At 69.5% G+C, this 115,343-nt stretch carries 87 protein-coding genes and 14 pseudogenes (1 of these 101 cut by a window edge); 43 read left to right on the top strand and 58 right to left on the bottom strand.

Annotated features, from left to right (window positions below; translation table 11 throughout):
* A protein-coding gene (locus OH809_RS42330) for an NAD(P)/FAD-dependent oxidoreductase (protein WP_406415561.1) crosses the window boundary here: on the top strand, positions 1-972 show its 3' portion. Its footprint begins 309 nt before the window's first position; the window shows 972 of its 1,281 coding nt (coding positions 310-1,281); the start codon falls outside the window, past its left edge; its stop codon occupies positions 970-972.
* Between the two features lie 183 nt (positions 973-1,155).
* Here the strand turns inward: OH809_RS42330 and OH809_RS42325 are convergent.
* Positions 1,156-1,499, bottom strand: a pseudogene (locus OH809_RS42325) (RNA-guided endonuclease InsQ/TnpB family protein); the annotation flags it as partial.
* 166 nt (positions 1,500-1,665) lie between these two features.
* On the opposite strand from OH809_RS42325, the pseudogene OH809_RS42320 reads away from it, so the two are divergent.
* Positions 1,666-1,983: pseudogene (locus OH809_RS42320) on the top strand (RNA-guided endonuclease TnpB family protein); the annotation flags it as partial.
* Between the two features lie 286 nt (positions 1,984-2,269).
* Here the strand turns inward: OH809_RS42320 and OH809_RS42315 are convergent.
* Both OH809_RS42315 and OH809_RS42310 read right to left on the bottom strand, forming a co-directional pair.
* Entirely contained in the window at positions 2,270-2,773 is a 504-nt protein-coding gene (locus tag OH809_RS42315; protein WP_406415562.1) for a DoxX family membrane protein, read from the bottom strand.
* Between the two features lie 490 nt (positions 2,774-3,263).
* Positions 3,264-4,202 (bottom strand): aromatic prenyltransferase, encoded by a 939-nt coding sequence (locus OH809_RS42310; RefSeq protein ID WP_406514815.1) that lies wholly within the window; start codon positions 4,200-4,202, stop codon positions 3,264-3,266.
* 395 nt (positions 4,203-4,597) lie between these two features.
* Between OH809_RS42310 and OH809_RS42305 the strand changes: the two genes are divergently transcribed.
* From OH809_RS42305 to OH809_RS42295, 3 genes are all read left to right on the top strand, one after another.
* Positions 4,598-5,515 (top strand): aromatic prenyltransferase, encoded by a 918-nt coding sequence (locus tag OH809_RS42305; RefSeq protein WP_406415566.1) that lies wholly within the window; start codon positions 4,598-4,600, stop codon positions 5,513-5,515.
* 119 nt (positions 5,516-5,634) lie between these two features.
* Positions 5,635-5,763 carry a hypothetical protein gene (locus OH809_RS42300; protein WP_406415567.1) on the top strand — a complete coding sequence of 43 codons (129 nt, stop codon included), beginning with the start codon at positions 5,635-5,637 and terminating at the stop codon, positions 5,761-5,763.
* 124 nt (positions 5,764-5,887) lie between these two features.
* On the top strand, positions 5,888-7,471 hold the full coding sequence (locus tag OH809_RS42295; RefSeq protein WP_406415569.1) for a DUF6851 domain-containing protein: 1,584 nt from the start codon (positions 5,888-5,890) through the stop codon (positions 7,469-7,471).
* A 179-nt stretch (positions 7,472-7,650) separates the two neighbouring features.
* Here the strand turns inward: OH809_RS42295 and OH809_RS42290 are convergent, their stop codons facing one another.
* The 5 genes and pseudogenes from OH809_RS42290 to OH809_RS42270 form a co-directional block, all read right to left on the bottom strand.
* Complete coding sequence (locus OH809_RS42290) at positions 7,651-8,292, bottom strand: TetR/AcrR family transcriptional regulator (protein ID WP_406415570.1); 642 nt, start codon at positions 8,290-8,292, stop codon at positions 7,651-7,653.
* Positions 8,293-8,329: 37 nt separating this feature from the next.
* Positions 8,330-8,839, bottom strand: a complete 510-nt coding sequence (locus OH809_RS42285) for a sigma factor (protein WP_406514816.1) — start codon at positions 8,837-8,839, stop codon at positions 8,330-8,332.
* Positions 8,840-8,851: 12 nt separating this feature from the next.
* The gene (locus OH809_RS42280; protein ID WP_406415572.1) at positions 8,852-8,974 is read right to left on the bottom strand and encodes a hypothetical protein; all 123 of its coding nucleotides are present in this window, start codon (positions 8,972-8,974) and stop codon (positions 8,852-8,854) included.
* Positions 8,975-9,485: 511 nt separating this feature from the next.
* Positions 9,486-10,871 (bottom strand): MFS transporter, encoded by a 1,386-nt coding sequence (locus OH809_RS42275; protein WP_406514817.1) that lies wholly within the window; start codon positions 10,869-10,871, stop codon positions 9,486-9,488.
* A gap of 860 nt (positions 10,872-11,731) precedes the next feature.
* Positions 11,732-12,299, bottom strand: a pseudogene (locus tag OH809_RS42270) (2-oxoacid:acceptor oxidoreductase family protein); the annotation flags it as partial.
* Between the two features lie 586 nt (positions 12,300-12,885).
* Between OH809_RS42270 and OH809_RS42265 the strand changes: the two are divergent.
* Positions 12,886-13,134: pseudogene (locus OH809_RS42265) on the top strand (IS982 family transposase); the annotation flags it as partial.
* A gap of 377 nt (positions 13,135-13,511) precedes the next feature.
* Here the strand turns inward: OH809_RS42265 and OH809_RS42260 are convergent.
* The 14 genes and pseudogenes from OH809_RS42260 to OH809_RS42195 form a co-directional block, all read right to left on the bottom strand.
* A complete protein-coding gene (locus OH809_RS42260) occupies positions 13,512-14,780 on the bottom strand; it encodes a cation:proton antiporter (RefSeq protein ID WP_406514818.1) in 1,269 nt (422 codons plus the stop codon).
* 237 nt (positions 14,781-15,017) lie between these two features.
* Complete coding sequence (locus OH809_RS42255; protein ID WP_406514819.1) at positions 15,018-15,782, bottom strand: helix-turn-helix transcriptional regulator; 765 nt, start codon at positions 15,780-15,782, stop codon at positions 15,018-15,020.
* A gap of 240 nt (positions 15,783-16,022) precedes the next feature.
* Complete coding sequence (locus OH809_RS42250; protein ID WP_406415579.1) at positions 16,023-17,096, bottom strand: polyprenyl synthetase family protein; 1,074 nt, start codon at positions 17,094-17,096, stop codon at positions 16,023-16,025.
* Between the two features lie 145 nt (positions 17,097-17,241).
* A pseudogene (locus OH809_RS42245) lies at positions 17,242-17,447 on the bottom strand (adenosylhomocysteinase); the annotation flags it as partial.
* A 61-nt stretch (positions 17,448-17,508) separates the two neighbouring features.
* Positions 17,509-19,095, bottom strand: coding sequence for a class I adenylate-forming enzyme family protein (locus OH809_RS42240; RefSeq protein ID WP_406415580.1), 1,587 nt, complete (start codon positions 19,093-19,095; stop codon positions 17,509-17,511).
* A 182-nt stretch (positions 19,096-19,277) separates the two neighbouring features.
* Positions 19,278-20,426: a DegT/DnrJ/EryC1/StrS family aminotransferase gene (locus OH809_RS42235; RefSeq protein WP_406424654.1), complete on the bottom strand. Its 1,149-nt coding sequence runs from the start codon at positions 20,424-20,426 to the stop codon at positions 19,278-19,280.
* Positions 20,427-20,440: 14 nt separating this feature from the next.
* Complete coding sequence (locus tag OH809_RS42230) at positions 20,441-20,998, bottom strand: cupin domain-containing protein (RefSeq protein WP_406415582.1); 558 nt, start codon at positions 20,996-20,998, stop codon at positions 20,441-20,443.
* Positions 20,995-22,071, bottom strand: coding sequence for a type III polyketide synthase (locus tag OH809_RS42225; protein WP_406415584.1), 1,077 nt, complete (start codon positions 22,069-22,071; stop codon positions 20,995-20,997). The genes OH809_RS42230 and OH809_RS42225 overlap by 4 nt, the downstream gene beginning before the upstream one ends.
* 590 nt (positions 22,072-22,661) lie before the next feature.
* Complete coding sequence (locus tag OH809_RS42220) at positions 22,662-23,018, bottom strand: DUF3099 domain-containing protein (RefSeq protein WP_406514820.1); 357 nt, start codon at positions 23,016-23,018, stop codon at positions 22,662-22,664.
* A gap of 349 nt (positions 23,019-23,367) precedes the next feature.
* Complete coding sequence (locus OH809_RS42215; protein WP_406415588.1) at positions 23,368-25,086, bottom strand: cytochrome bc complex cytochrome b subunit; 1,719 nt, start codon at positions 25,084-25,086, stop codon at positions 23,368-23,370.
* A 409-nt stretch (positions 25,087-25,495) separates the two neighbouring features.
* Positions 25,496-27,046: an FAD-dependent oxidoreductase gene (locus OH809_RS42210; protein ID WP_406415590.1), complete on the bottom strand. Its 1,551-nt coding sequence runs from the start codon at positions 27,044-27,046 to the stop codon at positions 25,496-25,498.
* 572 nt (positions 27,047-27,618) lie between these two features.
* The gene (locus OH809_RS42205) at positions 27,619-27,918 is read right to left on the bottom strand and encodes a hypothetical protein (RefSeq protein ID WP_406425442.1); all 300 of its coding nucleotides are present in this window, start codon (positions 27,916-27,918) and stop codon (positions 27,619-27,621) included.
* A gap of 78 nt (positions 27,919-27,996) precedes the next feature.
* Positions 27,997-28,917, bottom strand: a pseudogene (locus OH809_RS42200) (lyase family protein); the annotation flags it as partial.
* A gap of 210 nt (positions 28,918-29,127) precedes the next feature.
* Positions 29,128-31,083: pseudogene (locus OH809_RS42195) on the bottom strand (FAD/NAD(P)-binding protein); the annotation flags it as partial.
* Between the two features lie 701 nt (positions 31,084-31,784).
* Here OH809_RS42195 and OH809_RS42190 point away from each other — a divergent pair.
* The 10 genes from OH809_RS42190 to OH809_RS42145 all read left to right on the top strand — a co-directional run bounded on the left by OH809_RS42190 (position 31,785) and on the right by OH809_RS42145 (position 42,485).
* Positions 31,785-32,198: a hypothetical protein gene (locus OH809_RS42190; RefSeq protein WP_406415591.1), complete on the top strand. Its 414-nt coding sequence runs from the start codon at positions 31,785-31,787 to the stop codon at positions 32,196-32,198.
* The gene (locus OH809_RS42185) at positions 32,195-32,380 is read left to right on the top strand and encodes a hypothetical protein (RefSeq protein ID WP_406415593.1); all 186 of its coding nucleotides are present in this window, start codon (positions 32,195-32,197) and stop codon (positions 32,378-32,380) included. The genes OH809_RS42190 and OH809_RS42185 overlap by 4 nt, the downstream gene beginning before the upstream one ends.
* A gap of 1,656 nt (positions 32,381-34,036) precedes the next feature.
* On the top strand, positions 34,037-35,044 hold the full coding sequence (gene mvk, locus OH809_RS42180) for a mevalonate kinase (RefSeq protein ID WP_406415595.1): 1,008 nt from the start codon (positions 34,037-34,039) through the stop codon (positions 35,042-35,044).
* A complete protein-coding gene (mvaD, locus tag OH809_RS42175) occupies positions 35,034-36,086 on the top strand; it encodes a diphosphomevalonate decarboxylase (protein WP_406415597.1) in 1,053 nt (350 codons plus the stop codon). The genes mvk and mvaD overlap by 11 nt, the downstream gene beginning before the upstream one ends.
* Positions 36,086-37,219, top strand: a complete 1,134-nt coding sequence (locus OH809_RS42170; protein ID WP_406415598.1) for a phosphomevalonate kinase — start codon at positions 36,086-36,088, stop codon at positions 37,217-37,219. Before mvaD ends, OH809_RS42170 begins: the two co-directional genes overlap by 1 nt.
* On the top strand, positions 37,216-38,307 hold the full coding sequence (gene fni / locus OH809_RS42165) for a type 2 isopentenyl-diphosphate Delta-isomerase (protein WP_406415600.1): 1,092 nt from the start codon (positions 37,216-37,218) through the stop codon (positions 38,305-38,307). Before OH809_RS42170 ends, fni begins: the two co-directional genes overlap by 4 nt.
* Complete coding sequence (locus OH809_RS42160; RefSeq protein ID WP_406415602.1) at positions 38,304-39,365, top strand: hydroxymethylglutaryl-CoA reductase; 1,062 nt, start codon at positions 38,304-38,306, stop codon at positions 39,363-39,365. The genes fni and OH809_RS42160 overlap by 4 nt, the downstream gene beginning before the upstream one ends.
* 4 nt (positions 39,366-39,369) lie before the next feature.
* On the top strand, positions 39,370-40,545 hold the full coding sequence (locus OH809_RS42155; protein ID WP_406415603.1) for a hydroxymethylglutaryl-CoA synthase: 1,176 nt from the start codon (positions 39,370-39,372) through the stop codon (positions 40,543-40,545).
* 188 nt (positions 40,546-40,733) lie between these two features.
* Positions 40,734-41,711 carry a 3-oxoacyl-ACP synthase III family protein gene (locus OH809_RS42150; RefSeq protein WP_406415605.1) on the top strand — a complete coding sequence of 326 codons (978 nt, stop codon included), beginning with the start codon at positions 40,734-40,736 and terminating at the stop codon, positions 41,709-41,711.
* Positions 41,712-41,894: 183 nt separating this feature from the next.
* Complete coding sequence (locus OH809_RS42145; RefSeq protein ID WP_406415607.1) at positions 41,895-42,485, top strand: malonic semialdehyde reductase; 591 nt, start codon at positions 41,895-41,897, stop codon at positions 42,483-42,485.
* Between the two features lie 52 nt (positions 42,486-42,537).
* Here the strand turns inward: OH809_RS42145 and OH809_RS42140 are convergent, their stop codons facing one another.
* From OH809_RS42140 to OH809_RS42105, 8 genes and pseudogenes are all read right to left on the bottom strand, one after another.
* Positions 42,538-42,813: a DUF6059 family protein gene (locus OH809_RS42140; RefSeq protein WP_406425440.1), complete on the bottom strand. Its 276-nt coding sequence runs from the start codon at positions 42,811-42,813 to the stop codon at positions 42,538-42,540.
* A gap of 149 nt (positions 42,814-42,962) precedes the next feature.
* Positions 42,963-43,103, bottom strand: a complete 141-nt coding sequence (locus tag OH809_RS42135; RefSeq protein ID WP_406415611.1) for a hypothetical protein — start codon at positions 43,101-43,103, stop codon at positions 42,963-42,965.
* 244 nt (positions 43,104-43,347) lie between these two features.
* Positions 43,348-46,305: a condensation domain-containing protein gene (locus tag OH809_RS42130; RefSeq protein WP_406415612.1), complete on the bottom strand. Its 2,958-nt coding sequence runs from the start codon at positions 46,303-46,305 to the stop codon at positions 43,348-43,350.
* 324 nt (positions 46,306-46,629) lie between these two features.
* Positions 46,630-47,842 (bottom strand): annotated as a pseudogene (locus tag OH809_RS42125) (RNA-guided endonuclease InsQ/TnpB family protein).
* Positions 47,843-48,019: 177 nt separating this feature from the next.
* Positions 48,020-48,973: an aromatase/cyclase gene (locus OH809_RS42120; protein ID WP_406415614.1), complete on the bottom strand. Its 954-nt coding sequence runs from the start codon at positions 48,971-48,973 to the stop codon at positions 48,020-48,022.
* Between the two features lie 95 nt (positions 48,974-49,068).
* Positions 49,069-49,821 carry a thioesterase II family protein gene (locus OH809_RS42115; protein WP_406415615.1) on the bottom strand — a complete coding sequence of 251 codons (753 nt, stop codon included), beginning with the start codon at positions 49,819-49,821 and terminating at the stop codon, positions 49,069-49,071.
* Positions 49,822-50,118: 297 nt separating this feature from the next.
* Positions 50,119-50,940 carry a BTAD domain-containing putative transcriptional regulator gene (locus OH809_RS42110; protein WP_406415617.1) on the bottom strand — a complete coding sequence of 274 codons (822 nt, stop codon included), beginning with the start codon at positions 50,938-50,940 and terminating at the stop codon, positions 50,119-50,121.
* Between the two features lie 609 nt (positions 50,941-51,549).
* Positions 51,550-52,218 carry a ScbR family autoregulator-binding transcription factor gene (locus OH809_RS42105; protein WP_406415619.1) on the bottom strand — a complete coding sequence of 223 codons (669 nt, stop codon included), beginning with the start codon at positions 52,216-52,218 and terminating at the stop codon, positions 51,550-51,552.
* A gap of 312 nt (positions 52,219-52,530) precedes the next feature.
* On the opposite strand from OH809_RS42105, the pseudogene OH809_RS42100 reads away from it, so the two are divergent.
* Positions 52,531-52,722: pseudogene (locus OH809_RS42100) on the top strand (IS982 family transposase); the annotation flags it as partial.
* 186 nt (positions 52,723-52,908) lie between these two features.
* Here the strand turns inward: OH809_RS42100 and OH809_RS42095 are convergent.
* The 6 genes and pseudogenes from OH809_RS42095 to OH809_RS42070 form a co-directional block, all read right to left on the bottom strand.
* A complete protein-coding gene (locus OH809_RS42095; RefSeq protein WP_406415621.1) occupies positions 52,909-55,200 on the bottom strand; it encodes a (Fe-S)-binding protein in 2,292 nt (763 codons plus the stop codon).
* Between the two features lie 141 nt (positions 55,201-55,341).
* Complete coding sequence (locus OH809_RS42090; protein ID WP_406424658.1) at positions 55,342-56,223, bottom strand: BTAD domain-containing putative transcriptional regulator; 882 nt, start codon at positions 56,221-56,223, stop codon at positions 55,342-55,344.
* A gap of 320 nt (positions 56,224-56,543) precedes the next feature.
* Positions 56,544-58,130, bottom strand: a complete 1,587-nt coding sequence (locus OH809_RS42085) for an acyl-CoA carboxylase subunit beta (RefSeq protein WP_406415622.1) — start codon at positions 58,128-58,130, stop codon at positions 56,544-56,546.
* A gap of 125 nt (positions 58,131-58,255) precedes the next feature.
* Complete coding sequence (locus OH809_RS42080; RefSeq protein ID WP_406415624.1) at positions 58,256-58,444, bottom strand: acyl-CoA carboxylase epsilon subunit; 189 nt, start codon at positions 58,442-58,444, stop codon at positions 58,256-58,258.
* Positions 58,445-58,697: 253 nt separating this feature from the next.
* Positions 58,698-58,910: pseudogene (locus tag OH809_RS42075) on the bottom strand (zinc ribbon domain-containing protein); the annotation flags it as partial.
* A 177-nt stretch (positions 58,911-59,087) separates the two neighbouring features.
* Complete coding sequence (locus OH809_RS42070; protein WP_406415626.1) at positions 59,088-60,020, bottom strand: NAD(P)H-binding protein; 933 nt, start codon at positions 60,018-60,020, stop codon at positions 59,088-59,090.
* A gap of 205 nt (positions 60,021-60,225) precedes the next feature.
* Here OH809_RS42070 and OH809_RS42065 point away from each other — a divergent pair, with 205 nt between their 5' ends.
* On the top strand, positions 60,226-60,894 hold the full coding sequence (locus OH809_RS42065; protein ID WP_406415628.1) for a ScbR family autoregulator-binding transcription factor: 669 nt from the start codon (positions 60,226-60,228) through the stop codon (positions 60,892-60,894).
* Here OH809_RS42065 and OH809_RS42060 read toward each other — a convergent pair.
* A complete protein-coding gene (locus OH809_RS42060) occupies positions 60,887-62,428 on the bottom strand; it encodes an FAD-dependent monooxygenase (protein ID WP_406415630.1) in 1,542 nt (513 codons plus the stop codon). The genes OH809_RS42065 and OH809_RS42060 overlap by 8 nt on opposite strands.
* A gap of 433 nt (positions 62,429-62,861) precedes the next feature.
* Between OH809_RS42060 and OH809_RS42055 the strand changes: the two genes are divergently transcribed.
* Entirely contained in the window at positions 62,862-63,983 is a 1,122-nt protein-coding gene (locus tag OH809_RS42055) for an IS630 family transposase (protein ID WP_331743599.1), read from the top strand.
* A 395-nt stretch (positions 63,984-64,378) separates the two neighbouring features.
* Positions 64,379-65,848, top strand: a complete 1,470-nt coding sequence (locus tag OH809_RS42050; protein WP_406415631.1) for an IS200/IS605 family accessory protein TnpB-related protein — start codon at positions 64,379-64,381, stop codon at positions 65,846-65,848.
* Between the two features lie 8 nt (positions 65,849-65,856).
* On the opposite strand, the gene OH809_RS42045 is transcribed toward OH809_RS42050, so the two are convergent.
* Entirely contained in the window at positions 65,857-67,350 is a 1,494-nt protein-coding gene (locus OH809_RS42045; protein ID WP_406415633.1) for an MFS transporter, read from the bottom strand.
* A 273-nt stretch (positions 67,351-67,623) separates the two neighbouring features.
* Here OH809_RS42045 and OH809_RS42040 point away from each other — a divergent pair, with 273 nt between their 5' ends.
* The 6 genes from OH809_RS42040 to OH809_RS42015 all read left to right on the top strand — a co-directional run bounded on the left by OH809_RS42040 (position 67,624) and on the right by OH809_RS42015 (position 72,814).
* Positions 67,624-67,995 (top strand): YciI family protein, encoded by a 372-nt coding sequence (locus OH809_RS42040; RefSeq protein WP_406415634.1) that lies wholly within the window; start codon positions 67,624-67,626, stop codon positions 67,993-67,995.
* On the top strand, positions 67,992-69,251 hold the full coding sequence (locus tag OH809_RS42035) for an RNA polymerase sigma factor (protein WP_406415636.1): 1,260 nt from the start codon (positions 67,992-67,994) through the stop codon (positions 69,249-69,251). The genes OH809_RS42040 and OH809_RS42035 overlap by 4 nt, the downstream gene beginning before the upstream one ends.
* A gap of 255 nt (positions 69,252-69,506) precedes the next feature.
* On the top strand, positions 69,507-70,025 hold the full coding sequence (locus OH809_RS42030; RefSeq protein WP_406415637.1) for a hypothetical protein: 519 nt from the start codon (positions 69,507-69,509) through the stop codon (positions 70,023-70,025).
* Between the two features lie 82 nt (positions 70,026-70,107).
* Positions 70,108-70,953 (top strand): DUF4097 family beta strand repeat-containing protein, encoded by an 846-nt coding sequence (locus tag OH809_RS42025; RefSeq protein ID WP_406415639.1) that lies wholly within the window; start codon positions 70,108-70,110, stop codon positions 70,951-70,953.
* Between the two features lie 77 nt (positions 70,954-71,030).
* Entirely contained in the window at positions 71,031-72,035 is a 1,005-nt protein-coding gene (locus tag OH809_RS42020; protein ID WP_406424660.1) for an ATP-binding cassette domain-containing protein, read from the top strand.
* Positions 72,032-72,814, top strand: coding sequence for an ABC transporter permease (locus OH809_RS42015; protein WP_406415641.1), 783 nt, complete (start codon positions 72,032-72,034; stop codon positions 72,812-72,814). Before OH809_RS42020 ends, OH809_RS42015 begins: the two co-directional genes overlap by 4 nt.
* A gap of 326 nt (positions 72,815-73,140) precedes the next feature.
* Here OH809_RS42015 and OH809_RS42010 read toward each other — a convergent pair whose 3' ends face one another.
* The gene (locus OH809_RS42010) at positions 73,141-74,055 is read right to left on the bottom strand and encodes a class II fructose-bisphosphate aldolase (RefSeq protein ID WP_406415642.1); all 915 of its coding nucleotides are present in this window, start codon (positions 74,053-74,055) and stop codon (positions 73,141-73,143) included.
* Between the two features lie 362 nt (positions 74,056-74,417).
* On the opposite strand from OH809_RS42010, the gene OH809_RS42005 reads away from it, so the two are divergent.
* The 4 genes and pseudogenes from OH809_RS42005 to OH809_RS41990 form a co-directional block, all read left to right on the top strand.
* The gene (locus tag OH809_RS42005) at positions 74,418-75,374 is read left to right on the top strand and encodes a GlxA family transcriptional regulator (protein WP_406415644.1); all 957 of its coding nucleotides are present in this window, start codon (positions 74,418-74,420) and stop codon (positions 75,372-75,374) included.
* Positions 75,375-75,477: 103 nt separating this feature from the next.
* Positions 75,478-76,476, top strand: a complete 999-nt coding sequence (gene gap / locus OH809_RS42000; protein WP_406415646.1) for a type I glyceraldehyde-3-phosphate dehydrogenase — start codon at positions 75,478-75,480, stop codon at positions 76,474-76,476.
* 185 nt (positions 76,477-76,661) lie between these two features.
* Positions 76,662-78,107, top strand: a complete 1,446-nt coding sequence (gene argG / locus OH809_RS41995) for an argininosuccinate synthase (RefSeq protein WP_406415648.1) — start codon at positions 76,662-76,664, stop codon at positions 78,105-78,107.
* Positions 78,108-78,192: 85 nt separating this feature from the next.
* Positions 78,193-78,441: pseudogene (locus tag OH809_RS41990) on the top strand (transposase); the annotation flags it as partial.
* Between the two features lie 117 nt (positions 78,442-78,558).
* Here the strand turns inward: OH809_RS41990 and OH809_RS41985 are convergent.
* From OH809_RS41985 to OH809_RS41970, 4 genes and pseudogenes are all read right to left on the bottom strand, one after another.
* Positions 78,559-79,077, bottom strand: a complete 519-nt coding sequence (locus OH809_RS41985; protein WP_406415649.1) for a hypothetical protein — start codon at positions 79,075-79,077, stop codon at positions 78,559-78,561.
* Between the two features lie 234 nt (positions 79,078-79,311).
* Positions 79,312-80,328 (bottom strand): annotated as a pseudogene (locus tag OH809_RS41980) (hypothetical protein); the annotation flags it as partial.
* A complete protein-coding gene (locus tag OH809_RS41975; RefSeq protein ID WP_406415650.1) occupies positions 80,282-80,605 on the bottom strand; it encodes a hypothetical protein in 324 nt (107 codons plus the stop codon). The pseudogene OH809_RS41980 and the gene OH809_RS41975, both read right to left, overlap by 47 nt.
* A 357-nt stretch (positions 80,606-80,962) precedes the next feature.
* The gene (locus OH809_RS41970; RefSeq protein WP_406415651.1) at positions 80,963-81,949 is read right to left on the bottom strand and encodes an ArsR/SmtB family transcription factor; all 987 of its coding nucleotides are present in this window, start codon (positions 81,947-81,949) and stop codon (positions 80,963-80,965) included.
* Positions 81,950-82,071: 122 nt separating this feature from the next.
* On the opposite strand from OH809_RS41970, the gene OH809_RS41965 reads away from it, so the two are divergent.
* Positions 82,072-83,028, top strand: coding sequence for an SMP-30/gluconolactonase/LRE family protein (locus OH809_RS41965; protein ID WP_406415653.1), 957 nt, complete (start codon positions 82,072-82,074; stop codon positions 83,026-83,028).
* Positions 83,029-83,353: 325 nt separating this feature from the next.
* Here OH809_RS41965 and OH809_RS41960 read toward each other — a convergent pair whose 3' ends face one another.
* The 4 genes from OH809_RS41960 to OH809_RS41945 are packed head-to-tail and all read right to left on the bottom strand — an operon-like array spanning position 83,354 to position 86,877.
* Positions 83,354-84,124 carry a type 1 glutamine amidotransferase gene (locus tag OH809_RS41960; RefSeq protein ID WP_406415655.1) on the bottom strand — a complete coding sequence of 257 codons (771 nt, stop codon included), beginning with the start codon at positions 84,122-84,124 and terminating at the stop codon, positions 83,354-83,356.
* Positions 84,121-84,864: an amino acid ABC transporter ATP-binding protein gene (locus OH809_RS41955; RefSeq protein WP_405691165.1), complete on the bottom strand. Its 744-nt coding sequence runs from the start codon at positions 84,862-84,864 to the stop codon at positions 84,121-84,123. The genes OH809_RS41960 and OH809_RS41955 overlap by 4 nt, the downstream gene beginning before the upstream one ends.
* Before the next feature lies 1 nt (position 84,865).
* Positions 84,866-85,978 (bottom strand): amino acid ABC transporter permease, encoded by a 1,113-nt coding sequence (locus tag OH809_RS41950; protein WP_406415656.1) that lies wholly within the window; start codon positions 85,976-85,978, stop codon positions 84,866-84,868.
* Entirely contained in the window at positions 85,975-86,877 is a 903-nt protein-coding gene (locus OH809_RS41945) for an ABC transporter substrate-binding protein (RefSeq protein WP_406415658.1), read from the bottom strand. The genes OH809_RS41950 and OH809_RS41945 overlap by 4 nt, the downstream gene beginning before the upstream one ends.
* A 191-nt stretch (positions 86,878-87,068) precedes the next feature.
* Here OH809_RS41945 and OH809_RS41940 point away from each other — a divergent pair, with 191 nt between their 5' ends.
* Together OH809_RS41940 and OH809_RS41935 are read left to right on the top strand one after the other, a co-directional pair.
* Positions 87,069-88,109, top strand: coding sequence for a LacI family DNA-binding transcriptional regulator (locus tag OH809_RS41940; protein WP_406415660.1), 1,041 nt, complete (start codon positions 87,069-87,071; stop codon positions 88,107-88,109).
* A 107-nt stretch (positions 88,110-88,216) separates the two neighbouring features.
* A pseudogene (locus OH809_RS41935) lies at positions 88,217-88,617 on the top strand (RNA-guided endonuclease InsQ/TnpB family protein); the annotation flags it as partial.
* An 87-nt stretch (positions 88,618-88,704) separates the two neighbouring features.
* Here the strand turns inward: OH809_RS41935 and OH809_RS41930 are convergent.
* The 3 genes from OH809_RS41930 to OH809_RS41920 form a co-directional block, all read right to left on the bottom strand.
* Entirely contained in the window at positions 88,705-90,735 is a 2,031-nt protein-coding gene (locus OH809_RS41930) for an IPT/TIG domain-containing protein (protein ID WP_406415662.1), read from the bottom strand.
* Positions 90,736-91,169: 434 nt separating this feature from the next.
* Positions 91,170-91,913: an IPT/TIG domain-containing protein gene (locus tag OH809_RS41925; protein WP_406415664.1), complete on the bottom strand. Its 744-nt coding sequence runs from the start codon at positions 91,911-91,913 to the stop codon at positions 91,170-91,172.
* Between the two features lie 816 nt (positions 91,914-92,729).
* The gene (locus OH809_RS41920) at positions 92,730-93,746 is read right to left on the bottom strand and encodes a serine hydrolase (RefSeq protein WP_406415665.1); all 1,017 of its coding nucleotides are present in this window, start codon (positions 93,744-93,746) and stop codon (positions 92,730-92,732) included.
* A gap of 245 nt (positions 93,747-93,991) precedes the next feature.
* Here OH809_RS41920 and OH809_RS41915 point away from each other — a divergent pair, with 245 nt between their 5' ends.
* Positions 93,992-94,489 (top strand): hypothetical protein, encoded by a 498-nt coding sequence (locus tag OH809_RS41915; protein ID WP_406425458.1) that lies wholly within the window; start codon positions 93,992-93,994, stop codon positions 94,487-94,489.
* A 15-nt stretch (positions 94,490-94,504) separates the two neighbouring features.
* Here OH809_RS41915 and OH809_RS41910 read toward each other — a convergent pair whose 3' ends face one another.
* Positions 94,505-94,990, bottom strand: a complete 486-nt coding sequence (locus tag OH809_RS41910; RefSeq protein ID WP_406415667.1) for a lamin tail domain-containing protein — start codon at positions 94,988-94,990, stop codon at positions 94,505-94,507.
* A 571-nt stretch (positions 94,991-95,561) separates the two neighbouring features.
* Between OH809_RS41910 and OH809_RS41905 the strand changes: the two genes are divergently transcribed.
* A complete protein-coding gene (locus OH809_RS41905; protein ID WP_406415669.1) occupies positions 95,562-95,756 on the top strand; it encodes a hypothetical protein in 195 nt (64 codons plus the stop codon).
* A 647-nt stretch (positions 95,757-96,403) separates the two neighbouring features.
* Positions 96,404-97,423 (top strand): alcohol dehydrogenase, encoded by a 1,020-nt coding sequence (locus tag OH809_RS41900; RefSeq protein WP_406415670.1) that lies wholly within the window; start codon positions 96,404-96,406, stop codon positions 97,421-97,423.
* A 129-nt stretch (positions 97,424-97,552) separates the two neighbouring features.
* Here OH809_RS41900 and OH809_RS41895 read toward each other — a convergent pair.
* From OH809_RS41895 to OH809_RS41880, 4 genes and pseudogenes are all read right to left on the bottom strand, one after another.
* Positions 97,553-97,946 (bottom strand): annotated as a pseudogene (locus OH809_RS41895) (AfsR/SARP family transcriptional regulator); the annotation flags it as partial.
* A gap of 141 nt (positions 97,947-98,087) precedes the next feature.
* Positions 98,088-98,849, bottom strand: coding sequence for a MerR family transcriptional regulator (locus tag OH809_RS41890; RefSeq protein WP_406415672.1), 762 nt, complete (start codon positions 98,847-98,849; stop codon positions 98,088-98,090).
* Between the two features lie 427 nt (positions 98,850-99,276).
* A complete protein-coding gene (locus OH809_RS41885; RefSeq protein ID WP_406415673.1) occupies positions 99,277-101,121 on the bottom strand; it encodes a glycoside hydrolase family 15 protein in 1,845 nt (614 codons plus the stop codon).
* Positions 101,122-101,306: 185 nt separating this feature from the next.
* A complete protein-coding gene (locus OH809_RS41880) occupies positions 101,307-102,365 on the bottom strand; it encodes an NAD(+)/NADH kinase (RefSeq protein WP_406415675.1) in 1,059 nt (352 codons plus the stop codon).
* A 349-nt stretch (positions 102,366-102,714) separates the two neighbouring features.
* On the opposite strand from OH809_RS41880, the gene OH809_RS41875 reads away from it, so the two are divergent.
* Entirely contained in the window at positions 102,715-102,870 is a 156-nt protein-coding gene (locus OH809_RS41875; protein WP_406415677.1) for a hypothetical protein, read from the top strand.
* Positions 102,871-103,384: 514 nt separating this feature from the next.
* Here OH809_RS41875 and OH809_RS41870 read toward each other — a convergent pair.
* Positions 103,385-103,996: a hypothetical protein gene (locus OH809_RS41870; RefSeq protein ID WP_406415678.1), complete on the bottom strand. Its 612-nt coding sequence runs from the start codon at positions 103,994-103,996 to the stop codon at positions 103,385-103,387.
* Positions 103,997-105,965: 1,969 nt separating this feature from the next.
* Here OH809_RS41870 and OH809_RS41865 point away from each other — a divergent pair.
* The 4 genes from OH809_RS41865 (at position 105,966) to OH809_RS41850 (ending at position 110,472) form a co-directional block, all read left to right on the top strand.
* The gene (locus OH809_RS41865; protein ID WP_406415680.1) at positions 105,966-106,436 is read left to right on the top strand and encodes a transglycosylase SLT domain-containing protein; all 471 of its coding nucleotides are present in this window, start codon (positions 105,966-105,968) and stop codon (positions 106,434-106,436) included.
* A 796-nt stretch (positions 106,437-107,232) separates the two neighbouring features.
* Positions 107,233-107,400, top strand: coding sequence for a hypothetical protein (locus OH809_RS41860; protein WP_406415682.1), 168 nt, complete (start codon positions 107,233-107,235; stop codon positions 107,398-107,400).
* Between the two features lie 209 nt (positions 107,401-107,609).
* Positions 107,610-108,557 carry a class A beta-lactamase gene (bla, locus tag OH809_RS41855; protein ID WP_406514821.1) on the top strand — a complete coding sequence of 316 codons (948 nt, stop codon included), beginning with the start codon at positions 107,610-107,612 and terminating at the stop codon, positions 108,555-108,557.
* 790 nt (positions 108,558-109,347) lie between these two features.
* Positions 109,348-110,472 (top strand): MFS transporter, encoded by a 1,125-nt coding sequence (locus OH809_RS41850; RefSeq protein WP_406424662.1) that lies wholly within the window; start codon positions 109,348-109,350, stop codon positions 110,470-110,472.
* 1,374 nt (positions 110,473-111,846) lie between these two features.
* Here OH809_RS41850 and OH809_RS41845 read toward each other — a convergent pair.
* Positions 111,847-112,404, bottom strand: coding sequence for a hypothetical protein (locus OH809_RS41845; protein ID WP_406415685.1), 558 nt, complete (start codon positions 112,402-112,404; stop codon positions 111,847-111,849).
* Positions 112,405-112,964: 560 nt separating this feature from the next.
* Between OH809_RS41845 and OH809_RS41840 the strand changes: the two genes are divergently transcribed.
* Entirely contained in the window at positions 112,965-113,282 is a 318-nt protein-coding gene (locus OH809_RS41840) for a transposase (protein WP_406415687.1), read from the top strand.
* Positions 113,279-113,947 (top strand): IS3 family transposase, encoded by a 669-nt coding sequence (locus OH809_RS41835; protein WP_406415688.1) that lies wholly within the window; start codon positions 113,279-113,281, stop codon positions 113,945-113,947. The genes OH809_RS41840 and OH809_RS41835 overlap by 4 nt, the downstream gene beginning before the upstream one ends.
* Here OH809_RS41835 and OH809_RS41830 read toward each other — a convergent pair.
* Positions 113,922-115,289, bottom strand: a complete 1,368-nt coding sequence (locus tag OH809_RS41830; protein ID WP_406416556.1) for an IS30 family transposase — start codon at positions 115,287-115,289, stop codon at positions 113,922-113,924. The two genes, OH809_RS41835 and OH809_RS41830, sit on opposite strands and share 26 nt — an antisense overlap.
* Between the last annotated feature and the right edge of the window lie 54 nt (positions 115,290-115,343).

Raw genomic sequence — 115,343 nt, 5'->3', positions numbered from 1 at the left:
CCCTACGCCTTTCACACGCGCCGTGCCGACCTGGACGCGCTGATTCTGGACCGGGCCCGCGAGCTGGGTGCCTTCGTCGTGGAGGACGCGACGGTGAAGGAGTCCATCGAGGAGGACGGCCGCGTCGTCGGCGTCCGCTACGCCCTGCGCGGCCTCAACGAAATCCACGAGGCCAGGGCCTCCCTGGTCGTCGACGCCTCCGGGCAGGCCCGCGTGCTCGGCCGGAAGTACTCCGAGGTCAACTGGAACGAGCAGCTGCGCAACGTCGCGGTGTGGACGTACTTCGACAACTGCCACCGCCTCCCGGGCGACGAGTGGAGCAACATCCTCATCGAGGGAACCCGGGACGGCTGGTTCTGGGGTATTCCGATCGACAAGGGCGTCTTCAGCGTCGGTTATGTGACGCGTTCGGAGCTCGCGAGCGCGTCCGACAAGTCCCTCGAGGCCCTCTTCGAGTCCGAGATCGCACACACCACCAAGCTCAAGGACCTTCTCAAGGACGCGACCCAGGCCGCGGGTTACCGCTCCGCGCGCGACTGGTCGTACACCAATGAGCGCTTCCACGGAAACGGCTGGGTTCTGGTCGGCGACGCCGCCGCCTTTGTGGACCCGCTGTTCTCGACCGGTGTCGCGCTCGCGACCCTGGCGGCCAGCACGCTGTCGAAGGTCGTCGACCAGATACTCCGGCACCCGGAAATCGAGGAGAAGGCGCTCGACCGGTACTCCACCGCGTACCAGGACTTCTTCCACGACATCCGCAGGTTCGTGGAGAGCTTCTACGACCGCTCGAAGACCAAGGGCTTCTATTTCAACATGGCCCAGGACATGATCGACCCCGACAAGAAGAACGACGCGGAGGTCGACTTCGTCAAGCTGATCTCCGGACTCAGCGGACGGCAGGGCGGATTGTTCGAGCTCAACCTTGACGACCTCATCGAGGACGCCACGGGTCCGTCCACCGCCGGGCACTGACGTCCAGGGTTCCGGAACGGACGGTCAGAACGGGACGAGGGTGCAGTCAGTCTCCGTGAACGGGGACTGACTGCGAGTTCCGTTTCCAGTCCCCGCCCGTCAAGTGAAGCAGGCCGCCGCGCTTGCGCATGGCCATCAAGCGTACCCGTGACTCCTCCCCCTCGTGAACGAGGGGGCTTCTCGTTACGCCGGGTTGGCGTTTCGATGGACCAGCCCGGCCCGTAGAACGTTCAGGGCGCCTACTGTGTCGGCGTACGCGGTGTGGCCGCATGCGACGCAGTGGAACTTCTCCTGTGTGGGCCGGTTCTCCTTGGCGGTGTGCCCGCATCCGGGGCATCGCCGCGAGGTGTTGCGGGGGTCCACAGCGATCACTTCCCGTCCGGCGCTTTCAGCCTTGGCGTTCAGGATCGTCAGGAACACCCCCATCCGGCATCAGCGATCGAGCGGTTCAGCCCGGCCTTGGACGCGGCCCCGTTCGGCAGGAAACCGCCCGGCCGGTCGGGGCCGGGCTTCGGCGCGGCGGCCTGCGGACCAGCTTCGTGACGGTCGACTTGTGCTTCGCGGCCAGGGGTCTTGAGCATCGACGTCTCCCTGCCCCGGCGCAGCACGCCCAGCCGTGTCACGGCCTGGGCGTAGGTGGCACTGGACGAACCCGCGATACTCCGAACCGTACTTCGCGACGGTGGTGAAGTCCTCCGGGCGTTCGACCCGGAGCGTCAGGGCCGCTGGTCGTTCTCCTCCCAGCAGGCGACGCTGCGGCGTTTGGACAAGGCGTTCGCCGCGTTCTTCCGCCGTGTCAACAATGCCGAGACGCCGGGGTACCCGCGCTTCAAAGGCGTCGGGCACTACGACACGGTCGTCTTCCCGAAGGACGGCGACGGCTGCCGCTGGGACTCCACCCCGCACGACCTTGTCACCCGCGTCCGCCTCCAAGGGGTCGGGCACGTCAAGGTACACCGGCACCGGCCGGTGGCCGGCAAGGTCAAGACCGTCAGCGTTCTACGGGCCGGGCTGGCCCGTCGCGAAGCCCAACCGGCATAGCGAGAAGCCACCCCCCTCAGGGGGTCGAGGAGTCACGAAGACGTTCCGGCACACCGTGCCGGCCGGCCTCGGACCCGGCGCGGTCACCGTCCACGACCGCTGCCAGGCCTACGTTGGCACGCGACTGGGCGAGCTGAAGCAAGCACCAGCTGTGCCTGGCCCACGTGCGACCTCACCGGCGCAGCCGAACTCTCACAGATCCGGCGCGCATCGCCCGCCTCGACGTACGACGGCACGACCGACTCGGCGGCACCCTTCACGAATGCCAGCCTGCCGTTTGACTTGCACGGATGGGGTTCTCGGCAGGCGCAGGCCGGTTCCGTGACTTCGATTGACCAATAATCACAAGAGCAGCCGCCACGATCACCAAGTTCTTGAGAATGTACTGCCCTTCAAGGGTTCCAATACAGAGAGACTCCCAGGTTTCTCTCGGGAAAACAAAGAGCGGAGTGAACGTTCCTGCCATATGCCCGAGGAGTATCATGATCGTCAGAGAAGGCGCTTTCCCGCTGATCAAGAGTACCCCGATCACGGCTTCCAGTGCTCCGGTCAGGACGGAAGCAACCGTTCCATGGATGATCCCGAACGTCAGTCTCTCCACAGTTTCCGCGACCAGTGGTTCCGCAGGACTAACCCCCGGGAAAAACTTGGGCACTCCGAACCACAGGTAGATGATTCCTATAGAGATCCGAAGTGCCGTGATCCCGAATGAGGCACCGAGTTTTTCGAGGAAGCGAGCAACCTGTCCAAAGGTGCGCATGGGCCTTGACCCCCCGCATGTATCTCACTATCCGGCTGATTTTCCTTGAAGATCTCATGTCCCGCTTAAGACTTGGTGGAGACACGGCAGGGCGGCACTGTCAGGTTGCCCGAGAAAGGCCTCGTGCGACGATCTTCGGGTTGATCGTCTGGGGAATGCCAAACGGCTGCGCCACCGACGGGACCGGGCTGAGCTCCTGGCGGGAGAGGACCAGCAGCACACCGGGCCCGTGGAACGCGGCGCACCCGCGGCGTCACGCGACGGCCGCCCTCGATCGGTCGACGACATTACGGGCGAACCTCCGAACCGATCAACGGCCGAAGCCCGCTGACGCATCGAGGTCAACCACACCTCACGAGACTCGGAATCGGCGAGGCGTGCGCCCTGTGATGGATTGAGGCAGGCAATCGACACCGGTACGCGAAACGCCTGGTGATCACGGTTCAACAACCGCCGATCCACCAGGCGTTCTCACGTTCCGGGCGAAACGCTACTGGCCGGCATCAGGGGACGACGACACGCCGGAGCCCGCGGGGCCGAGCAGCACCTTCGCCTCCAGGGAGCCCTCGCTCAACTGGTAGTACGTCTGGAGCTTGAAGTATTCCCCGCCGGCATACGATGCGACGTTGTAGAGGCCCTGACCGGGGGAACGGTACGTGTACGGAACGTTTTTCGCGAACTTCTCAATCTTCGGATCGACTTCAACGCGAGTGGGAAGTGCCCTCACATCCGGGACCATGGTGGCAAAGGTGATCCGCTCGATCTTCGGAGAATCCCAGCTCAGGGTGGTATAGATGCCGACCGCCTGCTGGGCGAGCTTGAGCATCTGCTCACTCGGATCCGGCAGCCCCAATTCGCGCAGCATCGACCGGACGGTCTCCGGTTCGCGGCACTCAGCGGGTGCCTGAAGGAAGTAGACATTCACCGTTCTGCTCGCGTAGTCGATCCCGATCATGCTGTTCTTGTCGTCCAGGCCGTAGCGGGCGTAAAACCCGAGGTTCTCGGCCAGACTGCGCGGCATGGACGGGATGTCGGCAAGCTTCGACAGCTTCTGCAGATCATCCACAGGGAGGAACGTCCAGGTCTTCTTGAAGCCGCCAACGACTCCGAAGTCAGTACCGTGGGCAGTAATAGGCAATCTTTCCTGGACGTCCGAGAGCAGAGTGCCGACCGGATGGTCCGTCTCCGGAGCGAGGCCGTTCGACACCGCGAAGGCATATGGATTGACGTCCGCGGGAAGCGCCGTGAAGCGGCAGTCCAGATCTCGCGTGGCGCGCGTCGTCACCCTGAAAGCGACAACGGTCTTCGGGAGGGCATCCTCGTACGCGGTCAGGATAGGCCAGACCTTGTCACGCGAGGGAGATATATCCAGCAGTCCAGCTGTTTCCTCGATAACAGAGTAAAGACCTTCCATATCTGTCCTGGTCATTCGTCCTCCAGTGTCGATCTGGGCATCTATGTGAATCAGGGCAGATGATTCGCAGTGGCCGGCTGGACATTTGGTTTGGTCTACTCGTTGACGATCTGACGAATGACCGATTGGCGACCGCATTGCCGAGGACCAGGACCGAAGCAGCCGCAGCGACCGAACGAATCGGCACCATCCCGCCCGGGCCATAAGAACATCGTCCGGGTGAGCCGTGCCAACACCAGGCATGGCGTGTCCCATTTTCACCGCTCCGTGAAGTGTCGACGCCGGGTACTGTGCGTGTCAAGGTGATCGCTAATCTTAGTTGATTTCGAGTGGCTCTCTAGCGACGGGCAGTAAGGTAGAGCAGGATTCCACGTGGAAACAATTGTCGACGTCGACTGCATGGAGTATTGATGTCCGGAGGCATTACGACGGAAGAGCTGTACTCGGCCATTGAGGAATCGGCTCGACTGGTGGATGCGCCCTTTTCACGCGACAAGGTCTGGCCGGTCCTGTCCGCATACCGGGACGGATTCGGGGCGGGCGGGGTTATTTTCAGCCTGCAGGCCGGTGAGCGCGTAGAGGAGCTTGAATACACCGTCCAGGTTTCTCCAGGGATCGATGATCCCTATGCCCATGCTCTGTCGAACGGCTTTGTTGCGGAGACGGACCATCCCGTCAGCGCCCTGCTCTCGGACATCCAGGCGCGAATCCCCGGCGGCGAATACTATATTGACTGCGGAGTCGTTGGCGGTTTCAAGAAGATCTACGCGAACTTCCCTCATGACGCGCAGAAGGTGTCAAAGCTTGCCGGCATCCCCTCCATGCCGCGCGCGGTGGACGAGAATTCCGATTTCTTCGCCCGCTACGGTCTGGAAGACGTGGTGCTGATCGGGGTCGACTACAAGCACAGAACAATGAATCTGTACTTCCAGCTCCCCGCTGCCACTGCAGGCAACCTCGAGCCGAAGACCGTCCTGTCCATGCTTCGCGAAACCGGGATGCACGAACCGGACGAGCAGATGCTGGCGTACGCAGCCAAATCGTACAGGATCTATACCACCCTCAGCTGGGATTCTTCGGAAATCCACCGGGTCTCCTTTGGCCCCAAGCCGCGTCGCGACATGGATCTGTCGGCACTTCCCGCCCGGCTGGAACCGAGGCTCGAGCAGTTCATGAGGACCACTCCGCACAAGTACGCCGGCGATCTCATCAATGCTTCGGCTGCCAAGTGGTCGCACGACAGGGAATTCCTTGATCTTGCAGCGTACTATCAGATTTCGCCTCTGCATTTGAAGGCATTGACGGCAGCCGGCGAAGAACAGGAATAACGGGCGCATCCGCTCTTATGGAAGCGCCGGAACAGTCGGTGCGTGCAATGGACCTGGGCCAACGCCACCGGACCTCGCCTTTGACTGCGGAGCCCTCTTCTGAAAAAAGGACACACCCCGTGACGACATCCGGTCGCGCCCAGCAGATCCCCTTCGACTTCGACAACGGCAACTTCATCCGGGACCTGGTCACCACCCACGGCGGCGGGGGCTTTCCTCCGGCGGACGCCATGGCCCCAGGGGACTGACCCTTCCCACCGCGGCGGCGGGCACCGCCCCCGCAGCCCGCCGCCCATTTCCCAAAAAGATCCGTCCCCAGAGACCTCACCTTCAGAAGCGGAACATTCTCTTCAAGGGATAAGGAACACAATCATGACGACGTCCGGACATTCTCCTGTCTCAGGCTTCTCACCGCGGCGCAGAACGCTGCTGTTCGGTGGGCTCGGCGGTGCCGCAACCGCGGCGCTGACCACGCTGGGTTACACCGGCACGGCCGCCGCGAGCCAGAGCGACAAGCCGCTCAAGGTCGATTTCGACTTCGACACCGGCAACTACCTCGAATGGGCGCAGCCCAGCGACGACATGGCCGGGATGTCGCCCAACGCAGATCTGTTCGGCCCCATGGACGTGACCGTATTCCTCTGGATCAACCGCTTGACGGCGCTCGCGGTGTTCGACGCGCTGGCGCCTTACCACGAGACCGCGGTCGGCGTGTACTCCCGGATCCGACGCCGCCCCTCCAGCGAGTCCGCCACCAACCGAAACATGAACACCGCCGCCATCCACGCCACGTACCGGGTGTGGAAAGAGGTGCTGCCGACGAAGATGGCGTCCGTGCGGGCAATGATGACCGCGCTCGGCTTGAACCCTGACGACGAGTCGGAGAATCCGACCACTCCGGTCGGCATCGCCAACATAGCCACCAAGGCCGTCTGGGAGGGTCTCAAGAACGACGGCATGAACTTCCTCGGCTACGAGGGCGGCCGCCGGTACAACCCCAGGCCCTGGTCGGATTACACCGGCTACGAGCCCGTGAACACTGCCTTCGAGCTGGTCAACCCCTCGCGCTGGCAGCCGCAGCTGGGTCCTCACAACGGCCGCCGCCTCGGCGGGGGCCACGGTGACATGGGCATCTTCGTCGTCCAGCACATGGTCACCCCGCACCTCGGGCAGGTCAAGGCCCACATCTTCAAGAACCCGCGCCAGTTCGACCTCGCTCCGCCCACGCACACCGACCACACCCGGCCCACGGATTACAAGCGCTCCGTGGACGAGATCCTGGAGGCGTCGGCCGCGCTCACCGACAAGCAGAAGATGCTCGCGGAGGTCATGGACAACAAGGTCTGGGGCATCGGCCACTCGGCGATCGTCATGGCTCGGAAGCACGACCGGAACGGCGAGTTGGGCATGCACGGGTGGATTCACTATCTCCTCGAGCACATCCTGGCGACGTTCGAACCGACGATCGTCGCCTGGCATCACAAGGTCAGGTACGACTCCGTGCGGCCGTTCAGCGCCATCCAGCACGTGTACGGCAGCCGAAAGGTGACCGCCTGGGGCGGACCCGGCAAGGGGACGGTCAACGACATGCCCGCCGACCAGTGGGCCGGCTACCTGAACGTGAGTGACCACTCGGAGTACCCGTCGGGCTCCACGACGCTCGCCGCCGCGTCGGCGCAGTCCGCACGGCGCTACTTCGGCACCGACGTCCTGGACTGGAGATTCACCATTTCTGCCGGCAAGTCGCTGGTGGAGCCGGGGGTCACCCCCGGAAAGGACCTCGAGCTGCACATTCCCACCTGGACCGAGTTCAGCAGGATCTGTGCCAACAGCCGGGTGTGGGGCGGGGTCCACTTCCAGAAGACCGTCGACAGGTCCCTGACGCTCGGCGCGCAATTCGGCGACCTGGCCCACGAGTTCGTGCAGCGGTACGTCAAGGGCGACGTCAAGAACTGACAGTCCGGCATTCGAACGCCTTCTGGGAACTACCGCTCCCTCGGAACGCCGTTGACAAGGGATCGGGGCCTCCCGGCACTCGGTTGGTTTCGCAGTCCACCGAGCTACCGAGAGGCCCTGCCTTCATGCTCTCACTGGGAGAAGGTCACCGAGGCTCAACCTGACGCCCGCCGGGCGCCCTACAGTGTCAGGCCGCGCTCCAGCACCGCCAGGGCCCGGTCGATCATCTCCAGCAGATCGTCTTCCTGAGTGTGGTCGCCCCACAGCACCTGGTGGAAACCGCCCGTCACGGCGCCCACCAGTACGCGGATTTCGAGGTCGTCCGCCGGCCGGCCGGCCCGTTCGGCGAGCACCGAGCTCGTGGCCTCGATCATCCTGTCCTGGGCCTCGCCCACCAGCGCCCGCACCGCGGGCACCTGGCGCACCAGCTCCCTCCGCCACCGGTACTCCGCGCTGAAATCGTCGGCGATCCTGCGCACCATCTCGGTCAGCGCCTCCCGCAGGGCGACCAGCGGCGGCTCGTCCGCCGGGCGGTCGCGGAGGAAGGCGATGCTGGACTTGGCGTAGTCGTCCGTCAGGACGATGTGTTCCTTGCTGGGGAAGTACCGGAAGACGGTGCTCGGCGAGACCTCGGCCGCCGCGGCGATCTGCTCGATGGTGGTGTTGTCGTACCCTCGCTCGTCGATCAGCCGACGGGCCGCCTCGCGGATCGCCTGGCGGGTGCGCAGCTTCTTGCGTTCGCGCAGGCCGAGGCCGGCTTCGGCGTCTGCGATCGCTGGTGACGTCGGTGTGCTGGACGTGGCAGAGGGCATACGGCTCATTATCGCGCACCATCGGCCGGGCCGGACAGCGCCTCGGTCAGGGCCTGATCTCCTGCCTCCTCACCCTTTGCCTTCCGGCTGTCCGGCAGCTTGAAGGCGGCGAGGACGGCCGCGGCGAGGCCGGCGATGACGGGCACGCTGAGGGGCAGACCCGCCAGCGCCAAAGATTTTTGGAAGTTGCAGTCAAATGATATTTCGTCGCATTTTCGGCTTCCTCGGCAGCCGGGACTTCATCGCCCTGCCGGGAGTCGGCCAACTCCGCCGACTGCTCCGGGTCCTGGTGAGGGCCGCCCAGCAGCGCCTCGGCAGGCCACGGCCCGACATGCGCCTGCCGCCGCAGGCGGGCCGACCGCAGGACATTGGTGGAGATCCGGGTGACCTCGGCCGCGAGATGGCCCTCGATCGACGCGGGCCGCGTCGGGGTGTCCGCCCAGCGCAGCCATGTCGCCTGGACCGCGTCCTCCGCCTCACTCGCACTGACCAATATCCGGTCGGCGATCGCGAACAGCAGCGGCCGCAGCTCCTCGAACTCCTCGGTCCTGGTCACCCCGGCTCCTCCTTAAAACCCGGGCTCCACAACGGGCAACGGCTTCCACGCGGGCTCCCGTTCGCTCTTGGCGGTGGTGATCTGGTGCACCATCAGGTCCGACTGTGCCTCGGCCACCGCCTGACCGAACGACACGGCACCAACCGTCGCCTGGTGCTCCCGGCCTCAGCCATCGCGCTCGCTCCCGAGACGAGACGGCCCGGACGGCTGTCACACAGAGAACGAAGAGAGTCGGGAACAGTTCGCGGGTGGCCGTCGCCCCATGTGCTCACAGGCAGGCGCGCCCGCCGTCGGGGGATGAAGACCGGCGGGCGCGCCCAGGGAGGGGGACTTGCGGGCTCGACCCTAGGAGCGGCAGATCAGAAAGTCTCGTACGTGCTGCGGAACTTCGAGCTCACTTGCAGCACGGCTCCAGGTCGAGCCGCCGCTGAGATCCTGCTGCTCCTGCTGTGCGGCGTACACCGCAGGGAAGGTCGCATGGCCCCGCACCCCGTCGCCAGCCGGCCCGAGCGCGATGAAACGAGCCGGAAAGCGACGAGACCGCCCTGCCCACCGGACTCACCGCATGACCTCGAAAGAGGTTCACCAAGCGGCCATCAGGTGCACTCCCACCCGCACGCCCATCATCGCGCCCTGATCAGCGCGATCACGACTGCTCGGAAACGAGGCCCGGAAGGGGCCGAGGCTCGGAATGCGGCTCAGCCCGCTGCCCTCGGCTCCGGGCGTGCAGCGTAAGCGTGGTCAGGAGGCCGACCCCGACCGGCACGGCGAGGACGAAAAGAACCGTGGCCAACGTCCAGCCCGCGTCGACCATCATGCCGCCGAGCAGACCACCGACCAACGGACCCAGCTTTCCCACGCTGTTCGCCCAGCTCACTCCGGTGGCGCGCGCGGACGACGGGTAGGCGACTGCGGCGATCGCCTGCAGCGCGGAGGTGACCGCCGGAAGGCAGAGCCCGAGGAGGAACGCCGTGGCGAGCAGCGGGGTGAATTGCGCAGCCCACAGGGCGGCCGCCCCGAGGCCGAGCGCGCTCATCACCCACAGGCCCGCCAGTACCCGGAACCGGTCGAATCGCTTGAGGACGAAGGACACCGAGAGCTGTCCCGTCAGGCCGCCCCACCCGAACACTGCGACGGACACTGCGGCCTGTGCAGCCGTCAGGCCCATGCGCTCGACCAGCAGGGGCAGGTAGCTGAGGATCACGAACACGACCCCCTGCGCCAGGAAGAAACACAGCCACAGCAAGAGAGTCGTGGGGGCGAAGCCCCGGGACAGAATGACCCGTGGCGCGGGCCGCGGGCGTCGCCGCACCGTGCTCTGGTCCCAGTCCACGCGGGACAGATCCTGGTCCGCAGCAACAGCGGCGAGGGCTCTTCGCAGCTCCGCCGGTGGCCGCCTGCGGGCGGCGAGCACGCTCACGGACTCCGGAATGAACAAGACGACCGCTGGGATCAGCAGCAGTGGAGCGATCCCGCACACACCCAGCAGCGTGGGCCAGCCGTATGCGGGAATGAGGGCCGAGGCGAGAATTCCGCCGACGGTGGTACCGGCCGTCACCCCGGCAAAGGCCAACGCGACCATCTGGACCCTGCGCTTGGCAGGCGTCCAGTCCGCGACAAGAGCCATCACGGTCGGCAGCACCGCGCCGAGCCCCAGGCAGGCCACGATCCGCAACCCGGCAAGGACGCCGATACCGTGCGCGAGCCCCATGCCGGCCGTGCCCAGGCCGAAGGCAGTGGTGCCTATGACGGTGACGCCTTTGCGTCCGTACCGGTCGGCGAGCGGACCGGCGGCCACACCACCGACGATCATCGCCGCGACCCCCAGCGTCACGGTGGCGGTCACGGTGTCGAGATCGGTTCCCCAGTCCTTCACGATCCTGGGATAGACGAAGGCGGCGATGGTGGTGTCCAGTCCTTCGGCCACCATCATGAGCAGGCACACCGCCACGATGAGCCGCTGCCGACGGCTCATCGGCTTCTGGTCGATGAACTCTTGCGGACCCCACTTTGCCGAGGCATCCGTGGTCATGGGCGGACCCTTTCGTCCGAAGGTACGTGGAACGTGCGCAGGCATGGATCGCGCGGCGAACGCGTACGGCTCGTGCGCAAAGACGCGGTTGGCGGGCGGGTCAGGCCGCAGATCCGAACGGGTATGACGGACCGCCCCGCCCGCTTCTTGCCGGGCGAGCGCGGCTGGTCGTCGACCAGCAGGACACGGATCATGCTGTTCGGTCCACGGGGAGTCCGGCCTGGCCGGTGCAGCCGCCCTCGCTGCGCGGCTCCGCCCGCAGCCGGCCGCCGAGCTCGGGTGACCCGTTCGAGCGCAGCACGCCTGTGGGGGCGACCCCCTAGCGCAGCCAGGCTCGTGCACCGCGTCCTCGACCTCGCTCACGCCGGCCTGGATCCGGTCAGTACGCGGCGGCCGCGGCTGCCACCGCAGCGGGAACACCCACGCGGACAGCGCGCATGCCCCGGCACGGACAGCGCGATGCCGTCGGCGTGGGGAGTAGTGCGCGACCGGGGGACGCAGTCTGCGGAATGCTCGCCGTCATCGGGGCCCAGGTCATACGACGGTCCAGGTGTCGCCGCCGGCGAGCAGCGTGGCGAGGTCGCCCTTGCCGTTCTGTTCGATGGCGGCGACGAGTTGGTCGGCCATCTGTGCGTCGTAGACGGGACGTTCGACGTCACGGAAGACGCCGATGGGGGTGTGGTGGAGGGTGTCGGGGTCGGCGAGGCGGGCGAGGGCGAATGCGGTGGTCGGGGACGTGGCGTGGGCGTCGTGGACCAGGATCTGGGACAGGTTGTCCTCGGTGACCGCGACGACCTTGAGGTCGCCGGTGGCCGGGTCGCGGACAACGCCCTTCGATCCGTCGGTGCCGAAGGTGATCGGCCACGACGGCAGGCCGAGCGCGAACATGTTCTTGCTCCGCTCGGCGTCCTTGCGCAAGAGGCCGAAGTCCTTCAGGGCCTCCCTGGTCAGCGTGGTCAGCGTGGTCAGCGGCACCGGGTGCACGCGATACCCGTCCAGCGAACCGTCCTCCAGCGGGTTGGCCGAGTAACCGACCCTCTGCATCGCCCGATTGGTGAACTCGTCGGTGTTGACGATGACTTCGGCGCCGCGCGGCAGGTCGGTGATGTTTGCCTTCAGGGCGGCCGGGTTCATCGCGACCAGCGCGTTCGGCGCGTCACCCGGGGTGAGGACGTCGTGGTCCGCGAAGTGCAGCTGGAAGCTCGAAACGCCCGGCAGCGTCCCGGCGGGCGCGCGGATCTCGGCCGGGAAGTTCGGCAGCGTCGAGAAGTCGTTGCCGTAGGAGGCCGTCTCCGAGGTGAAGCGGTCACCCGTGAGCTGCATGCCGTCACCGGAGTCACCCGCGAACCGGATGACCACCCGATCCAGACGCTGCACGGTCCTGCCGCCGGACCGAGACGGGTATCGGGTCACGCCGGCCACCCCCATGAGGTCCGGAATCCGGGACCGGAGCTGCGCCACGGGGCGGTTTGCACCTGGTGCGACGGTGTGGGCTCCGGGCGTCCTCCCCGCCGAGTCCGGCACAGGGACGCCGTACACACGCCCCGCTCATCGGTGGTGGTGCGCTCTCGGACGAAGGGGGCCAGGGACTGATCGTGACCCCTCGCAATCCGCGACGGATCGAGCATGAAAACTCCTCGGAAGAAAACTGTGAGCCCGGCAGGGGCTCGATGCGCTGGGTCGTGAGCCGGCGTCGGTGCCCGGCCCCGGGCGTCGCCGGGCGCCGGAGGCGCAGGTCTGGGGTGGACTCGCGCCAGGATCACGCTGCCTCGGCCTGCTCGGACGGCTTCCTGGCGGGGGTGCCTGGCGTGGGCAGTACGTTGGTCAGGTCGGCCGCAGCGCGAAGTCGTCCACCCCGACCGCCCTCGGCTCGGTCGCGGGCGGGTCGGGCAGGTCCATCGCCCGGCGCAGCAGCGTGCTGCAACTGGTCGTGATCCCCATCAGTTTCCCGCGAGCCGGGCTCCAGCCCGGCCGGCCGGCGTCGGCCCGATCGCACCCAGCACCGTACGCAGCTGTTCGGCCGACTCGCAAGGGCGAACGGCAGCGGCCCGGCGGATCCCTCTTCAAGCCGCTGCGGCAGGTCATCGAGTCGATCAACGAGTCATTCAAGAGACAGCTAGACCTCGAACGGCACCGAGGACGCACACCCGGCGGTGTCATCGCCCGTGTCATGCAGCGAATCCTCGCGCTGACGGCCGCGATCTGGCACAACGACGCCACCGGACAACACGTCCTCCGGTCGCTGACGGCCTACGATCACTGACCGTTCCTGGGCAGTGAGCAGGAGTGAGTCCTGGCTCACCGGTACGCCCCGAACGGTCTTGGGCGCACTGGTCCTCCGCTTTCGCGTCCCGGTCGGCGGCGCATATCCCGTATGCGCTCCGTCCCGGGCGGGCGGAATTCCTACGACCTGGCCATATGGGTGTGGCCAGAGGCGACGGGGAGGCCCCGAACCATCTCGCTGGTGACACGGGGGCCCCGACTGCTGACGCCACACCCGGCGTCCCAGATCGCACCGAATACGTTACGCACACCCCGCCGGGCATACCCGCAGCTCGTCGCGCCGTTCACCCAATCATGCCCATGTTCGCCAAAACGATGTGTCTGCCCAGCAGTTGTGAACCCCTTGGAATTGATCGTCTAGGCAGCCGTGCCTACTGTCCCTGGCTTGCGTTCGGATACGTCGGGTGCCTCGAGGTCGTTGCCCTTCGGCCGGCCGAGGATCCAGTTCAGCAGCGGACCTGTCATCGTGGTCGTGATCACGGCCATGACGACCATGAGCGAGTAGAGGCCCTGCCCGAGGAAGCCCAGTTGCAGGCCCACATTCAGGACGATGAGTTCGGTCAGGCCGCGGGTGTTCATCAGCGTGGCGAGCGCGGCGGACTGCCTCGCCGGCATCCCGTTCAGGCGGGCGGCGGCAAACGTCCCGGTGAACTTGCCGCCGACGGCCACGAGCAGGATCAACGCCAGGGCTCCCAGTCCGCCCATATCCAGCCCTGAGAGATCAACCTTGAGGCCGGCAACCAGGAAGAACACCGGCAGCAGCAGCGTGCCGGTCATCTGCCCCAGGCGGTCGTGCACTTCGGCGCGGAGCCGCTCGGTGCCGGTACGCGGGAGGATCACACCGAAGAGGAACGCGCCGAAGATGTAGTGCAACCCCATCCACTCGGTGGCGGCGGCCGACAGCAGCAGGCCCGCGAGGACGCAGGCGAACACGGTCGGGGTGAGCCGGAGTACGGGCCGGCGAGCTGCGAAGCGGTGCAGCAGGGGGCGCAGGACGAAGAGCATGCCCAGCAGGTACGGGATGGCGAGCAGGATGCGCCACTGGTCGGGGCCGGCCGAGCCGCTGATGGCGACCACGGCGGCGAGCAGAAACCACGCGAGGACGTCGTCGATGGAGGCGCAGGCCAGTGCCACCACGCCCAGCGGAGTGCGCATCATCTGCCGGTCGGTGAGGATGCGGGCCAGTACCGGGAACGCCGTGATCGACATGGCGATGCCCATGAAGAGCATGAACGCCGTCTTGTCGTCGGTGCCGTAGTCGTCCATCAGGTAGAGCGCCAGGAGCATGCCGAGGCTGAATGGCACCAGGATGGAGCTGAACGAGACGGTGGCGGCAAGGCTTCCATTGCCGCGGATCATTGTGGCGTCCCACTCCAGGCCGATGATGAACATGAAGATCGCGATGCCGATCGCGGCCAGGGCGCTGATCAGAGGCTGAACGGTGTCCGGGAAAAGGGCGTCGGAGATCGCCCCGTGGAACAGGGTCGGTCCCAGCGCGATACCGGCAAGGACTTCGCCTGTCACCGCCGGCTGGCCGAGCCGCCGGGCCAGCGCGCCGAGCAGGCGTGCCAGGAGCACGACGGCGGCGAGGCCGAGGAGAAGTGACGTGGTCTGATGTGTGTTCATCCGTTCTGTCTCCGTAAGCCGGGGTCCCTGCGCACCCGTGCGGGTAGCGCGGGCGAGCAGGCATGGCAGGCGGCGTGAGGTGGAGGCCGGCGCAGCAGAGCGCTGCTTGGTGTCCTGGCTCGCCGAGCGGCGCCGGTCACGGTTCGTTGCAGCTCGGCAAACGGGGACGTCAACCGGCAGAGGTTCGGCAGACGGGTGTGGCCGCCGGGGCGGAGGACGGGCCGGACTCGGCCGGGATCACGCCGCTGTCGGCTGCGGGTCGATGCCCATCAGGGCGGAGAGGATCGGCGGTCGGGTCCAGTCCATCGGGGACAAGGTGATGTTGAGGGGGCGCCCCGTATCGCCCTCCACCTGCACCGGGCCCACGGTGGCCATCAGCAGTGTGAGATCCAGATCGGTGGCGCTGTCGGGGTGCCTGCCCTGGGCTACCGCATGGATGTACCAAGTGCCCGTGGGGATCCGGGCCAGGGTGAAGTGTCCCGGCGCGGACGCGTTGCTCCAGGACGCGGGGATCCCCTGCAGTATGGCGCCGTCGAAGGCTCCGACATAGGCGTTCGAGAGTTCGGCCCCGGTGGTGCGCAGTACCCCCGTCACAGAGCCGGTGGACCGGGCCACCGGCACCGGCACGGACGCGGCTGACGCCGCTTCGGACAACGCGGGCTCCCGCGTTTCGCTGCAGGCTCCGAGCGACAACTTCCGGTACTGCGTGGGGGAGAGACCGACCGACTCGGTGAAACGGCGGGTGAAACTCCCCGTACTGCTGTATCCGACCCGCGCCGAGACGTCGGCGACATTGAGCGAGGTACTCAGTAGCAGACGCTTGGCCTCCTGGAGCCGCACAGCACTCAGGAACCGTCCTGGAGTGACACCGGTGACCCGGCTGAACACTCTCAGGAAGTGGTACTTGCTGACCATCACGCTCTGCGCAAGATCATCGAGGGTCAGCGGCTCCCAGAAGCGTTCGCGAATTGTGGTGACGGCATGCTGCATTAGGTGCTCCATGAAGGGCTCCTGGTCGCGATCATTTGGCCAGTACTGCCGCCAGAGATCTTGAAGGTGGTCAGCGATGCGACGGGGACCACTTGATCGGCGTGGAGCGCACGCAGGGCGGTCGTCACCCGGAAAGCGATCAGGGCCTGCGGGAGTGCGTCCTCGTACGCGGTCAGGATGGATCAGATCCAAGGCCGAGGCTGGCGAACTGGTACGGCGCGGACGGCAAGCGGGAAGGCCGCGGATGCGGGCTCAGTTGTTCCGGTAGGCGGCGCGCACGGCCATGTCCGCCAGTTCGTTCCGCCACACCGGGGATATGGGCGCGTCTGCGATGGCACCGCAGCCCCGCTCGACGAGGTCGGCGATGTGCCGTTCGACATCCTCGGGAACACCCGTGTCCTGGAGGCGGCGGTGCACCTCGTCAGGGGTGTGTCCCGGCTCCGTGATCAGACTGCGGATGCCCTCGTCCCGCTGCATCGCCCACCCCAGCAGCAGCGTCATCTTGTGCTGGCTGAAGTCGAGACCGGTGGGCTTGCCGGTCTCCGCGGAATCCCCGAACGCGTCCAGCAGGTCGTCACGGAGCTGGAATGCCTCGCCCACCGCCTCGCCGTACTCCACGAAGGCGGCGGCGAGGTCGGCCCGGCCCGCCCCGCTCGCCCCCATGACCAGCGGCCGGTGAATGGTGTAACGGCCGGACTTGATCAGGGCGATCAGGCGAGAGAGCCGGGGATCAACCGAGAACTCGGCAGCAGCGGCGATATCCAAGCACTGGCCGATGTGCAGTTCGGAGCGCAGTCTGTACCACTCCGCAAGCACCCCCGACGGCGCCTGGGACACAAGCTCCTCCGAGTAGACGAGCGCCAGGTCGCCGATGAGGATGGCCACACCCTCGCCGAACCGGCGTGACTCGCCCCGCCAGCCACGGGTTTCGTGCAGCTCGGAGAAGGCCGTGTGCACGGTCGGCTTTCCACGCCGCTGGGAGGAATTGTCCAGGATGTCGTCGTGGATGAGGGCGGAGACGTGCAGCATCTCCAGGCCTGCAGCCGCCGCCACGATCCCGGGGTCGTGTGGATCACCGCCGGCGGCAAGATAGCCTGTGATGCAGAAGGCGGGCCGGATCCGCTTGCCGCCCGACGCAACCAAATCGGACAGCGCGTCGACGGCGACGACCGCCCGTTCGTCCACCTCGGCATAGCGGGCGCGCTCGGCCGAGAGGAACGAGCGCAGCCTGTGCTCCACCCGCTGCAGCAGGTCATCAGTGATACGTCGCACGGAGGCGGTCGACTCCTGACCGGTGGCGGGCCAGGGGGTCACTTCGGTAGTCACTGCATATCTCCTTGGGCGGGACGTATGAGCACGTGAGGCGGGGCGTGGTGAACGGCACTGCTGAGCTTGGACTCGGGTGGTCGACGTGTCCGGTGGGAAGCCTGCCGACACCCAAGAGGCAACATGAGCGATGACCGGCCGGTCGGTAGCGGTAGTGGCCGGGCTTGTACGGGCCTTCGACCTTCACGCCGATGCGGTCGGCCTGCTCGGGGCGCAGCTCGGTGAGCTTCCCCCAAGGGCGTCCAGGTCCAGGCGCGCGGCCTTCTCGTCCAAGTGCTTGGGCAGCGCATAGACGTCGGCCGGATACGCCTCGGGCTTGCTGAACAGCTCGCTCTGGGCCGGCGCGGCGTCGTTGCGTCGGTCTGTTGCGAGCTACGTGTCTCAACCGCCGCGGCGGCCGGCCGATCGCCGGTCACGCCCGGTTCCGGTGCTCCTGGGTAAGCCGGTGGGACAGCGCGACCCGCTGCACCTTCAGCGTCGCGGTGCGCGGCAGCTCGGCCTGCGGGATCTGGATCGGGTCGGCCAGCTGGGGAAAGTCGGCGACGGCCGCGCGCCAGCGGTCCCGGTCCAGCGGCCTGTCGTCGTGGGTGCAGATGACCGGGACCGGCTGGGAGTCCGGGCCCTGCACGACGACGAGTTCACACAGCTCGTCCAGCTTGCCCAGCACCACGTCCTCGATCTCCAGGGAGCTGCGCACCCCGGAGATCATGTCGATCTCCCGGTCGAGCATGTGCAGACAGCCGAACCTGGTGCGGTAGCCGACGTCCCCGGTCCGCCACCAGTCGCCCTTGCGGTTGGCGTCGTACCGCTCCTGCTCGGCGAAATAGGTCTTCGCCAGGCCGTCCCAGGCGACCTCGATGTAGCCGGGGTTCGTCTCGGACGGCGGCTCGCCGTTCCGGCTCACCACGCGGACCTTGGCGGCGCCCTTGGGCATGGCCCAGCCGACGCAGCGCCCGTTCGCCTTGTGGGCGGAGTTGCGGAAGTAGGCGCGGCCGACGGCCGGACCGACCTCGCTCTGCCCGTAGATCTGGAAGAACAGGGCCCCGCGCCGGTGGGAGGCCTTGAGCAGCTGGCTCCTCGTCCTGGGGTGGATCGCGTCGAAGGTGCTGCTGAAGACCTTCACCGACCCGAACGGCATGCGCGGGTCCTCGGCCAGCTCCTCCCACTCCATCAGCGAGTTGGGCAGCGCCTCGACGAACACCGGCCGGTGCTCGATGAACTGCTCGGCGACGTCGGCGGGGTCCGACTCCCTCAGCAGCAGGACCGGGAACTCCTTCAGCAGCGCCAGGGACATTGCCGCGACCATCCGCGAGTGCACGAAGGGGATGTGGATCGCGACGGTCTCCTTCTTCCGCATCAGCGCCAGCAGCCGCCACTGCGGGACGAGGCGGATGCCCTGGGTGCGGGGCGTGTGCACCACGAGCTTGGGAATCCCGGTGGTGCCGGAGGTGTGGGTGATCACGGCGGCCTCGTCGATCGGCCGGACCACCGGCTTGACCCGCGGCGCACCGGCGAGTTCGGCGAGCGAGACCGCCCCCGGCCGTTCGCCGGCCACCGCGATCACCCGCTGGGTGAGGTCCGCGAGCGGGATCTCGGCCAGCTTGTCGAGCTTGTGCACGTCGGTGAGCAGGTTCGGCCGGTCCACCCGCTCGAGCAGGGCGCCGACGGTCACGGCATCCAGGGCGGGCGACAGCATCACCACGACCGCTCCGATGCGGGACGCCGCGGCGGCGAGTATCCAGATGTCGGCGTTGTGGGTCTTGTGGATCACGACGTGCTCGTCGGGACGGACACCGGCCGCCCACAGACGGCCCGCCAGGTCGTCCACGTGGTCAGCGTACTGGGCCACCGTCAGGCGCCGCCCAGCCTCGGGCAGGACGTCCAGATCGTGGTCCAGGATGATCGGCGTCGACCCGTTCACGGCCGCGGCCATCTCCGGCAGCAGGCCGATGTGAAGACCGCGCTTCTGTATCGATTTGTAGGCTATGGAGCCTTTCATGGGGACTGTCTCCTTCGAGGCACGCTGCGAGGTCAACGGCGCACTGTGCGGGATCCGTGGCCGAGCCGGCCGACGCCACCGGGTTCCGTGCGGGCTCCGGGGGCGTACGGACAACTCCTCAAGGACCGCTCGACTCCTGGCCGAGCCGGCGGTGACGAGGCCCGGGAGGGGCGCGGGTACTTCTATGCGGCCCGCCGGGTGGACGACGTGTGGGTCCGCAGCGCGGTCCGCAGGACCTGCGCGACCCGTTCGACCTGGCCCTGGCTCAGCTCGGCGTGCATGGGGATGGCGAGATTGCGGCGGAAGAGGTCCGCCGAGACCGGGCAGGTCTGCTTCGACTCGAACACCGGCTGGACGTGCGTCGCCCAGGTGCCGTGCCCGCAGCCGATGCCCTGGGCGCGCAGGTCCTTGGCCACCGCCGCCCGGTCCACGCTCTCACCCAGCGTCACCATGTAGGACTGCCAGGCGTGGGTGCGGTCCTCGGGCACCTGCGGCAGGGTGAGGAGTTCCTCGCCGGCGAGCAGGTCGGCGTAGCGGGCCGCGACGGCGCGGCGGCGCTCCAGCAGCTCGCCGATCCGGCCTATCTGCACCTGCAGGATCGCCGCGGCGATGTCGGACAGCTTGAAGTTGTACCCGATCTCGGTGAACTCCGGGATCGGCAGGCCGACGACCTGCGCCTGGTCGAAGATGCTGCCGATGCCGAAGGACGAGCGCAGCCTGGCGTCCGCCGCGACGGCCGGGTCGGCGGCGATCAGGGCCCCGCCCTCACCGCTGGTGGCACCCTTGCGTCCGTGGAAGGACAGACAGGCCACCTCGGCCAGAGCGCCCGCCTCGCGTCCCTGGTAGGTCGCGCCGACCGCGCAGGCGGCGTCCTCGACGACGAACAGCCCGTGGCAGTCGGCGAGCGTCTGCAGCTGCGCGTAGTCCGCGGGCATGCCGACCGTGTCGACGGCGATCACGCCCACGGTCCGCGGGCCGATCAGGTCCGCCACCGCCTGCGGGTCGATGGTGCCGGTGTCGGCGCGCACGTCGGCGAAGACCGGGACGGCGCCGACGTAGCGCACCGCATGGGCGGGGGCGGGGAAGGTGTAGTCGGCGACGATGACTTCGTCGCCCGGCTTGACGCCGAGCGCGAGCATGGCCAGGTGGAGCGCGGCGCCGCAGTTGCTCACCGCCACCACGTCACCGGCGCCGTAACGCTCCTTCAGCTGGGCTTCCAGCGCCTTGCCCTTCGGGCCCTGGCCGGCGGGCCAGCCCGAGGCGAACACCTCGGCGACAGCGGCCAGTTCCTGTTCGCCCAGGCTCGCTTGCACCAGGTCAATCGTGTCCATCGTGCTCATGTCGCTCACGCTCCGCGCTTCGTTGCCGACTGGGATGGAAGGAGAGCGGGGGGTTCGTAGCGCAGCGGTGTGAGCTGATGGACGTCATAACGCCGGCGCATCTGCTCCACGGCCTCGGCGTCCACCGGCCCGCCGGCCTGCCAGATTTCCGCGATCTCCTCGAAGTAGTACTCGTGATAGGGCGACGGATAGCACTGGAACAGCATGCGCGCCGGTTCGTTCGAGGCGTTCCTGAAGGCGTGCGGGGTCCCCGGGGGAACGAACATGCAGGCGCCCTCGGTCGCGCTGACGACCCGGTCTCCGTCGGTCGACTCCCAGTCGTGCCAGGAGTTCTCGGTGCGCTTGGCCGGCTCGAACGCCAGGAGCTGAAGCTCCCCTTCCAGGACGTAGAAAAATTCCTGGGAATCGTTGTGGACGTGCGCCCCGACGTCGAATCCGGGCGGCACGACCACCTCGAAGATCGACACGGAAGAGCCCTGCTCCTTGGTGGCCTTGAAGGTCACTTCCTGCGCCTTGGTGATCAGCTTCCGGCCCCCGGCGGGCGGGACGATGAGGCCGGTCATGCGGCGTTGCCCGGTTCGGCCGGAGCATCGACAGTCCACCGGCCCAGCGCCATTTCCGCGGTGATGCCGGGACCGAAGCCCGCGATCAGACCGGTGGCGTCGGTTGCCGGGGTGTCCTCCTCGAACAGGCGGCGCGCCGCGTCGAGTACGACGGCGCTGGCGATGTTCCCGTACTCGGTCAGGGTCGCCCAGCTGTGGCGGAACACCTTGCGGTCGACGTTGAGGAACTTCGCGAGGTCGTCCAGGATCCGGGGGCCGCCGGCGTGGACGATGTAGAAGTCGAGGTTGCCGGCATCCCAGCTGTGGTCCTTGGCGAACTCCCGCAGCACCGGGGCCAGCGGTTCCATCGTCCCGGGCACCCGGCGGTCCAGCTGGAAGTGGAAGCCGGTGTCCCGCACGGAGTAGGCGATCCACTCCTCGGTGTTCGGGATGAGGTAGGAGGCATTGCGCTCCAGCTCGATGCCGACGCCCCCGGTCCCCCGCACCACAGCGGCCGCGACCGCGTCACCGAACAGCCCGTCGGACAGCAGCGAACCGATGTCGTCCGCATCGGGCTGGTAGCACAGCGAGCACAGCTCGCACGCCACGATCAGAACGTTGCTGCCGGGGTGGGCCAGGCAGAAGTCGTGGGCCCGGTTGATCGCCGCGCCGCCCGCCGCGCATCCCAGCTGTGCGATGGGGATCTGGCGGGTGTCGGACCGGAATCCGAGCTTGTTGATCAGCCATGCCGTCAGCGACGGCATCAGAAACCCGGTGCACGATACATATATGATCGCGTCGATGTCCCGTTCCACCACGTCGGCGTTTTCCAGGGCTCGTTCGATGACCTCCGGGCACCGCTTCTTGGACTCGAGCTCATAGATGCGGTTGCGTTCCGTCAGGCCCGGGTGGGTGAGCGTCTTCTCGATGGGCTGCACAATATGCCGCTTCTGCACCCCCGTGTTCCGAATCAGTCGAAGCGCTAAAGGAAGCTGAGGCTTTCCACCGTGGACTCTCTCGGCGAATTCCAGAGTCTCTTCCATCGTGATGACATATTCCGGCGTGCTCACCGCGGGCTTGCATAGCCTCGGCATATCTGGAATCTTCTTTCTCTAGAGTCTGCCTTCGGTACGTGAAGATTCTTTTTGTGCACAGCGTCCGGAGCCTTTTACCGGCCGCTTTTGCCCAGCACACAGAACGGCCACCGCACAGGGGGCCGTGGTGGTGACGGGTGGACAGGGCACGGCGGGTCACGCCCGGTGGGACCGGAACCGGCTGCGCGGCAGGCCGGGATGCTCATCGGCCGGCGCCGGCGTGCGGGCCTGCCGTCTCCTGGCGCGCACGGGCAGGCGGTTCAACGCCGTCCGGGAACCTGCACGCAAAGCCCTGCAACAAGAAGGCCTGGATGAGGTGTTGGTGAAGTCCGCCGCTCGCCGCTCAACGTCCCACGAGCGTTCGGACGGTACCGCCCGGGTGCAGCGCCACACACCTGACACGGACTCGGTCTCGCCGGTACGGGCCGGTGGACGCGGCACTCAATCCACGGCCACACGGCGGGTTTCGGGCAGGGTAGGCGTGCTGAAATAGTGACACGGTTGGCATCTTCGCGCCAAGAGCACCTCAAAGTGACGTGAGTCACGTCAGCCGAGGTCGTGGGGTCGCCGGTGTGCAGTGAAGTGCCGGGTCAGTCCGCCGTGTTGTGTTCCGGCGGCAGGATCAGGGTGGGTTCGAGGACGACGCGGGCGGCGGGCTCTTCGTTCACCCGTGCCAGCGCAGGCCGCGCGCCCCGGTGCTGGCGCCACCCGGCCTGCGCCACCACCACGGCGACGTAGGGAATGCCACCCGCGCCGACCAGCGCGCAGACCGCGAGGGCGGGCCAGCGGTTCCAGGTGACGGCCATCACCACCACACAGGCGCTGCGCACCAGCATGGCTGCGAGGTAGCGGCGCTGACGGCCGCGCAGGTCCCGCGTCAGGCCGGTGCGCGCCCGGGTGATGGACTCGGCCCGGGCAGCATCCCGGCGCCATGGAGTGGTGTTCATCGGGCCTCCGTGGACACTCCGGCACGGCGCCGGAACCGGAAAAAAAGGGGGCTGGACCCTGCCGGTTGGACGAAGGATCCCGTGCGGTGCGGACGTTCACCTACTGGGCGGCCGTGCCGCGGGGCGGCGGGCCGCTACGGCGCCGTACGGTCGTCGGGTCACGGATGGCTGCCGTGTGCCGTGCACCGCCGGAGTGACGGCGGGCGGTGGAACAGCGGACGGTGGACAGTGGAACGGCAGAAGGCCGAACGGCGGGCCGCGGGCGGTGCAACGGCGGCGGCGCGGGTGACCGTCCTCTGATCACCCGCGCCGCCGTCCCTGGCCCGGTTTTCGGCTGTGGGCCGCCGGGTCAGTGCACGTCCTGGTCCGGCTCTCGCTCCTTGGGCGCGCGCTGGGCGCCGATTTCCAGGTGCCCGTCTGCCGAGCCGTGCCCGTTGGCCGAGTGGCCGAAGTGTTCCAGGGCCTGCTCCATCTCCTGCGGGGTCGGCTTGGCGATCTGGTTGCCGTACAGCCAGCGGCTGAGCCGGTAGCGCAGCACCTCCTTGCGGGCCTTGGGATTGGGCACGCCGTTGCGTTCCGTCGCGGGCGCCGGCAGCGGCTCGTAGGACTCCCTGGCCAGCAGCGCGTACTCCTGTCCGCGGTCGAGGCGCTCGTGCATCTCGACGAACTCGCCGTGCGGCAGCCTTTGGATCTTTCCGGTCTCGCGGCCGTGCAGGAGCTTGTCGCGGTCCCTGCGCTGCAGGCCCAGGCAGATCCGTCGGGTGATGACGTAGGTCAGCGCCGGGACGAGGAAGACCCCGATCCGTATCACCCATGTGATCGAGTTCAGGGACAGATGAAAACGCTCGGCCAGGATGTCGTTGGCGCCGCCGAAGAACAGCACCAGGTAAAGGGCGACGAACGCGCAGCCGAACGCGGTCCGCGTGGGGTGGTCGCGCGGCCGGTCGAGGAGATGGTGCTCCCTTTTGTCCCCGGTGACCCAGGCCTCCAGGAACGGCCAGAGAGCGATCACGCCAGCCATCACCGTGGGCAGGATGACGGCCGGGACCACGATGCCGAGATTGATGGTGTAGCCGCCCCAGATGGTGAACTCCCAGGCCGGGAAGGCCCGCAGCGCGCCTTCGAGGAAACCCATGTACCAGTCCGGCTGGGATCCCTGGGAGATCTGGTCGGCGCGGTAGGGACCGTACATCCACACCGGGTTGATCTGCGCGATGCCCGCCAGCAGCGCGAGCACCCCGGAGACCAGGAAGAAGAAGCCGCCGGCCTTGGCCGTGTAGTTCGGCACAAGGGGCTCACCGACGACGTTCTTCTCGGTGCGGCCCGGGCCCCGGAACTGGGTGTGCTTGTGGTAGAAGACCAGGATCAGGTGGACGGTGAGCAGGATGAACACGAGTGCTGGGATCAGCAGGATGTGCAGGCTGTAGACCCGGGGCACGAGGTCGTGGCCCGGGAACTCGCCGCCGAACGCGAGCATGTGCACATAGGTGCCGACCAGCGGGACGGCGAGCGTGATGCCCGAGGTGATGCGCATACCGGTGCCGGAGAGCAGGTCGTCGGGAAGCGCGTACCCGAAAAAGCCCTCCAGGCTCACCAGGACAAGCATCACGAAGCCGATCAGCCAGTTGACCTCACGCGGTTTGCGGAACGAGCCGGTGAGGAAATGCCGCAGCGTGTGCAGGCAGAGCGCACCGATCATGACCAGGGCCGACCAGTGGTGCAGCTGGCGGATGAACAGGCCGCCGCGCACCTCCAAGCTGATCTCCACTGTGGAGGCGTAGGCCCCCGACATCCGCACGCCCTCGAGCGGGCCGTACGGGCCGTGGTAGACGGTCTCGGCCATGGTCGGCTCGAAGAAGAAGGTGAGCCAGGTCCCGGTGAGAATCAGCACGATGAAGCTGTAGAGCGCTATCTCGCCGAACATGAACGACCAGTGCTCGGGAAACACCTTGCGGATCAGGAACCGGAAGTTGTAGATCCCGAGCCGCTCGTCCGCCCAATCGGCGATGCGCTCGCCCTTCGGCGTCTCGGTGCGCGTACCCTGCGGCGCTGTTTCGGTCGTGCTCATACCCGCGCGCCCTCCCCTCGCCGCTCGGTTGTCACAGGCACACCCGGTCCGGCCAGCGAACGGTCGGTGGTGGGGGCGGCCTGCCGCGGCACAAGCGGGCCCGTGCCCTGGAGCAGATGGAACGCTATCGACGCGCGACTCGAACGAACAACCGACTTCAAGCCGAATCTCAAGCCTAACTCGACTGTTTCTTGAGCGAGTTGCGAGTCAGTGGGGTGCGCATCGGCCATCTCCGTGAATAACTGGCCATGCTTCCCGGCCTCGTTGGCCGTGCATGGTGCCCGCCTTTCGCTCAACTGCTCCTGCAAAATTGCTAGTTGATCCACTCTTGTCACACGGAAAGCATAGGCCCGCGCTCAGCGCGGCTCGCGACCGGCTACAACCTGCCGCGCGTTCCGGAGCGCGGCACTCACGGCCGCCGCCGGTCACCGGCGGGCGCCGCGGCAGGCCACTGTGCCGAGGACCCCGTGGTGGGTCTGCGCCCGGCAGAGCCGGTGGAGACCCCGGCGGCAGATGCGTCCGGCGCGACGGAGCGGCGCCGGAGCGCGTCCTGGCCGTGGGTGGTGCTGGGCGGCGTCGCCTGGGCCGGGCCGCGCGGGCCGCGGAGCGCGGCCCGCAGCGCGCCCGGCCGCAGCGCCGCGGCGGGCTCGGCAGCCGTCTGCAGCAGTTCGAGCAGCAGCGTCGCCGCGTACGGATCGGTGGTCGCAGCTGCCGCGATCCGGTCCGCGTACCGCCTGCTGAGCCGGGTGCGCACTCCGGCACGCGGCTCTTGGCCCGCCTTCGCCACGCGCAGATTGCGGGTGCTCATGTGCCAGGCGGGGGCCAGGCGGTGGGCAAGGGCCCGGCGCAGCCGGTAGCCCAGGCCGACCGCTGTGCCGTGACTGGTCAGCATGTGATCGAGGACGAGGGCGGACTGCACCGCGATCGTCATGCCCTGACCGTGGGCCGGGTCGAGGGCGGCGAGGGCGTCGCCGACGACGATGAACTGGTCGGGCCAGCGGCGCAGCTTCTCGTAATGACGCCAGCGGTTCTCGGTCCGGCCGCTGCCGTAGATCGGGCCGAGCGGGGTGGCGGACTCGATGACGTCGCGCAGCAGCGGGTGACGCAGGGCGCCCGCCGCGCGCAGCAGCCCCTCGTGGTCGGCGGGTGATCGCTTGTCGTCACTGGTACAGATCGACACCGACCAGCGGCCGCCCTCGATGGGATTGAGCATGCCCTGCACCGGATTTTCGGCCGAAGCCATGAGTAACAGGCTCTTCCAGTCGGCGACATGGCCGATGGGCGGTGCGAACACGACGGTGGTGTACCTGGTACGGGCATCGGCCACCGTTTCCCTGGGCGGCTCGTAACCGAGTTCGGCAAGCCATTGGGGGGCGCACGAGCCGCGTCCGGTGGCATCGACCACGAAGTCGGCGGATATCAGGCGCCGGGCAGCCCATCCGTCGGTCGCCTTCCGGTCCCGCCCGCGCACCCATACGCCGGTGACGGTGTCGTGGCGGCCGGGCTGCAGGGAGACGACCTCGTGCTCCTGCAAAAAGGTCACCTTGGAGTCGGCGAGCAGCCGGTCGCGCATCACCGCGTCGATCAGATCGCGGCTAGCGCTCAGCATCGACAGGTCCGAGTCGAACCGGGGCAGCCAGCCGCCCGGGCCGAGCAGCAGCATGTCCTCGGGCATGCGGACGCGCACCGCTCCGGCGCCGGTCAGGTCCTGGCCTATGCCGGGAAACAACTGCTCCAGGCCCTGCTGGGCAGCTGTCATGAGGCTGTGCGTGTGCCGCGCCTGGGGCACGCCCCGGCGCCGCGCGGGTCCGCGTGGCACCCAGTCGCGCTCGATCACGGTGACCCGGTCCATGAAGTTGGCCAGGGCCCGCGCCGCGGTGAGCCCGGCGATGCCCGAGCCGATGATCACGGCGTGGCCGTGGCCGTCACCCCCGTCGATAACACCCGCGTTCAGACTCAACTTACCTGCCTTCCCAGTGGGTTGTGCTTGCATCATGCGGGGCGTGGCCACCCGCACGAGGGAATTCGGCCCGTCGAGGGCGGGAGTTCGAGTGGCCTTCGAGGCAGTCACGAGGAGAACTCGAGCGGGATCGCGCGGGGGCGGCAAGAAGCGGTGGGTCTCGGCCGAGTCCAGCCCGCCGCCGGTGCGGGGACCGGCGGGGCCTCGCAGCCCCGGCCGTGATCCGTCGCCCGGATGCCGCCGGCGGAGCTTCCCGCCGGCGGGCGACCTCGAACGCACGTCTGCCTCGCGGCGAAAGGGGCTGGGCACAACGCGAACGAGATGACGACCACCCCTGGGCCGCGCCCATCCCGCACCAGCCGTCCTTGTCAGACCGGCCGGCCATTGGGGGGTGGGTGAAGGAGCGGGGCTGGGGTGCGTGCATCGCAAGGCGGAGGATTGAGCCATGGCGAATGGTGCCTCCCCTGCTCGAGCGAAGCCGAGAGCTCGGGGAACATGGTGATGGACGACAACGCCGCGAGGTACGTGCCCCAGCCCCGTGACGCCACCCCCCAATTGCCGGCCGGTCTCAGTTACGGCGCCGGGGTCCGCACGCACCCCGGCTCGGTGAGCGCCCGGTCCACCAAAGGACCGGCGGCGCCGGTGTAACCGTCCGGGTCGAGGAGGGCGGCCGCCTCGCCGCTGTTCAGCACGCCGGCCAGCTGCGGGAGTTCGGCCAGTACGTCGGCCAGCGGCCGGCCGGCCCGGGCGGCGAGGAGCGAGGCCTGGGTCAGCAGTTCCTTGGCGGCCGTCTTGCCGATGCGCGGCGCCAGGACGGCCGAGACCCGCTCGGAGACCAGCTGCCCGCCGGTCGCCTGGAGGTTGGCGCGCATCCGTTCCGGGCGGACGGTGAGTCCCTGCGCGAGTTCGACGGCCGTGTGCGCGGCGCCGCCGGTCAGGCGCAGGCATTCGCGCAGCGGCTGCCACTCGGCATGCCACACCCCGGCCGAGCGCTCGTCCTCGGCGGACAGGCACTGCATCAGTACGGTGGCCAGGGCGGGCACTTGGAGGGCGGCGGAGCGGATCAGGGTCGCGAGCACGGGGTTGCGCTTGTGCGGCATCGCCGAGGAGGCGCCCCGCCCGGCGACCGCGGGCTCGGCCACCTCGCCGATCTCGGTCCTGGCCAGCACCAGCACATCCGCGGCGATCTTGCCGAGGGCCCCGGCCGTGTGGGCGAGGGCGGTCGCCAGGTCGGCGACGGGGGTGCGCAGGACGTGCCAGGGCAGGACGGGGGCGGACAGCCCGGTCTCGGCGGCGAAGGCGGCGCCGAGGCCGTCGAGTACGGCCGCGGGATCGGTGCCCTCACCGGCGTACTGCAGATAACCGGCCAGTGTTCCGGCCGCGCCGCCGAGCGCCACCGGAAGCCCGCCGTCGGCGATCCGCTCCAGGCGCTCGACCGCGTCCAGGACCAGCTGGCGCCACCCGGCCGCCTTCAGCCCGAAGGTCGTGGGGACGGCGTGCAGGGCGAGGGTGCGGCCCGCCATCACGGTGTCCCGGTGCGCGGCCGCGAGGTCGCCCAGCGCGGCGGCCACGGTGTGCAGGTCCGCGACGATCAGGCGCAGCGCGCGGGCGGCCACCAGCATCGCGCCGGTGTCGAAGACGTCCTGGCTGGTGGAGCCGCGGTGCACATATTCGGCGGCCTGCGGGGAACGCTGGGCGACCACCGCGGTCAGCGCCTTGACCAGCCCCACGACCGGGTTCGCGGTCTCCCGCGCGGCCAGCGCCAGCTCGCGCACGTCCAGCAGGTCCGCGCGGGCGGCGGCCGTGATGGCCTCGGCCGCGTGTGCGGGCACCGTGCCGCAGCGGGCCTGGGCTCGGGCCAGGGCCGCCTCCGCGTCGAGCATCGCCTGCAGCCAGGCGCCATCGCCCACGGCCGCCTCGACGTCGGTGCCCGCCCGGACCGGGGAGAGCAGCCCGGCGTCCAGGTGGGCGGGCAGGGCCGCGGGTTCCGGGGGCTCGTAGCGGGAGGTCATGCGTCTGCCTTCGCGCTCAGGGCGGCGGCTGTGCGGGCCGCCGCGGCGGTGGACGGTTGCTGCCGGCACGGCGGGTGCCGGGGGCAGGGCGAGGACCGCCGCCGCGATGGCGTCGGAGTCCTCCAGGGTGACCGAGCCGACGCCGGGTCTGATGCCCGCGGCGGTCACCCAGTGCACGGATTCTGTCGGCACCCCGTAGGCGAAGCGCCTGGGATGCGGCACGCCGTGGGCGTCGATCAGGTGGTAGGGCCGCTCGGACACGGCCAGGCCCCCGGTCTCGTAGTCGGCGTCCCCCGCGCCGCCGTCGCCGGGGCCGCCCGCCGGGCGGGGGATGCGGTACGGGCGGCACTGCCCGGTGCGCAGCAGCTGGCGCATCAGCGGGTCCGCGGTGCGCCGCAGGTCGATCTCGGGCAGGCGGGCCTCGATGAGGACCGTGGCCCGCACCCGCACGCCCGGGATCTCGCTGGACGTAGCGGTGAAACAGGGGCCGAGCGGGTCGTGCGGGTCGGCGGTGACGCTCAGCCCGGGGCCGGTCACGTCGAGGATGCCGGCGTCCATGAGCGCGGCCATCTCCTCGATGCGGGACGCGGGCGGGCCGATGGACAGATAGGCGTTGAGCGGTGTGTACCAGCGATCGAGGTCGTCGCGGTGGGACGCGGCGGTCAGGCCGGCGTGGTCGACGGCGAGGCGCACCTCGTTGCGCAGGTCCCGCAGGACGTCGAGGGCGGCCTTGACCGGTCCGCTGACGTTGCCCTGGCGGGCCAGGCGGACGTCGTCGTCGAGGTGGCCGCGCAGCCAGCTGCGGAAGGCGGCCAGGTTGCTCAGGGCGCCAGGGCCGTAGGGGCGGGCGACGCGCTGCCAGTCCCAGCGCTCGGCCGCGCCGATCCCGGCCTCGTCAAGAAGCCTGTCCTCCGCCCGGCCCGGTGCGGCGTGCAGATACCGCTCGGTGAACTCCTCGACGGCCGCGGCGTCTTCACCGCGCGCCGTGAGCAGGGCCGCGTAGTAGACGCCGCACACTTCCTTGGAGATCAGCGGCCACAGGTCGGCGGCGAAGTCGATGGCCGCGCCGCGGGTGCCCCGGGCGCGCAGCGCCGCGATGTGCCCGGCGGTCAGGAGCCGGGGGAAGTAGCGGCCGTGGACGCCCTTTTCGTTCTCGCCGCGTGCCTGGTAGGGCACACCGCGCCGGGAGCCGGCGTACAGGCGCGGCTCGCGGCCCGAGGGCCGGTAGACCAGGCGGCCGCCGACGCGGGTGAACACGCCGCGCCGGCCCTGGGTGAACAGTGCCATGTAGTCGAAGAAGTTGAGCCCGAGCCCGCGCAGCAGCACGCTCTGCCCGGGCCGGATGCCCGACAGGTCCACGTCGGCCGGGTTGGCGGGGGCCACGTACACAAGCCCGCGCCGGGCGGCGAAGTCGGTCAGCTCCCGCTCCGTGTCGGTGGGCTGGGCCGGGACGTGGCCCTGGGCGAGGACGACCGCGGACAGGCCGGTCAGCCGGGTGCCGTCCTCCAGTACGACCGTCTGTGGCCCCGCCTGCCGGGCCGCGCCACCGGCGTCCTCGAGGGCGACCGCCCGCACGGGATACGTGCGCACCGTCAAGTGCGCGGCGGCCTTCGCGACGACCCGCTGGAACGCCCAGGTCAGATAGCAGCCGTAGAGCGCGCGGGTGGGATAGGCGTCGGGGCCCAGACCGCGCGCCTCGGCGAGGACCTCGTCGTCGTGGGCGGTCTGCGGGCCGGTGTCGAGCGTGCCCGACTCCAGGACCTTGGCCCACTCGTACAGGCTCGGCCCCTCCTCCAGCGGGCCTTCGATGCGGACGCTGGAGTCGATGTAGATCGTCACCTGGGAGGCGACGGTGTTCATCAGCAGGTGCCGGGACTGGTCAGGGCGCCACACCCGCCCTGAGCCCGGCGGGTCCGGGTCGACGACGTGCACGGTGACGGTGTCCCAGCGGGGCGACTTCCGTTCCTGCGCACAGAGCCGTTCCAGTACGGAAAGGCCCCGGGGACCGGCGCCGACGAGGCACACCTGAAGGTGTGCGGCCGTGCCGTCCCCGGCCGGAGGTGCGGATGGGCGGGTGTCCGGGCGCCCGGGTGACAGCGCATCACCCGGGGGGAACTGAGCGGCCGCCGCCACGAGCCGCCCTGCGGGGAGTGCGGCGCCTACTGCGCGTTCGCCTCCGTGCGTACCGTCCACAGTGCCTCCTTCCTCAGCCATCGTCGGCGCAGGCGCTCAACCAGGACTCACTTCCGCCTGGAAGCCGGCTTGAGCCGCCGTTCGCAAGCAGGCCCCGAACGAGGCTGTATCGGGACTCGAGTCGTCGGCCGGGTAATTGGTCTGTTCGCCGGGGCGCGCACCGCCGCACCGGACCCGGGACACAGAGCGGAATGCAAAGTCCTTCTACGGACCCGATCAGCCACGGAGAGGAAACACTGAGCTGACTGCCGCGACCGGCACGGGACATGCACGCGATTCACACGGGGGGCGAGCCACCTCATGAAGGAGCTTCGATGAAGTCTCACCCATGCCCCAGAGGCCACACTCAGGACAGCCGAGCCGCCGCCGGGTCCGTCCTGTGCGCTCCCTGCATCAGGCGGGTGGGGCGCAGCCTGCGCGCACTCCCCGGTCTCCACCAGGAGTGCCTGCACCAGGTGTCTCCGACGACCGCCAGGCGAACGAACCCGACAAAGGTTTCGGGAAGCCGTAAGCGGGACTACTTGGATATCTCGGTGCTCGACGCCCGCCACAACATTCTCGCCATTCTCGAATCGTGGTCGGGCATGGTCGTGGAGAAGCTCGGCACCACTGCCCCGCCTCGTACCGTGCCCCACTTGGCGCGGTTTCTCACGCTGCACATGGAGTGGCTTGCCGCCCAGCCCCCGGCGGTCGAATTCGCGGACGAGATCGAGGGTCTCGTCGTGGAACTGCGTCAGACGATCGATCCCGAGCCGAGTGATCTGCAGACGCTCATCAGGAAGTGCGTCGTGGACAACTGCTCCGGGACGATCAGTGTTTCACCGAAGAACAGCGCAAGTGCGGGAAACAGCAGCATAACCTGCTCTTCAGGGCATTCATGGGAGATGCGCGAGTGGCTCGGTCTCAGGAAACTCATGGAGCGGCAGCGAAAGGGCGTCAACGCATGACCAAGCCACCGAGCCACCGGCTCGTCCCCACGAAAGTGGCCGCACTCGCCGTGGGGGTGTCCGAAGCGACCATCCGCAAGTGGGTGAGCCGCGGGAAGGTCACCCGCTACGGCGCGCCTCACTGCCGCTCGGAGTTCGACATCGAGGAACTCACGGAGATCGCCCTGCAGCGTCGGCCCTGACCCGGCGGGCAGGACACACACCGGCGGCGACAGGACCCGGCCCTCTGGCCGCCCGCCGCGGGCAGGGCCCACCGCACCGTGGCACTCGCTCCGGCCGAGCGCCGGAGCCCGAAGTACCCGGAGCGCCCGAACAGCCGGGCCGAGACGGCAAGCCCTCCCCCACACACCCGGCGTACCCGAACTTTGCGAGCGGTCGGAGCCAGCCGCAGGCCAGGCACGGCACATGCCGATCAGGCCGTGGCCCTGACCGTCGCGGCCGCCCTCCTCGTACAGCTCGTGCGAGGCGCCCTTGCCGTCGTCCTCGGCCAGCAGGCCGAGCCCGTCGTCGAAGCGTGCCGGTGGCCCCCCGGCCTTCTCGGTCCGGGCCCGGCCACTGACCGCCGCCCGCGGCCCGGGGGCGTCCCGGGCGTCCGTCCGGGCCCGGCGATGCGGCGTGGGTACCGGCCCTGCGCGCCCGGCCGGGCCGTCTTGACGCGTTCGTCTCGCCAGGCGCCGGCCCAACGGCTGACCGCCGCCGGGTGAGCCGGCCGAGGCCCTGTCCGTGGGCCTCGGCCGGCTCAGCCGTACCCCGGTCGGCTGCGGGCCGCCCGCCCACGCGATGCCGCCCGCAGCGCCGCCGGACCCGCCGAGGAGACCGTCGCCGCACTGAGGCTGCCCCCGGGGCCTCGGCGACGGCCTCGCCCGCCCGGCCTCGAGAACAGACGGCACGGCCAGGACCGCGCGCCCCGGAGCCGGAACCGGTGAAGGCCCGCCCTGGCTGCGGCGAGGCGGCACCGGCCGCGGCAGCCGGGCCGGGCCCGATGGCCTGCGAGCCGCCCCCCCCTGCCGCCCTGGCCGTGGGGCGCCCCCGGGGGCTGTCCGGGCGGCGCGGGGCACCCGGGACGGCCCTTGCCAGGAGGCGGAGCGGGTGCGACCGCCGGTGTGCCGGCCCACGAGCGCGACGACGGGCGGGCTTCCGGCGCCGTCGCACGGCAGGTGAATCGTGCAGGCCGACGGGCCGGAAGCGTCCCAGCGCCCGGCTGCGGGCCCCGTTCTCCCGGACCCCGGCGGGCGCGCCGGGGCGCGGACGGCGGCGGAGCCGGCCGGCACCGGACGGCCGAAGTCGCCTGCCGCGCCGACGTGTTCGCCCGCCCGGCCCGCGGCATCCGCTCGAAGGTGCTGTCCCGTGCGATGCCACGAGCCAGCCCCGCCGACGTGACCCAGGTCACTTCGGCGTGGTGTTGGCGTCGCGTAGCCCCCGTGTCACTATCTACCCACGTCTACCCTGCCCAAAAGTTGCTGCGCGGCAGTGGATCGCGTGTCGTCCCGGCCGGTCTGCGCACGAAGGACCGGATCCCTGCGCGTACGGCACCAGTTTTCCTTCCGCATCCGGTCAACCGCTTGCCCGGGTGTTTTGCGCCGGTGCCCGGCTGGCACGGCATCACATGATGGTCTCGCGCCCCTCGTCGCGGCACCCCTCCGGGCTGTCGCATCAGGGCGGCGCCGCGTGACGGCCCGCTGTCTTTCCCGAAGCGGCCATGTCCGCACAGGCACGCTGCTTGTGCGGACATGGCCGCTTCTGACGTCCTGCTTCATTCCTTGTTTCAGAACTCCGGACGATGCGATCCCCATGACCATGCGATCTCCATGCAGAAAAGACAAAGGGAGCTGAGTGCGTTGACTCTTCCGACCTCAGCGGAGGGGGTATCAGAAAGCCGCCGGGCCTGCTCAGTCGGCATCGGCCGCGCCCATGCCAAGGCCATCCTGCTCGGGGAGCATGCAGTCGTCTACGGCGCTCCGGCGCTCGCGCTGCCGATTCCGCAGCTCACGGTCACGGCCAGCGCCGGGTGGTCTTCCCACGCCTCCGACAGCCAGGGCGACTTGTCCTACACGATGACCGGTACTCCGTCGCGGGCGCTGGTGACGCAGGCCTCCGACGGCCTGCGCCGGCTGATCGCGGAATTCAAGGCGAGAACGGGCGTGACGGGCGGGCCGCACCTCGACGTGCTCCTCGACAGTGCGATCCCGCCCGGCCGGGGGCTCGGCTCCAGCGCGGCAGGTTCGCGTGCGATCGCCTTAGCCCTTGCCGATCTCTTCGGCCGCGAACTGACGGAGAGCACGGTGTTCGACCTGGTGCAGACGACCGAGAACATGGCGCACGGCCGGGCCAGCGGCGTCGACGCCCGGGCCGTCGGCGCGTCCGCCCCGCTGCTGTTCCAGGCCGGCAAGGTCGAGGAACTGAGCATCGGCTGGGACGGCTTGTTCATCATCGCCGACAGCGGCGCCGCGGGCAGCACCAAGGAAGCGGTCGAGCTGCTGCGTGAGGGCTTCAGGTGCCATCCCGGGGCGCAGGAGAGGTTCGTGGGCCGGGCGTCGGACCTGACCCACGCGGCCCGGCAGGCCCTCGCCGACGGCAAGCCGGAGGAACTCGGCTCGCGGCTGACGGACTATCACGATCTGCTGCGCGCGGCTGGCCTGAGCACCAACCGGATCGACGCGCTGGTCGAGGCCGCGCTCTGGGCGGGCGGCCTCGGAGCCAAGATCACCGGGGGTGGCCTGGGCGGCTGCGTGATCGCGCTGACCCGGCCGGAGCGGGCCCGGGAGGTCACCCGGCAGCTGCACGAGGCCGGCGCCGTACAGACGTGGGTCGTATCGCTGAAGGGGCTCGACAACCATGCGCCGTGAACACCCGACCGCCGTGCTGCGACCGCTGCAGCAGGGCACTGCCAGAAGTGCCATCGCCGTCGCGCACCCGAACATCGCGCTGATCAAGTACTGGGGCAAGCGCGATGAGCGCCTCGTCCTTCCCGTCACCGACAGCCTGTCGATGACCCTGGACGTCTTCCCCACAACCACCCGTGTCCGGCTCGATCCCGAGGCCGGGCACGACCGGGCCACGCTCAACGGCGTGCCCGCGACGGGCGAGACACTGCGGCGCATCACCGCGTTCCTGAAGCTGGTGCGCGAGAGGGCCGGGCTCGGCCAGCGGGCCGTCGTCGACAGCCAGAACACCGTCCCCACCGGGGCGGGCCTGGCGTCCTCCGCCAGCGGGTTCGCCGCCCTCGCGGTGGCCGCGGCCGCCGCGTACGGGCTCGATCTCGACGCCACCGCACTGTCCCGCCTGGCCCGGCGCGGGTCCGGGTCGGCGTCGCGGTCAATCTTCGGCGGCTTCGCCCTCTGGCACGCCGGCTCGGACACCGGCACGGCCGCGGACGCGGACATCAGCTCCTACGCCGAGCCGGTGCCCGCGGCGGACATCGACCCCGCGCTGGTCATCGCCGTGGTCAACGCGGGGTCCAAAACCGTCTCCAGCCGGCAGGCCATGCGGCAGACCGTCGACACCTCGCCGCTGTACCGGCCGTGGGCCGCCTCCAGCAAGGACGACCTGGCCGACATACGGGCGGCGCTGCGCCGCGGCGACCTTCAGGCGGTGGGAGAGATCGCGGAGCGCAACGCGCTCGGCATGCACGCGACCATGCTGGCGGCGCGCCCCGCGGTGCGGTACCTGTCGCCGGCCACGGTCACCGTGCTCGACCGTGTGCTACAGCTCAGGCGGGACGGAATGGCCGCCTACGCGACCATGGACGCCGGGCCGAACGTGAAGGTGCTGTGCCACCGCGCGGATGCGGAGCGGGTGGCCGAGGCCGTCCGCGGCGCCGCCCGCAAGGGCACGGTGGTCATCGCCGGGCCGGGGCAAGGCGCCCGCCTGCTCAACGAGGACGGATGATGACGCCGCCGCGCACGGTGGTCCGGCAGGCGCCGGGCAAGTTGTTCGTCGTGGGCGAGTACGCGGTGGTGGAGCCCGGGAACCCGGCGATCCTGGTGGCGGTCGACCGGCAGGTCACCGTCACCGTGTCCGGCCCCGACCCCGATTCCGGCTGCGGCAAGTCCGACGTCGTGCTCTGCTCCGACCTCGCTCCTGAGCCGGTGCGGCTGCGCTGGCACGACGGCCGGCTTGCCGTGTGCGGCACGGACGGCGAGCAGCGTGCGCCCAGCGGAGTGACGTACGTCGCGTCGGCGATCGAGGTCGTGGGCCGGCTGCTGGCCGAACGCGGCCTGCCGGTGCCCGCGCTGAGCCTGTCGGTCGGCAGCCGCCTGCACGAGGACGGCAGGAAGTACGGGCTGGGTTCGAGCGGCGCGGTGACCGTGGCGACGGTTGCGGCCGTGGCGTCCTTCTGCGGGCTGAAGCTGTCGCCCGAGGCCCGTTACCGCCTGGCCCTGCTCGCCACCGCCCAGATCGACGCCAAGGCCTCCGGCGGTGATCTCGCCGCCAGTACCTGGGGCGGTTGGATCGCCTACCGGGCGCCCGACAGGGCCTTCGTGCTCGACCTGGCCCGGCGCCTGGGTGTCGACCGGACGCTTGCCGCGCCCTGGCCGGGTTTCGAGGTGCGCCGGCTGCCGCCCCCCGACGGCCTGTCTTTCGAGGTCGGCTGGACCGGAGAGCCGGCCTCCACCACCTCCCTGGTGTCCGGCCTGCACCGCCGGACCTGGCGGGGCACCGCGTCCCACCAGAGGTTCGTGGAAACCACCACCGACTGTGTGCGCGCCGCGGCCGCCGCCCTGGAGACCGGTGACCGGCAGGACCTGCTGCAGCAGATCCGCCGGGCCCGGCAGGAGCTGGCGCGCCTGGACGACGAGGTCGGCCTCGGCATTTTCACGGCCAAGCTGACGGCACTGTGCGACACCGCCGAGGCCGTCGGCGGCGCGGCCAAGCCCTCCGGGGCAGGTGGCGGCGACTGCGGTATCGCCCTGCTGGACGCCGAGGCGTCGCGGGAGATCTCACACGTACGGCAACGGTGGGAAGCGGCCGGGGTACTGCCCCTGCCGATCCGTCCCGCCCTGGAAGGGAACGAGAAATGATCGCTCAACGCAAGGACGACCACGTCCGGCTCGCTGTCGAGCAGCAGCACGAGCGCAGCGGACGCAATCAGTTCGACGAGGTGTCGTTCGTCCACCACGCCCTGGCCGGCATCGACCGGCCGGACGTGTCCCTGGCCACGACCTTCGCCGACATCACCTGGCAGGTACCGCTCTACATCAACGCGATGACAGGCGGCAGCGTCAAAACCGGCGTCATCAACCGGGACCTGGCCATCGCCGCCCGTGAGACCGGGGTGCCCATCGCGTCGGGATCCATGAGCGCGTACTTCAAGGACCCTTCGTGCGCCGACACGTTCCAGGTATTGCGCCAGGAGAACCCTGACGGGTTCGTCATGGCGAACGTCAACGCGACGGCGTCGGTCGACAAGGCGCGGCGAGCCGTCGACCTGCTGCAGGCCAACGCCCTGCAGATCCACATCAACACGGCGCAGGAAACGGTGATGCCGGAGGGCGACCGGTCGTTCTCGTCCTGGGTCCCCCAGATCGAGAAGATCGCGAAGAACGTCGACGTCCCCGTGATCGTCAAGGAGGTCGGTAACGGGCTGAGCTGTCAGACCGTCCTGACACTGCAGGACCTGGGTGTGCGGGTGGCGGATCTCGGCGGCCGGGGCGGCACGGACTTCACCCGCATCGAGAACGGCCGACGGGAGCTCGCCGACTACGCCTTCCTCCACGGCTGGGGGCAGTCCACCGCCGCCTGCCTCTTGGACGCGCAGGGCGTCGGCATCCCTGTGCTCGCCTCCGGCGGCGTGCGCCACCCGCTCGACGTCGCCCGCTCACTGGCGCTCGGCGCCTCCGGCGTCGGAGCGTCCGGGGGCTTCCTCCGCACCCTGCTCGACGACGGCGTATCGGCGCTCATCACGCAGATCTCGACATGGCTCGACCAGCTCGCGGCGCTGATGACCATGCTCGGCGCGCGTACCCCCGCAGACCTGACGAGCTGCGATCTGCTGATCCATGACGACCTTCGTTCCTTCTGCGCCGACCGAGGCATCGACACACGGCCACTCGCCCAGCGTTCCAGCTCCGTCGACGCCCTCCACGAGAAGACGGGAAACACACGATGACTGACGCGCACGCGATCGCGGGTGTCCCGATGAGGTGGGTGGGGCCCCTGCGCATCTCGGGGAACGTCGCCACCACCGAGACCCAGGTCCCACTCGCCACCTACGAGTCACCGCTGTGGCCGTCGGTGGGCCGTGGGGCGAAGGTCTCCATGCTGGCCGAGCAGGGCATCGTCGCCACTCTCGTCGACGAGCGGATGACGCGGTCGGTGCTCGTCGAGGCGACGGACGCGCAGACCGCGCACATGACCGCGCGGACCATCGACGCGCGGATCGACGAGCTTCGCGGCGTGGTGCGCACCTGCAGCAGGTTCGCCGAGCTGATCGGCATCCGGCACGAGATCACGGCCAACCTGCTGTTCATCCGGTTCGAGTTCTCCACCGGCGACGCGTCCGGGCACAACATGGTCACGCTCGCGTCCGACGCGCTCCTGAAGCACCTGCTGCAGACCATCCCGGGAATCTCCTACGGATCGATCTCGGGGAACTACTGCACGGACAAGAAGGCAACCGCGATCAACGGCATCCTCGGCCGCGGTAAGAACGTGGTCACCGAGCTGCTCGTGCCCCGTGACGTGGTCACCGACGTACTGCACACGTCGGCTGCCAAGATAGTCGAGCTGAACATACGCAAGAACCTGCTCGGGACCCTGCTCGCCGGTGGTATCCGCTCGGCGAACGCCCACTTCGCGAACATGCTGCTCGGGTTCTACCTGGCGACGGGCCAGGACGCGGCCAACATCATCGAAGGGTCGCAGGGCGTCACCATGGCCGAGGACCGGGACGGTGACCTCTATTTCTCCTGCACGCTGCCGAACCTGATCGTGGGCACGGTGGGCAACGGCAAGGGGCTCGGGTTCGTGGAGACGAATCTGGCCCGGCTCGGCTGCCGGACCGACCGTGCACCCGGAGAGAACGCGCGCCGACTCGCCGTCATCGCGGCCGCGACGGTGCTGTGCGGTGAACTCTCGCTCCTCGCGGCACAAACAAATCCCGGTGAACTCATGCGCGCACACGTTCAGTTGGAACGCGACGACAAGACAGTAAAGGTTGGTGCATAAGGGTATGTCCAACGATTCCGCGATCGGAATTCACGATCTGTCATTCGCGACGACCGAGTTCGTCCTGCCGCACACGGTGCTCGCCGAGTACAACGGCACCGAGATCGGCAAGTACCACCTGGGCATCGGCCAGCAGTCGATGAGTGTGCCCGCCGCCGACGAGGACATCGTGACCATGGGCGCCGCCGCCGCGGCGCCCATCATCGCCCGGCACGGGACCAATCGGATACGGACGGTCGTGTTCGCGACGGAGTCGTCGATCGACCAGGCGAAGTCGGCCGGTGTGTACGTGCACTCACTGCTCGGGCTGCCGTCGGCCAGCCGGGTCGTCGAACTGAAGCAAGCATGCTACGGGGCGACGGCGGCCCTGCAGTTCGCCATCGGCCTCGTACGGCGTGACCCCGCTCAGCAGGTCCTCGTGGTCGCGAGCGACGTTTCCAAGTACGAGCTGGACAGCCCGGGTGAGGCGACCCAGGGCGCGGCCGCGGTGGCCATGCTGGTCGGTGCGGACCCCGCCCTGGTGCGTATCGAGGAACCGTCTGGCCTGTTCACCGCCGACGTCATGGACTTCTGGCGGCCGAACTACCGCGAGGCCGCTCTGGTCGACGGGCAGGAGTCCATCTCCGCGTATCTGCAGGCGGTGGAAGGCAGCTGGAAGGACTACGGCGAGCAGGGCGGCCGCTCGCTCGAGGAGTTCGCCGCGTTCTGCTATCACCAGCCGTTCACGAAGATGGCCTACAAGGCCCACCGCCACTTGCTGAACTACTGCGGGCTCGACCCCGACAAGGCCGCGGTCGAGCGCGCCATCGGACAGACCACGGCCTACAACGCCGTGATCGGCAACAGCTACACCGCGTCGGTGTACCTCGGCCTCGCCTCGTTGCTCGACCAGGCGGACGACCTGACCGGCCGGTCCCTGGGTTTCCTCAGCTACGGCTCCGGCAGTGTCGCCGAGTTCTTCGCCGGCACCGTTGTTCCCGGGTACCGGGAGCACCTGCGGACTGCAGCGCACCGAGAGGCGATCGCCCGGCGCACGCCGGTCGGCTACGCCGACTACCGCGAGCTGCACGAACGGTCCTTCCCGGCCGACGGCGGCGACTACCCCACCCCGTCGCAGACCACCGGGCTCTTCCGGCTGGCCGGGCTCAGCGACCACAAGCGCATCTACGAGAAGCGCTAGATGTTCTGTCCACGGAGGTTGGTGACAGCGATCACGGTCGGGTGATCTTGAACGAGTGAGGGCCTTCGGGTCCCGCAGGCATGTGGGCAGCTCCGTTCGGGCTGCCCCACCTACGGGTCAGTCAGGGCCGCGCAGCCGCCGGCCTCTCGCACAGCGATTTTCACACCACTTGAGGGGAGGCCAGCCGCATGAGCGACGTCAGGATCCTCGGTACGGGTGCCTATGTGCCGGACCGGGTCGTCTCCAATAACGAGGCCGGTGCGGCGGCCGGGGTCGACGACGCCTGGATCACCGGCAAGACCGGGATCCGGGAACGGCGCTGGGCCGCCGATCACCAGGCCACCTCCGATCTGGCCACGGCCGCGGCGCATGCCGCACTGGAGTCGGCCGGCATCACCGCCGACCAGCTGTCCGTGATCGTGGTCGCCACCTCCACACCGGACCGGCCCCAGCCGCCCACAGCCGCCTATGTCCAGCAGCGCCTCGGTGCGATCGGCGCGGCGGCATTCGACGTCAACGCGGTCTGTTCCGGGTGGGTGTTCGCGCTCTCGGCGGCCGAGGGCGTGCTCGCGCGGCAGCGCGGCCATGCGCTGGTCATCGGCGCGGACCTGTACTCGCGCATCCTGAACCGGGCCGACCGCAAGACGGTCGTCCTGTTCGGGGACGGTGCCGGCGCGCTGGTCCTGGGGCCGGGCGGCGAGGGCTCGCGCGTCCGGCATGTCGCGCTGCACACGTTCGGCGAACTGTCGCGCCTGATAGAGGTGCCCGCGGGCGGCAGCCGGCTGCCCCTGGACCAGGACGCCCTCGAGGCCGGCCTGCAGTACTTCGCGATGGACGGACAGGGGGTGCGTCGCTTCGTCGCGGACCATCTGCCGCAGCTGGCCAAGCAGTTCCTCCAGGAGGCCGGTGTCGTACCCGACGACATCAGCCACTTCGTCCCGCATCAGGCCAACGGCGTCATGCTCGACGCCGTCTTCGCGGAGTTGGCCCTCCCTCGCGCCACCCTGCATCGGACGCTGACGCACTACGCCAACACGGGAGCCGCCTCGATCCCGATCACCCTGGACGCGGCTGCCCGCACGAGTGCTTTCCGCCCGGGCGACCTGATCCTCCTAGCCGGCTTCGGTGGCGGAATGGCAGCGGGTTTCGCGCTGGTCGAGTGGTAACCAGAGAACTCCTTGTTCCCGCGCTCCCGTAGACCGTTCTGGGGGTCTTAGCGGCCGGCCGCTCGAAGACCGCGGCTCGGCGGAGCACACAGGGCGTGCAGCGCATGAAGCCCGCCGGACGCGGCCCGGCGAGCCAGCGGTTCGTCCGCGCCCACCGCCGCCCCTGCCAGGAAGGCTGCACCCATGTCGCTTGTCCTTGACGCCGCCGCTCAGGACCTCCTGTTCCGCGAGGCCCGTACCGCCAACACGTTCACCGACGAGCCGGTGACCGAGGAGCAGATCCAGGCGATCTACGACCTGGTCAAGTACGGTCCGACGGCGTTCAACCAGTCCCCGCTGCGCATCACCCTGGTCCGCTCCCCCGAGGCCCGCGAACGTCTGGTGCAGCACATGGCCGAGGGCAACCGCCGGAAGACCGCCGCCGCGCCGCTGGTCGCCATCCTCTCCGCGGACAACGAGTTCCACGAGGAACTGCCCAGGCTGCTCCCGCGCTTCCCGCAAGCCAAGGACGTGATCTACGCCCAGCGCCCGGTCCGTGAACGGTCCGCCCTGGTCAACGGCGCCCTGCAGGCCGCGTACTTCATCCTGGGCATCCGCGCCGCCGGCCTGGCCGCGGGCCCGATGACCGGCTTCGACTTCGCCGGCGTCCAGAAGGAGTTCCTGGACGACGACCACATCCCGCTGATGGTCGTCAACATCGGCAAGCCGGGCGGGAACGCCTGGTTCCCGCGCTCCCCGCGCCTGGACATCGACGAGGTCATCACCACCGTCTGATCGCCCGGCCGCAGCCGGTGCGCGGGTGAAGGTGGTCGTGGGCGAGCGGTGGTCAGCCGCCGGGAGCCCGCCGTCCGGTGTCGTCCGTCGGCCACAGCTCACGGGCGAGCAGCCGTTCCGCCTCGGAGAGCGGAAGGTCCTCGCACAGTCGCTCGGGGTGGGCGGGCGGCGGCCCTCCGGGCCCCGGCATCTGCGACCCTCCTCGGGCGTACCGCGCGAAGGGACCCTCGGCGTGCGGGGCCGACGAGGACGCCGACAGCTCGTGTAAGACCGTGGGGCCTCTGTAAATGGACCCGAAGACCACCAGGGATCGCCACAGCGGGCGCATGCAGTAGTCCGCCAGCACCTGCCGACCACCACGCAACAACCGTTTCATGAGCGCCCCTCTGCACCTTCGCTCGCGGCTTCCTCCAGAGGCTGCCAAGGTCCACTCGCGGACCGGTCGAGGACGCCCATGCTGCGGCTGCCCTGCGGACGTCAGTCGATGCCGCGCACGACGTGGGGCTCCCAGGTGTCGTCCTCGTCGATTCCGGCAAGCCGGAGCGGCGGGATGTGGTGCGGGGAAAGATCCGGTGTCTCCTCGGACATCCTGCTGTCCTCTTCTTCGGTGTCGTACATCTGATCCTCCTGCTCGGTCGGCTCAGTAGGGACAGTGGCTGGGCCGGGCGAAGGCGGGCGGCTGGCTGTGGCCGGCGACCGGGCGGGGTGACCCGTGCCACAGCCACCATGCAGAACTCCGGATGAGGGACGCTTGAAGAACAATGGGAAAGGCATAGAGGGCCGCTGCCGGGTCGTGCCCCCCGGCCCGTCCTTCCGGCCGTCGGCTTGCGGCCGTCGGCTTCAGGTGGCCGGTCCGTCGGCTTCAGGTGGCCGGTCCGGTGGCGGCCTGGAGAGCCCCGGCCAGATTGCGGGCCCGCTCCCACTCGTCCGCAGCCGCACCGGCGATCACCACCCGTGGCGGGCGGCCGCCGTCCGCCACGATGCGTCGGGCGATGTCGCAGGCGAGGGCGCCGGCACCGGAGAATCCGGCGAGCAGCAGGGACCGGCCGGTGCCGAGCGCTGCGAGGACGGGCTCCGCGCCGTCGGCGTCGGGGCCGGTGGTGAGCACCAGCAGTTCCTGGGGGCCCGGATAGGTGCGGGCCAGCAGGTCGTAGCAGGTCTCGGGCGCGCCCGGCGCCGGGATCAGACAGATCGTGCCCGCCTGGTCCTGGCGCGCCGCGCGCAAGGTGACCAGCGGGGTGTCCCTGCCGGCCCCGGGGGCTTCGGCCATGCGTGGTACGGCACTGCCCTCCAGGAGTTTCAAGGCCTCCCCGACGGTGGTGGACTCGCCCGCCGACAAGGGGAGCGCACGCAGCAACATGGCGCTCTGCGCCAGCAGTTCAGCGGCCGCGTCCTCGTCGAGCAGGGCCCGGTCGTGCACCCCCGTGAGGACCAAGCCGCCCGCGCTGTCGTGGTGGGCGAGCAGCCCGATGGGGAGCACAGAGCGGGCCGGCAGGGTGCCTGGGAACTCGGCGTGGATGCCGTGGGCGGCGAGTTCGGCCTCCAGGCCTTCCCACGGATGCGGCGGATCCTCGAAGACGATGACCGTGTTGGCGACCGCACCGCTGCGGCCCCAGGCGCGGATCCAGGCGCGGATCCAGTCGGCGGGCACCCATTCGTAGGCGGCCATGTCCAGGGTGCGGTCGCGCAGTTGCCGCAGCAGGCGCGGCACGGTGCCCGCCGGATCGACCTCGACGGACATCGGCAGTGGATTGCGCAGCGGCCCCGCCATCCGGGCCGCGCCGTCGAGCGGTATGCCACGCCCCGACACGGTCACCGCGAAACAGACCGGGGCCGGTCCGGTGGCGCCGGAGGCCCTGTAGATCAGCATGGCCCAGACGGCCTGCAGCACGCTGCTCTCGGCGGTGCCCCAGGTGCCCGCCCAGCGCGCGAGGCGGGTGGTCTCAACGGGGTCCAGGCGCAGCCGGGCACGGCCGATGCCGGTCAGGCCGGTGGTCCCGGCGGACCGGCCCGGTCTGGACGCCGCACCGTCGGGCGGCGCGATGCGCGCCCAGAACCCCCAGGCGGGCTCCAGGTCCTGGGCGGCGACCCAGGCCGTGTAGTCGCGCAGGTCGGGGCGGCGCTCACCGCCGGGCAGGGTGCCGCCTGCGAGATAGGCGCGGTAGAACTCGCGCAGCAGGAGGTGCGCGCTCCAGGTGTCGAGCAGGGCCCGGTGGTAGGTGACCAGGATCCGGGTGGGTGCGACGGTGCCGGCGGGCTGGGTCTGCTCCGGCTCCAGCAGCGTGAAGCGCAGCGCTCCGGGGCGGCACAGGTCGAAGCCACGCAGCCGGTCGCGCTCCAGGAGGGCGAACCAGTCGCCGTCGTGGAAGGACCGGCGGGTGATCTCGGGCGCGACCCGGTCGTGCACCACGAGCAGCGGTTCGGGACCAGGAGTGAACGCGGTGCGCAGCACCGTCTCGCAGTTGAAGACCGACTGCCAGGAGGCGGTGAAGCGTCCGGCGTCGAGCGGGCCGCGCCAGACCCATACGAGCTGCTCGACATGACGTCCGGTGCCGGGTTGCGCATCGCCGCCCGTGTAGAGCGCCGACTGCTGGGGGGTGGCCCGGAAGGCAGGCGGGATCGGGGCGGCGGGCGCGGCGTCGGCCAGCTCCCCCAGCAGCTCCCGCAGTAGGTGCTGAAGGGCGTCCACGGAGGTGTCGGTGATGCCTTCCGCGTGGTCGCTCACCCAGTCGAGACCGATGTGCAGCCTGCCGTCGACGATCTGGGCCCGCACCTCGACGCGGTACACGGGCCGACTCGGTGCGCCGCCGTGCACGGGCCGGGCGGAGCCGGGCAGCGGCTGGCCGGGGTCGTCCAGGGTCAAGCAGGCCTGGGCGGGCATCAGTTCGCGCAGGGCACGACGCAGCGAAGGATCGGGGCTCCACTCGCGGCAGGCCCCGAAGCCCGCGCCGCCCCCGGCGCGGCCGGGGCAAGCGGCCAAGAGGCCTGCCAGAGCGGTTAGTTGAGTGAGGGAATTGAGGCCGGGGTCCAGTGTGAGGTGGACCGGGTACGGGTCGGTGAGCCGGCCCGCCTGGCGTCGCAGGCTCTGGCGGCCGGTCCTGGGGTCGCTGCGTACGTCGAAGCCGACCTCGTCGGATCCCTGCCAGCGGGCGAGGGCCAGGGCGAACACACCGGTCAGCACCTGCCCGGTGGTCAGCGCGAGCCACCGGGCCAGGCCGTGGGTGATCCGCTCGGTCAGGCCCTCGTCCAGGGTGAAGCCGGTGTGCCGGACCTCGCGCGGCCCGGGGCTCGGCGCCTGTGCCGGGGCGGCATCGGGCCCATCGCCCGGCTTTGTCACCCGGGCGGGCTGGTGGAAGCGTGCCACCCGGGACCTGCGCTCGGCGACAAGGCTCCAGTGCTGGGCCTCGGCGGAGTCACGGGCCAGCTCCCGCAGTTCGGCGACCCAGCAGGCCAGACGGTCCGGTACGGGCTGCGGCCGCGCCGGAGTCTCGTCGGCGGCCGCGCGCTGGGCGGAGGGCAGCGGGCGGTCGACAGGCGGCGGCTGGGTGAGCCGATCGGCGATGCGGCCCGAGACGAAGGCGGCGGGCGCTCCCTGCGGCATGGAGAACCGCAGCGTGTGGTGATCGGGGCCGTGCCGTAACAACCAGTGCTGCCAGGCGGGCCGGCCCGGGGCACCGGCGGTCAGCTGGCCCAGGAGGTGTTCCAGTGCGACAGCGTCGAGCGGCCCGCGCAGTTCGAGGTCCCACGGCGCTGCGTACGGAGGGGACCCTGGGTCGACGACCACGGAGATCGGCGCATGCGGGAAGCGGTGAAAGGTCATGGTGTCCGGGGTGTACGGTCCGCTGCGGCGGGGGCCGGGTACCCTCTCTCTCCTTTCTACGGGCACTGGACGAGCGTGCGGGGCCCTTGAACGGCTCCGGCGCCGGCCCAGGGGCGGCCGCCGGGGCCGGAAGTCGCGCGCAGGCCCGGTGAGGCCGGGGCGGAAGGAGCGGATGCGACACGGGCAGCGGAGGGCGGGGCGTACGCCGGCCAGGCCGGGCCGTACTGGCTCTCGCCCATGTCGGCCTCCTGGCCTGCCTGCGTCCACGGCGGTCGGGATGAGACGCTAGTGACTCCTCCCCGCCCTGAAGAGCGGGGCTTCTCGCTATGCCGGTTGGGCTTCGCGACGGACCAGCCCGGCCCGTAGGACGTTGAGAGCCCCGACTGTGTCGGCGTGTGCGCTGTGGCCGCATGCGACGCAGTGGAACTTCTCCTGTGTGGGCCGGTTCTCCTTCGCGGTGTGCCCGCATTCGGGGCACGTACGGGAGGTGTTGCGGGGGTCCACGGCGACCACTTCCCGCCCGGCGCTTTCAGCCTTTGCGTGCAGGATCGTCAGGAACACCCCCCAACCGGCATCGTTGATCGAGCGGTTCAGCCCGGCCTTCGCGGCGGCACCGTTGGGCAGGAAGGTGCCCGGCTGGTCGGGGTCCGGCCTGGAGGCGGGCCCTGCTCATGTTGCGGATCTTGAGATCTTCGTGCGCGATGACGTCGTGCGCGCGGACCAGGCCGAGGGCGGTCTTGTGCGCGTGATCCAGGCGCTGACGGCGCACCTTGCCATGCAGTTTGGCGACCTGCTCCACGGCCCGCCGGTGGTTGGCGGTGCGGTCCTTCGCCTTGCGGCGCGGGAACCGGGACAGCGCCTGCTGGGCGGCTTCGAGCCTCGCGGCAGCGCGGCGTCCGTGCCTGGGGTTCTCCACGAACCCGCCGCCCGAGTCGGCGAGGAAGCTGGCGATGCCCAGATCGATGCCGGCCACGCTGCCCGTTGCCGGCAGTGGCTCGGGCCGCTCCTGCTCAGCGGTCAGTACGACGAACCATTTGTGGCCCTCGCGCTTGACGCTGACCGTCTTGACCTTGCCCACTACGGGCCGGTGCTGGTTGACCTTGACATGTCCGACACCCTGCAAGCGCACGCGCGTGACAGGGTCGTGCGGGGTGGAATCCCAGCGGCAGCCGTCCCCGTCCTTCGGAAACTCCACCGTGTCGAACCAGTTCACCCCACGAAAACGCGGGTATCCAGGCGTCTCCCCAGCCTTGATCCGCCGGAAGAACGCCGCAAACGCCCTGTCCAACCGGCGCAAGGTCGCCTGCTGCGAGGAGAACGACCAACGCCCCTGACGCTCCGGGTCGAACGCCCGAATATCCTTCAACTGCGCCGACTGCATCCCGTACTTGATGCTCGTCTTCGATACATGACGGTAGGCATCACGCCGTTCCTCCAATGCCCCGTTGTAGAGCGAGCAGTGATCTCGCAGCATCTCACCGAGCGCCTGGCCCTGCCGGACGGTGGGCCGCATGAGGAACTTGTACGCACGAATCACCCAGCCACCCCCCTTCGGTCAGTCCGATCAACATAGCTGGCGCCACTGACAACGCAGAGCACTCCAACGCTCCGCGCCTCCGGTCCAAGGATCGCATTCCCGCCCGGCCTGAAGGCCGGGATTCCCTGCGAAGATCAGGGATGGCCGTTCACCGCGTCGGTGACGGATGCGGAACCGTCACAGCATGGGGACGGCGCTCTCCGCGTGCTGCTTGGCCAGGGTGAGCAGGGCCAGGCAGTTCCGGCCCAGCGTGGCACGCACATGGCGGCGGGCGTGTGCGAGGTCCGCGCCCTCGCCCAGCACCGCGGTGATGTTCTCCTCGCGCAGCACGACGCTCTGCTTCGCCGTGACGGTCACCCCCGTCTCGTCCGGGACGACGGACCATTCACCAGTGTGTGCCGCCAGCAGCGCAGGGGTCGCAGTCTGCTTGTAGATGATGCGGCCCGCGTGCGGGAAGCAGATCCGCACCGATTCGGTGGTGTGCGAGCCGTACTCGGTCAGCGTCTCCATGGTCATACGCTGCACTCCGGGTGCGTCCTCGGTGAGGCCAACCCGGGTGACGTGCGGCACCAGCTCTGGCCAGTCCCCGGCCCGGTACAGGAAGTCGTAGACCAGCTCGGCCGGGCCGTTGATGCGCATCGAGTCGTCGAAGGACAGCACCAGTTCGTCCAGGCGTGTCCACCGCTCGGCGAAACTCTTCAGGTCGGCGAGCTGAGTACGGCTGTTCAAGCCAGCGACCCGCTCCACCCACGCCGCGTCGTCGGGCAGGTCGTCGATGACCGTGAAGCCGTACAGCAGTTCCAGCTCGGTGTCGTACGGGCCCTTGCCGCGTAGGCTCAGGACGCCGCCTATCGAGTCCAGCGGGGCCGCGGGCAGTTCCTGCCGAAACTCGATGCGGCGCTCCACCAGGTCCAAGTGTCGCCACGAGGTCCACGATTTCAGCTGCCCGTCCATGAGGGACCACATCCGCAGGCGCTCCCGCTCGCCGTCGAACTCCAGGCGCTCCACATGGACGTTCGGGGAAAAATAGAGCGGCAGCTTCGCCGCATCGGCAAGCACTGCGTAGACCACACCGGCGGGCGCGGCCACGTGTACGTGGTGCGTCGCCCTGTCGACACGCTCAGCAGACATCTGAACACCTCTCCCATCACATCGCGCGGGCCGGGACGCGAACAGAGTCCGGATGGCCGAATGAGAACCCGGATCGGGTGGCCGGAGCACGGGGATCAGCTGACGGGCGCCGGCTCCTGGAGGAGTCGGCGGGTGACGCGGCAGACCCGACCCAGGAGCCGGGGCAGTTCACGGCCGCCGCGGACGAAGAAGTGGCGCCCCGGGACGGTGCGCAACCAGGTGGGCCCCTCGGTCCACTGGCGCCAGCCGTCGGCTGTCGAGGGCGGGGCCAGCGGGTTGTCCTGCGAGGCGACGACGAGCACCGGGGTGGTGGGCGGACCAGCCAGGGAGGGCATGCGGGCCGCCTCGTGCAAGGCCTGGGCCAGTTCCAGGTCGGCGCGGAGCAACGGCAGCATGGCCCGGAGAAAGATCCCTTCGTCGCTGCTGGGCGGCACGGCGCCCCTGCCGCTCAGGAGATGCAGCAGTTCGTCGTCCGTTGCCCGGCGGGCATCCGGCAGCTCGGGGGGCATGCGCGGCGGCGAGCAGGAGCCGACGGCGAGGAGCGCCGGGCCCGGCAGGCCCGCCTCGTGCAGGGCGCGCGTCACGGTGAGCGCGATCATCGCACCAAGACCATGCCCGTACAGGACGAACGGGCCGGGGTGCGGGTCGGTGAACAGGGGCAGCACATCGGTGAGCAGCGCCTCATGTGTGGTCACCCGGGGTTCGGTTCGGCGCTGTTTGCAGCCCGGCATGAGGACCGGGACCGGCTCCACACCGGGTCCGACGCTCGCCGCCCAGTCGTCGAAGACAAAGACGCCCTCAGCGGAGTGTGCGAAACAATACAGTCGCACTGGCTGTTCGTCCGACATGGCATCCTCCTCTGCGTCCGCCCCAGGTGCCACGGGGCGGGGTTCGAGAATCGCCGCACAGCCTCGAATTGCACTCGAGACCGAGCCGAGCCCGCGGCTCAGGACGCGAACCGCTGCTGGAGTATTAGCCTCGCCGTTTCGGTTGAGGCGGGTCCAGCTGGTGGCCCGGGTCGGGTCGCGTCCCAAGGTCCATGTCAGCGCTGACGGGTCGGAAGTGGTGGGGCACCTGAAATCGACCGGACCACCACCAAGCCAACCGCGAACTACACCTCACCGGCCGCAACCGAAACGCCGAGGTCAGGCGGCGTACCGGTTGAAGGTGGAGCCGCGCCGCGCACCGGCCACCACGTCGAGTTCCGGATCGACCGCGAGCATGGCCTGGTGCAGGCGCTGCAGCTGTGGCGAGGGTTCCACGCCGAGCTCCTCTATCAGTCCCTCCCGCAGCCTCCGGTACACGTCCAGGGCAGAAGCCTGCCGCCCCGACCGGTACATGGCCACCATCGCCTGCGCGTACAGGCCCTCGTTCTGGGGGTGGCGGGCGATCAGGTCGGTGAGTTCGGCTATCAGTTCCGCGTGCCGGCCGAGCCGCAGATCCGCGTCGATCCGCCGCTCTATGGTCACCAGCCGGGACTCCTCCAGCCGCGTGACTTCGATCTCCAGGACCGAACCGAGTCGTACGTCCACCAGTGCAGGCCCCTGCCACAGGGCGAGAGCCTGTCTAAAGCAGCGGGCAGCCCGTTCGTCCTCGCCCTCCTCGAAGGCCTCCTGGCCTTCGGCGACCAGGCACTCATAGGTGTGCATGTCCACGGACTCCGGCGGGATCTGGAGCACATAGCCGCCGTGCCGAGTGGCCAGTACGTCCTTCGCCGCACCCGGCGCGTCGGGCCCCATCGCGGTGCCGAGGCAGCGGCGCAGCTGCATGATGTACGTCTGCAGCGTGGTCATCGCGCTCTGCGGTAACTCCGTCCCCCAGATCTCCTCCATCAGCGTCGACACAGGCACGACGCGGCGCGGATACAACGCAAGCAGGGCGAGAACCTGTCGGGGCTTCCTGGCAGTCGGGACGATCGAGTCCCCGTTCACGGCGGCACACAGCGGACCCAAAACCTGAATCTCCATGGTTCCCTCCGTTCGTCGTCCTGCACTCCAGATCGCGGAAAGTCGTCGGCGAACCCGCACGCTAGCCGTACCCACACCGGAGGCATCGGTTCCTTCAGTGACATTTGAGCAATCCTCAAAGAACAGACAGGGAAGGCGTGCTTTGAGAAACGCAGAAGGAAGTCCTGAGAACTCGGCCGGAAAGAAAACGCGGACGACTCGAAAATCTTTCTCCTCACACTCGGCCGCCGCATGCGGGTGCGCTGCGTACCCCCCTCGCATGCGGCCTCCCCGTTCATGCCCTGGGTTCTTCGCGCGAGCCCTCTGCTCAGACGCTCCGCACCAGGCGCTCGCGGCCGTCGTCCGCCGTCCGGCCGAACGCGGCTTCGGGGCCGGCCGTGAGGATCAGGCGTTGGTCGAGGAGATAGCCGCCGGGCATGGTAACCAGGACGTCCTTGGCCGTCCGCCGCGTCCCGCCCCGGTCGGCCCTGCTCCAAGGCGGCGGCGATGAGCTCAACCCTCCTTTGGTGCAGCGAAGTTCAAGGGAATCGAGGGTTGTCCTGTGCGACACCCCGAGAGCCGAAGAGGGGACGATGCCGCAGAACACGCAGTAAACAGACCGAGTGCCTGCTACCGCTCGGGGGCTGTCAGCTGTGACTGCGCCCGTGCGGGTACGGCAGTCGGCGGCCGCGAGCCGGAGCACACCAGTGTGTTCAGGGCCCGCTGGTCGGTAAGCCGCGGCAGCAGCAACTCCCAGAACCGCGTGAGGTTCTGCCGGGACAGCCAGGAAGCATCCCTGCCGCCGAGCACTTCCAGGCCCGTGGTCGCGGCGACGATGACACGGGCGGCGTCGACCCAGGACACCCCATCCGCGAGGCCACCGCTGCGCTCGGCGCGGCGGAGGCTGTCCTCGACCCAGCGCTGCCACTCCTTCCGCAGCGGGGATTTCGCACGGCGCGCGATGTCACCGGCGAGTTCGAAGCCGCCGCGGACCACCACGTCCTGGGCCAGGGTGCCCATCAGCTCGTGCGTGGCGTCCACCACCGACTGCAAGGAGTCGCCCTGCCGGGCCCGCGCCCCCTCGGTGAGCCGACGAACGGTCTCGGTGGCCTCTGCCTCGACCGCTTCGGCGAGCATGCTCTTGTTGGCGAAGTGGAAGTACAGCGCCCCGTTGCTGACACCGGCTCGTTTACTGATGGCGCCCAACGACGCATGGACGAAGCCCACCTCGGCAAACACCTCGGCCGCGGCCTGGATCAGCGAACGCCGCGTGCGTGCCGCTCGCTCCTGTTTGACCATGTGCTGCCTCCTGGGCAACGGGACGTCGAAAGCCGGAAAAGACGCAGACATCTCATGCCCCTTGCAACGCACCTAGCGTGGGGGGGGTGCCGTGCTCGCGGAATCCGCAGGCCGGCGCGGGCATGGCCGTGCAGGAGCCACACGCACATTAACAAACCGCGTGGGTGGTTTTATATATGGAGGAACGAAAAACATGACTGGTCATTACCGTTCGCCCTGCCCTCGCGGGTTGTCTCCCACGGTGCGGCGCCTAGATGATCAATTCCAAGGGGTGCCTGCGGACGCAAGAACGAGGGTGTCCAAGATCGTTTTGTGACGAACAACCTAGACACCCTAGCGACAGCACTCTATGCGACGACCGACGACCTGCTGAAAGAGCGTCCGGACCTGGCGCCGTGCCGGCCGGCCGTGGGGATCGCGCCGCAGCTCACCGACGCCGAATTGGTCACCCTGGCGATGATGCGGGCGATGCTCGCCATGCGCCCGGCGACCAGCGACCAGCGACCAGCGACCAGCGAGAACAGCGTCACGGTGACCGCGGGCAGGGCGGCCGCGCGGGTCCGGGCTTCGCGCCGCTCCAGCGGCGCGGCAAGGGTGGGCTCAGCAGCCCGCACTCCAGGGGCGGAGAACCGACTGGGGGCCGCCACCGCGCGGCCCCCCAGTAGCCTTCACATCACGTTCTTTACGGCGTTACGTCGCGGGTTCGGGCTCCGGCTCGCTATCCACCTCCGACGCGCCCGCCGGGGGCTCGTCGTCGACCGGGGTCTTCACGGACTCCAGCAGGAGCTGGGCGACGTCCACGACCTGGACGGACTCCTTGGCCTGGCCCTCGTTCTTCTTGCCGTTGACCGAGTCGGTCAGCATCACGAGGCAGAACGGGCAGGCGGTGGAGACGATGTCCGGGTTGAGGGAGAGGGCTTCGTCGACGCGCTCGTTGTTGATGCGCTTGCCGATCCGCTCCTCCATCCACATCCGGGCACCACCGGCGCCGCAGCAGAAGCCGCGCTCCTTGTGGCGGTGCATCTCCTCGTTCCGCAGACCCGGCACCTTCGCGATGATCTCGCGCGGGGGCGTGTAGATCTTGTTGTGACGGCCCAGGTAGCAGGGGTCGTGGTACGTGATGATGCCCTCGACCGGGGTGACCGGGATCAGCTTGCCCTCGTCCACCAGGTGCTGGAGCAGCTGCGTGTGGTGGATGACCTCGTAGTCGCCGCCGAGCTGCGGGTACTCGTTGCCGAGCGTGTTGAGGCAGTGCGGGCAGGTCGCGACGATCTTCTTCGCGGACTTCGGCTTCTTCGACTCGGACGTGACCTTGCCGTCGTCATCCATCTCCTCGCCGAACGCCATGTTCAGGGCCATGACGTTCTCCATGCCGAGCTCCTGGAACAGGGGCTCGTTGCCAAGACGGCGGGCGGAGTCACCGGTGCACTTCTCGTCGCCGCCCATGATCGCGAACTTGACGCCCGCGATGTGCAGCAGCTCGGCGAAGGCCTTGGTGGTCTTCTTGGCACGGTCCTCCAGGGCGCCGGCGCAGCCGACCCAGTACAGGTACTCGACCTCGGAGAGGTCCTCGATGTCCTTGCCGACGACCGGGACCTCGAACTCGACCTCCTTGAGCCACTCGAGGCGCTGCTTCTTGGCCAGGCCCCAGGGGTTGCCCTTCTTCTCCAGGTTCTTGAGCATCGTGCCCGCCTCGGACGGGAACGCGGACTCGATCATCACCTGGTAGCGGCGCATGTCGACGATGTGGTCGATGTGCTCGATGTCGACCGGGCACTGCTCCACGCACGCACCGCAGGTGGTGCAGGACCAGAGCACGTCCGGGTCGATGACGCCGTTCTCCTCGAGACTGCCGATCAGCGGGCGCCCGGCCTCGGCGAGGGCGGCGGCGGGAACGTCCTTCAGCTGCTCCTCGGACGCCTTCTCCTCGCCCTCCATGGTCTTGCCGCCGCCGACGAGCAGGTAGGGCGCCTTGGCGTGCGCGTGGTCGCGCAGCGACATGATCAACAGCTTCGGGGAGAGCGGCTTGCCCGTGTTCCAGGCCGGGCACTGCGACTGGCAGCGACCGCACTCGGTGCACGTGGAGAAGTCGAGCAGGCCCTTCCAGGAGAACTGCTCGACCTGGGAGACACCGAAGACGTCGTCCTCGCCCGGGTCGGTGAAGTCGATCGGCTTGCCGCCCGAGGTCATCGGCTGGAGGCCGCCGAGGGCCGTCTCACCGGTCGCGTTGCGCTTGAACCAGATGTTCGGGAAGGCCAGGAAGCGGTGCCAGGCCACACCCATGTTGGTGTTCAGCGAGACCACGATCATCCAGATGAACGAGGTCGCGATCTTCAGGCCAGCGAAGAAGTAGACGAGGTGCTGCAGGGTAGACAGGCTCATCCCCTGGAACCAGGCGACCAACGGGTAGGAGATGAAGTACGAGGCCTCGTAGTGGTCGACGTGGTGCAGGGCGCCCTCCAGGGCGTGCAGCACCACGATGCAGGTGCCCACGATGAGGATGACGGTCTCGATGAAGTACGCCTGGCCCGTCTTGGAACCGGCGAACCGCGACTTGCGGCCCGGGGTCGAGGTCCGGCTCAACTGGCGGATGGCGATCAGGGTCAGGATGCTGAGCGCCGTCATTGTGCCGAGGAACTCGACCAAGACGTTGTAGGGCGTGAAGTGGCCGAGGACCGGCAGCACCCAGTCGGCATTGAAAAGCTGGCCTGTGGCGTTGACGAGGGTCAGGAGCAGCGAGTAGAAGCCCACTGCCACAAACCAGTGCGCCACTCCGATGAGACCCCAGCGATTCATCCGGGTGTGGACGACGAACTCCCTGACCAGCGTCACACTGCGCTGGTAGGGGTTGTTGGTCCGGAAGCCCTTGGGGACGGGCTGGCCAAGCCGTACGAAGTGATAGATCTGCAAGGTGGCTCGGTAGAACAGCGCGAAGCCGACCACGATCAGGGCCAGCGACACGATGATCGCGACGAGTTGCATGAGTGGGCTCCTCGAACCGACGAAAGTCAGTTACCAAGTGGTAACTTGACCATTTCGTCTGAGGCTACCCACTTATTGCGCCGCACTGCAGCCAGAGTCGCGGTGATCTGCGCCGCTGTGGCACGACCCGCCTCTCACACGTCAGTTCACGGGTAACGAGCGTGCGCTGCCCGCACGGGCAGAGGGGGGAGGAACCGTGGCAGGCATCTGCTGCTCCGCGGCCAGCGGAGTCTCCGGCGCGGCTGTCAGGATCGACTGCTGGAGCCGGCGCAACCGTGCCGAGGGCTCCAGGCCCAGGTCCCGTACGAGGGTGCTGCGCAGCCGGTGGTAGACGTCGAGGGCCTCGCCGCGCCGCCCCGAGCGGTGCAGCGCCAGCATGAACTGGGCGTGCAGGTTCTCGTGGGTGGGGTAACGGCTGGTCAGCACGGTCAGTTTCGGGAGCAGTTCGCGGTGGCGGCCGAGCCGGAGGTCGGCCTCGATGCGCTGATCGAGGGCGCACAGCCGGCTCTCTTCCAGCCGTTTGGCCTCCATCTCCAGCTGCGCACCGGTCTGCACGTCCGCGAAGGCCGAGCCGGTCCACAGGGCGAGTGCCTCACCAAGCAGGCGCGAGGCGCCCTGGAAGTCTCCTGCGTCCATCGCGCGGTAGCCCACGCCCGCGAGCCGTTCGAACTCCCGGACGTCGCTGGTCCCGCCACCGGAGACGAGCATGTACCCGCCGGGCGAGGTGACCAGGACGTCCTTGGCGCGGCGCCGCGGGGGCGAAGCAGGCTCGGCGGCGCGTGTGTCCTTCTCCAGCGCGAGCGTGATGAGGTCGCGCAGTTGCAGGACGTAGGTCTGCAACGTGGTGCGCGCGCTGCGCGGGGGCCGGCCCGCCCACAGCTCGTCGATGAGAGCGGAGACCGGCACCACCTGGTCGGCGTGCAGCGCCAGAAGGGCGAGCACCTGCCGGGGCTTCGGCGCAGTAGGAGCGATGGACGCCCCATTCTCCCTGACGTCTAATATGCCCAGTACGTCGATCTGCACGCCGTTGCCCCCTCGGTGAATGTGCATTTCCCGGCACCTCACGAGTACAAAACAGGCCGGCCGGTTTGTCAACGGCAAACCGTTGGTGCTGTTTTGATGTACCGTCAGCCAGGCATGCGCGACCTCCTCCCGTACGCCTCTGAGGAGGGGATTCACGCGACTCCATGCTGCCCGACCGCAAGGACGCGTGCAGGCGTCCATCGATTCCCGGCGGAAATCTGCCCTGACAAACGGGCGTTCTCGCGGGCACAGCAGACCTCTCGGGCAAAATAACAGAACTGTCGTGCGGTTGACTCGTACTGCCGTCAAGGGTCGTGCTGTTACTGCGGGGGGTTGCCGTGCTTACGGGAGGGCAGGTCGGCGTGCTTGCTGTGCAGCATGGCCAGGGACCGGATGAGTACCTCGCGGGTCTCCGCCGGGTCGATGACGTCGTCGACCAGGCCGCGCTCGGCCGCGTAATAGGGGTGCATGAGCTCGGCCTTGTACTCCTTGACCATCCGGGCCCGCAAGGCCTCAGGGTTCTCGGCCTCGGCGATCTGGCGGCGGAAGATGACGTTGGCCGCGCCCTCGGCGCCCATCACGGCGATCTCGTTGGTGGGCCACGCGTAGGTGAGGTCGGCGCCGATGGACTGACTGTCCATGACGATGTAGGCACCTCCGTACGCCTTGCGCAGGATCAGCGAGATCCGGGGCACGGTGGCGTTGCAGTAGGCGTACAGCAGTTTCGCGCCGTGCCGGATGATGCCGCCGTGTTCCTGGTCGACGCCGGGCAGGAAGCCAGGGACGTCCAGGAAGGTCACGATCGGGATATTGAAGGCGTCGCACATCTGCACGAACCGAGCGGCCTTCTCGCTGGCCTCGATGTCCAGAACACCGGCCAGCGACTGGGGCTGGTTGGCGACGATGCCGACGACCCGGCCGTCCAGGCGGGCCAGCGCGCAGATGATGTTGCGGGCCCAGCGCTCGTGGATCTCCAGGTAGTCGCCGTCGTCGACGATCTCCTCGACGACCTTGCCCATGTCGTAAGGGCGGTTGCCGTCCGCCGGAACCTGGTTCAGCAGCACGTGGCTACGCCGGTCGACGGGGTCGCCGCTGCGCACCCGGGGCGCCGCCTCCCGATTGTTCTGCGGGAGCATCGACAGCAGGTAGCGGACCTCGGCAAGGCAGGTTTCCTCATCGTCGTACGCGAAGTGACACACGCCCGACGTCTCGGCGTGCACGTCGGCGCCGCCCAGACCGTTCTGGGTGATCTCCTCGCCGGTCACCGCCTTGACCACGTCGGGGCCGGTGATGAACATCTGCGAGGTGTCGCGCACCATGAACACGAAGTCCGTCAGAGCCGGGCTGTAGGCCGCACCCCCCGCACACGGGCCCAGCATCACACTGATCTGCGGGATGACACCCGACGCCCTGGTGTTGCGCTGGAAGATCCCGCCGTACCCGGCGAGCGCACTCACACCCTCCTGAATACGCGCCCCGGCACCGTCGTTGAGCGACACCAGCGGCGCGCCGGCCGCGATGGCCATGTCCATGATCTTGTGGATCTTCGTTGCATGCGCCTCACCCAGCGCACCACCGAAGATCCGGAAGTCGTGGGCGTAGACGAACACTATCCGCCCATCCACCGTGCCCCAGCCGGTGATCACACCGTCCGTGTACGGCTTTTTCGCCTCCAGCCCGAACCCCGTCGCCCGGTGCCGGCGCAACCGCTCGACCTCCTGGAACGAACCCGCATCCATCAGCAGCCCGATACGCTCCCGGGCCGTCAGCTTGCCCTTGGCGTGCTGCGCCGCCGTCGCCTCCTCACTCGGCCCGTCCAACACCTGAGCCCGTATCGCGTGCAACTCCGCCACGCGACCGCGTAGGTCGGTCGGCCCTGTCCCGGTCGGCGCGGGGGAAGTCGTCATCGCCATCTCTGGTCCCTTTCTGGGACAAGGCTGAGGAGATCCCGCCCCGGTTCCTGGAGAACATGGTCAAACCGCCTATACGGTTTCGTTTCCTGTGATGGAAGGCGCCTCGGGCAGCGGTCGGCTCACCGCCAGCTGCCGGGCGGAGCGTAGCCTTGCGGCCGCTTCCACCAATTCCATCCGAGCAACAGCGGCTGCTCGGGCTCCGCCCGGTCGCGTGCGCGCAAAGCAAGCAGCACCGCCGCGAGAGCGGCCAGCTCCTCTTGGCTGGCCTGGCCGCGTTCCACGCGGAGCACAGCTTCTGTGCTCTCCATCCGGCCCATCCCCTCCTCACAGCCCCGGGCCATGGTCGATCGGGACACTCGAGAAGTGCTGAGGGATCGCTGGAGGCTCAACCCGGGCTGCGCCTCAACGACACTCCGGGACCGGAAGATGACCATGCCACGAGGGCGACAGCTCGCCACGGCGTCATCCGAGGTCCCACAGACAGAGGTCGACGACGGCCGCCCTCACGAGGCCACACGGGACTCGATGTGACTCCCCCCTCGTGAACGAGGGGGCTTCTCGTTACGCCGGGTTGGCGTTTCGACGGACCAGCCCGGCCCGTGGAACGTTGGTCGCTCCCACGGTGTCCGCGTGCGCCTGGTGGCCGCATGCGACGCAGTGGAACTTCTCCTGTGTGGGCCGGTTCTCCTTGGCGGTGTGCCCGCATCCGGGGCATCGCCGCGAGGTGTTGCGGGGGTCCACAGCGATCACTTCCCGTCCGGCGCTTTCAGCCTGAGGCGCGCCGGATTCCGGCATCGTGCACGGACCACGAGGAGGCCGTGCTCGTGACCGCCCAGCGGGAGGAAATACCTGCGTTCCGGGCCACCGTGACCATGACGTCGCTCACGGGGTGACCTCCCGGGGCCGGTGCGCAGCGTGCTGGGCACCAGCCCCCTCCAAGCTGACGCCGTGTCATGTTCCTCCACTCCGATCCGTCCTCCGCGGCTGTGACGAACGAGCATGCTGCACGGATCGGCTCGGGACCGGCGTCCCCGGCTCTTGCAGGGCGAAGGCCTCGAGATGGTCCTCGGCCCACCCCCGAAAGGATCCCGCCGACCGGCCCGTCACCGTACGGACGGTGTCCTCCACTTGAGCCTTGGCGCCTGCCCGCTGCCGTTCCGCGCTCTCCAGCAGCGCCTCGACGACCGGCGCCGGATAGCGCCTTCTCAGTGCAGCGCACGCTTCGTCCCGGCTCAACTCCTCGAAGTCCAGGGGAACCCCGAGCAGCCGGCCGAGCTGTTCCGTCTGCCCGATCGCGGTGAGCGCCTCCGGTCCGGTAAGGGTGTAGGTGCATCCGGCGTGCCTCTCCTCGGTCAGGGCCCGCACGGCGACTTCGGCGATGTCCCTGGGATCCACACAGGCGTTGACCGACGTCCCGTAGAGCGCGCGGACGGTGCGCTCGGACCGGATGGAGGCCGCCCAGGCCAGGGAGTTGGACATGAACGCGCGCGGACGCAGCAGGGTCCACTCCATGCCGGAGGCACGCAGCAGTTCCTCGTTGGCACGCTGCCACCGGGTGATGAGGTCGTCGGCCTGTTGGTCGAGGACAGCTGCCGCGGAGAGTTTCACCAACCGTTGCACCCCGGCTCTTTGTGCGGCGCGAACGAACCGGGAGTCGTCGTCGCCTGTGACGCGGGTGGTGACAAGGAATGCCGTCCGCACCCCCGTCACAGCCCGGGCCAGCGACCGCGGATCCTCATAGTCCCCGGCGACTGTCTCCGCCGTCGATGACGCCCCCGTGACCTTCGCGGGGTCCCTGGCCATGATGCGAACGCGCAGATCGGCGGGGAGCCGCCGGACCACTTCCCGCCCCACCGTTCCGGTGGCACCCGTCACCAGGATCACTGGGGCCTCCCTCTCCCCGTCCGGCCGACCGCAGCAGCCGCACCCTGTCATCCGCTCCTCGCTCTCCCCTGTGTTCGTTTTGGCCATGCATTGAATCTGGTACGTCCATGGGGGAGGCATGCGAATCGCAACTCCGCTGTAAGATACGAACCAGACGGTTTTTTATTGGGGTCTCGGGCCTCATCGAAGAAAGGGGGGGCCGAGAGTGGTGATGCAGGACCGGGCGATCCGCACCCGGTGGACGATCCTCACAGCGGCGGCCAAGGTCTTCGAGGAACGCGGCTACCTGGCCGCGACGATCAGCGAAATCCTCACCACCGCCGGCGTGACCAAGGGTGCCCTCTACTTCCACTTCCCTACGAAGGAAGACCTGGCGGAGGGGGTGATCCGTGAGCAGGATCACCAGCTGCCCATTCCCGACCGTGCCTGCAAGGTCCAGCAGTTGGTGGACACGACGTTCCTGCAGGCCTACCGCCTGCAGACCGACCTCCTCGTCCGGGCCGGTGTCCGGCTGTCGCTCGACCATCAGGCTCAGGGACTCGACCGCAGCGGCCCCTTCCTGCGCTGGAGCACGGTGGGCATTGATCTGCTGGAGAAAGCGCAGGCCCAGGGCGAGTTGATGCCTCACGTCGTGCCGGCAGAGACCTCCGATGTCCTGGTGGGAGCCTTCGCCGGCGTCCAGGCCATGTCCCAGGCCATGTCCAACTACGAAGACCTGCCGCGCAGAGTCAGCGCCCTGCTGCGGTACGTGCTGCCCAGTGTCGTGGTGCCGCCGGTGCTCGCTGCGGTGGACTTCTCCGAGGGCAGGGGAGCCTCGGTCCACAGCGAGTTGCAGGACATGCACATCGTGCAGCAGCCGACGTTCCTCAGCTGACCGCGCCCGAACGAGCACCCTTGGCCTCCACACCATCGGCCACCGCTCCCCCGCCCTCACCGAAGTACGCCTTGAGAGCGGGGGCGAGCTGGCCTCCCCCCGCCGCCCAGCCCACGTACCCGTCAGGCCGCACCAGCACTGCCTCACACGGCAGATCGGGTACCGGCTCGGCACGCACCATCCGCAGCAGCCCGGCCCATGCCTGCGCCTGCGTCTCGTAGCCGCCGGCCTGCCCGCCGAAGAGCAGGAGCAGCGGCCGCCCCTCGCCCAGCAGGCCGATCACATCGGTGCGGCCTTCCCGGGTGGTCAGTTCGACATTCTGCAGAAAGCTTCCCTCCCATGGGGAAGAATCCGCGCCGCGCGCAGGCAGCACCGTGTCCTGGGCACTGATCACGGAAGCCAATACGCCGCTCTCCAATCCTCCGGCCAGCAGCTCACCGAACAGGGCGCGCAGCGGGTCGAGTTCGGTATCCGGCCGCATGAGGGCCAGCTGCGCCCGCGTGTTGTCGATGACCCGCTGCGCGGCGGGCCGGCGCTCCTGGTCGTAGGTGTCGAGCAGCCCTTCACCCGCGGAGCCGCGCACCGTGAGCGCCAGCTTCCAGCCGAGATTGAGGGCGTCCAGCAGACCGGTGCTCAGCCCCTGGCCGCCGATCGGGAAGTGCACGTGCGCCGCGTCCCCCGCCAGCAGGATCCGCCCTTTCCGGTAGGACCGGACGAGCCGGCAGAAATCGCTGAACCTGCTCAGCCACTTCGGCGCCCGCATCGCGATGTCCCGTCCCGCGATCCAGGAGACCTCCCGGCGCAGCTCCTCCAGGGTGAGCGGCAGATGGCGTGCCCGGTACGTGCCCGCGCAGTTGAGTGTCCGCAAGCGGATCCCGCCGTGCGGGACGTCCTTGGCAACGATCCAGCCGCGAGAGGTGCGGTGCCAACCCTGCCGCAGGGCGTCCGCCTTCTCGAGACGGACATCGCCCGCCATCGCGGAGACCGTGGCCGGGTACGTCCGGGAGTCGAAGCCGGCCTGCTCGCGCACTGTGCTGCGCGCGCCGTCCGCTCCCACCACGTACTCGGCCGCGCAGGTCACCCGGCCGCGCGGTCCCTCCGCCGTGACGTGGACCCCGTCCGGCCCTTGGTGTGCCTCGGTCACCCGGTGACCGCGCAGGATCATCGCACCGGCGGCCCGGGCCCGCTCCTCGAAGAGGCTCTCCAGCTCCTCCTGCGGACACTTGAGGATCGGCTGCGGTTCCGTGGCCGGGGCCGAGATAGTCAGGCCGGGAATCCCTGCGAAGTGAAAAGTGCAGCTCGCTAAGGCGGAGCTCGCCTCCTTCCCTGCGCCGGCGAGCCCGCCGAGATAACCACGCCGGACCAGGGACTGCACGGTCCGGGCATGCAGCGTGGTCGCCTTGGGCCGGCCGGACACACCGGTCTCCGCCTCGACGACCAGGGTGCGGACCCCGTATCCCGCCAGCTCGCAGGCGAGGAGCAACCCGACCGGGCCTCCGCCCACGACCACCACTTGCGCCTGCAAGTCACCCACGATCCCGGGCCTCCCCCTTTTCCCAGACTGTGCTGTCAGCGCACCGAACCAAGCAGCGATGGGGGAGGAAAAGACAGAACCCAGCGACACCGTGCAGTGCGAGTGCACGGTGAATACCCCTTCCGCCCAACTCACGCGAAGTTGATCGCATCGCCCTGTTGTGCGAATAACGAAAAGAAATATACCGAGTGGACGGTTCTTTGCAACCCTCTTGGGAGCCATTCCATGCCGCCGAGCCACGGCGCTTAAGATGATCAGTGTTGCCGGCCGGTAAGGGAGCCCGGGCCCCGCTCGCGCACCACCCCTAGTACCAATGCCGACGGCATATGCCGTGTAGTTAGGCGTTAGGCGCGTGTTGATGTGTCAAGCCGCCTGAAGCGGAGATGGAGCTCCTGCTAGTGTCCTGCGCCGGAGATCCGTCGTTAGTACCTGTATGAGTGTTTCTGCGGGTGTGCCCGCACCGCGTCGTGGTCCGAAGCTGGAACCGTTGTTGTTGTCCGTTGACGAGCGTGCGGTGTTGGAGCGTTGGGCCCGGCGGGCGACGTCTGCGCAGGCGGTGGCGTTACGGGCGCGGATCGTGCTGGCGTGTGCAGGCCCTGACGTTCCGCCGATTGTTGTGGTGGCGCGGGATCTGCGGGTAGCGGCGGACACGGTCCGCAAGTGGCGTCGGCGGTTCCTGGCCGCCCGGCTGGACGGGTTGGTGGACGAGCCCCGGCCGGGCCGGCCGCCCACCATCAGCGTCGACCAGGTGGAAGCGGTCGTGGTCAGCACGCTGGAGGAGATCCCGAAGAATGCCACCCACTGGTCGCGCAAGTCGATGGCCGAACGCAGTGGGCTGTCGAAATCGACCGTGGGCCGAATCTGGCGGAAGTTCCATCTCAAGCCTCATCTGACGGACACCTTCAAACTGTCGACGGACCCCTTGTTCGTGGAGAAGGTCTACGACGTGGTCGGGCTGTACTTCAATCCGCCCGAAGGGGCGGTGGTGCTGTCGGTGGACGAGAAGTCGCAGATCCAGGCGCTGGACCGGTCCCAGCCGGTGCTGCCGATGATGCCGGGCATGCCCGAGCGTCGCACCCATGACTACGTCCGTAACGGTCTGACCACCCTCTTCGCGGCCTTCGACGTCGCGACCGGCGAGGTCATCACCTCGCTGCACCGTCGGCACCGGGCAGCGGAGTTCAAGAAGTTCCTCATCAAGATCGAGAAGGAGGTTCCTGGGCACCTCCAGGTCCACCTGATCTGCGATAACTACGGCACCCACAAGACACCCGCCATCAGAGCATGGCTGGCCAAGCACCCCCGATTCCACCTGCACTTCACCCCTACTGGTTCGTCCTGGATCAACCAGGTGGAGAGGTGGTTCGGCTTCCTCGCCGACCAGAAGATCCGCCGCGGTGCACACAAAAGCGTACGTTCCCTGGAAGCCGACATCCGATCCTGGGTCAAGGAATGGAACGAAAACCCAACACCGTTCATCTGGACCAAGACAGCCGAAGAGATTCTCGACTCACTCGCCCGCTTCTGCCAACGGATCTCCGGCGCAGGACACTAGAACCGTGTCGACCAAGATCACTGTTCAGCAGGATCTCCATTGGATGCCAAGTCTGTCATTTCTCATGAGGTAGCGGTTGCCGCGGGGCGTTCGCGCCGGGCCATCTGGGCGAGTTAACAGATCTCGCTCCCTGACGCCTGGGTCGTATCCGCCGGCCACGCACTCGACCCGGCCGGACAGTCTCCCCGCGCGGCCAAGCTCAGCACCTGCATGACACCAGGCCAGTTCGCGCAAACGATCGACTGCTTGGCGAAGCAGGATCTCCATGCGACAGCCACCTACCCCCGAACAGGCGTTACTGGCCCTTTCAGTTGATCGAGGCAGCGCTCTACATCGCCGGCACTGCGCTGTTCTCAGGCTTCAAATTCTACTGGACCCGCCGCCGCACAACATGAGTGAGCTGGTCCTCGGGCGGCCGAACACATGTCGGAGCGGGCTCTCGCTCGCAGCGGCTGACGGCGCTGTCGTCGTCGCGGATCGCGGGTGCGATCACCAAGGCCACGCACGATCAGTGGGCGCTCGCACGCCGTTGCCAGGCGGCGCACATTCGCAAGCTGGCGGCCGGGATCAAGATGCTGCGGCACCGGCTGTCCCTCCCGGTCGGGGAGCCCGGAACGAAGCGGGCTGCGGGCGGTTACCGGTCGAAGGGCGAGTGGTTCCGCAAGTCCCGCCGTGTCGCGGCACTGGAAGCCAGGCATGCTGCTGCTGTCGTCGACTGGCAGGCCGGGCGGGTGCGGGTGGTGCGGGGCGGTAAACGTCTCCTGAACACCCGCCACCATCTCACCCAGGCCCGGCTCACCGAAGACCAGTGGCGGGAACGGTGGGAGGCGGCGCGCTGGTTCATCGCCGCTGACGGTGAGTCGGGGAAGCGGTTCGGGAACGAGACGATCCGCGTCACCCCGGACGGCGAGGTCAGCATCAAGCTGCCTGCCCCGCTCGCGCACCTGGCCAACGCCCGGCACGGCCGGTACGTCCTCGCCTCCACCGTGGCGTTCGCGCACCGGGGCGCGGAGTGGGCCGACCGCATCGAAGCGAACCGGGCCGTGGCCTACCGCATCCATCTCGATACGGAGCGAGGCCGCTGGTATCTCACCGCGTCCTGGCAACGCCCCGTGGTGCAGACCATCCCGTTGGAGACTGCCCGCGCCCAGGGCATGATCGGCGTCGACACCAACGCCGACCACTTCGCCGCCTACCTTCTCGACCGGCACGGCAATCCGGTCGGTGACCCGCACCGCTTCGGCTACGACCTGTCCGGTTCGGCCGGCCACCGCGACGCACAGATCCGCCACGCGCTGACCCGCCTGATCAACTGGGCCAAGTCTGTCGGTGTCGCCGCGATCGGCATCGAGGACCTCGACTTCACCACCGAGAAGACCCGCGAGAAACACGGCCGCCGGAAACGGTTCCGGCAGCTCATCTCCGGCATCCCGACCGGCAAGCTCAAGGCCCGGCTCGTGTCCATGGCCGCCGAACACGGTCTCGCGATCATCGCGGTCGACCCCGCCTACACCTCCCAGTGGGGTGGCCGGCACTGGCAGAAACCGCTGGCCACCCCCCACCGAAAGATGTCCCGTCACGATGCCGCGGGCATCGCGATCGGTCGACGCGCCCTCGGACACCCGGTCCGGCGTCGGACGGCACCGCCCCCGCACGACCGGAGTGATCGTGCGGGGCATCGGACCGTCCAGGCCGGACCAGGTGACCGGGGGCGTGAGGGAACCCGCCCACCCACAACGGACCGGCCCCCTGGAGGACCGTCGCCGAGGGGGAAGCGAAAGCGGGAACCCAGCGCATCCAAAACCGTTCGGGATGCGCCCAGCACGCAACAGTGGGTCCAAGACTCACTTACGCACACTGGTTAGGAACGGTTCTACGAGCGAGTCGCCTCGTAGTCGGGGAGTGCGGCCGGGGTGGTCCGGGTTGCCGGGCGCATGGTCAGGATCAGCAGGGCCAGCCCGGCGAAGATGACCGCGGCGACAACGCCGGTGACGTGCAGGCTGGCGGTGAACGCCTCCCGTGCGGTGTGCAGCAGTTCCGCGCCCTGGCCGGCGGGAAGGTGCTGGCTGGCGGCGACTGCGCCGGCCAGCGAGTCGGACGTGCCGTCCATCCGGCTGCGGTAGACCACTGCGGCCACCACGCCGAGCAGCGCGAAGCCGAGCGAACCGCCGAAGTAGTTGCCGGTCTCCGACATCGACGCCGCCGAGCCGGCGCGCTCCGGCGGCACGGACCCGACGACCAGCCCGGTGCCCAGCGCGAACAGGGGGCCGGTGCCCAGCGCCAGTACGGCGATGCCGATCATCACCGGCGGCAGGGCGCTCGCAGTGTCGATGCCGACCAGCAGCAGGCTGCCCAGCGCCGACCCCACCAGCCCGCCGGCGATCGCGGTCGTCTGCTTCATCCGCCGGGCCAGCGCCGGCGCGGCCATGGTGCCGACCGCCACGCCCAGGCCCATGGGTGCGAACAGCACCGCCGACGCGACCGGCGAGAAGCCCAGCACGCTCTGCAGGTACTGGGTCACCAGCAGGCCCGTACCAGCCATGGCGATGCCGGCGAAGACCAGCGCGACGAGTACGGCCGTGAACGGGCGGTTGCGCAGCAGCCGCAGGTCCAGCAGCGGCGTCTGAAGCCGCAGTTGCCGGCGTACGAACAGCAATCCGATGGCTGCGCCGACGACGAGGGCCACCGCCGGCACGACTGGCACGCTCTCGTCGGTCAGCTGCTTGATGCCGTAGATCATCAAAAACACCGCCACGAGCGAAAGACCGACACTGGCCAGGTCCAGCCGGCCGGCCTGGTCGCTGCGGAACTCCGGCAGCAGGACCGGCCCGGCGAGCAGCAGCAACGCCATCGCCGGCACGGCGACCAGGAACACCGATCCCCACCAGAAGTACTGGAGCAGGAATCCGGCGAGTACGGGTCCGAGCGCGCCGCCGGTGAACTGGCAGGTCGCCCAGATCGCGATGGCCTGCCCGCGCTGCCGTTCGTCGCGGAACATGTTGGTGATCAAGGCAAGTGTGGACGGCGCCAGGGTCGCGCCGGCGACGCCCAGCAGCGCACGCGCGACGATCAGCATCAGCGGGCTGACCGCGAAGGCGGCCACGACCGACAGCACCGCGAACGCCGCTGCGCCGATCATCAGCAGCCGTCGGCGGCCGATCCGGTCGCCGAGCGTACCCATCGTGATGACCAGGCCGGCCACCATGAGTCCGTAGCTGTCACTGATCCACAGCTGCTGGACGTTGGTGGCACCCAGGTCGGCGCTCAGCCGTGGGAGCGCGAGGAGCAACGCCGTCATGTCCATCGCGACGAGCAATGTCGGCAGCATGAGGACGACCAGTCCCAGCCATGCCCGGTTGACTCGCATATCCGAAACTCCCTGTTCTCTCGACATTTCGCCGGTTGGTCGGAGCGGTCGAGAGCTTCTTGACATCGGTACGGACGGAAATCTCTCGCGTCCGCCACTGTGGGGCGTCACCCACGGTGAGGTGTCACCGGACATGACGACTTCACGGTCCGGGCGATGCGACGGCGAAAAACTCATGCGAACGTGTCGGCGGGGATGTCAAGACAACGGCGGCGGCTCCGACCAACCGGGCGAAGGGCCCAGCCGGGGCTCGCGAACCACGAGGAGCACGAGATGAAGTTCCTGATCAGCATGCATATCAACCCGGCCGTGATCGATGCGCTGACCGACGAGGAGAAGGCGGCGATCGGCGACGGCCACGGCAAGTTCATGGAGGTACTGAAGACGTCCGGCGAGCTGATCACCACGCAGGCGCTGGTCGACCCGTCACAGGCCGCTGTGGTGTCCGTACGAGGCGGCCAGCCGGTGGTGACCGACGGCCCTTTCCTGGAGTCCAAGGAGTATCTGGGCGGCTTCTACCTGATCGACTGCGAGAACAAGGATCGGGCGATCGAGCTGGCAGCGCAGATCCCGGACACCGCGATCGAGGGTCTGGGGGTCGAGGTGCGGCAGGTGATGTTCGCTGACGGACAATTGGAGGCATGACAGCACCGGACTTCGAGGACCTGCTGCGTGAGCTCACGCCGCAGGTCCTCGGCACGTTGGTACGTCGGCACGCCCAGTTCGAAGGGTGTGAGGACGCCGTGCAGGAGGCCGTCCTCGCCGCCGCCGTGCAGTGGCCGGCCGAGGGAGTGCCGGACAACCCGCGCGGCTGGCTGGTGACTGTCGCGTCCCGGCGGCTCATCGACCAGATGCGCAGTGACCACGCGCGCCGCGAGCGGGAGTCGGCGACGGCCACCGAGGTGGTGCCCGAGGACGTACCGGACACCGACGACACGCTCGTCCTGCTGTTCCTGTGCTGCCATCCGACGCTGACCGCGGCCTCTCAGACCGCCCTGACGCTGCGGGCCGTCGGCGGCCTGACCACTGCCGAGATCGCCCGCGCGTTCCTGGTGCCGGAGGCCACGATGGCGGCCAGGATCAGCCGGGCCAAGCAGCGCATCAAGGCCGCCGGCAGCTCGTTCAGCCTGCCGGACGGCGCGGAGCGCGAGGAGCGGCTACGAGTCGTCCTGCACGTGCTCTACCTGATCTTCAACGAGGGCTACACCGCCTCCTCGGGCAGCGAGCTGCACCGCGCCGACCTCGCGCACGAGGCGATCCGGCTGGCCAGGATGGTGCACGCGCAGCTGCCCGAGGACGGCGAGGTGACCGGGCTGCTCGCGCTGATGCTGCTGACCCACGCCCGCCGTCAGGCGCGTACGACGGCGGCCGGCGACCTGGTGCCGCTGGACGAGCAGGACCGTGCGAAGTGGGACCGCGGGCTGATCGACGAGGGGCTGGAGCTGGTCAAGGCGTCGCTGGCCGGCCCGGCGCTGGGGTCATACCAGCTGCAGGCCGCCATCGCCGCCACGCACGCCGACGCGGCCACGGCCGAGGAGACCAACTGGCCGCAGGTGCACACCCTTTACCTGATTCTGGAACGGATCGCGCCCAACCCGATGGTCACCCTCAACCGGGCGATCGCGCTCGCCGAGACCGAGGGCCCGCCGGCCGGGCTGGCCCTGCTGTCCACATTGGACAGTGACGAGCGGATGGCCGGGCACCACCGGCTGCTGTCCGTGCGGGCGCATCTGCTGGAGAGGACCGGCGACACGGCCGGGGCGTACGAGCACTACCGGCGCGCCGCGAAGTCCACCGCCAGCATGGCCGAGCAACGCTACCTGGAGTCCCGGGCCAGCCGGGTGACACGCCTTGGCACCACAGGTGTTGCGATCGATGCAGTGCCGAGTCACAGCCACTGAGCTGCGAGGACGCCTACCTACCGGGTAGACATCGCATGGCACCACATGGTGCCGGGTGGCACCACTTGGCATCATCCGGTGCCGCACGACATCATTCCACGCTCCGGAAAGCACATGGGCACGCATGGCGCCACAATGACTCAGGTCGACCCCTTCGCCTTTTGCCAGCTCAGGGCGGCCACCCTCAAGCCCGCCCCCCCCATAAGGCGCCACTCAGACTTGCGCATGGTGCCATGATGGTGCCATCATAACGTCATGGACCTCACTCCGTATGTCGACACCCTGCGCCGCGAACTCGCGGTGGCCGCCGAAGCGGGCGGGGAAGATGCCCGCGAGCTGGCCGAGCGGCTCACCGCTCCTCTGGAGTCGGCGACCCGTCTGACCATGCTCAATGTGCTCTCCGCCGCGATGGACGAGATCACCCGCGAGCTCGCCCCCGGCTCGGTCGACGTACGGCTGCGCGGGCTGGACCCCGACTTCGTGGTGACGCCGCCGCCCGCCGACGGCGGCCCCACGGAAGCGGTCGCCGCGCCCGTCGAACCGCTCAAGGCGCAGGCGCCCGCCGACGGCGACGAGGGCGGCATCGCCCGCGTCAATCTGCGTCTGCCGGCCCACCTCAAGGCGCGCGCCGAGGAGGCCGCGAGCCGCGAGGGCCTGTCGGTCAACGCGTGGCTGGTGCGGGCCGTGTCGGCCGCGGTCGACGGCGGCACGCGGCCGCGTACGACGCAGAAGACCCACACCATCGGACAGCACTTCACGGGCTGGGTGCGCTAGCCGCGCCCGCGTCCGCCCCACTTCACCCACACCACGTCCCACCAGCGGGGACGACCCGAAGACTCAAGAGGACGGGACAGCCATGCCTTCTTTTGACACTCCCGAACCGATTTCGGCCACCGCCCACGTGTACGCCGGTTCCATCCGGTTCACCGCGGGCGACCGCCTCGACACGGTCGTCGAGGTGCAACCCCGCGACCCGAAGCGGGATCAGGACGTGCGGTCGGCCGACCAGACCGAGGTCACGTACGCGAACGGCGCCCTGACGGTCAGGACGCCCAGGCCGCGCAATCTCTTCGGGCGCACCGGCACCGTCGACGTGACGGTCGAACTGCCCACGGGCTCGCGCGTCGACATGACCGGCGCCTGGGCCCAGGTGCTCGGCGAGGGGCGGCTCGGTGAGGTCCGCGTGAAGACCTCGTCCGGTGACGTCCGCCTCGAGGCGACCGGGCCGCTCCAGCTGACCGCCTCCCACGGCTCGATCACCGTCGACCGGGTCGAGGGCATGGCCGAGATCACCACCAGCTCCGGCAGCCTGCGCGTCGGCGCCGTCGACGGCCCCGCCGTCCTGAAGAACTCGCACGGCACCACGACCGTCGGCGCCGTGACCGGCGACCTGCGGGTGAGCGGCGCCCACGGCGACATCGACATCGCGCGCGCCGAGGGCTCGGTCGCCGCCACCACCGCCCACGGCACCCTGCGCGTCGCCGACGTGGCCCGCGGCACCGTCCAGTTGGAGACCTCCTACGGCGCCATCGAGGTCGGCATCCGCGAGGGCACCGCCGCCTGGATCGACGCCAGCTCCGGCTCCGGGCAGGTGCGCAACACGCTCACCGCCTCCGAGACCCCGCAGAAGACCGAGGACACCGTCGAGGTTCGCGCCCGGACCCGTAACGGCAACATCGACGTGCTCCGCGCCCGGGCCTGAGCACTGGTCCCGCCAACTCGCCCACTCCCCCAGTCACTTCAGCCTTCGAACGGGAGGGTTCCATGCCTTCTTCTGTCATGCCCACGCCCAGGCGGGGTGACGGTCTGCAGTCGCCCGCCGCCGTCTCCACCGTCGGTCTGCGCAAGTCGTACGGCGACAAGACCGTGCTGGGCGGCATCGATCTGCGCATCCCGGCCGGGTCCGTGTTCGCACTGCTCGGGCCCAACGGCGCCGGCAAGACCACCACCGTGCAGATCCTGTCCACGCTCATCGCCGCCGACGGCGGGCAGGCCCAGGTCGCGGGCCACGACGTCACCACGTCACCGGACGCGGTGCGCGCCGCAATCGGCGTCACCGGGCAGTTCGCCGCGCTCGACGACCTGCTCACCGCCGAGGAGAACCTGCTCCTCATGGCCGACCTGCTGCGCCTCGGCAAGCGTGAAGGGCGCTCCCGTACAAAGGAGTTGCTTCAGCGGTTCGACATCGCGGACGTCGCGCACAAGCGGGCCGCGACCTTCTCCGGCGGGATGCGGCGCCGGCTCGACCTCGCCATGACGCTGGTCGGCGACCCCCAGGTGATCTTCCTGGACGAGCCGACGACCGGGCTCGATCCACGCAGCCGCCGCACCATGTGGGACACGGTGCGCTCGCTGGTCGCGGGCGGCACCACCGTCTTCCTCACCACCCAATACCTGGAGGAAGCCGACCAGTTGGCCGACCGGATCGCCGTGCTCGACGGCGGCCGGATCGTCGCCGAGGGCACCGCCGACGAACTCAAAGCGCAGATCCCCGGCAGCCACGTACGGCTGCGGTTCACCGACACCGCCGAGTACGAGCGCGCGGCCGCCGCCTTCCCCGGCGCGGCCCGAGACGACGAGAACCTCGCCCTGCGCGTGGCGGGCGACAGTGGCCTCGACGCGCTGCGCGCCCTGCTCGACCGGCTCGACGCCGCCGGCATCCGGGCCGCCGACTTCTCCGTGCACACCCCCGACCTCGACGACGTATTCCTCGCCCTGACCGGCGACGGCACCACCAAGACCGGCACCGGCTCCCCGCTTCACGTCAAGGAGACCCTGCGATGAGCACCCTCACCTACACCGTGCACGACTCGATGACGATGCTGCGGCGCAACCTCAAGCACGCGATCCGCTATCCGGCCGTGGGGTTCGGCAGCGCCATGACGCCGATCCTGATGCTGCTGCTGTTCGTGTACGCCTTCGGTGACTCGATCGGCGCCGGCATGGGCGGCGGCCGGGACGCGTATCTGAACTACCTGACACCGGGCATCATCATCATGGGGGTGGCCGCCGGCTCGATGTCGACCTCGATCGCGGTCTGCTCCGACATGACCGAGGGCATCATCAACCGCTTCCGCACCATGAACATCACACGCTCGTCGTTCATGACGGGGCATGTCATCGGCAGCGTCATCCAGACGATGGTGTGCATCGTCCTGGTCGTGGGCGTCGCGCTCGCCGTCGGATTCCGGTCGGACGCGAGCCCACTGGAGTGGCTGGCCGCCGCAGGCCTCCTCGCAGCCATCGCGTTCGCGGTGACCTGGCTGTCGGCGGCGCTCGGCCTGATCTCCAAGACCGTCGAGTCCGCGAGCAACAAGCCACTGCTGGTCCAGTTCCTGCCGTTCCTCGGCTCCGCGTTCGTGCCGGCCGACTCGATGTCGCCGGGCCTGCGCTGGTTCGCCGAGAACCAGCCGTTCACGCCGATGACCGAGACGCTGCGCGGCCTGCTCTCCGGCTCGGAGATCGGCAACAACGGCTGGATCTCGCTCGCCTGGTGCGCCGGCATCGCCCTGGTCGGCTACGTCTGGTCGCGCTCGCTGTTCAACAGCACCACCAAGCGCTGAGAGCCCATCTCTCCACCTCGGCCGATCTCGTACACGCGCCACGGCGGAGGGCCCGATGCACGCAGAGCCCTCTGCTCGCAGTGGTCCGGCAGAGGGCTTTGCGGTGAGGTTCCGGGTGCTCCACTCACCGTGTCGGAGCGCCTTTCCGAGATCGGCCGGCGGGCGGATTCTTCCGGTACCGGGCGGACCAGGGTCCCCTTTCGCGTCGCCCCCCATGCACTACCGCAGCCGGCTCGACGGCTGATCACGAAACCACTCCCGGCCCGGCGCCGCCCTGCAGCTGCTCACGACGCTGGAAACCCCCGCCAAGCCGGCCCGTCAGGCCGTCAATGCCGTCCGGCGTGGTGCTTTCCGGCAGGGGTGCACGGGCTCGTCCCGGCGTCCGGGCCCTCCAGGGTCTGGATGAGGTTGGCGACCACGTCCGCCATCGCCCGGCGGGCGGCAGCGAGGTAGACGGCTGGGTCCTGCGTGCCACCCGCCGCGAGCCTGTCGCGCAGCGCCCGCGTCATCGCGGCGTCGAGAGCGCGCCCGAAGCCGAGCTTGGCCACGCCCGCGACGACCGCTGCCCTCAGTTCTGCTGCGTTCGCCGCGGACAACTCCCGCAGGACGAGAGGCACGTTCACCGCTGTCCGCAGCCCGGCGAGCAGCGAGCGGTGGTCATCCGCCGTGCAGGTGCCGAAGGGGTGGCTTTCGCCGCTGAGTACAAGTGCGTCGGCGCCGGTAGCGTCGGCGAACTCCTGGGCTGTCCCGGGGGCGAGGTGCGCTCCGTGTGGACAGGGCGACGTGCCGATCCGTGCGGCACGCGGAGCCCCGCGGTCCCCGGTGTCCATCAACTCCGCCTCCGCCCAGAGCCCCTGCTCGTGCGCCCACGAGACCGCGTCCCGGGTCACGGCGACGGTTCTGACGTAGGAGAGATGACCGGCGTCGTACATGATCGAGCCGAAGCCACAGTGCGCTGCCTGGGCGAGCAGTGCGGTCCTGCGCACCTTCGTCAGGTGGAGCCCGACCGGCACGGTGGCAGTGCGCGCCATCTCGGCGGCGGCCCGGGCGAGTGGCGCGAGCTGCCCACCGTGATGGTCCACCGCCGTCTCGCCGATCTGGATGATCACACCGCGGCCCGCCAGCTCTGCCCCCGCCACGATCGCCTGCAGGTGCTCGAACGTGTGGGCGTCGAAGGCGGCGACGGGGCGGTGGTGCGCCCGGCCGTCGGAGAGCATCGGGCCGATGGCTGCGAGCGTCAAGGGAGCCTCCAAGGCAGCACGTTGGGTGCCCCGGACTGCAGGGCGCGGGCAATCATGATTGCACGTGCTCGCAAAGGGCGTCATTCACGCACGAGTGTGCACCCGTGGAGGGTGGGACGGTCGCAGATGAGGCGGCAGGCAAGCCGGATCAGCTGGCGGACGGCGGGAAAACAGGGGTCGGGCGTGGCATTGACAGCGGCTCGGGCGGGGCCCATAGTTTCTGCCCAAGCGTGATTGAAGTTGCGCAGTAAGTGTGGGTGTCACGCTTTTTTGAGCATCGGGCACTCCTCGGCACCTCATCTCATCTGACCTGCCCACGGAGCCGGCGTATCGAAGCCGCACCCCCGCGTACCCTCTTTCCCGTGCCAGCCTCCCGCCTTCATCGCGTCGCCGTCCTTGTGCTCGAGGGTGCGAAGCCGCTCGATGTCGGCATTCCTGCGCAGGTTTTCACGACCCGCGCGAGCATGCCGTACGAGGTGCGGGTGTGCGGCGCGGCACCCGGCCTCGTGACCGGCGGCGACGGCCTGTCGTACTACGTCACCCACGGGCTCGACACGCTTGCGTGGGCCGACATCGTCTTCGTCCCCGGCTACCGGTTCCCGGACCGCGACGACCCGCCGCAGGCCGTCATTGACGCGCTGACCGCCGCCCACGATCGGGGTGCGCGGCTTGCCGCCATCTCGACGGGCGCGTTCGCGCTCGCCGCCACGGGCCTGCTCGACGGCAAGCGCGCCACGACCCACTGGCATTACACGCGGGCGCTTGTGGCGAAGCATCCGCTCGTTCAGGTCGACGAGAATGTCCTGTTCGTCGACGAGGGCAGCGTGCTGACGTCGGCCGGCGCCGCCTCGGGCATCGACCTGTGCCTGCACATTCTGCGCGGCGACCTCGGGGTTGCCGCGTCGAACCACGCGGCCCGGCGCCTGGTCGCGGCCCCCTACCGCAGCGGCGGCCAGGCGCAGTATGTGCCGCGCAGCGTGCCCGAGCCGCTCGGCGAACGGTTCGCCGCCACCCGCGAGTGGGCGCTGCACCGGCTGTGCGAGCCCCTCACCCTCGATGCGCTCGCTCAGCATGCGACGGTGTCGCCCCGCACGTTCTCGCGGCGCTTTGTCGAAGACACGGGGTACACGCCGATGCAGTGGGTCATGCGCGCCCGGATCGACGTGGCCCGTGAGCTGCTCGAGCGTTCGGAGCGGAGCGTCGAGCAGATAGCCGCCGACGTCGGTCTCGGCACCGGTGCGAATCTGCGGTTGCACTTCCAGCGCATCCTCGACACCACGCCAAGCGAGTACCGGCGCACCTTCACCCAGGGCGAATAGCCCGCCATCACGTGGCGAGATCCTTTTGGACCATGGCGATCACGCCGCTGTCGCGGGCGGATGCTGGGCGCGAACCTGATGGCGAACAGAAGGGACATCGCTCATGACTCGCATCGCCATCAACGGATTCGGCCGCATCGGACGCAATGTGCTGCGCGCGCTGCTCGAACGCGACAGCGACCTCGAGGTCGTCGCCGTCAACGACCTCACGGAGCCCGCCGCTCTTGCGCGGCTGCTCGCTTACGACACCACGGCCGGCCGGCTGGGTCGCCCGGTGGCGGTCGACGGAAGCGTCCTCGTCGTCGACGGCCGTCGCATCACGGTGCTCGCCGAGCGTGAACCGAAGCAGCTGCCGTGGGCCGAGCTCGGCGTCGACATCGTGCTCGAGGCGACCGGCCGCTTCACGTCGGCTGCGGCCGCCCGCGCCCACCTCGACGCGGGCGCGAAGAAGGTGCTTGTCACTGCGCCGTCGGACGGCGCTGATGTCACGCTCGCGTTCGGGGTCAACACCGACGCGTACGACCCGGCCCTGCACACGATCGTCTCGAACGCCTCGTGCACGACCAACGCACTTGCGCCGCTGGCCGCGGTACTCGACGAGCTCGCCGGCATCGAGCACGGCTTCATGACGACGGTGCACGCCTACACGCAGGAGCAGAACCTGCAGGACGGTCCGCACCGCGACGCCCGCCGCGCCCGCGCCGCCGCTGTGAACATCGTGCCGACCACGACGGGCGCCGCCAAGGCGATCGGCCTCGTGCTGCCGAACCTCGACGGCAGGCTGTCGGGCGACTCGATCCGCGTGCCGGTTCCGGTGGGCTCGATCGTCGAACTCAACACGGCCGTTACGCGCGACGTGACGCGCGACGAAGTGCTGGAGGCGTACCGCGCCGCGGCACAGGGGTCGCTGGCCGGCGTACTCGAGTACTCGGACGACCCGCTCGTGTCATCCGACATCACGGGCAATCCGGCCTCGTCGATCTTCGACTCGGCCCTCACCCGCGTCGACGGCCGCCATGTCAAGGTGGTCGCCTGGTACGACAACGAGTGGGGCTTCTCGAACCGCGTGATCGACACGGTCACGCTGCTCGCCGCTCGCTGAACGGACGCCGGGGCGGTCCCCACCGCCGAAGACCGCGCTGCCCAGCACCTCTCGTCAGCGCTCTGGTGCAGCGACGCTCTGATCCTGCGAGGGTCTGGATCGCCCCGGCTGCGGTGGCTGGGGCGATCGATGTCGTGCGGCGGAGTCGCCTTGCATAATCATGCAGATAAATACATACTCTTCCCATGTCTAAGGTTCTCACCTCCCTGCCCACCGGCGAGCGCGTCGGCATCGCTTTCTCGGGCGGCCTCGACACTTCCGTCGCGGTCGCGTGGATGCGCGACAAGGGTGCCGTCCCGTGCACCTACACCGCCGACATCGGCCAGTACGACGAGCCCGACATCGCCTCGGTGCCCGGCCGCGCGAAGGTCTACGGTGCCGAGATCGCGCGCCTGGTCGACTGCCGAGAGGCGCTGGTCGAAGAGGGCCTGGCCGCGCTCGCCTGCGGCGCGTTCCACATCCGCTCGGGCGGCCGTGCCTACTTCAACACCACGCCGCTCGGCCGCGCCGTCACCGGCACTCTGCTGGTCCGGGCGATGCTCGAGGACGACGTACAGATCTGGGGCGACGGCTCGACGTTCAAGGGCAACGACATCGAGCGGTTCTACCGCTACGGCCTGCTCGCCAACCCCCACCTGCGCATCTACAAGCCGTGGCTCGACGCCGACTTCGTCTCCGAGCTGGGCGGCCGCAAGGAGATGTCGGAGTGGCTGGTCGCCCACGGGCTGCCGTACCGCGACAGCACCGAGAAGGCGTACTCGACCGACGCCAACATCTGGGGCGCCACCCACGAGGCCAAGACACTGGAGCACCTCGACACCGGCGTGGAGACCGTGGAACCGATCATGGGCGTGCGGTTCTGGGAGCCCTCGGTCGAGATCGCCGCCGAGGACGTGACGATCGGCTTCGACCAGGGCCGCCCGGTGACGATCAACGGCAAGGAGTTCGCCTCCCCGGTCGACCTGGTGATGGAGGCGAACGCGATCGGCGGCCGCCACGGCTTGGGCATGTCGGACCAGATCGAGAACCGGATCATCGAGGCGAAGAGCCGCGGCATCTACGAGGCACCCGGCATGGCGCTGCTGCACGCCGCGTACGAGCGCCTCGTCAACGCGATCCACAACGAGGACACCCTCGCCCACTACCACAACGAGGGACGGCGCCTCGGGCGGCTGATGTACGAGGGCCGCTGGCTGGACCCGCAGGCGCTGATGGTCCGCGAGTCGCTGCAGCGCTGGGTCGGCTCGGCGGTCACCGGCGAGGTGACCCTGCGACTGCGGCGCGGTGAGGACTACTCGATCCTGAACACCACTGGCCCGGCGTTCAGCTACCACCCGGACAAGCTTTCGATGGAGCGCACCGAGGACTCGGCGTTCGGCCCGGTGGACCGGATCGGCCAGCTCACCATGCGCAACCTCGACATCGCCGACTCGCGCGCCAAGCTCGAGCAGTACGCCGGCCTCGGCATCGTCGGCACGACCCACCCCGCGCTGATCGGCGCCGCCCAGGCGGCGACCGGCCTGATCGGCACCATGCCGGAGGGCGGCGCCGAGGCCATCGCCTCCCGCGGCGAGGTCTCCGGCGACGACGAGCTGCTGGACCGCGCCGCGATGGAGTTCGGCACCGACTGACCGGTGCGTCGGCCCGCTCCGGGCAGGGAACCGGAGCGGCCGAGCCCGGTCGCAGCCGGGAGGCCGGGGCCTCGAAGCCGCCCGCCGGGCCCAGGACACCGACGAGTGGAAAGAGCGCTACAAGGTCCGGGCCGGCGTCGAGGGCACGATCTCCCAGGCCGTACGCGTCACCGGACTCCGCCGCACCCGCTACCGCAGCCTGCCCGCAACCCGCCTCGGCCACGTCTTCGCCGCCACCGCGATCAACATCATCCGCATCGACCGATGGCTGACCGGCACCCCACTCCGCGGCACCCGCACCTCCCGCCTCGAAGCCCTGATGCTCGCGGCCTGACCACCCGAATCACGCATTCCTCAGCAGAGTCCTTCAGGGCGGGGGTGAAGGCGTCAAGCCCGCTGCCGCAAGGTAAGCAGGAATCTCCTGGCTTCAAGTATCAACCGGGAGAGCACTTCAATCCTCGATATCGCCGATGGCTACGCGGAGGTCATGCAAGCCCTCCAGGATCGCGATGACCGATGCCTCCGTCCGGTCGAGAGCTCGCCGGGTGGCCCGAATGTCACCGCGCTCGAAATAGAGCCGGGCGCTGAGTGCGTCCGTAGCCGCCACGACGGCCGCCCAGGACGCCGCCCGGCGAGGAGGCCCCTCCTCCTCGGTCCCCATGAGCTGCACCGCGGTGAGCTGCAACCGGTTCGCCAGCACGACGGACGAAAGCTGTGAGTCGGGTCCTGCCTGCTCCGTCCATCCGAGAAGCGCTTCGGCGACGTCCTTCAGCGGTTGCCCGCCCATGCCGGTCGAGGCGGTGATTTCCAGTTCTGTCTTGGCCAGCAGGGCGCCCAGCAGTCGCAGCCGGTCCTCGGCCTGCGGGCCCTGGGGCCACACGTCCGGATCCAGTACTGGTTCAGCCCCCAGGGCGACGAGGGCTGCGTAGATCTGCTCCGCACTCACCGGGTGCACGCTTCTGATGCTCACGTTCTCAGCTTCACCGCACGAAGGAGGCAGCGCACGCACCGCTCGCCGGTCTCTGTCGAGGACATCGCGTTGATGCGTTCGGGGCAGCGGCGGCTCAGAGTGCCTTCAGGTACTTGGCGTCTGCTGCCGGACTCGGGGCGTGGCCCCCGTGACGTGCCCCTCGTTACGGGTGTTGGGCCCTGTGGCGTGCGCATCTTCGATCCCTCGGGATGCGCACGCCTGGGCCCTGGGCCCTCAGACCAGGGCCCTGCAGCTTTTTCCCGGGTGGTGCAACCGTGCACCGTGCCGGGTGGTGGGAAGCCGGGGACCCGGGCCGTCCGGGACCGTCTCGCCGTCCCACAGCGTGGTGGCCGTGGCGCGGCCGCCCATCAGGTCGGTGAGATACCGGACGGTGAGGTAGTCGCGCTCGACGATGCCGCGCAGCAGCGTCGCGACCGACACCCGGTTTCCCTCGACCTGGTTGCAAGCCGGGTTGCCCTTGAGGTGGAGGTGCAGCCATTTCGCGCGCCAGCTGCCGTCGCGCCCGCGCAGGAACGCCAGCGGCAGCGCGACCCTGCCCGGGCCGCGCAGCTCCGGCTTCATGCGTACGGTGCGCGCCTCGAAGGGGCGGCCCTGCTGTTCGGCGTCGCGCAGCATGAAGCCGAAGAACGACTCCTTGACCTCCTCGAAGCCCTCTCCCGAGAAGATGTTGACCTGCGGGACGATGAAGGTGCCGCGCACAGCCCCCAGACGCAGGTTGATGAACTCCGAGGCGCCGTCGGGCGCGTCGGTGACGTCCCCGGAGTGCTCGCCCTCGACCTGGGTGAGCGCGGTGTACGACAGCCGGCAGACGGTCCCGTACGAGGCGTTCAGGAGCAGCGCGGACAGGTCGAAGTCGGTGGTGCGGCTGGTCTGCTTGCAGTGGACGAAGAACCGGAGCAGTTCCCCGTCGACCGGGGAGAGGGAGCCGCGGGGCAGCACGCCGAGCCCGGCGGCCGTCGCCTGGCCGCTGAGCGGGAGCGCGACGTCGAGGACGTCGGGGTCGATCAGCAGGTGCCCCGGCTCCAGGAGGCGGCGGCGCGTCTCGGCGTCCAGGGCGGCGATCAGGCGCTTGCGCTCGGGCGGCAGCACGGGTGGACGGGTGTCGGTGGTGACCCAGGCACGGCCGAGGCGGTTGACGAAGACGCGGGGCTCGCCCGTCTCGTCCGTCCGGTTGCGGAAGTGCTCACGGACCGACAGCAGGACCCGGCCGGAAGCCTGCGGGGCGACCTGGCACGTTGGCCGGGAAGTCGGCGAAGTAGACGTTGTGCTGGACGTGGTCGCCGGCCATCTCGCGGACGGTGTCCAGTGTGCGCACGGCGGTGTCGACGACCGTCTCCTCGGCCAGTTCCGACAGATGCTCCAGCAGGTTCGCCGAGAGCTTGAAGCCCACGGACATCAGCGCGGCGTCGAACTGCCGTGCTGCGGCCCCTCCCTGCCCGGCGGGCCCGGCGGGGGCAGGGATGCGGTACGTGTTCCGGATGATTGTGGGTTCGAGACGCTGGGGCATTCGGGCATGGTCCCAGGACCGCGCAGGCCAATGCATTCGGGTTTTCGAACACGGTGTGCACCAGCCGGCGGGCTGAGCGCTCCGCAGGAAGCCGAGTGCCGTATCAACGGGGCCGACCGGGCGGCACCCCGCCCGCAGTACGAGCTGTCAGGTCTGATCAGGTCGGTTCCGCCTCTGAGAGCCTGTCGGGTGACCTTCGATCGGAGAGCGGACGCGGCATGGTGCGTGCGATTCCAAGGCGCCGGGATGGCCTTGTAGCGGAGCTACCAGGGCATTTCGGCAACGCCGGAAGCGTGCGTGCCAGGGCGTGGCCGCCCGATCAGAGGTCACCCGACAGGCTCTGAGCCGGGGCGGGCCTCAGGACGACGGTTCCTCACCCGTCAGCAGGGCCAGTCCGAGCGGGGTCAGGCTGTGCAGGACGGACAGGCCCGTCCGGGCGGTGTCCACCAGTCCGGCGTTCCGCAGAACGGTGGCGTGCTGGCTGGCCGTCGCCAAGGAGGTCCCGGCACGTTCGGCGAGCGCGGTCGTGGTGGCCGGGACGCGCAGAACGGCGAGCACAGCTGCCCTTGTCCGGCCCAGCAGTGGTCCCAGCACGTCGGACGAGTAGACCGGCTCCTCGGCGAGCAGCATCGGATGGACCAGGACCGTCGGCTTCTCCGGCCGGTACATCACCATGGCGCTCACCGCGAACCAGGACGGTACGAGCAGCAGTCCGCGGCCGCACAGCGGGATGTCGTGCCGGGACGTCGACGGGAGAGTCAGTACGGGCGCCTGCCAGCTCCATGTGGGGCTGAGCGTGGTGAGCAGGGCGTCGACCCCGCCGCGTAGCAGCATCTCGGCGCGCACCGCCCGGTCGGCCATGGCGTCGGCCCTCACCCGCTGCCACAGCGGGGCGACCGCCGAGGTGAAGTACCCCTGGAGGTCGCGCTGCAGGGCCCGTCGTGCCGCCGGTGAGCCGTTCGCGAGCTCTCGCGCCCAGTGACTCGGCTGCTCCAGGGAACCGTTCCACCCAGGCGTGTCCGCCAGCCCCAGATCCAGGGCCAGCTGTTCGGCGGGAGTTCCGGTGACGAGGTCGAGTGCGGTGGCGAAGTCCCGGGCCGTCGGCTGTTGAAGGAAGTCCGGCAGAAAACCGTTGCGGGGAACGAGGTCGAGCAGGACACCGGGCCGGGGGCGGGTGTCCCGCATCGCTTTGTGCCACTGGCTGAGGGCGGGGCGCGTGAGGCCCCCGGTGGGCGTCCCGCCCCGGAGACGACGCACGCTGAGTGCCGTTTCCAGCAGGGCGTCGGGAGCCTGGGCCACCGTGACCTGGCGCAGGTCGGCGTCGGAGAAGTGTAAGCGGATCACGCCGCCTGATTATCGGCCCGGCCACGCCTTTCCGCGAGAGCCGAAAGGCGATGCGGCCGGATCGCGTATCGGCCAGGCTCGCGTGGGACACGCCGGTCCATGAACTCCTGGAGGTCCCAACGATGCGCGCCACCTCACGATTCCTCTGTCTCCTCGCCGCCGTCCTGGCCGCCGTCTTCGGCGGTACTCCCGAGCGGGCCGTCGCCCGTCCGCTGCCTCGCACCTACGTCGTCTCCGACGCCCCCGGCGTCCTGCCGGAGGGGATCGCTGTCGACCGGGACGGCACCGTGTACGTGTCTTCCGACGGCACCGGCGCGCTGTACCGCGGCCATGTCCGCGACCCTCGCCTGGACGTGTTCCGCGCCGAGGGAATCGAAAGCCGCCCCAGTTCCCTCGGCGTGCACACCGACAGGCACGGGTGGGTGTTCTCGGTGGGCGGCGCTGTCCTCACCGTCCACGACCGCAACGGGAGGCTGCTGGCCGAGCGTACGGCCGCGCCCGGTCCGCTCGGCGCGCCGGATCTCAACGACCTGGTGATCACGAAGGACGCCGTCTACGTCACGGACTGGGCCAATCCAGTGGTCCTGCGGGCCCCTCTCCGGCACGGCCGCCCGGGGCAGCTCGAACCGTGGCTGGACATCCGGTCCGCGTTCCCGCAGTTCCCGGCGCAGTACTGGCTGCTCAACGGCATCGTGGCGGACCGCTCGGGCAAGACCCTGCTGGTGTCGTCCAACGGAACCGAGGCCGTCTGGCGGGTGGACACCGCGACGCGCGTGATCGAGCAACTACGCCTGGGCGGTGAGTCGTTCGGGGCGGACGGGATGCTTCTGTCGGGCCGGACGCTGTACGCTGTGCTCAATTACGGCGCCCCGCACGGCGTGTACATCGCCGAGCTGGACGAGGAGCTGCGCACGGGGACGGTGACCGAACGGATCACCGGCGAGCCGTTCGACCTGCCCACCGCGCTCGCCCGGCACGGCTGCCGACTGTACGTCGTCAACAGCCAGCTGGATGACCCTCCGGGCCTGCCTCCCTACACGGTCAGCGCGATCGACGACCCGACCTGCCCGCGCCGCTGACGGGTGCCTGCCGCACGACTCGGCGTGGGCGGTGGGGCGATGGGCGTCACGCCCGTCGATCGTCGTGGACGGCGCGTGCGTCAGGGCGCTGCACACCTGCGGCGGCTCCATCGGCTACCGGCCCCTGCCGGCGGACAGCTGAGCGACGGACTGGGAGGTGCCGGAGCAGACCTCGTGCCCGGGCGTAGTCGGTGCGCACCGGGAACCGTGTGTGCACGTGGGGAGTGTGGCGGTTTCGGGGCCTCATATCGACCCGTTGCCGGCGGGGAGGACCGGTTGGACCGACCACGCCCGCAGCCCGGCCGGTCCGACCGTCATCGGGCCCTCATGGCCGCCGCTCCACTGGAATGCGCTGTCGGGCGGACGGGCCCGTGCCGTCGGCAACAATGCACCCCCATTGCTCGGCGAAAGCCCCCCAGAGCGTGCGCAGCCGCTTCTCCTCGCGCTCCACCTCGGCAACGACTCCGCCCGGTTCAAGGCCCAGGGCGTGCAGCGGACCGACGTCCGACGCGCCCCAGGTGCGTATGTCATCGGCCAGCACCTCGGGGTGGAACTGAACACCCCACACAGCCGTGCCGATCCGGTACGCCTGGTGGGTGCAGCGCTCGCTGGTGAGCAGCGCAACGGCGCCCTCGGGCAGGGTGGCCGTCTCCTCCCAGTGCCACTGCACTGCGCGCAACCAGCTGCCCTGGTCCACGAGTGGCGCGAACAGCGGGTCCGCGGAAGCCGCTTGATGGGATATCAGGTCATTGAGTCCGACCTCGGGCAGGGCGGCGTGGCGGACCTCGCCCCCGCAGGCCACTGTCAGCAGTTCCATGCCCAGACAGATCCCCAGTGTGGGAAGGTCCCGGGTTACGGCCTGCCGCAGCAGTTTTTGCACCTTTGGCAGCCAGGGCGCCTGCTCCTCGTCGTACGGGCCCATGGATCCGCCGAGGACCAGCAGCCCGTCGTATGCGTCCAGGGTGCCGGGCAGCGGGTCGCCCGCCCAGGGGCGACAGAGGTCTATCACCAGGCCCTGTTCGGCGAGGCGTTCACCGAACTGGGCCGGGCCCGTGCCGTCCTCGTGCTCCACGACGAGCACCCGGGCGCCGCTCACAGTCGCCCCGCCTCGACGATGCGGCGCAGGAAGGCGCGGGTACGCTCCTGCTGAGGGTCGCCGAAGATCTGCTCCGGCGGCCCTTCCTCCAGCAGTACGCCCTGATGAAGAAAGCACACCTTGTTCGACACCTCCCGGGCGAAGCCCATCTCATGGGTGGCCAGCAGCATGGTCATGCCGCCCTCGGCCAGTTCGCGGACGATGGCCAGTACTTCGGCGACGAGTTCGGGGTCGAGGGCCGAGGTGATCTCGTCGAGCAGCAGTGCGCGGGGGCCGGTGGCCAGGGCACGTACGATGGCCACCCGCTGCTGCTGACCGCCGGAGAGCCGGTCGGGCATGCTGTCGGCCTTGTCGGCCAGGCCGACCCGCGCGAGCAGGGCGCGAGCCTGCTCCTCGGCCTCGGCGCGCGGTATCCCGCGCACCTGCATCGGCGCGAGGGCGACATTGCGCACCACGCTCATGTGCGGGAACAGATTGAAGTGCTGGAAGACCATGCCGACATCGCGTCGCAGCCGGTCCACATCGGTGCCGCGGCCGGAGGCGACATCACCGCCGACCCGGATCTCACCCCCGCTGATCTCCTCCAGGCCGTTGATGCAGCGCAGCAGAGTGGACTTGCCGCTGCCGGAGGCGCCGATCAGGGTCACCACCTGGTGCTGGGCCACGGTCAGGTCGATGCCGCGGAGCACGGGGGTCTCCCCGTAGCTCTTGTGCACCCCGTCGATCTCGATGAAGGCCATGTCAGGCTCCCTTGCCGCGGCGCTGCTCACGTGCCACCAGCCGGTCCACCAACCGGGCCTGCGGGATCGTGATGAGGATGAAGAGCGCCGCGACCACGGTCACCGAGGACAGGTTGAAGTGGTTGGACGCGAAGATCTTCGACTGGTTGAAGGCGTCGATGGTGCCGATGACGTTCACCAGCGCGGTGTCCTTCTGCAGGCTGATGAAGTCGTTGAGCAGCGGCGGTACGACGCGGCGGGTGGCCTGCGGCAGCACCACATGGCGCAGCGTGGCGCTGTGCGAGAGGCCGAGTGAACGGGCCGCCGCGCTCTGGCCGGGCGCGATGGACTCGATGCCGGCCCGGAACACTTCGGCGACGTACGCGCCGTAGGTGAGGGTGAGCGCGAGGATCGCGAACCACACCGGGCTGAGCGAGCTGAGCACCGGCACCTCGGCGAGCGGCAGTCCGAAGCCGATCAGATAGATGACGATGATCGCCGGTACGGCGCGGAAGCCGTCGATGTACGCCGTGGCGAGCAGTCGCAGCGGGCGGCCGGTACGCCCCGGCGCCATCCGGGCGAGAGCGAGCGCCAGCCCCCAGACGAGGATCAGGATCTGCGCGGCGACGGCGATGAAGAGGTTGGTGCCGAACGCGGAGGCAATCTCCCGCAGGCTGATCCCGATCACTTCGCCGTCGAGGAAAGTGCGCTGCACGGCACGGTCGTTGGCGAACAGGAACCAGACCGAGCCGAGCAGGACGAGTGCGGCCAGACACCAGCCCAGTACGGTCCGGGCGTCCTCGCGGCCCTCGGACGCGGCTCGCCGGGCGTCGGCCCGCCGGTCCTCGGACCAGGCCGTGGCGGCCGCGCGGCCCGAGCGCACCGCCCGCAGCGCGGGCCTCAGCAGGGTGAGCACGGCGACGGCCACGACGACCGCACCGCCGGCGACCGGCAGGCCGGAGCCGGGCAGGGCCTTGCTCACGGACTGGGCAGTGGCGGCGGTCAGTGTCACGGTGACCAGGACGGCCGCCACCGCGGCGGCCGCGAGCGGCAGCGCCGGCCGGGGCGCGGTGGCCTTCGGCGGCTCGGTCCGCTCGGTCTTCAGCACGGTCAACAGATCGGAGGACACGCTCACTTGGCGCTCCATACCGGGATCGCCGCCGGGTCCCCGCCGAAGGCCTCGGCCAGGTAGGTGGAGGAGAGCTTGTCGAGCGTGCCGTCCTTCTTCATCGCGTCGATGGCCCCGTCGAGGGCGGCGGAGTTCTTGCCGCCCTTGGGGTACAGCGCTCCGTACGACTCTCCGGTGTCGTACTGCCCGATCACCTTGAGCTTGCCCTTGGACTCCTGGGCCTTGCCGAGCACGATGGCGACATCGGTGAGCGCGGCGTCGATCTGGCCCGCCTGGAGCGCGGCCTGCAACTCGACATCGCCCGCGAACACCTTCGGCTGGCTCTTCGGGTGGAGGTGGTCGCGGACGAAGTCGGCGCCCGTAGTGCCCTGCTTCACGCCGAGCCGCTGGCCCCCGATGTTGTCCTTGGTCACCTTGGACCCGGACTCGACCAGCACGCCGATGTCGGAGGAGAAGTACGGCGATGAGAAGTCCACCACCTTGCGGCGGGCGTCGGTGATGGAGATCTCCGCGAGCGCCATGTCGAAGTCCTGGGCCTTGCCCGCGACGAGCGCGTCGAAGGACACATTGCGCACGGTGAGCTTGGACAGGCCGGCCCGGTAGGCGAGATTCGCGGCCATGCAGTACTCGTAGCCGCTGTCGATCCGGCGCACGGTGTCGCCGTTCCACCAGCCGGGGCTGGGAAGGTCACCGACCACGGTGAGAGTGCCCTTCTCGACGGTCTTGAGGTGAATCGAGCCGCGGGCGCCGGTCACCTTGCACGTGCCGTAGGTGCGGGACCCCTTGGCGTCGGTGGTGTGGGTGGTGGAGTCATCGCTGCCGACCGCGGAACCGCTGCAGGACGTGAGGGCGGCGAGCAACGCGGCGGTGAGTGCGGGCAAGGCAAACGGACGGACGCTGCGCATGTAGCTCCTAGAGGAGAGGTGTCGGGAAGTAGTGGCGCTACACTGCCCAAAACGTTTTTGTACGTCAAGACCTCGAGGTCAGCGAAAGAAAAACGTTTTGGGGTTCGAGGGTGCGGACAGGCCGTTCTCTGGCACTCTTGAGGCCGCCGCGCGTTGGAGCTCGGTGGATGACACGGAAGGGCGACCAAAGCATGACCAGCCGGAAATCGACACGGGCCGGGAAGCTCGGCCGGCGGATCGGTATCCGCGACGTGGCGCAGGCCACCGGCCTGTCCATCACCACCGTGTCCCACGCCCTGCGCGGCAAGGGCCAGATCGCCCCGGCCACCCGCGAGCGCGTCCGCCGCGCTGCCGAGGAACTCGGCTACCGCCCCGACCCCGTGGCCCGCGGACTGGTGTCCGGACGCACCGGCATCCTCGGACTGGCCGTGGGCCACATGTCGGACCGCCCGTGGGCCGGCACCTACCGCCCGTACTATGCGGCGTTCTCCGCCGGCGCCACCATGACCGCCGTCGAGCGGGACTACGCCCTCGTCGTCGTCCCCAGCGATCCGGCCTCCGGGCTGTGGGCCCGCGTCCCCATGGACGGCCTCATCATCGTCGACCCGTTACGGGAGGACCCGCTGCTCGCGGACTGCGCGCGGCGCCGCATGCCGGTGGTCACCGACGGCCGCCCCATCGATCCGGGATACGATGATGTACCCACCGTGGAGAGCGACTTGGAGCATGGCATGGCCGAAGTCCTCGACCACCTGCGGGACTCCGGCGCCACCCGGGTCGGTCTCCTCTCGGGCCCGGAACCCGACGCGTACACCCAGGATTGCGAGCGCCTCTACCGCGAGTGGTGCACCGCGGCCGGCCGGCCGGCGCTCGTCAAGACACCGGCTGCCTCCGAGGATCCGGTGGAGGCGGCGCTACGGCTTCTGTCCGGCCCCGACCGCCCGGACGCGGTCCACGGCCTCAACGAGACATACGGCCAGGCCCTGGTGATCGCGGCCCGGAGACTGAGCCTGCGCATCCCCGACGACCTGATGGTCAGCGTGATGCGCGAGAGCGACCAGTCCTGCGGCACCGAGGACTGGGATGTACCGCTGACCGCCCTGAGCCTGGACGCGCGCCGCCTGGGCGCCGAATCCGTGACGATGCTGATCGATGTCCTGGACGGAAAAGCACCGCGCAATGTGATGGTGCCGTGCAGTGTCGTGGTCCGGAGGTCCACACTCCGTGCGTGAACGGTGCCGGGCCCGCACATGGCGCAGACCAGGTGCCGCTGATGCGGGGTCAGGGATGGCAGCCCATCCCTGTTCTTCGGAGGGAGTCCCCGTCTTCAGGCGGGGATCTTGTACGCGCGCATGGCTTCATCGTGCACGAAGACCTCAAGATCTCCCACATGAGGCGGGCCCCGAACCGAAGCCCGACCCCGGCCGGCTGGGCGGGTTCCTGCCCAACGGGGCGGGTGCGAGGGCGGGACTGAACCGTTCGATCAACGATGCCGGTTGGGGGGTGTTCCTGACGATCCTGAACGCCAAGGCTGAAAGCGCCGGACGGGAAGTGACGGCCGTGGACCTCCACAACACCTCCCGGCGGTGCCCCGCATGCCGGCACACCGTCAAGGAGAACCGGCCCACCCAGGAGAAGTTCCACTGCGTCGCCTGCGGCCACACCGCGCACGCCGACACAGTTGGAGCAATCAGCGTTCTACGGGCCGGGCCGGTCCGTCGCGAAGCCCAACCGTCATAGCGAGGAGCCACCCCCCTCAGGGGGTGGAGGAGTCACAAGAGGGCAGGTGGGTCGGGGCGTGGTCTGGTGCGACGGCTTGCGGAGGTGTCAGATGCCGGGTGGCTGGATTCGGCTGTAGGCGAGTCCGTTGCTGGTGCCGCCCGGGGTGGTCACCGTGACCTGGACGGGTCCTGCGGTTCCGGGCGGGGCGGTGGCGGTGACCTGGGTGGCGGAGACCACCGTGAACGACACCGCCGTACCGCCGAAGCTCACCGTGGTCGTCCCGGTCAGGTTGGTGCCGGTCAGGGTCACCGTCGTCCCACCCGAGACCGGCCCCTGGCTCGGGGCAACCGCGCTGAGGGCCGGCGCCGCGACATAGGCGTAGGAAAGGCTGTTGCTGGTGCCGCCCGGGGTGGTGGCCGTGACCTGCACCGTCCCGCTGCCCGCTGGGGCGGTGGCGGTGATCTGGGTGGCGGAGTCCACCGTGAATGACGCCGCCGCCGTACCGCCGAAGCTCACCGCGGTCGCCCCGGTCAGGTTGGTGCCGGTCAGGGTCACCGTGGCCCCGCCCGAGACCGGCCCCTGACTGGAGGAAAGCGCGGTGAGAGCGGGTGGGTTGAGGAAGAAGTAGGTGAGTCCGTTACTGGTGCCGCCCGGGGTGGTCACCGTGACCTGGACCGGCCCCGCGGTTCCGGGCGGCGTGGTGGCGGTGACCTGGATGGCGGAACCCACCCCGAACGACGCCGCCGCCGTACCACCGAAGCTCACCGCGGTCGCCCCGGTCAGATTGGTGCCGGTCAGGGTCACCGTCGTCCCACCCGAGACCGGCCCCTGACTCGGAGCCGCGGACGTGAGGGCTGGCGCGTTGACGTAGAAGTACGCGCGGCCGCCACTGGTACCGCCTGGGGTGGTGACCGTGACCTGGACGGGTCCTGCGGTTCCCGGCGGGGCGGTGGCGGTGACCTGGGTGGCGGAGACCACCGTGAACGACACCGCCGCCGTGGCACCGAACTTCACTGCGGTCGTCCCGGTCAGGTTGGTGCCGGTCAGGGTCACCGTAGCCCCGCCCGAGACCGGCCCCTGACCCGGAGAAAGCCCGGTGAGGATCGGCGCCGCCAGGTAGGTATAGGTGAGTCCGTTGCTGGTACCGGCCGGGGTGGTCACCGTGACCTGGACGGGTCCTGCGGTTCCGGGCGGGGCGGTGGCGGTGACCTGGGTGGCGGACACCACCGTGAACGACACCGCCGTACCGCCGAAGCTCACCGCAGTCGCCCCGGTCAGGTTGGTGCCCGTCAGAATCACCGTCCCGCCGGGCCCCTGACTCGGTGAAAGCCCGGTGAGGCTGGGCGTGTTGAGGAAGAAGTAGGTGAATCCGTTGCTGGTGCCGCCCGGGGTGGTCACCGTGACCTGGACGGGTCCTGCGGTTCCGGGCGGGGCGGTGGCGGTGACCTGGGTGGCGGACACCACCGTGAACGACACCGCCGCCGTGGCACCGAAGCTCACCGCGGTCGCCCCGGTCAGGTTGGTGCCGGTCAGGGTCACCGTCGTCCCACCCGAGACCGGCCCCTGACCCGGAGCAACCACGCTGAGGGCCGGCGCCGCGACATAGGCGTAGGAAAGTCCGTCGCTGGTGCCGCCCGGGGTGGTCACCGTGACCTGGACGGGTCCTGCGGTTCCGGGCGGGGCGGTGGCGGTGACCTGGGTGGCGGAGACCACCGTGAACGACGCCGCCGTACCGCCGAAGCTCACCGCGGTCGCCCCGGTCAGGTTGGTGCCGGTCAGGGTCACCGTCGTCCCACCCGAGACCGGCCCCTGACTCGGAGCAACCACGCTGAGGGCCGGCGCCGCGAGGAGGAAGAAGGAGAGGCTGTTGCTGGTGCCCCCCCGGGTGGTGACCGCGACCTGCACGGTACCGCTGCCCGCAGGAGACATAGCCGAGATGGCCGTGTCTGACAGGACATCGAACGACACCGTGCTGTCCGTTCCGAACCTCACCGCCGTCGCACCCGTGAAACCACTCCCTCGGAGACTGACCGTGGTACATCCTGAGCCGGAGCGTTGATCGGGATGGACAACAGTCAACGTGGGCGTGGGCAGGGTTACCGCTACTGCGGCCGCCGGATGGGGCTGTTGCGACATGTCCGTGGTACCTCTCTGCCAAGGGCCAACGGCGGGTGCCGGTCGGGGGCCCGTGGGATGTGATGGCTGTTCCCGCCCGCGCCGGCCCCGGAGGTGGCGCTCAGGGAAGCCTTGAACGGTGCGCCGACCGCGGTGGCGGTGTTCGCGGTGATGGTGGCCGACTTGGTGCCGAACTTCACCGTGGTCCCGCCGCCCGGCGACGACACTCGGTCGTACGGCCGTTACCGGGTGGTCGCTGTTGTCCACTGTGTCGCCCGAGCGTGTCAGGTGGCCCGGTACGGGCCGGTGGAACGGAGTAATGGGTCGCGGCCCCCGGCCCGGAAGGGGTTCCGGGCCGGGGGCCCTTGGAGGAGCGGAAGTGGCGTCCTGCGGAGCTACCGCGTCCGCTCCCGGTAGGACGGGTCCCCGAACGTGATCGCGCCGTGGGGGCGCGGTCAGATGCCGGGGCCGGTGACGTACGTGAACGCGCCGGTGGCGGTCGCGCTGCCCGCGTCGTTGCTCACGACGACATCAACGGGGCCTGCGGCCCCGGCCGGGGTGAAGGCGGACACCGCTGTGTCGGAAAGCACCGTGAAGGGCGCCGGGGTGCCGCCGACGGTGACCTCGGTGGTGGTTGCAAGGCCGGTTCCGGTGATGGTCACCGCCGTGCCTCCCGACGTCGGACCGGAGGCCGGAGCCACCGCCGTCACGGTCGGCGCTGCGACGTACGTGTACGACAGGCCGTTGTTGGTGCCGCCCGCCGTTGTGACGCTGACACCGACCGCGCCCGCGGCGCCGGCGGGTGCGACCACAGTGATCTGATTGTCGGACACCACCGTTGGTACGGCTGTGTTGGCGCCGAAGGAGACGCTGCTGGCAGTGGAGAGGCCGGTTCCCGTGATGGTGATGGTCTCACCCCCCGCGGTCGACCCGGCCGTCGGACTGATGGACTGCTTGAAGGGCGCCCCCACGTAGAAGAAGGAGATCGGGTTACTCGCCCCTCCCGCGGTGGTCACAGTGACGCCGACCGCGCCGTTGCCGGAAGGGGAGACGGCGGTGACCTGGGTGGGCGAGACATTGGTGACGGCGGTCGCGGACCGGGTGCCGAAAAGCACCGCGGTGGTACCGGAGAGATTTGTGCCGGTGATGGTGACGAGAGTGCCGCCGCCGCTGGATCCCTGGTTCGGACTGATGGGCATGAGATTCCTCCTTCGCTCGAAATGGGGTACATTTCCGAGCAGTGAGTGAGGCGTTCGGTTCGCCGTACGTCCTCATGCGATGAGGCGCTCCCCCTGGCCAAGTGCTTTGCTGTGACCCTGTACTGATGTTCGATTGGCGGTGTAGGGCCGCCGGAGCACAGTCCGAGTCACCAAGGCGGGGAGGGATCCTGCACATGTCTGCTGCCGCAGGATCGGGAGCGCTTTATCGCAAAACTTGAGCATTCATACGTCTCGCCGATTGGGTTATGAGAATTAACCCACCAGGGTGAATCGGAACACAAGACCCAAAGGCCGGAAGTCAGTCATTCGACTGGGCGCTCAGGAGCGAAACCCGGCACACTCATAGCGCATTCGCGAATAGCCGTTTATAGCTATATATGACTGGCGGCCGGGAAATTTATCTTCCGGGATCACTGTCCGGTATCCGTTCGACCGCCCCTGCCAGGGGCCGAGATGCCTGCTGTTCGACGCCGGCGGCCGCTCCGCGTCCGGTGCGCCATGAGCCGCCGCCTCGCACGGCATCGGCGAGCCGGGAGCATCCGCCGGCGTCCTCGACCGGCCAGCCACGCGCCGCCGGCTGGTTTGCCTTCGACCGTACTCCCCCACCTTCCCCCGCCACCAGCTCCAGCCCCCGGTGATCTCTCTGCAGCTCAACTCACCGTCCTCACCGGTGCGTTCACGGTCGGCCGGGATGTGCATGATTCCCTGGCAGTCCAGAGACGGCGCGGACACCTCCAGGTCCTTGCGCCAGACCGGAACCACCGATCCGACGGCGCCCTGGTGGCGGTTGCGGGGTCAGGCCGTCTGGTCCAAAGCCTGGACGGCCGCCTTGGCCGCCTTCTCCACCAGTTGGACACCGTCCGCCATGCTGACGCTGCCCCGCGACAGCACCGCCACCAGGCGGTCGTGTCCGTCCACCCGGACCAGACCGATGCTGTTGACGTCCCAGCGGCCCGTCGCGGTCCGCTGCAGCCAGCCGTTCTTCAGGCCGGTGACGGGGCCGGCCGCCGACACACCCCAGTCCTGGCCTGCCGCTATGCCGCCCATGAGGCCGCGCAGGCAGGCCCGGGACGCCTGGTCCAGTGGGGAGTCGGTGCCGAAGACGGCGCTCAGCAGGGCGAGCTGATCGGTCGCGGTGGTCTGGGTGAGCCCCCAGTGCCCGTCGCCGCCGCCGGTCGTGCCGGTCAGGCCGAGCCTGCCGTTGGCGGCGTTCAGGCCCGGCGCCTCACCGATCACGCGCCACAGCGCGTCGGCGGACGCGTTGTCACTGATCCGGATCATCGACGCGGCGGACGCCTTCTCCTGCGCCGTGAGCCCGCGGTGCTCGTCCTGTGCCTTGAGCAGCAGGGCAGCCAGGATGTCGACCTTCACGATGCTCGCCGTGTCGTACGTCGTCCCCGCCCGCACGCCGTATCGTGCCGCGCGCCCGTCGGCCGGATCGAGCACCGCCACCGAGAGCGAGGCGGGGGTGGCCGCCACGACCGGCGCGAGCCGCCGGGACAGCGCCTGGTCAGGAGCCACACCGGTCCCGGCGGTCCGCAGGGCCGCCACGGACACCGACGGCGAGTGCGCCACTGTGGCGGACGCGGACGGCAGCGCGAGGATCGCGGCCGGCCGGGCGGTGCCGGACACCGTCCCCGCGGTCGGGCCCGACCGCGGGACGGTCCGCGCCTCGTCGGCCCCGGCCGCGTCGGCGAAGCCGCCCGTCGCCGCCCAGCCGGTCATGACGAGCGCGAGTGCGGCCAGGGCGTAGCGCGAAGGGTGGTGCCGGGCGAACGTGACGACCAGTGGAGCGAACGAATGGCGAGACATGGCGCGAGGATAAAAAGACCATCCGTGAAATAGCTATGTCCCACGTAACAGCTGCGCGACACGGTTCGTGATTCCGCACACACTACCTATAAGTGGACTCTGCGGAAGTATCACTCAATGAGGTCATTAATGAACTTTCCGCGCGGGTCCAGCCGCTCATGGCGACCATGACAGGCGGGCCGCTGTCGAGTCGATGAGCGCGGCCGACCAGTCGGTGGCCGCGGCTTCGTCGGCGGGCGCGTCCCGTGAAGCGGGATCCGGGCGCGGACGCGCCCGGCGCCGCCCAGGCGGCGCCGGGCGCTCGGGTCGCCGCCGTGGACGGCGACCCGCTCTCGCAGGCCGAGCAGTCCGCGTCCCGCTCCGTACGCCCGGTCCGCGACCGGGCCGCCCCGCGAGGCGGAGCCGTCGCGACCCGCATCGAGGACAGGACGGCAAAGGCAGTGGCCGTGTCGCTGGCGAACACCCAGTGGCGGGAGGAACTGCGTTCGGCGGTACTGAAGTCGAACGAGGTCGATCTGCACAAAGCGTCGTTTGCGGCCGTGCTTCTCGCGGGTCTTCTCCGCCGCGAAGTCCAGGTCCTCGATGGCGATGGCCTTCACGCCGATCCGTTTGGACGTGCTGAGCGGCGAGAACCGGGGGCCGCCGACATACGAGAGCGGCGTGCCACCACCCTGTGTGGGTGGTGGCACGCCGGCTCGGAAGGGCGGCACGCCGGGGTCAGAAGGTGCGCCCTTGGTCAGTGACGGGGCAGGGGCCGGTCAGCGGCGGTAGCCCCAGGACTGGGTGTCCACGGTGCGGCCGTCGTCGTCGCGCAGGGTGGCCTTGTCGGCGTAGTTGCTCCAGATGTAGTCCCGGCTGCCCTGGTAGACGTCCCGACGGGTGTCATAGCCGCGCCCGGTGTGGACGCGGACCGTGGCGTAGCCGGGCAGGCGCAGGTCGTCGAAGCGGTAGCGGTTGCCGTCGCGGTCGGAGAGCGTCCATCCGTCCAGGTCGACCGCGCGGCGGCCGGTGTTGGTGACCTCGACCCACTCCCGGTTCAGGGACCGGTTCGACCAGTCGTCACGGCCGGGGCTGTCGTACTGGATGTCGCCGAGGACGACCGTGGAGTACGAGTGGTGGCGGCCGTGCCCGTATCCGTGGCCGTGGTCGCTGTCGGCGGCTGCCGGCATCGCCGCCGCGGCGACGACGGAGCCGGCTGCCAGAGCGGTAGCGGCGATGCGGCGGACGGTACGAGAAGCAGACATTGATATCCCCTCAAGTAAGGGCGCCCAGGACCCAATCAAGGGCCATGCTGCGCGGTGCGGTTCCCGGCCCCTCAGGCCGAGAACCCACAGCCTGGAGCACCTCCCCCGCCACCGGCAGCGACTCCGGTTCGTGTTACTTAATGCGGACATTTCCGTAACTCGCGATTGTATTGATCACACATCCCGCCCGGGCGTGCCCCTGACATCGACTGCCGGATCCACGCACCCGCTCCGCAACCGGGGGCAAGCCTTTTCCGGCCTCCACGCACCCCGCCGCACCGCCCCGCAAGCCACCCGTCCAGCAGCACGCCCATCGGTAACAGCCACGATGCCACGCAATTCAGACACATATCGTGCGGCCGAACACCCGCCCGCAGAGTGCGGCCTTCCTCGACAGCTGCGGGCTGGACAGGTCAGATCAGTACGTGGGTGAGCTTGTCCGGGTTGAGGACGGCGAAGATGCCGTGGATCCGGCCGTCTCGCACATCGAGCGCCACCAGTTGCTCGCCGCCGTCGATGGTGGTCAGCAGCGCGGGGTGGCCGTTGGCGTCGACGACGCCTGGCCTCCCCCGTGGGCGACGGTTCGTCGAACTTCGGCATCCTCGCGCAGACCCGCACGGCGACGAACGGGCCGAGCGGTACGCAGCGGTGCGGGCGCGCGGTGATCCCGAGCGTGCAGAACCAGCGGGCGTTCACCGGGTTCCCGGCTCCGTTGTGGCGGATGCTGGACGGTGACGGGTTCTTCGTCACCGTTCCTGGGCAGTGAGCAGGAGTGAGTCCCGTCTCACCGGCACGCCCCGAACGGTCTTGGGCGCACTGGTACTCCGCTTTCGCGTCCCGGTCGGCGACGCATATCCCGTATGCGGTCCGTCCCGGGCGGGCGGAATCCCTACGACCTGGCCATGTGGGTGTGGCCGGAGGCGACGGGGAGGCCCCGAACCATCTCGCTGGTGACACGGGGGCCCCGACTGCTGACGCCACACCCGGCGTCCCAGATCGCACCGAGAACGCTACGCACACCCCGCCGGGCGTACCCGCAGCTCGTCACACCGTTCACCCCATCGTGTCCACGTTCGCCAAAACGTTGTGCTTGCCCAGCAGTTGTGAACTCCTTGCCGGTCGGTTGGAGGGCGGTGCCCCTCACACAGCAGGACGCCCGCGCTCACCGGGGCTCCGCGCATGATCGGCCGGTCAGGACCTGGAACGGCACGGGCATTCTTTTCCGGGAGTTCTTCGTGCGCCCGGCTTGCCGGGTCCTTCGGGAGATCGGGAATACCCTGAACAGTAATCTCTTGACCGGTTATGTCCTTCGGGAATTCCGTTCTCTGGAACAGCCGTACGAGCCTTGGTTTCGACCGGCATGAGACCGGTCTCGTGCCTCCCCCTTCCCCTTGTCCTACAACGGAGAGGTCCATGAACACGATGCGTGTCGCCCAGGTCAGCGCCGCGGGCGGGAAGTTCGAAATCGTCGAGCGGGAACTGCCGCAGCCCGGCCCCGGCCACGTCCGGATCACCGTCGAGGCGGCGGGCATCTGTCACACCGATGCGGGCTTCGTCAACGCCGGCTTTCCCGGCGTGCAGTTCCCGCTGGTCACCGGCCACGAGGTCGCCGGGCGGATCGACGCCCTCGGCGAAGGCGTGACCGGATGGCAGGTCGGCGACCGCGTCGAGGTCGGCTGGTTCGGTGGCAACTGCGGCCACTGCCTGCCCTGCCGTGAAGGCGACTTCATCGACTGCCAGAACCTTCAGGTTCCCGGCTGGGCCTATCCCGGCGGCTTCGCCGACGCCATGGTGGCCCCCGATAACGCGCTCTCGCGCATTCCTGACGGATTGCCGGCCGTCCTGGCCGCGCCGCTCGGCTGCGCCGGCGTCACCACGTTCAACGCTTTGCGGCACAGCTCTGCCCGGCCTGGTGACCTCGTGGCGATCCTCGGCGTCGGCGGCCTGGGACACCTCGCAGTCCAGTACGCCAACCAGTTCGGCTTCGACACCGTCGCCATCGCCCGCGGCCGGGGCAAGGAGCCACTGGCCCGGGAGCTCGGCGCCCGGCACTACATCGACAGCAGCGCCGTCAACGTCGCCGAAGCCCTCCAAGCGCTGGGGGGCGCCCGCGTCGTGCTCGCCACGGCGGCCAACTCCGACGCGATGTCTGCCACCGTCGACGGCCTGCGTCACCGTGGGCAGCTGATCGTCCTCGGCGTTACCCCCGAGCCGCTGCAGATCAGCCCGCTGCAGCTGATCGGGGGAAGCCGCTCCGTCCACGGCCACCCGTCCGGCACCGCCCAGGACGTCCAGGACACGCTGACGTTCAGCGCGCAGACCGGGGTGAAGCCGATGGTGGAGACGGTGCCGCTGGAGGAAGCCGACGACGCCTTCCAGCGGATGCTCAGCGGCGCAGCCCGTTTCCGCATGGTGCTCACCACCGGCAACTGACCACCAGCTGCAACCGGGTGCGTGGAGCGGGTCGGCGAGCCTTCCCTGCGCGCCCCGGCACGGGCACTGCGCGCTGCATCGCATCCCCTTCTCCCCTGGCCGGGATGACGGACGGCACGGGTTCTCCGCTGCGGCCACGGCCCCGTCCCACAGCGCGAGCCCTGCCTCGGCCTCGGCCAGCGCCCCGCCGTGGTCTGCGGCCCGGGCCCGCTCCGCGCCGGCGGCCGCGCGCAGCGGCAGCGCGGAGCTGTCGACCTGCTCCTCGTCCAGGGCGGGGCGATAGCCGGCCGGGGTCGTGGCGATATCGTCGGAGCCGAGTTGTGAGCAGAGCCGCGAGACCAGCACCTGCACCGCTTTGCCGGTCCGGCAACTCCTCGGGCCACAGCCCTTGCACCAGCCGCCCGGTGCTGCAGCCCGTGTGCAGATCCTCGGCAAGCAGCGCGAGCAGCCCGCGCAGCCGGGGGGCGGTGATCTCCTGGCGGCGGTAGGCCACTTGCGGCAGCAAGGTCAGGTCGGTGGTCATCTGCGCAGATGAACGAGCGGGAGGCGCGTGTGAGCATGGGCCTGTGGATCAGGAGGTGTGTACGCTGCCCGGCTGTCCCTGTCAGGGCCGGAACGCCACGCTTGGCAGCACATCAGGAGCGCCCCGGTGGCCGGTGCCGGCTCAGCTCAGCCGGGTGGTGGCGTATACCTCGATGGCGTCCCGCTGGTACTGGGCCAGGCCCGGCGCGATCGCCTCGTACGCCGCGCGCCACTGCTCGTTGTCCACGCAGGCCCGCCCGATCGCGCGATACTCCGCGGCGCGGACCGTTCGGAGCTCGGCCAGTGCCCGGTACTGGGCATCGATCTCGGCCTGCACCGGGCCGGCGTCGGCGGGCGTTCCGGCGGCCAGGAGCTCGGCCAGCCGGATCATCTGCGCTGTGCGCTCGCGGTGTCCCGCGTCGATCTCGGCCTGGCTCATCGTCGAGGTGTGCTGCTCGATCCTCTCGGCCAGCTCCGGGAAATCACGCAGGCTCTCTGTGTACTGGGCGGGCTGGACGCCTTCGAACAGGTTCTCCGGTCGGTTGATGCTGGTCATGGGTCTGCCGTCCTTTCTGGACTGCTCCAGTTCGGTGATCGTGCGGGAGACGGTGCCGGCCAGGGCGTCAAGCCGGTCCCGCTCGGCGAGCAGCCGGCGGTGGTGGCCGCGCAGGGCGTCCAGTTCGTCGACCTGCGCGGCCAGGATCCGGCCGATCTCGGACAGTCCCAGTCCCAGCGCCCGCAGTACGAGGATCTGTTGCAGCCGCAACAGCTGGTGCGCCTCGTAGTAGCGGTGGCCGTTGGTGCCGATCCGGGCGGGTGGCAGCAGGCCGATCTGGTCGTAGTGCCGCAGTGTCCGGGCCGTCACGCCCGACATCCGGGCGACCTCCGCGATCGGCCAGGTCATCGCTGCCCCCTCACGAGTGCTTCACCGGGCCGGTCTCTCCGGGCCTGTGAAGGACGGTAGAAGCTGCCGCAGCGGCAGTTTCAAGCCCGGCACCCAGAATCTGCGCCCCACCGGGCCCTTCGTGCGCGTGCACCGCCCGGCCGGCCTGCGCCGTCGGCCCCCTGTGCGGTCCGATCCGCGTCAACCGCCCGTGGCAGCGGTATGCGGCGGCTGGGGTGGCGCGTCGGGAAGCGTCGCCACCGGGGGCATCCACCGCACAGTGCGCCGCTTTCCTCGGGCCGGTGACCGATCGTGAGCACGGCGCCCTCGGTGGTGCAGCGCACCTCCTGGCGCAACGGCGACGGCCGTGGGCGCAGGCCCGCAGACGGCGGCCGCAGGCCGGGCGGTGCCGGGCGGCGTGTTCGGGCGTCCCTCGGATCCGGCGGGTTCAGCCGAGGGCGCGGTCGAGGTTGAATGCGGCGCTGATGAGGGAGAGGTGGGTGAAGGCCTGCGGGAAGTTGCCGAGTTGTTCTCCGGTCGGTCCGATTTCCTCTGCGTACAGGCCGAGATGGTTGGAGTAGGTGAGCATTTTCTCGAAGGCCAGGCGGGCCTCCTCCAGGCGGCCGGCCCGGGTGAGGGCTTCGATGTACCAGAATGAGCAGATCGAAAAAGTGCCCTCCGTGCCCGGCAGGCCGTCCGGGCTGGCTCCCGTGTCGTAGCGGTAGACGAGCGAGTCGGCGACCAGTTTCGTGCCCAGGGCGTCCAGCGTCGCGAGCCATTTCGGGTCGACCGGGGAGATGAACTTGACCAGGGGCATCATCAGCACGGAGGCGTCCAGGACGTCGCCGTCCAGTTGCTGGACGAAGGCGCCGGCCTCGGCCGACCAGCCGCGTCTCATGATCTGCCGGTAGATCGCGTCACGGCTCTTCCCCCACCGGACCAGATCGGCAGGCAGGCCGCGCCGGGTCGCCATGCGCATGGCCCGCTCGATCGCCACCCAGCACATCAGGCGCGAGTACAAGAAGTCCCGTCGTCCCCCGCGGATCTCCCAGACGCCTTCGTCCGGCTGGTCCCAGTGGTCGCAGACCCAGTCCACCACGGCGCCGACCTCGTCCCAGCGGTGGCTGCTGATGGGCTGCCCCCACTTGTCGTACAGGTAGATGGAGTCGATGAGCGCTCCGTAGATGTCCAGCTGGAGCTGGGTTGCGGCGGCGTTTCCCACCCGCACCGGGGACGACCCCAAGTACCCCTCGAAATGGGTTATTTCGTGCTCGGGCAGCTCGCGGCGTCCGTCGATGCCGTACATGATCTGCAGTGGTCCGGTGGCCTCGTCCTCGCACATGATGCAGGAGGACAGAAAGCCCATGAACGCTTCGGCCTCCGATGTGAAGCCCAGCCTGAGCATGGCGTAGATGCAGAACGCGGCGTCCCTGACCCACGTGTACCGGTAGTCCCAGTTCCGCCCGCATCCGATCTCCTCGGGCAGGCTCGTCGTCGGCGCAGCCACGATCGCGCCGGTCGGCGCGTAGACGAGCAGCTTCAGGGTCAGCGCGGAGCGGTGCACCATCTCCCGCCACCGTCCGTGGTAGCGCGAGGCGCCCAGCCAGTGCCGCCAGAAGCGGACTGTGGCCTGGAACTCGTCCTCCGCCTCGCGCCGGGCACACCCGCGCACAGCGACCTCTGCCCCGATCCGGTCGAGGGCGAAGACCGCGGACTCGCCTTCCAGCAGCTTGAAGTGTGACCAGGCGTCCGTGCCGTCGCATTCGAGCGGCACGGTGGCCGTCAGTGCCAGGGACAGGTTCTTGGATTCGAAGTACGCCCTGTCGCCCTCAAGGCGTGCGCTGTGCGGCTCGGTCCCGTATCCGAAGCGGGGAGCCACCCGCGCGGTGAACGGAAGCGAGCCCCGGACGCAGAGCAGGCGTCTGATCAGCCGGTGCCGGTGGACCTCGCCCGATTCGTCGCCGATGGGCATGAAGTCCTGGATCTCGCCCACCCCGTCCGTGGCGAAGAACCGTGTGATCAGCACATTGGTGTCGGGAAAGTAGAACTGGCGGGTCCGCGCGGGCACGTCGGCGGCCAGCTGAAACGATCCGCCCCGGTCCGCGTCCAGGATGGAGCCGAACACGCTGGGTGCGTCGAATCGCGGGCAGCAGTACCAGTCGATCGTGCCGTCGGTGCCCACAAGCGCGACGGTACGAAGGTCGCCGATCAGGCCGTGGTCGGCGATCGGCAGGTAGCGCGGGGAACCCGCCCCTTGCCCGTATCCACTGCATCCGGCACTCTCGAACGCCATGCCAGGCCTCCCTGCCACCGCGGCGCCACCGCCGTGAAGCCGAAAACAACCCTGACAGCAGTTTAAATCGCCCACGCATTTGTACCTGGCTCTGCTGCTTCAGCCGCCACCGCCGGGTGCCGCGCCGCGGATGTGGCGGCGGGTTCGCCGGCCTCGCAGAGCCGGCACAATCACCGGCCGTGCGTTCATGCGGCGGGCGGCGTGGGCCGGCGCAGGTGGGCCAGATCGTCGGGTGGCGGGGTGTCGGGCCGGTGGAAGAGCGGGGTCTGGTCGACGGCGGCCGCCGGGGCGTCGGCCAGCTGGAAGCGCTCGCGCAGCCGGTGGTAGAACGCCAGCGGTGCCAGACGGGCCAGGCGCAGCCGGTACGGTGCGCGGTAGGCGGCCACCCAGTCCCCCGGTTCCAGTACTCCGCGCGTCTGCCCGTCGATGCTCACGGCCACCTGGCCGGAGTGCGGCAGCACGTGTACCACGACCGCCTCGTCGACCGCGGCTATCACGGTGCGGTCGAAGGCCATGTGCGGAGCGACCGGGGTGAAGACGATGGCGTCGGCGGCGGGGTCCAGAACCGGCCCTCCCGCGGCGAAGTTGTAGGCGGTCGAGCCGGTGGGGGTCGCCACGATCACCGCGTCGGCCGAGTAGGAGGCGAGCAGCTGCCCGGCCAGGTACACGGCCACGCTCGCCTGCCGGTCCCGGGCGAGTTTTTCCAGGACCACGTCATTGACGGCGGTGACGTCCAGGGCGACACCCCAGCCGGCCCTCTGCACCCCGGTGGGGCGCACGGCCGGTGCGGGCAGGGCGGGACCGCGCCCGTAGCACAGCACCGTGTCCAGGCCGACGGGCGTCCGAAGCGGGCGCGACGCGCGCAGCGTGAGCACCATCCGCTCCTCGATCACCGCCTGATCGCGGTGGAGAACGTCCAGAGCGTCCTCCACCTGGTCGGTGGTGATCTCGGTCAGGAAGCCGAGCCGGCCCACGTTCACGCCCAGCACCGCTGCCCCGTCCTTGGCGGCGATCCGCGCCCCGCGCAGAAACGTGCCGTCACCGCCGAACGTGATGATCAGCCCGGGGTGGCCTGCTGCTTCGGCCTCCTCCTGGCCGCCGTGCCGCGATTCCCCCTCCCGCCACACGTCGATGTCGGTGCAGGCAATGCCGCGCGCGGCACACCACATGCGGGCGGTCCGCGCCGCCGCGACGGCGGCGGGGCGGCCTTGGTGGACAACCAGACCCAGCCGATTCAGAGGCATCACTTCTCACCGTAGAACGCCCCGGCAAGCCGCGCAGATCCCAACGGATCTTCCCGCAGGCTCACCGGACCGGCCGGTAACGTCCCTCTCCTGCGCCGGTCAGGACAAGACGTGAACACGGACCGGTCCGGCCTCCGTCGCAGCGCCGGCTGCTGCAGCACCGGCCTCGGGTTGCCGTGGAGCCGGCGCCCGGTCTTTTCCACGCGGTCCGGGAAGAGCTCTTCCTGCCCTGCCGGTGTCGAAAGTCCTCGCGCTATCCGCAGACCGCACCGAACGGCATGAGCAGCGGCCGCACATCGTGGCGTTTACGCTCATTTTGTATGCATGTGTTCCGACGGTGGAGGCACCCATGCGCCCGACCGACGGGTACCCGACTCCGTCGCAGGCCGAGGGCGAGAGGCTGGAAGAGGACATGAATCCGGCTGAGCAGCGGCATCCGGCCACCACACGCACCCAGCCGTCCCAGGCTGAGGGCGAGCGCCGGGCGGAGGACGACGAAAGCTGAAGGCCGGGCCGGCCGCCACGATGCTCATGTGCGGCGCCGGCCCCCGATGAGCATCGAGATCGAGGTGTACGCACGGCGGGCCACCGCGGAACAGTGTTCAAGCCGCGGGTCGTGGCCGTCCCGCCGGTGCGATCCCGGTGCTCCCCGCGCCGTCGCCGTGCGGACAGAGCCCGAGCCTGCAAGGTGTACGAGTCCGCCGGGCTCATCGCGCCACGAGGGCTTTCCCCCTTGGGGCGACGCTCGGGCCTTCACAGGCCTGGCCGCTCTCCGGTGCGCAGGTGGATCCGGTGGAACCGGGACCGCACAGTGTTCGATCCGCCGTAGTCCGCAGGGTGCCGGCTACGGCGACACGCGGGGCGCCTCGGTGAACGCCGGGCACGGCGTAGCGGGTGCAGGGGGTTCCGGGCGTCTGCCGGGCAATTCCCCCGTATGCCGGAAGCCCCGGCCCGATTCCGACGGGCCGGGGCTTCCCTATGACGCAAGCGGCTCTGTCACCACTTGTCGCAGTGGTCCCTTACCACTCCCTGTCGTCCCCGCCGCCCCTGTCGTCCCTGTCGAACCTGTCGAAGTGGTCCCGGACCACCCGGAAGCTGCCCACGACGCCGTTGCGGACGAACACGCCGCCGCGGATGTGTTTGCGGGTGAAGACACCGTTGCTGGTGCTCCAGGGACCGACCGTCGCGACCGGGGAACCGTTGTCGCAGGTCGCCCCACGGAAGAACTCAACGGTGCGGCGGCTGTCGTTACGGACGTTGAAGCTCTTGGCACCCAGACCGCTCACCACCGTGATGCAGCCCTCCTCCCCACGGGCGGAGTACGACCGCTCGTTGATGAAGATCCGGCCCTCCTCCCGGTGACCACGGCGCTCGTGGCCGCCACGCTCGTTGCCGCCACGCTCGCCACCGCCGTAGCCGCCTCCCTCGTTCCCCTTGCCGCCACCGCCGTTCCCGCCCTCACCACCCAGCGGAGCCGCGTCAGGGGCGGCCTGCTGAACAGCAGGGGCGGCCTGCTGGACGGACGGGGCAGCCTGGGTGGATCCGGCGGCCGAGGCATAGGTGATGCCGGTAGTGGCGATGACCGCGGCGCCCACTGCGGCTGCGGTCACGGCGACGGTACGCGTCTTCATGTCACTTCTCCCTTGTCTCTGAGGGTCGGCCGGGCAACCGGCCTGCAATGAACGTACTTATGGCGCCTTTAGCTGTCATATCGGACGTATCGGCAGGGGGCCGACCGGGTGTACGAACGACCCGCACCGCACATCGATCGACACATGACGCACCGTCAATACATATGAAAGTAAGCTTATTTGGCACACGATTAGGCCTTCTGGGCGACTTCATGACGCCCGATCACCCTCTCGGCAGCACGGACGCGGATCCAGCACACCCAGAACCTCACCCCCCACCGCCCCCGACAGCCGTCATCGCCACCCACCCACCGCCCCGGCCGCCACAGCGACCCACCACACCCCTGTTGCTCCGCCGATGCCTCCGCGGACCGGCAGCCCGCAGGTGCAGGCTCGGGAGAGACGGCGATCCCCAGCGGCGCTTCGCGGCCGGCCACTACCGGGGGCATGGCGAACGCCGGGTCGCAGACCGGCTCCGGGGCCGACGTCGGCGGGGCCCGGACCGAAGACATCCGGCAGCCCGGCCGCGGGAGTACGACCAGTTCGAGGGACTCCCCCGCACCCAGGGAGCGTGCGACCCCGGATGCGGGCGGCCCTGGACGGCCCACGGCCGGCCCGCCCACGGCCAAGGGCGCCGGGCAGTCACACGACCTGCTCCTTCGCTGCTTCGAGGCTGGACCGGCGGACATCCCGCCCGGCCGGGGAAAAGCCGCTCGGCGCGAAGCGGGATTGCGCGGACGCCGGCTCGCCAAAGAGCGCGGCCGGCAGTGCCGGGGATCCGCCGGGGATCCGCCGGGGAGCGCGCGGGATACCGGCGGCGCCGTCGACGGTGCCGGTCCCGCACCGGCCAGGGACCGCGCGCCGGCGGGGCCACCACCAAGAAGCCCTGCGGCGCGCCGAGGACGCAGGAATGCCGCGATCTCTTACGGACTGCGGCCGACAACCGCCGCGGCGCCGGGCGAGGCGTATATACGCGCGTACATGCGCGCCGGTCCGGAACGTGACGAAGTCCTGCGGCAGCGTCAGGCCCCTGGCCGCCAGATCCCCCGCCACACCGTTGAGCTTCGTGACCTGTTCCGGGACAGGGCCGCCGGCATCGCCGAGCCGCTGAAAGGCGCCCGCGGACCGGCTGGAGTCAAGCGGCGGCAGACTCTCGTACGGGCAGTGCTCGCAAGGTGCAGCGGCAGGCGCGGTACCCGCCGAGGCCGGTGGCGCGCCGATGGAGCACCGAAGCCGGCCGAGGACAGGATGACCCCTGACCGTTCGCCAGGCACCGCAACCCCCGTTTGAGCACTGCGAGCGCAATGGCCGGCGCGAGCACGGCACCGGCCGCCGACACCCCATGGGCGGGTATCGGGGCGCCACCTCGGGGGCCGTGCAGTCGCGGCGCTCGGTGGCGAGCTCTTCAAGGTCCCGGACCGTCCCCCCACCACCGTGCGCCACAGGCCCCGGGCTCCGCGGACCAGGAGGATTCCGTGGTGGAAGACCGTGCGGCGCAGTCGTGACCGTCCTCGAAGAAGGCGAATGCTGCACGGCAGGGGTCCGCGCCGCGTGCCGCCGCCATGTGTCGCCGTCGCGTGCCGCCACCGGAGGCGGTCACGCGCCGGCCACCGGTCAGAATTCCTTGCCGATTCACGCCGACAGCCCGCCGCACTGCCGCCCGTACAGCGTGTTCATTCGGAATTACGGTGAGCGAATAGAGCGCCCTTAATGTGCCGCAGGCCACATGACTTACGCCACTCTTGTGCCAATTTGAGGCATTTGCCGTGTGGAGTGGGCCATATGACGGGCGTCACTATGAAGCCGGTTAGTAGACCCGTCACGGCACGTTCCGCAGCCTTGACGGCGATTCCTCAACCATTTTGTTCAGCCGGTACGAATTCGAATAGTAAAAGGGGCCCATTGACCCGCATTTCTCCTTCGCTTAATAATTCTTGGCATCGCCCGACAACAGATGAGGAATTACCGAATGCAGTTCAACGCGATGTCCACGAAGTTCGCCCGCATGGCCAGGACCAAGAAGATCTCGCTGGGCATGTTCGCAGCCGGTGCCGCGGTCGTGGCCGGCACCGTCGCAGGCGCCCCGGCAGCCTCGGCCGCCACCCCCGCCCAGTCCGGCGGCGGCAACGTCGACACCTGGATCAAGGAGTCGCTGAAGGTCATGCACGCGAAGGGCATCCCGGGCACCTACGAAGGCATCCGCAAAAACCTGATGCGCGAGTCGAGCGGCAACCCCAACGCCGTCAACAACTGGGACTCCAACGCCACCAAGGGCATCCCGTCCAAGGGCCTGCTCCAGGTCATCGACCCCACGTTCAACACGTACCACGTGAGCGGCACCTCCAAGAACATCTACGACCCGGTCGCCAACATCACCGCCGCCGCCAACTACGCCGCCCACCGCTACGGCTCCATCGACCACGTCAACTCGGCCTACTGACCGGACGTGCCGGTGTGGCCGGACCCGGCCGGAACATGCCCGGGGCCCGGCCTTGCGGACCCGCCCCCAGGCTGATCGGTCAGCCCTGGGCGGTCAGCCCTCGCAGCAGGCCGACCGGGCGGACCACTGCAGGGGCAGTGTTCGTGACCGGCCGGCTGGTGGCAGCGTTCCCGCAGCCACCGGCGGCACATCCTGACTCTGCGGCGCGCCGAAGCATCGTGGCCGCGGTCAAGGCGGCCCGGTCCCGCGCCGTTTCCAGGAGGAGCTGCGTCGAAGTGCCGGCGCACCCCCGCCGGCCGGTGCTCAGTGCTGTTGTGGTGGAGGCAGCCGATGGTGCTCGAGTGCCCCACGGGCAGCCCGAGGGCCAGGCTGCGCAGTTGTGTGCGGGCCGGACGCCGCGGCGTGCCGGATCAGCGCCCCGCAGACGGGGCCGGCCCGGATTGACTGACCGGCACGGTTGTTGATGCGGGTGATGGGCAGCCGGCGCGCGAGCGCGGTGTGCCGGCGGTGGCGGTTGCAGGTGTCGAGGAAGTCCGCCAGGGCCGCTGTTCGTCCGGTGCTGCTGGTGCGGGGCCGCGGCCCGGGCCCACTCGTCGAGCAGGAAGCGGTCGAAGCGTTCGGCCGTCGGTCCGTAGCCGGTGAGGGGCAAGGTGTTTGCCGGTTGCTCCCGGGCCGGCCCGGACCTGCCGCCCCAGGACGCTCTTGCGGCAGGGCGAGACGTTGTCGCAGCACACGTTCGATCCGGGTGATCTCGAGGCCGGCCATCCGGCAGAGCCCGGCCGGGGCATGTCGCGGCATGCCGCTGTGGGATCGTGTCGGTGTACTGCGCAGGCGCCGTCCCGGCGCGTTCGTACCCGGCGCCCGCACAGCCTTCCTGACCACCGCCGCGTTCACCGCCCTGGCCTTCGCCGTGACCGCACGCACACTGCCGCCCCGTCGCAAGGCGCTCACCGAGACCGCCTGACACACCACCACACCAGCCAGCCCCGGCAACCGCGGAGGCCGGCTCCGCCGTTCCGGAGCCGCCCCGGCCGCAGCGGGTGGCGATGCCGGGCCGCCCGGCTTCGAGCGGTTGACGGCCAGGGGCACCGGGCAGCGGTCGGTGCGGTCATTGCGGCCGGCCGGGCGGGAGCTGATGTCATGGCAGACGTCCCGCCGTACGAAGGAAGGCACATGACTGTGCGATCCATCGGAGCCCGTGCGACCCGCCGGACGGTCCTGGCCGCCGGGGCCGCCCTGGCCGCCGGGGCCGGGGCCGCCCCGGCCGCTGTATCCCCGCCGCCCCCCGCGCACGCCGCCTCAGCCGCGCCCGGCGCGGCGGCCCGGGTCACCGGGCAGTTGCGCGCCCTGGAGCGGGAGCACTCCGCCCGGCTCGGCGCGTACGCCCATGACACCGCCACGGGCCGCACGGTGGTGTACCGGGCGGACGAGCGCTTCGCGATGTGCTCCCTGTTCAAGACCATCGGCGCGGCTGCGGTCCTTCGCGATCTGGACCGCGGCGGCGAGTTCCTGGCCCGCCGTATCCGCTACACCGCGCAGTACGTGGAGGCCTGCGGCCACTCGCCGATCACCGGCAGGTCCGAGAACCTCTCCCGCGGGATGACGGTCGCAGACCTGTGCAGGTACTCCATCACGCACAGCGACAACACCGCGGCCAACCTCCTGCTCCGGGAACTGGGCGGCCCCACCGCCATCACCCGCCTGTGCCGCTCCATCGGCGATCCGGTCACCCGCCTCGACCGGTGGGAGCCCGAGCTGAACTCGGCGGAGCCATGGCGCGAGACGGACACCACGACACCTCGCGCGATCGGGCGGACCTATGCCCGCCTCGTCCTGGGCGACGCGCTCGCCCCCCGCGACAGCCGGCTGCTCACCGGCTGGCTGCTCGCCAACACCACCAGCGGTGAACGCTTCCGCACCGGGCTTCTTGCCAGCTGGACCGTCGCCGACAAGACCGCCGGCGGCAGCTACGGCGGCAACAACGACGCCGGCGTCGCCTGGCCCCCCGGCCGCCCGCCGGTGGTCCTGGCCGTCATGACCACCAAGCCCGGCCGGGACGCCCCCGCCGACAACCCTCTGGTCGCCAAGACGGCCGGCGTTCTGGCTGCGGCCCTGAGCTGACCACCGAGGCGGCACCGGGGTGGCATGCATGCGTTCTTCGCCGGCGTGCACGACGGCGCCCACCGTGTGTCGGCAGACCGTTGCAGCCGTGTGCGACGGCCGCCAGTAACGGGGCGGGCTGCACAACGGCGGCCCGCCCGGTCGACGTGCGAAGGGCTCCCGGGCGGGCTTCCGCTTCCATGCTGCCCCCGATCCCGCCCGCTCCGGCGCGGCCGCGCGGCAGACGGGGCCGAATGGGGTCGGCACTGCCGTACGGCCGGGTGGCACCGGACGAATGGGTCTGCGCACGGGCCTTGGTCGCCTCCCGTTCGGCGGTGTTGGCGGTGGGCTGCCGGCGCGGCCTGACGGCCGCCCGCTCCCCCACGTACCGGCAGGGCTTCTGGGCCGGGGGAAACGGGGCCGGAGGGGGTGGGCACCAAGGCAACCGCCGACGAGGCGGTCCAGGACGCAGGCAGTCCAGGACCGTCAGCCGGGGTTTGTCCGCTGAGGATGTTCCTGCTTCCTGCCGCCACCATCCTGTCCTTGCTGATGGCCTGCGTTCGCAGATCCACGAAGGCGCCCGGCTGCCGCGAGGGTGATGAGCGGGGCCGGCGGGCCGGTGGCAGCAGGGGGTGGCGCAGGCTCCGCCGTGTTGGTGGCGCTTGTGCATCGGCCCGTCTGCGGCGAAGCCGACGCCTCTGCGCGCCTGGTCCGATGCCTATGGTGAGTTGTGACCAACCAGGAAACAGGCCGTCAGCAGGGCGCCGTCCGGCCCGGATATCTGGCTGCGGCGGGTGTGTTCGCGGTCGGGATGACAGGCACGACCCTGCCGACACCGCTGTACGGGCTCTACCGGTTGCAGATCGGTTTTTCCGAACTGATCGTCACCGTGGTTTTCGCCGTCTACGCCATCGGTGTGATTGCTGCGCTGCTCCTGGCCGGCGGCTTCTCCGATGTTCTCGGCCGCCGCCCGGTCCTGCTGTGCGCGCTGGGACTGGCCGCGCTGAGCGCGGTGTGCTTCCTGCTCGAGGGCGGGCTGCCGCTGCTGTTCACCGGTCGTGTCCTGTCGGGGTTCTCCGCCGGACTGCTCAGCGGCACGGGCACGGCCGCCGTACTGGAACTGGCACCCGCCGGGCGCGGTGCCCGCGCAGGATTCGCTGCGACCGCGGCCAACATGGGCGGCCTGGGACTCGGCCCCCTGGTCGCGGGGACCCTGGCCCAGTACGCGCCGTGGCCGCTGCAACTGCCGTTCCTGACCCATCTGGCGCTTCTGGCGGCCGCGGTGGCTGTCACCTCGCTGCTGCCCGAGACCGTGCACCGCAGCGGCGCCAGGCCCCCGCTGCGGCCGCAGGGCATGGTCGTCCCCGCCGAGGTACGCGGTGTGTTCGCGCCCTGCGCACTCGCCGCCTTCGCCGGATTCTCGCTGCTGGGCCTGTTCACCGCGGTCGCGCCGGCCTTCCTCACCCAGACACTGGGCGTGCACAACCTGGCCGTGTCCGGCGCCGTCGTCTTCTGCGTCTTCTGCGCCTCGGCCTGCGGGCAGTTGCTGATGGGCCCCGTCGGCACGCGCAACGCCCTGCCCGTCGGCTGCCTGGTGCTGGTGGCCGGCCTGCTTGCGGTGGGGTCGTCCCTGCTGCTGGCGTCGTTGCCGGTCCTCCTCGCGGGTGCCGTGACAGGCGGCATCGGCCAGGGGCTGGCCTTCCGGGCAGGCCTGACCGTGGTGAGCACGCTGGCTCCGGACACCCACAGGGGCGCCACCATCTCGGCGTTCTTCGTCGTCGCGTACGCGGGAATCTCGGTGCCCGTCATCGGGATCGGCGCGCTGGCGGTGGCACTGGGGCTGCGCAATGCAGGCCTGGTGTTCGCAGGTTGCGTGACGCTGCTGGCCGCCACGGCGGGCGGCTACCTGTGGCGGCATCCGCCCGGGCGGGCCTGAGCGCCCGCAGGCGCCTGCCCACGGCGGCGAACACCAGGGGGCGAGTGCCCCGAACCGCCCGCACCCGTGCGGCGGTTCGGGGCGGATGTGATCCTGGAACCGGGCAAGCGGGCAGGGGTGCCGGCCATGGGCCCTTGGGAGGACGCCGGCAGCGCCACCGGCCCGGGCACGCGGCACCCCGGCACTGCGCCGGGCCGTCACCGCACTGCGGCACGGCACGGGCACCCCCCTCCGCGCGGGCCGACGGGCCGTCCGGGTCACGCTCTCAGCCGTAGCCGCCTTCCACACCGGTCTGTACGGCCTGCACGATCCCGTCACCGCCACGTACACGCTGTTCGCAGCGGTGGCGATGGCCGGCCTCTCCCGCATGGCCGGCACCGGACACCAGCACGCCGCCATCGAAGTCCAGGATCTCCCCGCCGGCTGGATTCCCGTGACGGCCGAACCCTGCCCGCGGTACGCACCCGGGCCGCGGTGGCGCGAATGCTGGTGACCGGCTTCCTGCTCCCGTTCGCGGCGGTGGCCGGCCCACGGCTCGCCGGGGCCGCGCCGGACCCGCAACTGCTGTACATCCTGCCGCGCTTTCCTGCGTACGCGCCGCAGACACCGGAAAAACGGCTGAGCGGGACGACACCGGGCAACGTCCCAGGACCTACGGCCTCTCGTTCGGATCATGCTGGGCTCACGGGGCCCGGTACGCACATCTGCGGCCTGGCCTCCAGCCGCCGACTCCCCCATGGCCCTCAAGGCATAGGGGGACCCCCCTTCGTGTGGGCTGCTTCCTGCGCCTTGCGGCTGCACGCACCACGGCCACACCAGCCGCTCCGCGATCCGGCCCGGTCCAGACGAAAGACCCTGGGCGAGCACAGCATGCTCACCAAAACAGTCGGCACGAGGTCAACCGGGGCACCGCACCGGCTGTGCCGGATGTCCCCGGACCGGGCCCCCCGCGACCGGCGACGCAGGTTTCGCCCCACTGCCAAAGCGCCACAGCAAGGGGGGCCACAGGTCCCGGCCCCTGCCGGTCAGGCGATCCGTGTGCCGCATCCGCCGCCCTGCCCCTGGTACGGGAGGGTCTGCGCGATCTTGGCCGCGAGCGTGTTTTTGCGGACGGCCCCAACCGAGCCGGCCCGGCGACCGGGCACCTTCGACCGGGTTCGCAGGACCGCGGCCCGCCGAGTCCGCCTGGCGCGACACGCGGGGGCCTCGGTAAACACTTAGTATGGCGTAGCAGGTGTTATGGGGCACCGGGCGTGGGCCGCACACGTGGTGCGGCCGCCCGGGACCGGGCACCCGCCGCGATGTGTCCCCCATGCCGGAAACCCCGGCCCGATTCCGACGGGCCGGGGTTTCCTTGGGATGCAGATGGCTCTGTCACCACCTGTCACGGTAGTTGTCGACGACCCGGAAGCTGCCCACGACGCCATTGCGGACGAAGACGCCCCCGCGGACGAAGCGGGTGAAGACACCGTTGCTGGTGCTGTAGGGACCGACCGTCGCAACCGGGGAACCGTTGTCGCAGGTCACCCCACTGAAGACCTCGACGGTCTTGCGGCTGTCGTTACGGACGTTGAAGCTCCGCGAGCCCAGGCCGCTGACCACGGTGATGCAGCCGTCCGTGTGAGCGGAGTACGTCCGCTCGTTGAAGTGGATCCGCCCCTCTTCCCCGTAGCCGTAGCCGTAGCCGTCGTCGTAGTCGTCGTCGTCGTCGTAGCCACGGTCACGGTCACGGTCACGGTCGCGGTCGCGGCCCTGGTCCCCCTCGCCGCTGCCGCCGCTGCCACCACCGGCGGGAGCCATCGCGGGAGCGGCCTGCTGGACGAACGGGGCGGCCTGGGCGGACCCGGCCGGCGAGGCGTAGGTGATGCCGGTGGTGGCGAGGACCGCTGCGCCTGCTGCGGCGGCGGCCACGGCGGCGGTACGCGTGGTCATGTCACTTCTTCCTGTCTCAGAGACGCCGGCGGCTGGGCAGCCGACCTGAGACGAACGTACTGACGACCCCATGAGCTGTCATATCGGAAATACCGGAGGTGCGATCCCACAGGGCCGACCGGGTGTACGCACGGCACTTCTCGCACACCAACCTATTAACTGATGAACCGTCAAAACTGGGGAATGGTACGCATGCCTGGCACATCATTAGGCTTTCCGGGCGACTCGCTGACGCCCGGTCACCCTGTCGGCAGCAGGCCGCCTGATTCCGGCACGCCGGCAAACGCAATCATCCCCGTCGCCCCGCATGACTTCCATCGACGCCCCTTGCGTGCTGAATGACCGTCATCGAAGGGGGTGCAGAAGAGGCCTTTACTGAACAACCGTCATCGAAACTGTTTCCCCGGCCCGGACGGCCCTTCCTCGGATACCGGTGCCGCCGGGGCTGACGGGCCGGCACAGCGGCGCTGTACGTTCGCGCAGGTCATCAGGTAGGTGAGGTGCCCCTGCGATGTGGACACTCTGATGGCGGATCTTGATGGTCCGGGAAGATGGTTCACATGGCAGGGCGGATATACACCCCAAAGTTCCGGGCGGACGCGGTGGCGTTGTGGAGGGCTTCGGCGGGGCAGCGGACGATGAAGGACGTCGCCGCTGACCTGGGTATCACCCGGGAGACCTTGCGGTTGTGGCTGCGCGCGGCCGAGGGCGGTGGCCAGGCCGCAGCGGGCGGTTCGGGGCAGACCGACGCGCAGGGCGCGGAGCCGGCCCGGCTGCCGGCGCAGAATGCGCGCCTGCTGAAGGCGGAGAAGGAATGGCAACTGGAGCGGGAGATCCTGCGCCGGGCGGCCCAGTATTTTGCCCAGGAGATGAAGTGACGTCCCGGCGCTGGGACTTCATCTGCGCGCACGCCGGCGAGTTCGGCGTCCAGCAGCTGTGCCGAGTGTTGCGGGTTTCCCGCTCGGGCTGCTACCGGTGGCTTGCCGGGGCGGACGCCCGTGCCGAGCGGCAGGCCGCCAACGACGCTCCGGCGGCCGAGATCCGCCAGATCCACGCCGAGTCCGGCGAGACCTGCGGGGCCCTGCGCGCCCACGCCGAACTGCAAGGGTCCGGGCACCACGTGAACCGCAAGCGGGTGGCGCGGTTGATGCGCGTGCACCGCATCGTCGGGCGCCATCTGCGCAGCAGGAGACTAACGGCCGTCCCCGACCCGGTGGCGCCGCCACTGCCGGATCTGCTGCAGCGGGACTTCACTGCCTCCGGGCTCGATCAGCGGTGGTGCGGTGACATCACCTACATCTGGTTCGGCAGCCAGTGGCTGTTCCTCGCCTGCGTGATCGACATCTGCTCCCGCCGGGTGCTCGGCCGGTCGATGGCACCGCAGATGCGGGCCGAGTTGGTTATCGACGCGCTGGACATGGCGGTGGCAGCCCGCGGCGGGAAGGTGGCCGGTGCCGTGTTCCACTGCGACCGCGGGCCGCAGCCCGGGTTCAAGGAGTCGTCGCAACACTTCCGTTTTATGTTGATAGTAGATGACTGTTGAGAGTCTCGGAGGGTGTCCTCCAGCCCAGGGTTTTGCGGGGGCGGCCGTTGAGGGCAGCTGCGACGGCAGCGAGATCCTCGCGGGTGTGTCTGCTGAGGTCGGTGCCCTTCGGGAAGTACTGCCGTAGCAGCCCGTTGGTGTTCTCATTCGTGCCGCGCTGCCAGGGGCTGTGCGGGTCGGCGAAGTAGATCTCCAGGCCGGTGTCGATGCGGAGTTCGGCGTGCTGCGCCATTTCCGAACCCTGGTCCCAGGTAAGGGACTTGCGTAGTTGGGCGGGTAGGCGGGTGATCGCTTCCGTCAGGGCGTCACGTACGGCTGCGGCTCCGTGGCCGGCCAGTGCGGGGCCGTTCTTGGCCCGTGTGCCGTCGTGGCCGGGCATGGGCGGTAGGTGCAGCAGCATCGTGAACCTGCTGGTGCGTTCGACCAGGGTGCCGATCGCGGAGCTGTTGAGGCCGATGATGAGGTCGCCCTCCCAGTGGCCGGGGACCGCCCGGTCCTCCGCCTCGGCCGGCCGCTGACTGATCAGCACGTCCTCGGTGACGAACTTCTTCCCCCGGCCGGCGGTGCGAGCCCGGGGCACCCGCAGCGCACGGCCGGTGCGCAGGCAGGCGACCAGCTCGCGCTTGAGTGCTCCCCGGCCCTGGATATAGAGGGCCTGGTAGATCGCCTCGTGAGAGATGCGCATGGAATCATCATCAGGGAAGTCGACCTTCAGCCGGTGGGAGATCTGCTGCGGACTCCACGAGTTGCCCCAACGGCGGTCCTGGCGCCTCGGCTTGTTCCGTCCCTTCCACGGCGGTGCCGCAGGTCCCGGCGCCGGCATGCCGTCCGGGCGGCGGATCTCTCCGGCCAGGCGGTCCTGGACGTACTCGTGCAGCCGCTCGCTGCAGGCAAGTTTGGACGGCTTCGGCCGCCGCGCGGCCAGCTCGGCCTTCCACTGCGCGATCGACGCCCGGTAGGCGAGTTGTCCGCTGCGGGTGGCCGCATTGCGCCGCAGTTCCCGCGAAACAGTGGACGGGTGCCTGCCCAGCCGACGGGCGATCTCCCGGACCCCGGTGTTCTGAGCCTTCAGCACAGCGATCTCCTCGCGCTCTGCAAAGGAGAGATACCTGCCCGACACCGGGCCCAGCTCGATCGACGGCATACCGCCACGTTCCCGGAACCATCGTGAGCCGACCGGCCCCGACACACCGCACGCGATCGCCGCGTCCTCGCTGGTCAGCCCATCAGCGATCTTCTTCCAGAAGGCACGCTCCACATCCCGGCGGACCGGCGGCCTGCCCGGAGACCGCATCGCCGGGCGCCCCGTCACCGCCGTCGTCCACCCTGCCGGTCGCCCCATCGGACACCTCCATGATCGAGGTGTTGCGACGACCGGTTGAATCCACCCAGTACA

Origin of the sequence: Streptomyces sp. NBC_00873, from assembly GCF_045207415.1 — a bacterium.
Classification (GTDB): Bacteria; Actinomycetota; Actinomycetes; order Streptomycetales; family Streptomycetaceae; genus Streptomyces.
Note: the sequence above shows the minus strand (reverse complement) of the source record. Positions and strands in the feature narration are given on the sequence as shown.

Excerpts from the sequence above, each read along its gene's own strand:
- OH809_RS42315 (WP_406415562.1), bottom strand. The coding sequence starts at position 2,773 with ATGCGCACCTTTGGACAGGTTGCTCGCTTCCTCGAAAAACTCGGTGCC.
- OH809_RS42310 (WP_406514815.1), bottom strand. The coding sequence starts at position 4,202 with ATGACCAGGACAGATATGGAAGGTCTTTACTCTGTTATCGAGGAAACA.
- OH809_RS42305 (WP_406415566.1), top strand. The coding sequence starts at position 4,598 with ATGTCCGGAGGCATTACGACGGAAGAGCTGTACTCGGCCATTGAGGAA.
- OH809_RS42295 (WP_406415569.1), top strand. The coding sequence starts at position 5,888 with ATGACGACGTCCGGACATTCTCCTGTCTCAGGCTTCTCACCGCGGCGC.
- OH809_RS42290 (WP_406415570.1), bottom strand. The coding sequence starts at position 8,292 with ATGAGCCGTATGCCCTCTGCCACGTCCAGCACACCGACGTCACCAGCG.
- OH809_RS42275 (WP_406514817.1), bottom strand. The coding sequence starts at position 10,871 with ATGACCACGGATGCCTCGGCAAAGTGGGGTCCGCAAGAGTTCATCGAC.
- OH809_RS42260 (WP_406514818.1), bottom strand. The coding sequence starts at position 14,780 with ATGAACACACATCAGACCACGTCACTTCTCCTCGGCCTCGCCGCCGTC.
- OH809_RS42255 (WP_406514819.1), bottom strand. The coding sequence starts at position 15,782 with ATGGAGCACCTAATGCAGCATGCCGTCACCACAATTCGCGAACGCTTC.
- OH809_RS42240 (WP_406415580.1), bottom strand. The coding sequence starts at position 19,095 with ATGAAAGGCTCCATAGCCTACAAATCGATACAGAAGCGCGGTCTTCAC.
- OH809_RS42235 (WP_406424654.1), bottom strand. The coding sequence starts at position 20,426 with ATGGACACGATTGACCTGGTGCAAGCGAGCCTGGGCGAACAGGAACTG.
- OH809_RS42230 (WP_406415582.1), bottom strand. The coding sequence starts at position 20,998 with ATGACCGGCCTCATCGTCCCGCCCGCCGGGGGCCGGAAGCTGATCACC.
- OH809_RS42225 (WP_406415584.1), bottom strand. The coding sequence starts at position 22,071 with ATGCCGAGGCTATGCAAGCCCGCGGTGAGCACGCCGGAATATGTCATC.
- OH809_RS42220 (WP_406514820.1), bottom strand. The coding sequence starts at position 23,018 with ATGAACACCACTCCATGGCGCCGGGATGCTGCCCGGGCCGAGTCCATC.
- OH809_RS42215 (WP_406415588.1), bottom strand. The coding sequence starts at position 25,086 with ATGAGCACGACCGAAACAGCGCCGCAGGGTACGCGCACCGAGACGCCG.
- OH809_RS42205 (WP_406425442.1), bottom strand. The coding sequence starts at position 27,918 with ATGCGCGCCAACCTCCAGGCGACCGGCGGGCAGCTGGTCTCCGAGCGG.
- OH809_RS42185 (WP_406415593.1), top strand. The coding sequence starts at position 32,195 with ATGACCAAGCCACCGAGCCACCGGCTCGTCCCCACGAAAGTGGCCGCA.
- mvaD (WP_406415597.1), top strand. The coding sequence starts at position 35,034 with ATGCGCCGTGAACACCCGACCGCCGTGCTGCGACCGCTGCAGCAGGGC.
- OH809_RS42170 (WP_406415598.1), top strand. The coding sequence starts at position 36,086 with ATGACGCCGCCGCGCACGGTGGTCCGGCAGGCGCCGGGCAAGTTGTTC.
- fni (WP_406415600.1), top strand. The coding sequence starts at position 37,216 with ATGATCGCTCAACGCAAGGACGACCACGTCCGGCTCGCTGTCGAGCAG.
- OH809_RS42160 (WP_406415602.1), top strand. The coding sequence starts at position 38,304 with ATGACTGACGCGCACGCGATCGCGGGTGTCCCGATGAGGTGGGTGGGG.
- OH809_RS42155 (WP_406415603.1), top strand. The coding sequence starts at position 39,370 with ATGTCCAACGATTCCGCGATCGGAATTCACGATCTGTCATTCGCGACG.
- OH809_RS42150 (WP_406415605.1), top strand. The coding sequence starts at position 40,734 with ATGAGCGACGTCAGGATCCTCGGTACGGGTGCCTATGTGCCGGACCGG.
- OH809_RS42145 (WP_406415607.1), top strand. The coding sequence starts at position 41,895 with ATGTCGCTTGTCCTTGACGCCGCCGCTCAGGACCTCCTGTTCCGCGAG.
- OH809_RS42140 (WP_406425440.1), bottom strand. The coding sequence starts at position 42,813 with ATGCGCCCGCTGTGGCGATCCCTGGTGGTCTTCGGGTCCATTTACAGA.
- OH809_RS42135 (WP_406415611.1), bottom strand. The coding sequence starts at position 43,103 with ATGTACGACACCGAAGAAGAGGACAGCAGGATGTCCGAGGAGACACCG.
- OH809_RS42130 (WP_406415612.1), bottom strand. The coding sequence starts at position 46,305 with ATGACCTTTCACCGCTTCCCGCATGCGCCGATCTCCGTGGTCGTCGAC.
- OH809_RS42120 (WP_406415614.1), bottom strand. The coding sequence starts at position 48,973 with ATGTCTGCTGAGCGTGTCGACAGGGCGACGCACCACGTACACGTGGCC.
- OH809_RS42115 (WP_406415615.1), bottom strand. The coding sequence starts at position 49,821 with ATGTCGGACGAACAGCCAGTGCGACTGTATTGTTTCGCACACTCCGCT.
- OH809_RS42110 (WP_406415617.1), bottom strand. The coding sequence starts at position 50,940 with ATGGAGATTCAGGTTTTGGGTCCGCTGTGTGCCGCCGTGAACGGGGAC.
- OH809_RS42105 (WP_406415619.1), bottom strand. The coding sequence starts at position 52,218 with ATGGTCAAACAGGAGCGAGCGGCACGCACGCGGCGTTCGCTGATCCAG.
- OH809_RS42095 (WP_406415621.1), bottom strand. The coding sequence starts at position 55,200 with ATGCAACTCGTCGCGATCATCGTGTCGCTGGCCCTGATCGTGGTCGGC.
- OH809_RS42085 (WP_406415622.1), bottom strand. The coding sequence starts at position 58,130 with ATGACGACTTCCCCCGCGCCGACCGGGACAGGGCCGACCGACCTACGC.
- OH809_RS42080 (WP_406415624.1), bottom strand. The coding sequence starts at position 58,444 with ATGGAGAGCACAGAAGCTGTGCTCCGCGTGGAACGCGGCCAGGCCAGC.
- OH809_RS42055 (WP_331743599.1), top strand. The coding sequence starts at position 62,862 with ATGAGTGTTTCTGCGGGTGTGCCCGCACCGCGTCGTGGTCCGAAGCTG.
- OH809_RS42045 (WP_406415633.1), bottom strand. The coding sequence starts at position 67,350 with ATGCGAGTCAACCGGGCATGGCTGGGACTGGTCGTCCTCATGCTGCCG.
- OH809_RS42040 (WP_406415634.1), top strand. The coding sequence starts at position 67,624 with ATGAAGTTCCTGATCAGCATGCATATCAACCCGGCCGTGATCGATGCG.
- OH809_RS42035 (WP_406415636.1), top strand. The coding sequence starts at position 67,992 with ATGACAGCACCGGACTTCGAGGACCTGCTGCGTGAGCTCACGCCGCAG.
- OH809_RS42030 (WP_406415637.1), top strand. The coding sequence starts at position 69,507 with ATGGACCTCACTCCGTATGTCGACACCCTGCGCCGCGAACTCGCGGTG.
- OH809_RS42025 (WP_406415639.1), top strand. The coding sequence starts at position 70,108 with ATGCCTTCTTTTGACACTCCCGAACCGATTTCGGCCACCGCCCACGTG.
- OH809_RS42020 (WP_406424660.1), top strand. The coding sequence starts at position 71,031 with ATGCCCACGCCCAGGCGGGGTGACGGTCTGCAGTCGCCCGCCGCCGTC.
- OH809_RS42015 (WP_406415641.1), top strand. The coding sequence starts at position 72,032 with ATGAGCACCCTCACCTACACCGTGCACGACTCGATGACGATGCTGCGG.
- gap (WP_406415646.1), top strand. The coding sequence starts at position 75,478 with ATGACTCGCATCGCCATCAACGGATTCGGCCGCATCGGACGCAATGTG.
- argG (WP_406415648.1), top strand. The coding sequence starts at position 76,662 with ATGTCTAAGGTTCTCACCTCCCTGCCCACCGGCGAGCGCGTCGGCATC.
- OH809_RS41975 (WP_406415650.1), bottom strand. The coding sequence starts at position 80,605 with ATGCCCCAGCGTCTCGAACCCACAATCATCCGGAACACGTACCGCATC.
- OH809_RS41965 (WP_406415653.1), top strand. The coding sequence starts at position 82,072 with ATGCGCGCCACCTCACGATTCCTCTGTCTCCTCGCCGCCGTCCTGGCC.
- OH809_RS41955 (WP_405691165.1), bottom strand. The coding sequence starts at position 84,864 with ATGGCCTTCATCGAGATCGACGGGGTGCACAAGAGCTACGGGGAGACC.
- OH809_RS41945 (WP_406415658.1), bottom strand. The coding sequence starts at position 86,877 with ATGCGCAGCGTCCGTCCGTTTGCCTTGCCCGCACTCACCGCCGCGTTG.
- OH809_RS41940 (WP_406415660.1), top strand. The coding sequence starts at position 87,069 with ATGACCAGCCGGAAATCGACACGGGCCGGGAAGCTCGGCCGGCGGATC.
- OH809_RS41930 (WP_406415662.1), bottom strand. The coding sequence starts at position 90,735 with ATGTCGCAACAGCCCCATCCGGCGGCCGCAGTAGCGGTAACCCTGCCC.
- OH809_RS41925 (WP_406415664.1), bottom strand. The coding sequence starts at position 91,913 with ATGCCCATCAGTCCGAACCAGGGATCCAGCGGCGGCGGCACTCTCGTC.
- OH809_RS41920 (WP_406415665.1), bottom strand. The coding sequence starts at position 93,746 with ATGTCTCGCCATTCGTTCGCTCCACTGGTCGTCACGTTCGCCCGGCAC.
- OH809_RS41910 (WP_406415667.1), bottom strand. The coding sequence starts at position 94,990 with ATGTCTGCTTCTCGTACCGTCCGCCGCATCGCCGCTACCGCTCTGGCA.
- OH809_RS41900 (WP_406415670.1), top strand. The coding sequence starts at position 96,404 with ATGAACACGATGCGTGTCGCCCAGGTCAGCGCCGCGGGCGGGAAGTTC.
- OH809_RS41890 (WP_406415672.1), bottom strand. The coding sequence starts at position 98,849 with ATGACCTGGCCGATCGCGGAGGTCGCCCGGATGTCGGGCGTGACGGCC.
- OH809_RS41885 (WP_406415673.1), bottom strand. The coding sequence starts at position 101,121 with ATGGCGTTCGAGAGTGCCGGATGCAGTGGATACGGGCAAGGGGCGGGT.
- OH809_RS41880 (WP_406415675.1), bottom strand. The coding sequence starts at position 102,365 with ATGCCTCTGAATCGGCTGGGTCTGGTTGTCCACCAAGGCCGCCCCGCC.
- OH809_RS41875 (WP_406415677.1), top strand. The coding sequence starts at position 102,715 with ATGCGCCCGACCGACGGGTACCCGACTCCGTCGCAGGCCGAGGGCGAG.
- OH809_RS41870 (WP_406415678.1), bottom strand. The coding sequence starts at position 103,996 with ATGAAGACGCGTACCGTCGCCGTGACCGCAGCCGCAGTGGGCGCCGCG.
- OH809_RS41865 (WP_406415680.1), top strand. The coding sequence starts at position 105,966 with ATGCAGTTCAACGCGATGTCCACGAAGTTCGCCCGCATGGCCAGGACC.
- OH809_RS41860 (WP_406415682.1), top strand. The coding sequence starts at position 107,233 with ATGCCGCTGTGGGATCGTGTCGGTGTACTGCGCAGGCGCCGTCCCGGC.
- bla (WP_406514821.1), top strand. The coding sequence starts at position 107,610 with ATGACTGTGCGATCCATCGGAGCCCGTGCGACCCGCCGGACGGTCCTG.
- OH809_RS41850 (WP_406424662.1), top strand. The coding sequence starts at position 109,348 with ATGACAGGCACGACCCTGCCGACACCGCTGTACGGGCTCTACCGGTTG.
- OH809_RS41845 (WP_406415685.1), bottom strand. The coding sequence starts at position 112,404 with ATGACCACGCGTACCGCCGCCGTGGCCGCCGCCGCAGCAGGCGCAGCG.
- OH809_RS41840 (WP_406415687.1), top strand. The coding sequence starts at position 112,965 with ATGGCAGGGCGGATATACACCCCAAAGTTCCGGGCGGACGCGGTGGCG.
- OH809_RS41830 (WP_406416556.1), bottom strand. The coding sequence starts at position 115,289 with ATGGGGCGACCGGCAGGGTGGACGACGGCGGTGACGGGGCGCCCGGCG.